General features: G+C 45.2%; 111 protein-coding genes and 20 tRNA genes (2 of these 131 running past the window's edge). 67 read left to right on the top strand and 64 right to left on the bottom strand.

The window, feature by feature from the left end:
• From lnt to miaB, 5 genes are all read right to left on the bottom strand, one after another.
• Positions 1-488 carry the 5' portion of an apolipoprotein N-acyltransferase gene (gene lnt / locus L0991_09935; GenBank protein XGB61740.1) on the bottom strand. Its footprint begins 1030 nt before the window's first position, so the window shows 488 of its 1518 coding nt (coding positions 1-488); the start codon lies at positions 486-488; its stop codon lies beyond the left edge, outside the window.
• A gap of 32 nt (positions 489-520) precedes the next feature.
• Positions 521-1411 (bottom strand): CNNM family magnesium/cobalt transport protein CorC, encoded by an 891-nt coding sequence (gene corC, locus L0991_09930; GenBank protein XGB61739.1) that lies wholly within the window; start codon positions 1409-1411, stop codon positions 521-523.
• A 118-nt stretch (positions 1412-1529) separates the two neighbouring features.
• Positions 1530-1991 carry an rRNA maturation RNase YbeY gene (ybeY, locus tag L0991_09925; protein ID XGB61738.1) on the bottom strand — a complete coding sequence of 154 codons (462 nt, stop codon included), beginning with the start codon at positions 1989-1991 and terminating at the stop codon, positions 1530-1532.
• The gene (locus L0991_09920; GenBank protein XGB61737.1) at positions 1992-3113 is read right to left on the bottom strand and encodes a PhoH family protein; all 1122 of its coding nucleotides are present in this window, start codon (positions 3111-3113) and stop codon (positions 1992-1994) included.
• Between the two features lie 165 nt (positions 3114-3278).
• On the bottom strand, positions 3279-4703 hold the full coding sequence (miaB, locus tag L0991_09915; GenBank protein XGB61736.1) for a tRNA (N6-isopentenyl adenosine(37)-C2)-methylthiotransferase MiaB: 1425 nt from the start codon (positions 4701-4703) through the stop codon (positions 3279-3281).
• A gap of 307 nt (positions 4704-5010) precedes the next feature.
• On the opposite strand from miaB, the gene L0991_09910 reads away from it, so the two are divergent.
• Positions 5011-6186, top strand: coding sequence for a 2-octaprenyl-3-methyl-6-methoxy-1,4-benzoquinol hydroxylase (locus L0991_09910; protein XGB61735.1), 1176 nt, complete (start codon positions 5011-5013; stop codon positions 6184-6186).
• A 68-nt stretch (positions 6187-6254) separates the two neighbouring features.
• On the opposite strand, the gene L0991_09905 is transcribed toward L0991_09910, so the two are convergent.
• The 25 genes from L0991_09905 to lolB all read right to left on the bottom strand — a co-directional run bounded on the left by L0991_09905 (position 6255) and on the right by lolB (position 14645).
• A complete protein-coding gene (locus tag L0991_09905; GenBank protein ID XGB61734.1) occupies positions 6255-7301 on the bottom strand; it encodes a lactonase family protein in 1047 nt (348 codons plus the stop codon).
• Between the two features lie 156 nt (positions 7302-7457).
• Positions 7458-7542 (bottom strand) — tRNA-Leu (locus tag L0991_09900).
• A gap of 82 nt (positions 7543-7624) precedes the next feature.
• Positions 7625-7699, bottom strand: a tRNA-Gln gene (locus L0991_09895).
• 30 nt (positions 7700-7729) lie between these two features.
• A tRNA-Leu gene (locus L0991_09890) sits at positions 7730-7814 on the bottom strand.
• A gap of 55 nt (positions 7815-7869) precedes the next feature.
• Positions 7870-7946 (bottom strand) — tRNA-Met (locus L0991_09885).
• A 51-nt stretch (positions 7947-7997) separates the two neighbouring features.
• Positions 7998-8082 (bottom strand) — tRNA-Leu (locus L0991_09880).
• 82 nt (positions 8083-8164) lie between these two features.
• Positions 8165-8239: transfer RNA gene (locus tag L0991_09875), tRNA-Gln, on the bottom strand.
• Between the two features lie 30 nt (positions 8240-8269).
• Positions 8270-8354 (bottom strand) — tRNA-Leu (locus tag L0991_09870).
• A 55-nt stretch (positions 8355-8409) separates the two neighbouring features.
• A tRNA-Met gene (locus L0991_09865) sits at positions 8410-8486 on the bottom strand.
• 51 nt (positions 8487-8537) lie between these two features.
• Positions 8538-8622, bottom strand: a tRNA-Leu gene (locus tag L0991_09860).
• A gap of 82 nt (positions 8623-8704) precedes the next feature.
• Positions 8705-8779, bottom strand: a tRNA-Gln gene (locus L0991_09855).
• A 30-nt stretch (positions 8780-8809) separates the two neighbouring features.
• Positions 8810-8894 (bottom strand) — tRNA-Leu (locus L0991_09850).
• 82 nt (positions 8895-8976) lie between these two features.
• Positions 8977-9051, bottom strand: a tRNA-Gln gene (locus L0991_09845).
• Between the two features lie 30 nt (positions 9052-9081).
• Positions 9082-9166: transfer RNA gene (locus tag L0991_09840), tRNA-Leu, on the bottom strand.
• A gap of 82 nt (positions 9167-9248) precedes the next feature.
• Positions 9249-9323 (bottom strand) — tRNA-Gln (locus L0991_09835).
• A 30-nt stretch (positions 9324-9353) separates the two neighbouring features.
• A tRNA-Leu gene (locus L0991_09830) sits at positions 9354-9438 on the bottom strand.
• A gap of 55 nt (positions 9439-9493) precedes the next feature.
• Positions 9494-9570, bottom strand: a tRNA-Met gene (locus tag L0991_09825).
• Positions 9571-9647: 77 nt separating this feature from the next.
• A tRNA-Gln gene (locus L0991_09820) sits at positions 9648-9722 on the bottom strand.
• Positions 9723-9751: 29 nt separating this feature from the next.
• A tRNA-Leu gene (locus L0991_09815) sits at positions 9752-9836 on the bottom strand.
• A gap of 66 nt (positions 9837-9902) precedes the next feature.
• Positions 9903-9979: transfer RNA gene (locus L0991_09810), tRNA-Met, on the bottom strand.
• Positions 9980-10260: 281 nt separating this feature from the next.
• Positions 10261-11352: a redox-regulated ATPase YchF gene (gene ychF / locus L0991_09805; protein XGB61733.1), complete on the bottom strand. Its 1092-nt coding sequence runs from the start codon at positions 11350-11352 to the stop codon at positions 10261-10263.
• A gap of 10 nt (positions 11353-11362) precedes the next feature.
• Positions 11363-11953, bottom strand: a complete 591-nt coding sequence (gene pth / locus L0991_09800) for an aminoacyl-tRNA hydrolase (protein ID XGB61732.1) — start codon at positions 11951-11953, stop codon at positions 11363-11365.
• Positions 11954-12153: 200 nt separating this feature from the next.
• Complete coding sequence (locus tag L0991_09795; protein ID XGB61731.1) at positions 12154-13098, bottom strand: ribose-phosphate pyrophosphokinase; 945 nt, start codon at positions 13096-13098, stop codon at positions 12154-12156.
• Positions 13099-13125: 27 nt separating this feature from the next.
• Complete coding sequence (gene ispE / locus L0991_09790; protein XGB61730.1) at positions 13126-14001, bottom strand: 4-(cytidine 5'-diphospho)-2-C-methyl-D-erythritol kinase; 876 nt, start codon at positions 13999-14001, stop codon at positions 13126-13128.
• Entirely contained in the window at positions 13998-14645 is a 648-nt protein-coding gene (lolB, locus tag L0991_09785) for a lipoprotein insertase outer membrane protein LolB (GenBank protein XGB61729.1), read from the bottom strand. The genes ispE and lolB overlap by 4 nt, the downstream gene beginning before the upstream one ends.
• Positions 14646-14805: 160 nt before the next feature.
• Here lolB and hemA point away from each other — a divergent pair, with 160 nt between their 5' ends.
• The 8 genes from hemA (at position 14806) to ybaK (ending at position 23043) form a co-directional block, all read left to right on the top strand.
• The gene (hemA, locus tag L0991_09780; GenBank protein XGB61728.1) at positions 14806-16065 is read left to right on the top strand and encodes a glutamyl-tRNA reductase; all 1260 of its coding nucleotides are present in this window, start codon (positions 14806-14808) and stop codon (positions 16063-16065) included.
• 28 nt (positions 16066-16093) lie between these two features.
• Positions 16094-17182, top strand: a complete 1089-nt coding sequence (gene prfA, locus L0991_09775; protein ID XGB61727.1) for a peptide chain release factor 1 — start codon at positions 16094-16096, stop codon at positions 17180-17182.
• A gap of 5 nt (positions 17183-17187) precedes the next feature.
• Positions 17188-18060, top strand: a complete 873-nt coding sequence (prmC, locus tag L0991_09770; protein ID XGB61726.1) for a peptide chain release factor N(5)-glutamine methyltransferase — start codon at positions 17188-17190, stop codon at positions 18058-18060.
• Between the two features lie 196 nt (positions 18061-18256).
• Positions 18257-18640, top strand: a complete 384-nt coding sequence (locus tag L0991_09765; protein ID XGB61725.1) for a SirB2 family protein — start codon at positions 18257-18259, stop codon at positions 18638-18640.
• A 27-nt stretch (positions 18641-18667) separates the two neighbouring features.
• Positions 18668-19477 carry a SirB1 family protein gene (locus tag L0991_09760; protein XGB61724.1) on the top strand — a complete coding sequence of 270 codons (810 nt, stop codon included), beginning with the start codon at positions 18668-18670 and terminating at the stop codon, positions 19475-19477.
• A 25-nt stretch (positions 19478-19502) separates the two neighbouring features.
• On the top strand, positions 19503-20354 hold the full coding sequence (gene kdsA, locus L0991_09755) for a 3-deoxy-8-phosphooctulonate synthase (GenBank protein XGB63879.1): 852 nt from the start codon (positions 19503-19505) through the stop codon (positions 20352-20354).
• Positions 20355-20791: 437 nt separating this feature from the next.
• Positions 20792-22453: a bifunctional UDP-sugar hydrolase/5'-nucleotidase UshA gene (ushA, locus tag L0991_09750; GenBank protein ID XGB61723.1), complete on the top strand. Its 1662-nt coding sequence runs from the start codon at positions 20792-20794 to the stop codon at positions 22451-22453.
• Between the two features lie 104 nt (positions 22454-22557).
• Entirely contained in the window at positions 22558-23043 is a 486-nt protein-coding gene (gene ybaK / locus L0991_09745) for a Cys-tRNA(Pro) deacylase (protein ID XGB61722.1), read from the top strand.
• Positions 23044-23121: 78 nt separating this feature from the next.
• On the opposite strand, the gene rluF is transcribed toward ybaK, so the two are convergent.
• The 3 genes from rluF to L0991_09730 all read right to left on the bottom strand — a co-directional run bounded on the left by rluF (position 23122) and on the right by L0991_09730 (position 25324).
• The gene (gene rluF, locus L0991_09740) at positions 23122-24267 is read right to left on the bottom strand and encodes a 23S rRNA pseudouridine(2604) synthase RluF (protein ID XGB61721.1); all 1146 of its coding nucleotides are present in this window, start codon (positions 24265-24267) and stop codon (positions 23122-23124) included.
• 168 nt (positions 24268-24435) lie between these two features.
• Positions 24436-25017 (bottom strand): DNA endonuclease SmrA, encoded by a 582-nt coding sequence (smrA, locus tag L0991_09735; protein ID XGB61720.1) that lies wholly within the window; start codon positions 25015-25017, stop codon positions 24436-24438.
• Positions 25018-25183: 166 nt separating this feature from the next.
• Positions 25184-25324, bottom strand: coding sequence for a DUF3149 domain-containing protein (locus L0991_09730; protein XGB61719.1), 141 nt, complete (start codon positions 25322-25324; stop codon positions 25184-25186).
• Between the two features lie 255 nt (positions 25325-25579).
• Between L0991_09730 and L0991_09725 the strand changes: the two genes are divergently transcribed.
• Positions 25580-25656, top strand: a tRNA-Pro gene (locus L0991_09725).
• Between the two features lie 359 nt (positions 25657-26015).
• Here the strand turns inward: L0991_09725 and L0991_09720 are convergent.
• The 3 genes from L0991_09720 to L0991_09710 form a co-directional block, all read right to left on the bottom strand.
• Complete coding sequence (locus tag L0991_09720; GenBank protein ID XGB61718.1) at positions 26016-26684, bottom strand: LuxR C-terminal-related transcriptional regulator; 669 nt, start codon at positions 26682-26684, stop codon at positions 26016-26018.
• A 493-nt stretch (positions 26685-27177) separates the two neighbouring features.
• Positions 27178-28029, bottom strand: a complete 852-nt coding sequence (locus tag L0991_09715) for a curlin (GenBank protein XGB61717.1) — start codon at positions 28027-28029, stop codon at positions 27178-27180.
• An 83-nt stretch (positions 28030-28112) separates the two neighbouring features.
• A complete protein-coding gene (locus L0991_09710) occupies positions 28113-28724 on the bottom strand; it encodes a curlin subunit CsgB (GenBank protein XGB61716.1) in 612 nt (203 codons plus the stop codon).
• 320 nt (positions 28725-29044) lie between these two features.
• Between L0991_09710 and L0991_09705 the strand changes: the two genes are divergently transcribed.
• The 3 genes from L0991_09705 to L0991_09695 are packed head-to-tail and all read left to right on the top strand — an operon-like array spanning position 29045 to position 30795.
• Positions 29045-29521 carry a curli production assembly/transport protein CsgE gene (locus L0991_09705; protein XGB61715.1) on the top strand — a complete coding sequence of 159 codons (477 nt, stop codon included), beginning with the start codon at positions 29045-29047 and terminating at the stop codon, positions 29519-29521.
• Between the two features lie 10 nt (positions 29522-29531).
• Complete coding sequence (locus tag L0991_09700) at positions 29532-29942, top strand: curli production assembly protein CsgF (protein XGB61714.1); 411 nt, start codon at positions 29532-29534, stop codon at positions 29940-29942.
• A gap of 16 nt (positions 29943-29958) precedes the next feature.
• Positions 29959-30795: a curli production assembly/transport protein CsgG gene (locus tag L0991_09695; GenBank protein XGB61713.1), complete on the top strand. Its 837-nt coding sequence runs from the start codon at positions 29959-29961 to the stop codon at positions 30793-30795.
• An 84-nt stretch (positions 30796-30879) separates the two neighbouring features.
• Here the strand turns inward: L0991_09695 and L0991_09690 are convergent, their stop codons facing one another.
• Positions 30880-31302: a hypothetical protein gene (locus L0991_09690; GenBank protein XGB61712.1), complete on the bottom strand. Its 423-nt coding sequence runs from the start codon at positions 31300-31302 to the stop codon at positions 30880-30882.
• Between the two features lie 122 nt (positions 31303-31424).
• On the bottom strand, positions 31425-32303 hold the full coding sequence (locus tag L0991_09685; protein XGB61711.1) for a TraB/GumN family protein: 879 nt from the start codon (positions 32301-32303) through the stop codon (positions 31425-31427).
• Between the two features lie 402 nt (positions 32304-32705).
• On the opposite strand from L0991_09685, the gene L0991_09680 reads away from it, so the two are divergent.
• Both L0991_09680 and L0991_09675 read left to right on the top strand, forming a co-directional pair.
• Positions 32706-35360, top strand: coding sequence for a carbohydate-binding domain-containing protein (locus L0991_09680; protein XGB61710.1), 2655 nt, complete (start codon positions 32706-32708; stop codon positions 35358-35360).
• Between the two features lie 533 nt (positions 35361-35893).
• Positions 35894-36586, top strand: a complete 693-nt coding sequence (locus tag L0991_09675) for a porin (protein ID XGB61709.1) — start codon at positions 35894-35896, stop codon at positions 36584-36586.
• 231 nt (positions 36587-36817) lie between these two features.
• Here L0991_09675 and L0991_09670 read toward each other — a convergent pair whose 3' ends face one another.
• Positions 36818-37258: a DUF411 domain-containing protein gene (locus tag L0991_09670; GenBank protein XGB61708.1), complete on the bottom strand. Its 441-nt coding sequence runs from the start codon at positions 37256-37258 to the stop codon at positions 36818-36820.
• On the bottom strand, positions 37248-40061 hold the full coding sequence (locus L0991_09665) for a heavy metal translocating P-type ATPase (protein ID XGB61707.1): 2814 nt from the start codon (positions 40059-40061) through the stop codon (positions 37248-37250). The genes L0991_09670 and L0991_09665 overlap by 11 nt, the downstream gene beginning before the upstream one ends.
• 300 nt (positions 40062-40361) lie before the next feature.
• On the opposite strand from L0991_09665, the gene gltX reads away from it, so the two are divergent.
• Positions 40362-41789, top strand: coding sequence for a glutamate--tRNA ligase (gltX, locus tag L0991_09660; protein XGB61706.1), 1428 nt, complete (start codon positions 40362-40364; stop codon positions 41787-41789).
• A gap of 110 nt (positions 41790-41899) precedes the next feature.
• Here the strand turns inward: gltX and L0991_09655 are convergent, their stop codons facing one another.
• From L0991_09655 to L0991_09570, 18 genes are all read right to left on the bottom strand, one after another.
• Positions 41900-42364, bottom strand: a complete 465-nt coding sequence (locus tag L0991_09655; protein ID XGB61705.1) for an Sbal_3080 family lipoprotein — start codon at positions 42362-42364, stop codon at positions 41900-41902.
• 8 nt (positions 42365-42372) lie between these two features.
• The gene (locus L0991_09650) at positions 42373-43596 is read right to left on the bottom strand and encodes a beta-ketoacyl-ACP synthase (GenBank protein ID XGB61704.1); all 1224 of its coding nucleotides are present in this window, start codon (positions 43594-43596) and stop codon (positions 42373-42375) included.
• Positions 43593-44318: a 3-ketoacyl-ACP reductase FabG2 gene (locus tag L0991_09645; protein XGB61703.1), complete on the bottom strand. Its 726-nt coding sequence runs from the start codon at positions 44316-44318 to the stop codon at positions 43593-43595. The genes L0991_09650 and L0991_09645 overlap by 4 nt, the downstream gene beginning before the upstream one ends.
• Positions 44315-44779, bottom strand: a complete 465-nt coding sequence (locus L0991_09640) for a hotdog family protein (protein ID XGB61702.1) — start codon at positions 44777-44779, stop codon at positions 44315-44317. The genes L0991_09645 and L0991_09640 overlap by 4 nt, the downstream gene beginning before the upstream one ends.
• Positions 44772-45971 (bottom strand): beta-ketoacyl-[acyl-carrier-protein] synthase family protein, encoded by a 1200-nt coding sequence (locus L0991_09635; protein XGB61701.1) that lies wholly within the window; start codon positions 45969-45971, stop codon positions 44772-44774. Before L0991_09635 ends, L0991_09640 begins: the two co-directional genes overlap by 8 nt.
• Before the next feature lie 5 nt (positions 45972-45976).
• Positions 45977-46600 (bottom strand): DUF3261 domain-containing protein, encoded by a 624-nt coding sequence (locus L0991_09630; GenBank protein XGB61700.1) that lies wholly within the window; start codon positions 46598-46600, stop codon positions 45977-45979.
• Positions 46597-48969 carry an MMPL family transporter gene (locus L0991_09625; GenBank protein ID XGB61699.1) on the bottom strand — a complete coding sequence of 791 codons (2373 nt, stop codon included), beginning with the start codon at positions 48967-48969 and terminating at the stop codon, positions 46597-46599. Before L0991_09625 ends, L0991_09630 begins: the two co-directional genes overlap by 4 nt.
• Complete coding sequence (locus L0991_09620) at positions 48941-49621, bottom strand: outer membrane lipoprotein carrier protein LolA (GenBank protein XGB61698.1); 681 nt, start codon at positions 49619-49621, stop codon at positions 48941-48943. Before L0991_09620 ends, L0991_09625 begins: the two co-directional genes overlap by 29 nt.
• Complete coding sequence (locus L0991_09615; protein ID XGB61697.1) at positions 49608-50111, bottom strand: acyl-CoA thioesterase; 504 nt, start codon at positions 50109-50111, stop codon at positions 49608-49610. Before L0991_09615 ends, L0991_09620 begins: the two co-directional genes overlap by 14 nt.
• Positions 50112-50166: 55 nt before the next feature.
• A complete protein-coding gene (locus L0991_09610) occupies positions 50167-51714 on the bottom strand; it encodes an aromatic amino acid ammonia-lyase (GenBank protein ID XGB61696.1) in 1548 nt (515 codons plus the stop codon).
• On the bottom strand, positions 51692-53491 hold the full coding sequence (locus L0991_09605) for a glycosyltransferase family 2 protein (GenBank protein XGB61695.1): 1800 nt from the start codon (positions 53489-53491) through the stop codon (positions 51692-51694). The genes L0991_09610 and L0991_09605 overlap by 23 nt, the downstream gene beginning before the upstream one ends.
• A complete protein-coding gene (locus tag L0991_09600) occupies positions 53484-53846 on the bottom strand; it encodes a 3-hydroxyacyl-ACP dehydratase (GenBank protein XGB61694.1) in 363 nt (120 codons plus the stop codon). The genes L0991_09605 and L0991_09600 overlap by 8 nt, the downstream gene beginning before the upstream one ends.
• 88 nt (positions 53847-53934) lie before the next feature.
• Complete coding sequence (locus tag L0991_09595; GenBank protein XGB61693.1) at positions 53935-55323, bottom strand: AMP-binding protein; 1389 nt, start codon at positions 55321-55323, stop codon at positions 53935-53937.
• Positions 55324-55329: 6 nt separating this feature from the next.
• Entirely contained in the window at positions 55330-55887 is a 558-nt protein-coding gene (locus L0991_09590) for a septation protein IspZ (protein ID XGB61692.1), read from the bottom strand.
• Positions 55887-56144 carry an acyl carrier protein gene (locus L0991_09585; protein ID XGB61691.1) on the bottom strand — a complete coding sequence of 86 codons (258 nt, stop codon included), beginning with the start codon at positions 56142-56144 and terminating at the stop codon, positions 55887-55889. Before L0991_09585 ends, L0991_09590 begins: the two co-directional genes overlap by 1 nt.
• Positions 56145-56154: 10 nt before the next feature.
• Positions 56155-56415, bottom strand: a complete 261-nt coding sequence (locus L0991_09580) for a phosphopantetheine-binding protein (GenBank protein XGB61690.1) — start codon at positions 56413-56415, stop codon at positions 56155-56157.
• A gap of 105 nt (positions 56416-56520) precedes the next feature.
• Positions 56521-57291 carry a 1-acyl-sn-glycerol-3-phosphate acyltransferase gene (locus L0991_09575; GenBank protein ID XGB61689.1) on the bottom strand — a complete coding sequence of 257 codons (771 nt, stop codon included), beginning with the start codon at positions 57289-57291 and terminating at the stop codon, positions 56521-56523.
• Entirely contained in the window at positions 57291-58037 is a 747-nt protein-coding gene (locus L0991_09570; protein ID XGB61688.1) for a beta-ketoacyl synthase chain length factor, read from the bottom strand. Before L0991_09570 ends, L0991_09575 begins: the two co-directional genes overlap by 1 nt.
• 72 nt (positions 58038-58109) lie before the next feature.
• Between L0991_09570 and L0991_09565 the strand changes: the two genes are divergently transcribed.
• Genes L0991_09565 through L0991_09555 form a run of 3 tightly spaced genes read left to right on the top strand, consistent with a single transcriptional unit; the run spans position 58110 to position 60869 of the window.
• Complete coding sequence (locus tag L0991_09565; GenBank protein ID XGB61687.1) at positions 58110-58499, top strand: hypothetical protein; 390 nt, start codon at positions 58110-58112, stop codon at positions 58497-58499.
• A 29-nt stretch (positions 58500-58528) separates the two neighbouring features.
• The gene (locus L0991_09560; protein ID XGB61686.1) at positions 58529-59602 is read left to right on the top strand and encodes a methyltransferase domain-containing protein; all 1074 of its coding nucleotides are present in this window, start codon (positions 58529-58531) and stop codon (positions 59600-59602) included.
• 25 nt (positions 59603-59627) lie between these two features.
• The gene (locus L0991_09555) at positions 59628-60869 is read left to right on the top strand and encodes a tryptophan 7-halogenase (protein ID XGB61685.1); all 1242 of its coding nucleotides are present in this window, start codon (positions 59628-59630) and stop codon (positions 60867-60869) included.
• 124 nt (positions 60870-60993) lie between these two features.
• Here L0991_09555 and L0991_09550 read toward each other — a convergent pair whose 3' ends face one another.
• Both L0991_09550 and L0991_09545 read right to left on the bottom strand, forming a co-directional pair.
• A complete protein-coding gene (locus L0991_09550) occupies positions 60994-61500 on the bottom strand; it encodes a Fe3+-citrate ABC transporter substrate-binding protein (GenBank protein ID XGB61684.1) in 507 nt (168 codons plus the stop codon).
• A gap of 139 nt (positions 61501-61639) precedes the next feature.
• Entirely contained in the window at positions 61640-62773 is a 1134-nt protein-coding gene (locus tag L0991_09545; GenBank protein ID XGB61683.1) for a flagellar assembly protein FlgT, read from the bottom strand.
• 192 nt (positions 62774-62965) lie between these two features.
• Here L0991_09545 and L0991_09540 point away from each other — a divergent pair, with 192 nt between their 5' ends.
• Both L0991_09540 and flgP read left to right on the top strand, forming a co-directional pair.
• Complete coding sequence (locus tag L0991_09540) at positions 62966-63601, top strand: hypothetical protein (protein ID XGB61682.1); 636 nt, start codon at positions 62966-62968, stop codon at positions 63599-63601.
• 9 nt (positions 63602-63610) lie between these two features.
• On the top strand, positions 63611-64042 hold the full coding sequence (flgP, locus tag L0991_09535; protein XGB61681.1) for a flagellar assembly lipoprotein FlgP: 432 nt from the start codon (positions 63611-63613) through the stop codon (positions 64040-64042).
• A gap of 282 nt (positions 64043-64324) precedes the next feature.
• Here flgP and flgN read toward each other — a convergent pair whose 3' ends face one another.
• From flgN to flgA, 3 genes are all read right to left on the bottom strand, one after another.
• Positions 64325-64750 (bottom strand): flagellar export chaperone FlgN, encoded by a 426-nt coding sequence (gene flgN, locus L0991_09530; GenBank protein ID XGB61680.1) that lies wholly within the window; start codon positions 64748-64750, stop codon positions 64325-64327.
• A gap of 61 nt (positions 64751-64811) precedes the next feature.
• Positions 64812-65129: a flagellar biosynthesis anti-sigma factor FlgM gene (gene flgM / locus L0991_09525; protein ID XGB61679.1), complete on the bottom strand. Its 318-nt coding sequence runs from the start codon at positions 65127-65129 to the stop codon at positions 64812-64814.
• A gap of 177 nt (positions 65130-65306) precedes the next feature.
• On the bottom strand, positions 65307-66053 hold the full coding sequence (gene flgA / locus L0991_09520) for a flagellar basal body P-ring formation protein FlgA (GenBank protein XGB61678.1): 747 nt from the start codon (positions 66051-66053) through the stop codon (positions 65307-65309).
• Between the two features lie 77 nt (positions 66054-66130).
• Between flgA and L0991_09515 the strand changes: the two genes are divergently transcribed.
• The 11 genes from L0991_09515 to flgJ all read left to right on the top strand — a co-directional run bounded on the left by L0991_09515 (position 66131) and on the right by flgJ (position 75840).
• Positions 66131-67057: a chemotaxis protein CheV gene (locus L0991_09515; GenBank protein XGB61677.1), complete on the top strand. Its 927-nt coding sequence runs from the start codon at positions 66131-66133 to the stop codon at positions 67055-67057.
• Positions 67058-67068: 11 nt separating this feature from the next.
• Positions 67069-67896, top strand: coding sequence for a protein-glutamate O-methyltransferase (locus L0991_09510; GenBank protein XGB61676.1), 828 nt, complete (start codon positions 67069-67071; stop codon positions 67894-67896).
• Positions 67897-68151: 255 nt separating this feature from the next.
• On the top strand, positions 68152-68547 hold the full coding sequence (gene flgB, locus L0991_09505; GenBank protein ID XGB61675.1) for a flagellar basal body rod protein FlgB: 396 nt from the start codon (positions 68152-68154) through the stop codon (positions 68545-68547).
• A 4-nt stretch (positions 68548-68551) separates the two neighbouring features.
• Positions 68552-68965, top strand: coding sequence for a flagellar basal body rod protein FlgC (gene flgC / locus L0991_09500; protein ID XGB61674.1), 414 nt, complete (start codon positions 68552-68554; stop codon positions 68963-68965).
• A 17-nt stretch (positions 68966-68982) separates the two neighbouring features.
• Entirely contained in the window at positions 68983-69696 is a 714-nt protein-coding gene (flgD, locus tag L0991_09495) for a flagellar hook assembly protein FlgD (GenBank protein XGB61673.1), read from the top strand.
• A 49-nt stretch (positions 69697-69745) separates the two neighbouring features.
• Positions 69746-71050, top strand: coding sequence for a flagellar hook protein FlgE (flgE, locus tag L0991_09490; GenBank protein XGB61672.1), 1305 nt, complete (start codon positions 69746-69748; stop codon positions 71048-71050).
• 251 nt (positions 71051-71301) lie between these two features.
• Positions 71302-72051, top strand: coding sequence for a flagellar basal body rod protein FlgF (locus tag L0991_09485; GenBank protein ID XGB61671.1), 750 nt, complete (start codon positions 71302-71304; stop codon positions 72049-72051).
• Between the two features lie 21 nt (positions 72052-72072).
• A complete protein-coding gene (flgG, locus tag L0991_09480; protein XGB61670.1) occupies positions 72073-72861 on the top strand; it encodes a flagellar basal-body rod protein FlgG in 789 nt (262 codons plus the stop codon).
• 89 nt (positions 72862-72950) lie between these two features.
• A complete protein-coding gene (gene flgH, locus L0991_09475; protein XGB61669.1) occupies positions 72951-73727 on the top strand; it encodes a flagellar basal body L-ring protein FlgH in 777 nt (258 codons plus the stop codon).
• Positions 73728-73820: 93 nt separating this feature from the next.
• Complete coding sequence (locus L0991_09470; protein ID XGB61668.1) at positions 73821-74912, top strand: flagellar basal body P-ring protein FlgI; 1092 nt, start codon at positions 73821-73823, stop codon at positions 74910-74912.
• A 10-nt stretch (positions 74913-74922) separates the two neighbouring features.
• Positions 74923-75840, top strand: a complete 918-nt coding sequence (gene flgJ / locus L0991_09465) for a flagellar assembly peptidoglycan hydrolase FlgJ (GenBank protein ID XGB61667.1) — start codon at positions 74923-74925, stop codon at positions 75838-75840.
• Position 75841: 1 nt separating this feature from the next.
• Here flgJ and L0991_09460 read toward each other — a convergent pair whose 3' ends face one another.
• Entirely contained in the window at positions 75842-75988 is a 147-nt protein-coding gene (locus L0991_09460; protein XGB61666.1) for a hypothetical protein, read from the bottom strand.
• 63 nt (positions 75989-76051) lie between these two features.
• Between L0991_09460 and flgK the strand changes: the two genes are divergently transcribed.
• The 35 genes from flgK to L0991_09285 all read left to right on the top strand — a co-directional run.
• Entirely contained in the window at positions 76052-77932 is a 1881-nt protein-coding gene (gene flgK / locus L0991_09455; protein ID XGB61665.1) for a flagellar hook-associated protein FlgK, read from the top strand.
• Positions 77933-77941: 9 nt separating this feature from the next.
• Positions 77942-79132: a flagellar hook-associated protein FlgL gene (gene flgL / locus L0991_09450; protein ID XGB61664.1), complete on the top strand. Its 1191-nt coding sequence runs from the start codon at positions 77942-77944 to the stop codon at positions 79130-79132.
• A gap of 419 nt (positions 79133-79551) precedes the next feature.
• Positions 79552-80688, top strand: a complete 1137-nt coding sequence (locus tag L0991_09445; protein XGB61663.1) for a flagellin — start codon at positions 79552-79554, stop codon at positions 80686-80688.
• A 647-nt stretch (positions 80689-81335) separates the two neighbouring features.
• Entirely contained in the window at positions 81336-82469 is a 1134-nt protein-coding gene (locus tag L0991_09440; GenBank protein XGB61662.1) for a flagellin, read from the top strand.
• 590 nt (positions 82470-83059) lie between these two features.
• A complete protein-coding gene (locus L0991_09435) occupies positions 83060-84190 on the top strand; it encodes a flagellin (GenBank protein ID XGB61661.1) in 1131 nt (376 codons plus the stop codon).
• Positions 84191-84270: 80 nt separating this feature from the next.
• Positions 84271-84696 carry a flagellar protein FlaG gene (gene flaG / locus L0991_09430; GenBank protein ID XGB61660.1) on the top strand — a complete coding sequence of 142 codons (426 nt, stop codon included), beginning with the start codon at positions 84271-84273 and terminating at the stop codon, positions 84694-84696.
• 22 nt (positions 84697-84718) lie between these two features.
• Positions 84719-86746: a flagellar filament capping protein FliD gene (gene fliD, locus L0991_09425; GenBank protein ID XGB61659.1), complete on the top strand. Its 2028-nt coding sequence runs from the start codon at positions 84719-84721 to the stop codon at positions 86744-86746.
• 3 nt (positions 86747-86749) lie between these two features.
• The gene (locus L0991_09420; protein ID XGB61658.1) at positions 86750-87055 is read left to right on the top strand and encodes a flagellar protein FliT; all 306 of its coding nucleotides are present in this window, start codon (positions 86750-86752) and stop codon (positions 87053-87055) included.
• 12 nt (positions 87056-87067) lie between these two features.
• The gene (gene fliS / locus L0991_09415; protein XGB61657.1) at positions 87068-87478 is read left to right on the top strand and encodes a flagellar export chaperone FliS; all 411 of its coding nucleotides are present in this window, start codon (positions 87068-87070) and stop codon (positions 87476-87478) included.
• Between the two features lie 228 nt (positions 87479-87706).
• The gene (locus tag L0991_09410) at positions 87707-89173 is read left to right on the top strand and encodes a sigma-54 dependent transcriptional regulator (protein ID XGB61656.1); all 1467 of its coding nucleotides are present in this window, start codon (positions 87707-87709) and stop codon (positions 89171-89173) included.
• 182 nt (positions 89174-89355) lie between these two features.
• The gene (locus L0991_09405; GenBank protein XGB61655.1) at positions 89356-90396 is read left to right on the top strand and encodes an ATP-binding protein; all 1041 of its coding nucleotides are present in this window, start codon (positions 89356-89358) and stop codon (positions 90394-90396) included.
• Positions 90397-90429: 33 nt separating this feature from the next.
• Positions 90430-91839 (top strand): sigma-54 dependent transcriptional regulator, encoded by a 1410-nt coding sequence (locus L0991_09400; GenBank protein XGB61654.1) that lies wholly within the window; start codon positions 90430-90432, stop codon positions 91837-91839.
• Between the two features lie 133 nt (positions 91840-91972).
• Positions 91973-92284, top strand: coding sequence for a flagellar hook-basal body complex protein FliE (fliE, locus tag L0991_09395; GenBank protein XGB61653.1), 312 nt, complete (start codon positions 91973-91975; stop codon positions 92282-92284).
• A gap of 16 nt (positions 92285-92300) precedes the next feature.
• Positions 92301-94043, top strand: coding sequence for a flagellar M-ring protein FliF (gene fliF, locus L0991_09390; GenBank protein ID XGB61652.1), 1743 nt, complete (start codon positions 92301-92303; stop codon positions 94041-94043).
• On the top strand, positions 94036-95097 hold the full coding sequence (gene fliG, locus L0991_09385) for a flagellar motor switch protein FliG (protein ID XGB61651.1): 1062 nt from the start codon (positions 94036-94038) through the stop codon (positions 95095-95097). Before fliF ends, fliG begins: the two co-directional genes overlap by 8 nt.
• 125 nt (positions 95098-95222) lie before the next feature.
• The gene (gene fliH, locus L0991_09380) at positions 95223-96023 is read left to right on the top strand and encodes a flagellar assembly protein FliH (GenBank protein ID XGB61650.1); all 801 of its coding nucleotides are present in this window, start codon (positions 95223-95225) and stop codon (positions 96021-96023) included.
• The gene (fliI, locus tag L0991_09375) at positions 96023-97342 is read left to right on the top strand and encodes a flagellar protein export ATPase FliI (GenBank protein XGB61649.1); all 1320 of its coding nucleotides are present in this window, start codon (positions 96023-96025) and stop codon (positions 97340-97342) included. Before fliH ends, fliI begins: the two co-directional genes overlap by 1 nt.
• Before the next feature lie 19 nt (positions 97343-97361).
• Positions 97362-97799 (top strand): flagella biosynthesis chaperone FliJ, encoded by a 438-nt coding sequence (gene fliJ, locus L0991_09370; GenBank protein ID XGB61648.1) that lies wholly within the window; start codon positions 97362-97364, stop codon positions 97797-97799.
• Positions 97800-97979: 180 nt separating this feature from the next.
• Entirely contained in the window at positions 97980-100130 is a 2151-nt protein-coding gene (locus L0991_09365; protein ID XGB61647.1) for a flagellar hook-length control protein FliK, read from the top strand.
• 90 nt (positions 100131-100220) lie between these two features.
• Positions 100221-100709 carry a flagellar basal body-associated protein FliL gene (gene fliL, locus L0991_09360; protein XGB61646.1) on the top strand — a complete coding sequence of 163 codons (489 nt, stop codon included), beginning with the start codon at positions 100221-100223 and terminating at the stop codon, positions 100707-100709.
• A 7-nt stretch (positions 100710-100716) separates the two neighbouring features.
• Complete coding sequence (gene fliM / locus L0991_09355; protein ID XGB61645.1) at positions 100717-101760, top strand: flagellar motor switch protein FliM; 1044 nt, start codon at positions 100717-100719, stop codon at positions 101758-101760.
• 29 nt (positions 101761-101789) lie between these two features.
• Positions 101790-102200 carry a flagellar motor switch protein FliN gene (gene fliN / locus L0991_09350; protein XGB61644.1) on the top strand — a complete coding sequence of 137 codons (411 nt, stop codon included), beginning with the start codon at positions 101790-101792 and terminating at the stop codon, positions 102198-102200.
• Positions 102200-102640 carry a flagellar biosynthetic protein FliO gene (gene fliO / locus L0991_09345; GenBank protein XGB61643.1) on the top strand — a complete coding sequence of 147 codons (441 nt, stop codon included), beginning with the start codon at positions 102200-102202 and terminating at the stop codon, positions 102638-102640. Before fliN ends, fliO begins: the two co-directional genes overlap by 1 nt.
• A complete protein-coding gene (fliP, locus tag L0991_09340; protein XGB61642.1) occupies positions 102627-103556 on the top strand; it encodes a flagellar type III secretion system pore protein FliP in 930 nt (309 codons plus the stop codon). Before fliO ends, fliP begins: the two co-directional genes overlap by 14 nt.
• A gap of 12 nt (positions 103557-103568) precedes the next feature.
• Positions 103569-103838, top strand: a complete 270-nt coding sequence (gene fliQ / locus L0991_09335; protein ID XGB61641.1) for a flagellar biosynthesis protein FliQ — start codon at positions 103569-103571, stop codon at positions 103836-103838.
• 6 nt (positions 103839-103844) lie between these two features.
• A complete protein-coding gene (gene fliR, locus L0991_09330) occupies positions 103845-104627 on the top strand; it encodes a flagellar type III secretion system protein FliR (protein XGB61640.1) in 783 nt (260 codons plus the stop codon).
• Between the two features lie 9 nt (positions 104628-104636).
• Positions 104637-105767, top strand: coding sequence for a flagellar biosynthesis protein FlhB (gene flhB / locus L0991_09325; GenBank protein XGB61639.1), 1131 nt, complete (start codon positions 104637-104639; stop codon positions 105765-105767).
• Between the two features lie 254 nt (positions 105768-106021).
• Positions 106022-108121, top strand: coding sequence for a flagellar biosynthesis protein FlhA (flhA, locus tag L0991_09320; GenBank protein ID XGB61638.1), 2100 nt, complete (start codon positions 106022-106024; stop codon positions 108119-108121).
• 27 nt (positions 108122-108148) lie between these two features.
• The gene (gene flhF / locus L0991_09315; protein XGB61637.1) at positions 108149-109660 is read left to right on the top strand and encodes a flagellar biosynthesis protein FlhF; all 1512 of its coding nucleotides are present in this window, start codon (positions 108149-108151) and stop codon (positions 109658-109660) included.
• 13 nt (positions 109661-109673) lie between these two features.
• Positions 109674-110561 carry a MinD/ParA family protein gene (locus L0991_09310; GenBank protein ID XGB61636.1) on the top strand — a complete coding sequence of 296 codons (888 nt, stop codon included), beginning with the start codon at positions 109674-109676 and terminating at the stop codon, positions 110559-110561.
• Positions 110554-111288: an RNA polymerase sigma factor FliA gene (locus L0991_09305; protein ID XGB61635.1), complete on the top strand. Its 735-nt coding sequence runs from the start codon at positions 110554-110556 to the stop codon at positions 111286-111288. The genes L0991_09310 and L0991_09305 overlap by 8 nt, the downstream gene beginning before the upstream one ends.
• A 43-nt stretch (positions 111289-111331) precedes the next feature.
• Positions 111332-111700 carry a chemotaxis response regulator CheY gene (gene cheY, locus L0991_09300; GenBank protein XGB61634.1) on the top strand — a complete coding sequence of 123 codons (369 nt, stop codon included), beginning with the start codon at positions 111332-111334 and terminating at the stop codon, positions 111698-111700.
• A gap of 112 nt (positions 111701-111812) precedes the next feature.
• Positions 111813-112544: a protein phosphatase CheZ gene (locus tag L0991_09295; protein ID XGB61633.1), complete on the top strand. Its 732-nt coding sequence runs from the start codon at positions 111813-111815 to the stop codon at positions 112542-112544.
• Between the two features lie 9 nt (positions 112545-112553).
• Positions 112554-114734, top strand: a complete 2181-nt coding sequence (locus L0991_09290; GenBank protein XGB61632.1) for a chemotaxis protein CheA — start codon at positions 112554-112556, stop codon at positions 114732-114734.
• Positions 114735-114747: 13 nt separating this feature from the next.
• Positions 114748-115343, top strand: partial view of a chemotaxis response regulator protein-glutamate methylesterase gene (locus L0991_09285; protein XGB61631.1) — the 5' portion only. Its footprint extends 523 nt past the window's final position; the window shows 596 of its 1119 coding nt (coding positions 1-596); its start codon is at positions 114748-114750; its stop codon lies off the right edge, out of view.

Below are 115343 nucleotides of genomic sequence, written 5' to 3'. Positions count from 1 at the left end.
GGTGCGAAAGAGCCTAACGGAGAGTCGATTTGACTGTAGCCTAACCATAGCCATGGGAAGCCTGTCATTACCCAACCGCGTAACCAATCACTGATTAACCATAGTGCCGGAGCGGCTAGGAAGAATCGGCTTAAGTTATTAGCAGGGAAGAACTTGTTCAAACTCCAGGTAAATAGCCCTGAATAAACAGCTAGGTAGCCAACAAGGAGTGCCATCAAAAATAGGTTGGCTGCTAGTGGCATACCGCCAAAGCCGTCAATACTGACGTATACCCAGCTGATTCCTGTAGTGAACTGACCTAGGCCCCATGCATAACCAATCCAAAGTGCGCTTTTAGGAGAGCAATTGTGAACTAGTAGCAGTAATAAAGCTGGGCTGAGAATGGCAAGAGGCCATATTGAGTACGGAGCGAATGAGAGGGTGGTTATAGCGCCAACAAAAACGGCCGCAAGCGGCCGTAATAGGCGATGAATAAAAGTCTTAGTCATCTAATTTCTGTCATCTCTTTAGAGAGAAGTGGTTATTCTTCGATAGTCGGAAGAGGCTGCTCATCAGGGATGGTTACCTGTAGCTGAATCACGCGACGATTATCTGCTGAGGTTATTTTGAAATGGTAGTTTTCGATTTCTACAATTTCGCCACGAACTGGCAGATGACCGAGTGCTGTCATAACCATGCCGCCTACTGTATCCACTTCATCGTCACTGAAAGCTGTATCAAACGTGTTGTTGAACTCTTCAATGGTGGTTAAAGCTTTAACAGAGAAGGTATGCTTACTCAGCTTACGGATATCTAACTCTTCCTCATCGTCGAACTCGTCTTCAATTTCACCAACGATTTCTTCGAGGATATCTTCAATGGTTACTAGGCCAGATACACCGCCAAACTCATCAACAACGATAGACATGTGGTAACGCTCTTCACGGAACTCCTTAAGTAGGCGATCAACTCGCTTACTTTCAGGAACAACGACCGCAGGGCGAATCACTTGTTCGATATCAAATGGGGCACTGTCTGAACCCAGGTACTTAAGTAGGTCCTTCGCTAATAGAATGCCTTCAACATGGTCTTTATCTTCACTGATCACTGGGTAGCGAGAGTGTTGAGCATCAGTAATCAACGCAATCAATGTATCTAAATCATCGGTGCGTTCTACTGTAACCATTTGAGAGCGAGGCAGCATGATATCGCGTACTCGCATCTCTGAAATTTCCATAACACCTTCGAGCATGTCGCGAGTGTCGTGGTCAATTAGGTCATTAATTTCTGAGTCGCGGATTACATCTACGAGCTCTTGGCGGTCTTTTACCTCGCCTTGAAATAGTTGGCCTAGGCGTTCAAAGAAGGACTTTCTACTCGGACCTTCAGATTTTTTACTTCCCTCAGAAGTGGGGGGGTTACCTTCGTTCATGATTTCTCAAAAAATAACGCTATCAGAAGTGTGATAGCACACATCACAACTCAGATTCCTGAATAATACAGGTTCGATGAGTTATTGTTTCTCTGCAATCTACTTAACTAGAATCGATTTACTTTTCTAGAATATATGGGTCTTCAAACCCCATAGCTTGCATGATTTCTGTCTCGAGTGACTCCATCTCTTCAGCTTCATCATCTTCGATATGATCATAACCTAGCAGATGCAGACTGCCATGTACAACCATATGAGCCCAGTGTGCTAGCAGAGGCTTATTTTGCTCTTCTGCTTCTTTTTCGACTACTTGGCGACAGATAATGAGGTCACCTAGAAGATCTAACTCGATCCCAGGAGGAGCCTCGAATGGAAAAGATAGCACGTTAGTTGGCTTGTCTTTACCACGATATTCATGATTTAGCTGGTGGCTTTCTTCTGTATCTACGATACGGATAGTAAGCTCAGCGCTCTTTTGAAATTGAGGTATAGTCTTGTCCAACCAAAGCTGAATGTCCTGCTCTGTTGGAAGACCTTGCTCATTTTCGACCGCTAATTGTAGGTCTAGTTCAATAGACATCTATTTATCACCTTGTTCTGCAATCACAGAACTATTTTGTGTTGCTAATTGTGTCGTAACCGCTTGCTGACTCTCAAGAAGTTTTGCCTCACGCTCTTCACGTCTACGCTTTTCAAACTCTTTGCGCTCTTTCTGGTCTTTCGCTTCCCATTTCTCGTAAGCGTTAACAATACGAGCAACCACAGGGTGACGAACTACGTCTTCAGACATAAAGAAGTTAAAGCTGATGTCATCGACTTCACTTAGAACTTCGGTCGCATGACGCAAGCCAGATTTTGCACCACGAGGTAAATCGATTTGAGTGATATCACCTGTGATTACCGCACGAGAGTTGAAACCAATACGAGTTAGGAACATCTTCATCTGTTCAACAGTCGTGTTTTGGCTCTCATCAAGAATGATGAAGGCGTCGTTCAGTGTACGACCACGCATGTACGCAAGAGGTGCAACCTCAATCACGTTACGCTCAATCAGCTTCTCAACACGTTCAAAGCCCAGCATTTCAAAAAGTGCATCGTAAAGTGGACGCAAGTACGGATCTACTTTTTGGCTTAAATCACCAGGCAGGAAACCTAACTTCTCACCTGCTTCAACTGCAGGGCGCGTCAATAGAATACGACGGATCTCTTGGCGCTCTAATGCGTCTACGGCAGCAGCGACAGCCAAATATGTTTTACCCGTACCAGCAGGACCAATACCAAAGGTGATGTCATGCGTCACCATGTTCATTAGGTACTGTGCTTGGTTTGGTGTGCGCGGCTTAATCACGCCTTTTTTGGTCTTAATGAACACTTCTTTGCCGTGTTCAATATCAGACTCTACATTCTGTTCTAAAACACCAGACTCTTTGATAGCCAGGTGAATTTGTTCTGGCTCGATATCTGGGATCGTGCCTTTGACCGGAGCAGATTCAACATACAGGCGCTTAACAATATCGAGTGCAGCAGCAGCCGTATGAGGCTTACCAACAATAGTGAAGAAGTTGCTGCGGTAGTTAATCTCGACACCTAAACGGCGCTCAAGGTGTTTGATGTTGTCATCGAATGGGCCACAAAGGCTTGCAAGGCGATGGTTATCTGCGGGTTCTAGATTGATTTCTAGGGTAACGATTTTATTGCTCAAATTAGCCTCTCATTTTGTGCCACCCACTCTTTCCAGTAAACAAAGAGCAAGAAGCCCGATTGGGACCGGGCTTCTAGTGGCGATTTCCCTATTTCTAAGATGGTCACTTAGTTAGGTAATTTCAAGCTTTGTTGGTCAGCTTTTTGCTGAACCTAGATGTTTTGCTTATGGCGTAAATGTTGCCACACCCAGCTCATCTTCACGTTTTGTGTTAGCCATCATCTGCGTTGGAGAGATGATGCTACGTAGGTCCATATCCTTCTCTGTACGAACCAACTCACCACGTAGAGAGTTTGCGAATACGTCAGTGATCTTCACATCAACAAATTGACCGATTAGATCTGCGTTACCTTCGAAGTTAACAACACGGTTGTTCTCTGTACGTGCGCGAAGTTCCATTAGGTTCTTCTTCGACGGACCTTCAACCAGTACACGTTGCTCAGTACCAAGCATTAAGCGAGAGTAGCGCATTGCTTGTGAGTTTACGGTTTGTTGTAGTTCGTATAGGCGATCTTTCTTCTCTTGCTCAGGCACGTCACATGGGTAGTCTGCAGCAGGTGTACCCGGACGAGGAGAGAAGATAAAGCTGAAGCTCATATCGAAATCAACATCTTTAATCAGTTTCATCGTGTCTTGGAAATCTTGGTTAGATTCACCAGGGAAACCAACGATAAAGTCAGAACTGATTTGAATGTCAGGACGTGCTTTACGAAGCTTACGAATAATCGACTTGTACTCGATAGCAGTGTGAGGACGTTTCATCATCGTAAGGATACGGTCACTACCACTCTGCACTGGTAGGTGAAGGAAGCTCACAAGTTCAGGTGTATCTTCGTATACTGCGATGATGTCATCACCGAACTCAAGCGGGTGGCTTGTGGTGAAACGAATACGATCGATACCATCGATAGAAGCCACAAGACGAAGCAGTTCTGCGAATGTGCAGATATCACCTTCGTGAGTTGGACCACGGTATGCGTTTACGTTTTGACCTAGTAGGTTAACTTCACGTACACCTTGCTCTGCAAGTTGAGCAACTTCGAACAGTACATCGTCCATTGGACGGCTAACTTCTTCACCACGAGTGTAAGGTACTACGCAGTAAGTACAGTACTTAGAACAGCCTTCCATGATAGAAACGAATGCCGTTGCACCTTCAGCACGAGGTTCAGGTAGGCTATCGAACTTTTCGATCTCAGGGAAAGAGATGTCCATCACTGGCGCTTCGTTTGATAGAGAAGATTTGATCATCTCTGGAAGACGGTGCAGTGTTTGAGGGCCAAAGATAACGTCTACGTATGGTGCACGTTGACGAATGTGGTCGCCTTCTTGAGTCGCTACACAGCCACCCACACCGATTACCACGCCTTCTTTTTTATCTTTTAGCGTTTTCCAACGACCAAGCTGGTGGAATACTTTTTCTTGCGCTTTTTCACGGATAGAACAAGTATTCAGTAGTAGTACATCTGCTTCCTCAGGTACTTCAGTTAGCTCATAGCCATTTGCGGCATTTAGCAGGTCAGCCATTTTTGATGAATCGTATTCGTTCATCTGGCAGCCCCAAGTTTTAATTAGCAGTTTCTTACTCATTTTTTGTTCGCTCGATCGTTAGTTTAATTTAAGGGAGCAAATCGCCCGGTATCTATCCGCGAGAGTCTATGGCCATAATTAGGTATTCATTTTATGGCTCACCCTAGCGGCAAGCGGCGTATTGTACTGGTTTCAAAACCGACTGACTAGTAGTCTGATAAAATCTCTTCAGAAGTGGTTTTTATTCTCGTTAACACTAGATGTAGCAAGGGATAACCCATTTTTCAAATAAGGTTTTTGGTTACAAGTTCGTTGTGAAAACGTACAATCAAAAACAGTCAAAGAATCAAACTGATAAGTACAAAATATGAACAGTTACGATATTGTGGTCGTCGGGGGCGGCATGGTAGGTGCGGCAACAGCGATTGGTTTTGCTAAGCAAGGAATGCAGGTTGCTGTCATCGAAGGTTTTGCGCCCCAAGCATTTGATGAATCGCAAGCGTTGGATATCCGAGTGTCAGCGATTTCTCAAGCGTCAGTCGATTTACTTGACGATCTTGGCGCATGGCAGAACATAGCAGCAATGCGAGTTTGCTCTTACAAGCGCCTAGAAACGTGGGAACACCCAGAATGTCGTACTCGATTTGATGCAGCGTCACTTGATTTGCCTCGCTTAGGCTATATTGTTGAAAACCGACTCATTCAATTGGGCTTATGGTCTCAGTTTGATGCTTATGACAATTTAGACCTTCTGTGTCCTGAAAAGTTGGACTCTATAGAATTTGGCGAAACTAATACCGTTAAGCTTCAATCTGGTATCGGGTTGTCAGCGAAGTGGGTGATTGGTGCCGATGGTGCGAATTCCGCAGTTAGACAGCAAGCGGGCATTGGTATCACTGCTTGGGACTACCGTCAGCACTGCATGCTGATCAATGTAGAAACCGAGCTCCCTCAGCAAGACATTACTTGGCAACAGTTTTTGCCTAGCGGCCCGCGTTCATTCCTCCCTTTGTGCTCTTTTAATTCAGGAGACCAGGAAGTCGGGCAGGGCTCTTTGGTTTGGTACGACTCGCCATCTCGCATTAAGCAACTGTCGGCAATGAGCCCAGATAAGCTTCGTAATGAAGTACTTGCTAACTTTCCTGCTGAGCTAGGGGACATCAAAGTACTTAACTCTGGTTCTTTTCCTCTTACTCGACGTCATGCGCAATCCTATTTTAAGAATAACTGCATTCTGGTTGGAGACTCGGCACACACGATCAACCCACTGGCAGGGCAGGGCGTGAATCTAGGCTTCAAAGATGTTGCAGCGCTATTGGATGTAACTAAAGAAAAAGGCGAACTGAATCATTCTGTAGCAAGACGCTACGAGGTGATGAGAAGAGGTGACAACCTAGTGATGCAAAGCGGTATGGATTTCTTCTATAAGACGTTCAGTAATGATATTGGCCCACTTAAGTTTGTGCGTAATGCTGCACTCAAGCTAGCAGAGAACTCAGGGCCAATTAAAGCCCAAGTACTGAAGTATGCCTTGGGCCTTTAATTGAGTGTTTTAGACAGTTTAAAAAGAGAAGGAGAGCTAATGCTCTCCTTTTTTGTATTCGATGGTGATTATCGCTGCTGTGTCACACAAACGGGCATATCTAGTTCTAATGAGTAGCCTGTGTAAACCAGAGAGCCATCTTCATTATTTCGCTTGAAGGACGTGATGTTATTAGAGTGCTGGTTGGCGGCGATAAGCCATTCACCATCATGAGTAATATGAAAATCACGAGGGAAATGACCTTCGGTACTATAGCGATCAATGAAAATAGGCATCTTCGTTTTGGGTTCGATTCTGAAGCAACTGATCATTGATTGATGTCGACAAGAGACATAGAGGAATCGCTCATCCGGCGATAGTTTTATTGCAGCGGTAGCCTCTCCTTTTTCCATATTTGGCAGCGCGTCGATCTCTTCGACAATACTCCAGTTCCCAAGAGTTTTCTCCATCATCAGTATCGTTTCAGAGAGCTCACAGTTCACATAGGCTTTGTCTTCATCTTTATTGAAAACCAGGTGACGAGGTCCATTGCCCGCAGGGACTTTAATGGATTGCATCGGTTCGTCTAGAAACTCTTCCTGCTCTTCATCAAAGCAATAGAAGTTGATTCGATCAGCGCCAAGGTCGACGGTGACAAATTGTGGTGCGTTTTGTAAGAACAGACATTGATGAGCATGTGGTGCTGTTTGACGTTCTTTATTAGACCCTGAACCCACCATAGCTATTGTTTTAAGTCGTTTATCGATATTGCCATTGATACTCAAACTAAAAATATCGAATGAACCTGATGAGTATTGAGAAGTAATAGCAAACTTGTGGCTAGGATCAATGGCGATGTGGCAAGGGTGATCGCCAGCGATACTGCCGTAGTTCTTAACCGTCTTTGAGTTTGAGCTAGGTATATGAAGCAGCTGTGGCTGTTTTTGCTGATCTACTTCAGACACGGTATAGATACCAAGCTCTGTCGCGACAACAAAAGATGGGTTAGAACACTCTGTAACGAGCTCTATAGGTAATAGTTTACCGCTTTCCAAGTCTAACTGAGCCTGATACACGCCTTGGCTTTTACTGGGAGTGTCTGTGTAGCAACCGATCGTTAAAGTGGGGTTTTTCATAAGGCGTCATACTCAATTAGAAAATGGAGCAGACATTGTCTTATAAAAAAGTCATGAAGTGATTAAATAGGGAGAAATACTTGGTGACGTGGTTATCAGATTTACATATTCCAGATAAAACAAAACCCAGCTAAAAAGCTGGGTTTTATTTAATGATGGTGCGGTCGGAGAGACTTGAACTCTCACACCTCTCGGCGCCAGAACCTAAATCTGGTGCGTCTACCAATTCCGCCACGACCGCAGCAAATCTTTATAGTTATACTGAGTATTGGTGACTCAATAAAACGTTGTGCTCTTTGCTATTAGCAAGGAGTTATAAATAGTGGCTGGGCTACCTGGATTCGAACCAGGGAATGCCGGCATCAAAAGCCGGTGCCTTACCGCTTGGCGATAGCCCAACAATGACATCAATTAAGACATCTAAATAATGGTGCGGTCGGAGAGACTTGAACTCTCACACCTCTCGGCGCCAGAACCTAAATCTGGTGCGTCTACCAATTCCGCCACGACCGCAGCAAATCTTTATAGTCATACTGAATATTGGTGATTCAATAAGACGTTGTATAAGTGGTGGCTACTGCGGGATTTGAACCTGCGACCCCATCATTATGAGTGATGTGCTCTAACCAACTGAGCTAAGTAGCCAATAATAAATCTAATAGATTCACTATTTGTTCTCTAATGAAAGAGAAATAATGGTGCGGTCGGAGAGACTTGAACTCTCACACCTCTCGGCGCCAGAACCTAAATCTGGTGCGTCTACCAATTCCGCCACGACCGCAGCAAATCTTTGTAGTTATACTGAGTATTGGTGACTCAATAAAACGTTGTGCTCATTGCTATTAGCAAGGAGTTATAAATAGTGGCTGGGCTACCTGGATTCGAACCAGGGAATGCCGGCATCAAAAGCCGGTGCCTTACCGCTTGGCGATAGCCCAACAATGACATCAATTAAGACATCTAAATAATGGTGCGGTCGGAGAGACTTGAACTCTCACACCTCTCGGCGCCAGAACCTAAATCTGGTGCGTCTACCAATTCCGCCACGACCGCAGCAAATCTTTATAGTCATACTGAATATTGGTGATTCAATAAGACGTTGTATAAGTGGTGGCTACTGCGGGATTTGAACCTGCGACCCCATCATTATGAGTGATGTGCTCTAACCAACTGAGCTAAGTAGCCAATAATAAATCTAATAGATTCACTATTTGTTCTCTAATGAAAGAGAAATAATGGTGCGGTCGGAGAGACTTGAACTCTCACACCTCTCGGCGCCAGAACCTAAATCTGGTGCGTCTACCAATTCCGCCACGACCGCAGCAAATCTTTGTAGTTATACTGAGTATTGGTGACTCAATAAAACGTTGTGCTCATTGCTATTAGCAAGGAGTTATAAATAGTGGCTGGGCTACCTGGATTCGAACCAGGGAATGCCGGCATCAAAAGCCGGTGCCTTACCGCTTGGCGATAGCCCAACAATGACATCAATTAAGACATCTAAATAATGGTGCGGTCGGAGAGACTTGAACTCTCACACCTCTCGGCGCCAGAACCTAAATCTGGTGCGTCTACCAATTCCGCCACGACCGCAGCAAATCTTTGTAGTTATACTGAGTATTGGTGACTCAATAAAACGTTGTGCTCATTGCTATTAGCAAGGAGTTATAAATAGTGGCTGGGCTACCTGGATTCGAACCAGGGAATGCCGGCATCAAAAGCCGGTGCCTTACCGCTTGGCGATAGCCCAACAATGACATCAATTAAGACATCTAAATAATGGTGCGGTCGGAGAGACTTGAACTCTCACACCTCTCGGCGCCAGAACCTAAATCTGGTGCGTCTACCAATTCCGCCACGACCGCAGCAAATCTTTGTAGTTATACTGAGTATTGGTGACTCAATAAAACGTTGTGCTCATTGCTATTAGCAAGGAGTTATAAATAGTGGCTGGGCTACCTGGATTCGAACCAGGGAATGCCGGCATCAAAAGCCGGTGCCTTACCGCTTGGCGATAGCCCAACAATGACATCAATTAAGACATCTAAATAATGGTGCGGTCGGAGAGACTTGAACTCTCACACCTCTCGGCGCCAGAACCTAAATCTGGTGCGTCTACCAATTCCGCCACGACCGCAGCAAATCTTTATAGTCATACTGAATATTGGTGATTCAATAAGACGTTGTATAAGTGGTGGCTACTGCGGGATTTGAACCTGCGACCCCATCATTATGAGTGATGTGCTCTAACCAACTGAGCTAAGTAGCCATTTGAGAGCGAGATAATATAATATAATCTTGCTTTCAATGCCATTATCTTTTTAAAGATAATTACACTTTAAATTGTGGCTGGGCTACCTGGATTCGAACCAGGGAATGCCGGCATCAAAAGCCGGTGCCTTACCGCTTGGCGATAGCCCAACAATGATATCGATTAAGACATCTCAATATGGTGCGGACGGAGAGACTTGAACTCTCACACCTTGCGGCGCCAGAACCTAAATCTGGTGCGTCTACCAATTCCGCCACGTCCGCTTTATTTCCTAAAAACTCTGTATAGTTAAAAACAAGTGTTTAATAACGAATAGAGTGCTTAGGAAATGGTGGCTACTGCGGGATTTGAACCTGCGACCCCATCATTATGAGTGATGTGCTCTAACCAACTGAGCTAAGTAGCCATTTCCAAATTGTTGCTCATTTTGAAACGTTGCCGCTTCGCTGTGAACGGGGCGCATTATGCGTAGTTGAGTGAAACCCGTCAACTTTTTTTTTGAATAAATCACGAATAAACATCTGTTCGGTTTCTTTTTAGTCAAAGAGGCGTATTTGTCGGCAAAAAATAGGTCAAAAAGGCGATATATATAGGAAGTTAACTTTCTGATGTCGAACTCTTGGTAAAGAGTAAAAACAAAAAGGCCAGTGAAATTCACTGGCCTTTTAACCGATATTGAATCAGCAATTATACGTTGAAGCGGAAGTGAACAACGTCGCCATCTTTTACGATGTATTCTTTGCCTTCTAGACGCCATTTACCTGCGTCTTTTGCACCGCTCTCACCGTTAAATTCGATGAAGTGATCAAAACCAACAACTTCAGCTCGGATGAAGCCTTTTTCGAAGTCAGTGTGTATCTTACCTGCCGCTTGCGGAGCTGTTGCGCCTACAGGAATTGTCCAAGCTCGAACTTCTTTAACACCCGCAGTGAAGTAAGTTTGAAGAGTCAGTAGTTCGTAACCAGAGCGGATCACTCGGTTTAGACCTGGTTCTTCGATACCCATGTCCGCTAGGAACTCTTCACGATCTTCGTCGTCAAGCTCAGAAAGCTCAGATTCAATAGCAGCACATACTGCAACAACAACGTTGTTCTCTTTTGCAGCGTATTCACGAACAGCATCTAGGTAAGGGTTGTTTTCAAAACCATCTTCAGCAACGTTTGCGATGTACATTGTTGGCTTAAGTGTTAGGAAGTTTAGGTAGCCGATTGCTGCCGCTTCTTCTTTCGCTAGTTCAACAGTACGCGCCATACCACCTTCAGTAAGAACTGGTAGTAGCTTTTCTAGTACAGTGATTTCGAATTTAGCGTCTTTGTCGCCGCCTTTTGCTTTCTTAGCGTTACGTTGAATTGCACGCTCACAGCTGTCTAAGTCAGCAAGTGCAAGTTCAAGGTTGATCACTTCGATATCTTCGATTGGAGATACTTTGCCAGAAACGTGAACGATGTTTTCGTTTTCAAAGCAGCGTACAACGTGACCGATCGCGTCAGTTTCACGGATGTTCGCTAGGAATTTGTTACCAAGACCTTCACCTTTAGATGCACCAGCAACTAGGCCAGCGATATCAACGAATTCCATCGTTGTTGGAAGGATCTTTTGTGGATTAACAATTTTTGCTAATGCATCTAAGCGTAGATCTGGAACCGGAACGATACCTGTGTTTGGTTCGATCGTACAAAATGGAAAGTTTGCTGCTTCGATGCCTGCTTTAGTCAGTGCGTTAAACAGAGTTGACTTACCAACGTTTGGTAGACCAACGATGCCACATTTAAAACCCATGATATAAACCTTATTCTGCTTTGAACGTATGTAAGCGATTTTGTGCTTTTGGTAGGCCATCTTTTAATAAGATGTCTAGGCTGCGAACCGATTCGTCAACGACGGCCTCGATACACTCTTGCTCTTTTTGTGGAGCTTTGCCTAATACATAACCTGCAACTTTATCTTTGTGTCCAGGATGGCCGATGCCTAATCTCAGACGATAGAATTCTTTATTGTTACCCTGTTTGCTGATGATGTCTTTTAGACCGTTGTGTCCACCATGACCACCACCTTTTTTGAACTTTCCAATACCAGGAGGAAGGTCTAACTCATCATGAGCAACCATGATCTCTTCTGGTTTAATTTGGTAGAACTTTGCCAAAGCTGCAACTGCTTTGCCTGACAAGTTCATAAAAGTCGTTGGGATCAGCAAACGAAGATCTTCACCATGAACCATGATACGACCCGTTAGGCCAAAGAACTTTGGTTCGTTCTTCAGTGTTACGTTGTGTACACGTGCTAATTCTTCAACTACCCAAGCACCCGCATTGTGGCGAGTTTTGGCGTATTCTGGACCTGGATTAGCCAGTCCAACGAGAAGTTTTATTTGTTGGCTCAAGGTATGGATCTCTCTTGGGATTTCAAAAAGCGCCGTATGATATCACAGTTTATGAAAAAGGTGCGAGCTAGCTGATGGCACCATGATTATTCCGAGCTGTGATAAACAACAGTCACCAGGTATAAAAAAAGCACTTCATCAAATGAAGTGCTTAATGTCTTTCTCTAACGAGTTTCTAAAACAAAGCTAAATAGCCTTGATTAGTTGAACATCGCTGAGATTGATTCTTCGTTGCTGATACGACGAATCGCTTCAGCAAGCATGCGAGAAAGGCTAAGTGTTGTTACTTTACCTGTCGCAGCCATCTCTGGAGATAGAGAGATAGAATCCGTTACGATAACTTGGTCTAGAACAGAGTTCTTGATGTTGTTCGCAGCAGTACCAGAGAAAACAGCGTGAGTTGCGTAAGCGAATACACGCTTAGCACCGCGCTCTTTAAGCGCTTCAGCTGCTTTACATAGTGTGCCACCTGTATCGATCATGTCATCAACGATGACACAGTCGCGGCCTTCAACATCACCGATTAGGTTCATTACTTCTGAAACGTTAGCACGTGGACGACGCTTATCAACGATAGCGATATCAACGTCACCTAGCGCTTTAGCCGTTGCACGAGCACGTACAACACCACCAAGGTCTGGAGAAACCACAACTGGGTTTTCTAGGCCACGGTTAGCCATGTCTTCTAGAAGAACTGGAGTACCGAAGATGTTATCAACTGGTACATCGAAGAAGCCTTGGATTTGCTCTGCGTGTAGGTCGATAGTAAGAACGCGGTCTACGCCAACGTTAGAAAGGAAATCTGCAACAACTTTTGCAGTAATTGGCACACGTGCAGAACGTACACGACGATCTTGACGGGCATAACCGAAGTAAGGGATTACAGCAGTAATACGGCCAGCAGAAGCGCGGCGCATTGCGTCAATCATTACCACCAATTCCATTAGGTTGTCATTGGTTGGTGCACAAGTTGATTGAATCAGGAATACATCGCTACCACGAACGTTTTCATTGATTTGAACAGCGACTTCGCCATCAGAAAAACGGTCTACAGTAGCATCGCCAAGAGAGATGTATAGACGATCAGCAATACGTTGGGCTAGTTCAGGTGTTGCGTTACCAGCAAATAGCTTCATATCAGGCACGGTGGAAACCTCGGGTTGCGTCCAGTTTTAAATAGATTGTGGGTGGGCTGAGTGGTATTCAGCCAACGTTTCTTTCAAAGGAGAAATGTTTCGTCCTTTCGCTACAAATGCGGAAACGGTGTCAGGTAGTTTTTCTAGCACCAATTCGGCTTCTTTTTTGCTGCTAAATTCAGCAAAAACGCACGAACCTGTGCCAGTCAATCTCGACGGCGCATATTGTAGCAGCCATGAAAGTTGCTTATCAACCTCTGGGTACAGCATTCGAACAATTTTTTCGCAATCGTTTACGTATTCTTGCTCTAGAAGCGTTGATAACGCTCGCTTTGGCGTATTTCTGGTTAATTCTGGATGTGTGAATATGTCCACAGTTGCTATGCTCACTTGAGGTTTGACCACGAGATACCATTTTTCATCCGGATTAGCTGGCAACAGCTGCTCACCGACGCCTTCAGCAAAGGCGGCATAGCCTCGTACAAACACTGGAACATCTGCACCAAGCTTCAGACCGATCTCTGCAAGTTGATCATCAGAAAGGTTTAGTTGCCACAAGTAATTAAGTGCAACCAACACAGTTGCAGCATTTGAAGAGCCTCCGCCAATACCACCACCCATTGGTAGCACTTTCTTTAGCTCAATATCGGCACCGAAAGAGGTTGAGGTGTATTGCTGAAGTGCTGTAGCGGCCTTCCAGATCAGGTTTTCTTCAAGTGCTACTCCAGGAATTTCTGGCGTGATGGTTATCGAACTCGTTTCTGAGTTGGCGGTAACCGTGAGTTCATCACCAAAGTCAACGAACTGAAATAATGTTTGAAGTTCGTGGTAACCATTATCACGTCGGCCAGTGATATAAAGAAATAGATTCAGCTTTGCTGGAGAAGGCCAGTGTGTTGGTGTTGTAATCATTTTTTCAGTGTCCACTTCGAAACTACGATGTTGATTTTGTTTTGGTCTTGCTTGAAAGAGAGTCGAGTAGGGAGCGGAATCGTCTCTACATTTGCTTTGTCTTCACCAGATTGCAGCGTATTCGACATCTCTGTGTTGCGATAGTTTGTAAAACTCAGAGTCCATAGTTGGTTGCTGACTTGCTTGGTTAGTGACTCAAGGGTGTTCGTTGTATTTAGCTGATAGCTATCCGCTTGGTCTGGAATGCCAAGGAACCATTGTGGCAGATGATCAACCGGGATCTTCAAGCCTGTAAGCTGTTCAACCAAGATAGACGCGCTTACGTGGGTAAATATTTGGTCATCATAAGTGACGACTTTGGCGCCAGATGGATCAATGGTCAGGTTTAATGCGGTCTGACCAAGGAAAGTGGTGAGTCTTAATTGGCTTTGGTTTGGAGAGTGCTTCCAAACGAAATTGAGGCTTTGGCGCTGCTCGGGAGATATGTACGCAAGCTTACCGGAGGCTTGATAGTTTTCTATCTGCAATAGGCGGCTTTGGTGCGCTTGCCATTCAACACTTGTCGGTTGTTCCGGGATAGACGAGCAACCCACCATGATTATGGTAATAAAAATAAGAGACGCGATTTTACGAAGCTTGCCCATATTTGCTCACAACTTGTTCAAATTCATCTAAAAAACGCTTCAACTATAGCATTGAATTCACGAAGTCAGGAAAACAAATCCCGCTTGCTCTTTAAATAGAGCCATGCATCAAGTAAAATTCGCCCCTTGTTTCCATTCCCTGATCGAGAACTTCTGATACATGTCTTTGCTTGCCGTAGGTATCAATCACAATACAGCGTCGGTTGAATTGCGAGAAAAAGTCGCTTTTGGTCCAGATAAACTGTCTGAGGCACTCAAGCAACTTAACGCAAATGCACACGTAAATGGAAGTGTCATACTTTCTACCTGTAACCGAACTGAAGTGTATTGTGACGTTAAAAGCGGAGCAAAAAACAAGCTTATCGATTGGTTATCGGTTTTCCATCAAGTTAGCCCTGAAGAGCTAAAGCCAAGTCTTTATATCCATGAAGAGCAGGCCGCCATTAAACATTTGATGCGCGTTGCTTGTGGTTTGGACTCTTTGGTTTTGGGTGAGCCGCAAATCTTAGGTCAGGTTAAGCAAGCTTATACAGACTCTCGTGGTAGCAAGTCTGTTGATGCTTCAATGGAAAAGCTGTTCCAGAAATCATTTTCTGTAGCGAAGCGCGTTCGAACTGAAACAGAAATCGGCGGAAGTGCGGTGTCTGTGGCTTACGCAGCTTGTACCTTGGCCAAGCATATTTTTGAGTCAATTGCTGATTCTACTGTGCTGTTAGTTGGCGCTGGTGAAACGATTGAACTCGTGGCTAAGCACCTTTCAGCAAATGGCTGTACTAAAATGATTGTGGCTAACCGAACTCGTGAGCGTGCTTTAGGGCTAGCCGAAGAGTTTGGTGCAGAAGTGATCAGCTTAAATGAAATTCCGGATCACCTACACAGAGCTGATATTGTGATCAGTTCAACCGCAAGCCCGCTGCCAATTATTGGTAAAGGCATGGTTGAGACCGCTCTGAAGAAAAGAAAACATCAACCTATGTTATTGGTTGATATTGCAGTGCCTCGTGATGTTGAATCTCAGGTTGGCGAACTGAACGATGCTTACCTTTATTCGGTTGATGATTTGCAGTCGATTGTTGATGGCAACATCGAGCAACGTAAAGTGGAAGCAATCCAAGCTGAAGCAATAGTCAGTGAAGAAAGTGCTGCGTTCATGAGTTGGATGCGCTCACTACAAGCGGTCGACAGTATTCGTGAGTACCGAAAGTCAGCGAATGAAATCCGCGAAGAATTATTGAGTAAAAGTTTACAATCACTTGCCGCTGGCGGTGACCCTGAGAAAGTTTTACTAGAGCTTAGTAATAAGCTCACAAACAAATTGATCCATGCTCCAACCCGCGCACTACAAAGTGCTGCTGAGCAAGGAGAACCTGCGAAATTAACGGTCATTAGACAGAGTTTGGGCCTAGAAGACCCTCAATAATATTAGACCTCCAACAAGATAAGACATTATGAAAGCCTCGATTCTAGTAAAGCTTGAAACACTTGTTGAACGCTACGAAGAAGTTCAACACCTGCTTGGCGATCCAGATGTGATCGGTGATCAAAACAAATTCCGTGCACTATCTAAAGAGTACTCTCAGTTAGAAGAAGTGACTAAGTGCTTCCAAGCTTACCAGCAAGCTCAAGACGATCTAGAAGCTGCCGAAGATATGGCGCAGGAAGACGACGAAGAGATGCGCGAAATGGCGCAGGAAGAGATTAAAGAAGCGAAAGAGGCGATTGAGCGTCTAACTGACGAACTTCAGATTCTTCTTCTACCTAAAGATCCAAACGATGAGCGTAACTGTTTCCTAGAGATCCGTGCCGGTGCGGGCGGTGATGAAGCGGGTATTTTCGCGGGTAACCTTTTCCGTATGTACTCTAAGTTTGCAGAGAAGAAAGGCTGGCGCGTTGAGGTAATGAGCAGCAATGACTCAGAGCAAGGCGGCTACAAAGAGATGATCGCTAAAGTAAGCGGTGAAGGCGTTTACGGTGTGATGAAGTTTGAGTCAGGCGGTCACCGTGTACAACGTGTACCAGAGACTGAATCTCAAGGCCGTGTTCATACTTCTGCATGTACTGTTGCTGTTATGCCTGAAATCCCAGAAGCGGATCTTCCAGAAATTAAGGCTGCAGACCTGAAAATCGATACTTTCCGTGCATCTGGCGCGGGTGGTCAGCACGTTAACACCACGGATTCAGCTATCCGTATTACTCACTTGCCAACAGGTACAGTAGTAGAGTGTCAGGACGAGCGTTCTCAACACAAAAACAAAGCGAAGGCGATGGCAGTTCTTGCTGCACGTATTGTACAAGCTGAAGAAGAGCGTCGTGCTGCTGAAGTTTCAGACACGCGTCGTAACCTATTAGGCTCGGGTGACCGTAGTGACCGTATCCGTACTTACAACTACCCGCAAGGTCGTGTTTCTGATCACCGCATCAACCTAACACTTTACCGCCTGAACGAAGTGTTAGAAGGTGACATGCAAAGTCTGATTGATCCGGTTCTGCAAGAGCACCAAGCAGACCAACTTGCTGCGCTAGCTGAGAACAACTAAACCCTATGCAATCTGCCTATACGGTTGAAAGTGCATTAAAAGCAGCAATCGTAGCGCTTCAAGAGGGTGACAATACGTCACCCTCAATTGATGCTGCGGTACTGCTTTGTCACGCCTTAGATAAACCAAGATCTTACCTGTTAACTTGGCCTGAGAAGCACCTTACCTCAGAACAAGAATCTGAATTTCAAGCCCTTTTAAAACGTCGTTTAACCGGTGAGCCTGTGGCTTACATTGTCGGTGAACGTGAGTTTTGGTCGCTGCCGTTAAAAGTTTCGCCATCTACTTTAATTCCTCGCCCAGATACTGAGCGCTTGGTTGAAGTCGCGTTGGATAAAACCTATGGCAAACAAGGTGCGATTCTTGATTTAGGTACAGGTACAGGTGCTATTGCATTGGCGTTAGCGTCTGAGATGCCAAATCGACCAGTGACAGGCATTGACCTTCGTCCAGAAGCTCAAGCGCTTGCAACCGAGAATGCGAAGCGCTTGAATATCACCAATGCTACGTTCTTGCATGGTAGTTGGTTTGACCCGCTTAGCGGTCTGGCTTCTGATGGCGATGAGGTTAAGTTCTCTCTGATTGTCTCTAACCCACCTTACATAGAGAAAGATGATCCTCATCTATCTCAGGGCGATGTGCGTTTTGAGCCGATTACTGCGCTTGTTGCTGAAGAGAAAGGGCTTGCTGATATTCGCTACATTTCTGAAAACGCACGTGGCTTTTTGGAAAATGAGGGGTGGTTGGTGTTTGAACACGGTTACGATCAAGGCGTGGCTGTACGTGAGATAATGCAAGCGCTAGGTTATCTCGATGTGGTTACAGAGAAAGATTACGGCGGTAATGACCGAGTGACACTAGGTCGCTATTGCTCATAGTTCGTTGTTGTTTGCTCGGGGGCTTAGTCGTTGCTGGCCACTCATGAAACCCTAAAGGGCGAACTTACGAAATTGATACCTATAACGCGAAATTACATTTGACTCGCTAATGCATTTAACGCAGAAATACAGAGCACCAACGGGTCCAATGTCGCTCGTGTTAACGAAAGCACATATAAAAATATAAAGGAATACCATGTACGAAGGTTTAAAACATTTTCACCTACTAACGATTGCGATAAGCGTGTCACTTCTTTCTATTCGTTTCGTTCTTATGATGGCGAACTCACCAAAGCTTAAGCACCCTTTCTTGCAGCGTTTCCCTCATATCAATGACTCGTTGCTATTGCTATCGGGTATTGGCTTGATTTTTATCACTGGCTTTATTCCATTTACTCCAGCCGCGCCATGGCTAACAGAAAAGCTAACTTGTGTGATGGCTTACATCGCATTGGGTTTCTTTGCGCTTAAGTTGGGTAAAAACAAGTTATTGAGAGTATTCTCGTTCTTCGGTGCGCTTGGCTGGTTAGCTATGGCTGGCAAAATTGCGATGACGAAGACACCAACATTTTTCGGTTAATGATCTCCTTATTTCGGTTAACTACCTATGTACGAATTTTTTGACGAAGACTTTGACCAGCTAGAATTAGCTGAAGGTGCATTGATCTTAAATAAAGCGATTAACCCAGACACTCAAGACAATTGGGCTGAGCAAGAGCTGGCAAGACTGTTTAAAGAAGCTGAGTTTGCCTTGGTTCATGAAACCGATGAGCAACAGAAGTTTGAGTCCTTTATTCGACTATTCTTCTATGAATGGGGCTTTGCGGGTGATAAAGACGCTTATTTCTCTTCAGAGAACGCTTTCATCGATAAAGTGCTAGAGCGTAAGAAAGGCATTCCTGTCAGTCTTGGCGCGATCTTTCTTTTTCTAGGTCGCAAGCTAGGCTTTCCTGTAGAGGGGGTCTCTTTCCCGACTCAGTTTCTGCTTAAAGTGACTTGGTACGGCCAAGCAGCAGTGTATATCAACCCTTACAACGGTGAGTACGTTGGTGAGCAAACGTTACGAGCGTGGTTGATTGGCCATGATGGTCCATTAGCTGAGCTTAAATCTGAGCATTTAGAAGTGGCTGACCATCCAACAATCATTGGTAAGTGGTTAGCGCTACTAAAAAGTGCGCTGCTAAGAGAAGAGCGCTATACGCTTGCATTGAAATGTACAGACCTTGCATTAACGTTTGTACCTGACGACCCGTATGAAATCCGCGACCGTGGCTTTATCTATCAGCAGTTGGATTGTCATCAAGTGGCAGCGACGGATTACCAATATTTTATCGACCAATGCCCAGATGACCCTGCATCTGAGTTACTGAAATCTCAAGTGAACGTCATGAATGAAAAGACCGTGGTTGTTCACTAATTAATAATTATTTAGAGAGAATATGATGGAACAGAAAACAGTTCATATTGGCGATATGCCAATTGCTAACGACAAGCCATTTACGCTATTTGCAGGCATGAACGTTCTTGAATCTCGCGATCTAGCAATGCAGATCTGTGAGCACTACGTGAAAGTAACTGAAAAGCTGGGTATCCCTTATGTATTTAAGGCGTCTTTTGACAAGGCAAACCGTAGCTCAGTTCACTCATACCGTGGCCCTGGTATGGAAGAAGGTCTAAAAATCTTCCAAGAATTGAAAGACACATTCGGCGTGAAGATCATTACTGATGTTCACACTGAAGCACAAGCTCAGCCGGTTGCTGATGTGGTTGATGTTATTCAGCTTCCAGCATTCCTAGCTCGTCAAACGGACCTTGTTGAAGCGATGGCGAAGACTGGCGCAGTTATCAACGTGAAGAAGCCTCAGTTCATGAGCCCGAACCAAGTTGGTAACATCGTTGATAAATTCGCAGAATGTGGCAACGACAAGATTATCCTTTGTGAACGTGGTTCTTGCATGGGTTACGACAACCTAGTTGTAGATATGCTTGGTTTTGGCGTAATGAAGAAAGCTTCAAACGGCAGCCCAATCATCTTTGACGTGACGCACTCTCTACAGATGCGTGACCCTTCAGGTGCTGCATCTGGCGGTCGTCGTGAGCAAACGGTTGAACTTGCAAAAGCGGGTCTTGCGACAGGTATTGCTGGTCTATTCATTGAAGCTCACCCGAACCCAGATCAAGCACGCTGTGATGGTCCATCTGCACTGCCTCTAGATAAGCTAGAGCCGTTCTTGAAGCAGATGAAAGCACTTGACGACCTTATCAAAGGTTTTGACCACATCGATATTAAATAGTCGAAAAGTCTAGAATTCAAAGCCGGCGTAATTGCCGGCTTTTTTGTACCTATAGCTAAGCGAATGGCGCTAGCGTTAGTATGGTATTGTAATGTTATAACGTAATCATTAAGGCTCTGATAAATCGAATAAATTTAACGAAGGTCACTTTGTAGCGCTTTCGAACTGAGTAAATCACAAATAATCTAAAAAATGATGAAAACGTTTGCCTGTGATCACTTATTAGCTCAACTGCAACTTTGTCGCTTTGTTACACACTCGATAGGGGATTATGGTGATCTATCCTACATAAATATGAAATCACTCTGTTAGGTTTACCGTCTTAATTTAAACTACTTCAAGTTTTACCATTCTCTAACCATGTTTATTAACTAAACACGGGCTCTATGGGAGTGGAAGAAGCAGTGGATTCCCCTAAAAAGTTCAAAGGTATGACAATGAAGCAACGCCTTATTCTAAAGACAGCACTAAGTGCTGCAATTCTAGCGACTTTAGCTGGTTGTGCGTCTCAATCTGCTCATGATTGGAACCAAGACGAAACTTACAAGCTAACGATTCTTCACACTAACGACAACCATGGTCGTTTCTGGCAGAACAAATACGGCGAATACGGCATGTCTGCGCGTAAAACGCTGATTGATCAACTTCGTGCAGAAGTTGAAGCAGAAGGCGGTAGCGTGTTGCTTCTATCTGGTGGTGACATCAACACAGGTGTACCAGAGTCAGATCTTCAAGATGCAGAACCTGATTTCAAAGGTATGAACAAGATTGGTTACGATGCAATGGCACTTGGTAACCATGAGTTTGATAACTCACTAGACGTACTACAAAAGCAAATCGATTGGGCTAACTTCCCAATGCTATCTGCAAACATCTACGATAAAGCGACTGGTGAACGTAAGTTCCAAGCTTACGAGATGTTTGAAAAGCAAGGTATTAAAATCGCGGTTATTGGTTTAACAACTGAAGATACCCAAAAGATTGGTAACCCTGAGTTCATCGCAGGTATCGATTTCCGTGACCCTAAAGAAGAAGCGAAGAAACTGATCGCTGAACTTAAAGAAACAGAAAAACCGGATCTTATCTTTGCTGTGACTCATATGGGTCACTACGAAAATGGTCAGCGTGGCGTTAACGCACCAGGTGATGTTGCACTAGCGCGTTACCTAGACGAAGGTGACCTAGACATGATCGTTGGTGGTCACTCTCAAGAGCCTGTATGTATGGAAGGCCCTAACGTTGCGAAGAAAAACTTCAAGCCGGGTGATGAGTGTAAACCTGACCTTCAAAACGGTACTTACATCGTTCAAGCTCACGAATGGGGCAAATACGTAGGTCGTGCTGATTACGAATTCCGTAATGGCGAACTAGAAATGGTGAGCTACGACCTAATCCCAGTTAACCTGAAGAAAAAGGTTAAGATCGACGGTAAGAAGCAACGCGTACTTATCCAAGACGAGATTGCGCAAGATCCAGAACTACTAGAGTTCCTACGTCCATTCCAAGAGCAAGGCCAAGCACAGCTTGAAGTTAAGATTGCTGAAACAAATGGCAAGCTTGAAGGTGACCGTAACGTAGTTCGTTTCCAACAGACTAACCTAGGTCGTCTGATTGCAACTTCTCACATGGAGCGTGCAAAAGCAGACTTCGCTGTGATGAACTCTGGTGGTGTTCGTGATTCAATTGAAGCGGGTGAAGTAACATACAAAGATGTACTAACAGTACAACCTTTTGCAAACATCCTGACTTACACAGACATGACGGGTAAAGAAGCTCTAGATTACCTAAATGTAGTAGCGACTAAACCAATCGACTCAGGTGCTTACGCACAATTCGCTGGTATCTCAATGACAGTAGCGAACGGTGAAGTGTCTGACGTTGTTATTGGTGGTAAGCCACTTAACTTAGAAGAAACGTACCGCTTCACTGTACCAAGCTTTAACGCTGCGGGTGGTGACGGCTACCCTAAACTGTCTGACCACCCTGGTTACGTAAACACAGGTTTTGTTGACGCTGAGGTACTGAAAGAGTACCTAGAAGCGAATAGCCCAGTTGATGTGAACAAGTACGCTCCTTCTGGTCAAATTGTTTACAAGTAATTGGATCATTGAGCGCTAAATTCGATTGACTCTAGCGCCATGATAAATTTAACTAAAGCGACGCTCCGGCGTCGCTTTTTGTTTATCTATCGTTTGGATTTGTTATGACCCCTGCAATCAATCTTGCCAAGAAAAAGAAAATCGCTCATACGGTTCATCAGTATCACCATGATGCCAACAATACTAACTATGGGTTAGAAGCCGTTGAGGCGCTTGGGCAGGATCCTAAACGTGTATTCAAAACGCTTCTATTCTGCCTAAATGGTGTCGCTAAAGATTTGGCTGTTGCGGTGATTCCTGTCGACCAGAAACTAAATTTGAAACTTGCGGCTAAAGCGGCAAAAGGTAAAAAAGCAGAGATGGCGAACCCGGATATTGCTCAGAAAACCACAGGTTATGTAGTGGGGGGGATCAGCCCGCTTGGTCAGAAGAAAGCGCTGCCGACTTTTGTTCATTCCAGTGCGACGGAGTTTGAAACGATCTGCGTAAGTGCAGGAAAGCGAGGGTTAGAAATTGAACTCGCCCCTAAAGATTTAGCTCAACTGACTCGAGCTCAGTTTACGGATTTGTGCTTGCAAGCTGATGGCTAGTCGTCACAAGGCATGATGTATGAGAGAACAAATAAAAACGCCCACTTAGTCGTGGGCGTTTTTGTATACGGAGTAACTCTACTTTTTCAGACCTAGAGTACCACCAACACGTTTTGCTGCTGGTTTATTTGGTCGGTTTGACTCTTGGTGGCGATTAGTCGGCTTGCCACGTTGGTGGTCGGCATTACTACGGCTAGCGCGATTGCGATCTGAACTCTTGTTGTCTGAGTTAGAGCGCTCAGAGCGAGAATTCGATTTCCAATTCTCTGTATTGCCTTTGCTTTGGCCTTTGTTTTCACCATTTGATGAATTACGACCACGCTTTGAATTCGGCGCATGACGGAATTCATCCGCGTTATTACCACGGTAAGTACGAGTGCGATTCTCTTTTTGATTACGTCGAGCGGTAGAAGCTTGGTTCTCTTCACGACTATCAAATAGCTTAGCGTCTGTCGCCTTGCGGATACGCTGACCCTTTGCATTAATTTTAGATGCGTCTTCTGTACTTACAGAACCTTCACACATCGCTAGAATTTCTGCGATCTCTTCTTCGCTCAAGTAACGCCACTTGCCATTAGGGATACCGTCCAAAGAGATGTTCATGATACGAACACGACGTAGTTTGAAAACTTCATAGCCAAGAGCTTCACACATACGACGAATTTGGCGGTTCAGACCTTGCGTTAATGTGATTCGGAATGAGAACTTAGTTTCTTTCTCAACTTTACACGGCAACGTCACCGTATCCAGAATAGGCACACCCGCTGCCATTTTCTGTAAGAATTCACCGGTGATTGGTTTATCGACACGAACCACATACTCTTTTTCGTGGTTGTTACCAGCACGAAGAATCTTATTTACGATGTCACCGTCGTTTGTCAGGAAGATCAAGCCATCAGATGGTTTATCTAAGCGGCCAATTGGGAAGATACGCTTATGGTGACCGATGAAATCGACGATGTTTCCAGGAATATCACGTTCAGTGGTGCAGGTAATGCCTGTCGGTTTATTCAAAGCGATGTAGATAGGCTTCTCTTTCGAGCGAACTGGTTTGTTGTCGATCTCAACATCATCACCCGGCATTACTTTGGTGCCCATTTCTGGGATCTTGCCGTTAATAGTAACTCGACCTGCATCAATCAGTTTGTCGGCTTCGCGGCGTGAGCAAAAACCAGTTTCACTGATGTATTTGTTAAGGCGTTTAGCTTGGGATTCTTGTGACATGATATTCTCTTAGCGTTTCACAACGGAAATATAGGGAAACAAAAAAGCAACTACAGAGCAGTTGCTTTACGTTTGAATTCGTTAACTGACAACAATTTTAGCACTTGGTTTGAGTCTAGGCACTAAATATCGATCTTGGAGTGAAAGCTCGTTCCTGAATTTCGATGATCAGCTAGTGCGCTTTTGATGACGCTCTCTATTTTCTAGTTTCTTCTCATTGCTTTTTCTAAGCATGACATAAACAGCACCGGTACCACCGTGAAATTGCTGTGCAGAGTGTACACATTGCACATCGTTGATCTGAGTAAGCCAGTTAGTCACGTAGCTTTTCATCATCGCTGGTGGATTTGAGCGTTCTCCTTTCCCATGAACGATAATGACAGTGCGAACATCCATTCTTAAGCATTGGCGTAAAAATGACAGCACTTCGTTGCGAGCATCTTTCAGCGTCTTTCTATGGAGATCGAGTTTGGCCTGAATGGGGTACTTACCAAGGCGCAGTTTTTTGTATACGCCTTCCTGAACGCCATCTTTCTTGTAAGCAATGACGTCATCTGGCTTAACCATTGGAGAGTCATCGAGTGATAGGTAATCTTTCTCATCATCAGAGAGCCACATAGCGGCTTCACGCTTAGCAAGTTGAGACTCTGTAACGCGATGTACTTTCTGGTGTTCTGCGGTGTCATGGTCGATACGTTTAACATCGCCCATCATTTGTTGGAATAGATCTAAATCGTCATCATGAGACATAGTGTGCATCTCAAGTTGGTAAGAATAGAGTAAGTATACCTAAGTTGGGGTAGGGTTTAAAAATGAAAAAACCGGAGGAGACAAGAGAAGTCAGCTCCGGTGCAAAGCGTTTTCAAGTTTACCTATAGCAATGAGGCTTTAGGTAAATGATTTAGGCTGAGCGACTCTAGTGAGGAGATTTGTCAGTCATAACTTTGTAGATGAAGAAGCCTCCATAAAACATCATGAGACCCAGAGCCCCGAAGATTACTATCATTGAAGATAGTCCCACCGCATTACCAAATAGGAGATCTAGCCAAAAGTCCATGTGTATACCTCAAAGTTATATGACATGGGTTAGTGTATTAAGTGGCATTATCAATTCACTGATCTGGATCAATCATGTTGCATAAGTTAAATACTTGTTGGTAACTGTGTGTTTTTCGTCACGTTGGGCTTGTTGTTGTATGTCTTTTGCTCGAACGATTCAAAATCGCAATAAATATGAAAAAAAGCCCTTGCGGATAAACTCAGAATCCGTATTATACGCTCCATCGACAGGCAATGAGCCAGTTAGATATCTCGGTGAATAGCGCAGCTTGGTAGCGCATCTGGTTTGGGACCAGAGGGTCGGGGGTTCGAATCCCTCTTCACCGACCACTTATAGAAAGCCTGCTCAATGAGCAGGCTTTCGTCGTTTAGGAGCGTAGAAAATAGGATTAGAACCTAAGTGGGGTTCGTCTGATACTCAAAATAAGCTCTTCACCGACCATATTAAAGAAAGCCGTAGCAGAGATGCTACGGCTTTTTTGCATTTGGGCTTTCGTCGTTTCGGAGTGTGGGAAGGAGGGTGAGAACCAAAGTAGGCTTAGCCTGATACTCAAAATAAGCTCTTCATCGATCACATTAGAAACAGCCGCAGCACTCTTTGTAATAGAAAGGGCTACGGCTTTTTTGTATTTGGGCTTTTTGCGTTCTAGCTGCTTTGGCTGTTTATGGTTTAGAGCAGAGAGTTAGGCCTATTGGACGAACTCATTAGTCGCGACGTTATTCTTCACCCAGATCAAAGCTTGTAAACGATTCTTCACCTTGATCTTTTTAAATGTATTGTGAAGGTGCGCCTTAACGGTATTCTCACTTACATAAAGCGTGTCCGCAATTTGCGTGTTAGATGCGCCATCACCGAGTAGTTTGATGATCTGCTGTTCGCGTTTAGTGAGCTTGAGGTAATAAGGGCTGGTTTTCGCGCACTGCCTCTCTCTATAGAAGCTAATGTATTGGTAAATGAGTTTTCTGCTCATCCACATTTCGCCCTGTAAGATACAGTTAAATCCTGTCACTAGCTTATCAAGCGTGTCAGAGGCATAAAAAATACCAACGAGATACTGCCATTTGAGCATTTCAGAGTGAGGGAAGTCGCTGGGCGTATTGAGCAATACTTCATGAACATCACTCTCGATATCATCTCTAAGCTCTTGATATTTTTCAGTGTACTGTTTACTCATTGTAGGGTAATCAATAATCACCAAATCTAGGTTAGGAGCTTGTAATGACTTAGTCGACAGCCTCTCTGGTGACACTAGTTTTATGTCTAAATTTACCTTTTGTTCTATAGATTCTTTGAGCAGCGTTGATTGCAAATTGTTCTCTGCTATTAAAATGGCTTGATGAACTCCCGGACTAGCCATGTGTAAACTCCTTTTACTGATCACCGCGTACTTATTAGACTTTAAAGTTTATAGCACGGACTAGTATTCCGCTAATCTGACCATCAAATATTTGAATTATTTTAAGCCTAATTAATAGAACACGTGAAGGTATATTCTATTCTTAACTGGAAGTGTATGTTTACTCTTAGTTTGTTTTTACTGTTTTGTGATTTTACAGGATTTAGAAATGTTCCATGCTTCGCTGTCGGTATGATTCTCTAATGTTGCAGGGAATTGGTCTAAGCCTAATATTAAAGTTGTCTTACCGTTATTAACTTTCTGATTATACTCTGAATTGGTATGTGTTTTTAACGTCAATGAGAACGGAGAGTCGTTCTCAATTTTCAATATGATATCTTGCTTTTTTATTGAACACTCAATCGTGTCCAACGTGTTAGCGTAGGTATTTAAATGTGTTAGGTAAAATAAAGCGGCGATGAACGCCGCTTTGTCATATATAAAATATGTCATATTAATTTTGGTAGATAAGACCAACGTTTCCGTTTGCACCGTTACCTAACACAGCGGCATTGTCGAAAGACGTTTGCTCAATCATGATTTGGTTCATGTCACTGTTCGTCAAGTCAACGGTTGCGTTTGAATACGAACCAGTTTGTAACGTAAATAGACGGTTATCGTTACTGTTCATTAGGTCGATATCTACGTCGTTTCTATCACCACCACCAACATCGGTATTAACGATAGTTTCTACGTAGTTTCCATCACCCCAGATATCGATAGCCACATCGTTTCTATCAACACTGCCGTTGCTGAATTCAGTGTACGTGGTGTTTGAATTACCGTTGATATATACATCAGCTTCGTTGCGGTCAGCACCACCTTTTGCTTTTACAACCGAAATATTATCGTCACCCATTTGAGTGACTCGTAGATCATTATTTCGACCCGAGCCTTTCACTTTTACTCTAGCTTGGTTACTTAAACCGTCTTGATCGATAAGCGCGTTATTTCTTTTATAACGTAATTTCACATGAGCCTCATTGAGGTTACCGTCTTGCTTCACTACCACATCTGAATGTTTACTGTTGTGAGTATCAACAAGTGCGATATGACCGTCAGTGATACCTGACGTGTTTTGCTCAATCAATACGTTAGCATGGTCACCATCACCCATTTGCCAAATTGCGGTGTTATCCATCGCTAAAGGCTCAATAGCGGCTGCTTTGTTTGAGATTCTCAAGTCAGTAACACCCTCTTTTACACCCATTCCTGGTACAGGAGCAGAGTCTGGAAGTGGATCTGCGTGAGCTGCATTAAAACCAATAATGGCACCGACTATAATTCCGATTTTTGTAAGTTTCATAGGTTGTATCCTTATACATTTCCATGTCGACTATGTGCCACTTCACATGAAGTGACTTTGAATCAAGCTGTCCATACTGCGCGCTAATTTGCTTGATTGATGTAGATCCTCATTGAGCTCGATGCATTGACGATCGCAAAGTCGTGCCCGTCTTGAGAAATCCCTAAGTTGTCCCCTCCTGAGCCAGCCATAAACGCCACATTGTTATTACCTTTTTGGTCAATGCTTAATTGGCTACCTTGTCCAGAGAAGTTCGCTTGTCCTATTACCGCCAAATTATGGTTTCCATCTTGGGAAATTAACGCTTCGCTGTTCCCGCCGATCTGCCCAATTGCAGCGGTATTATTGGATCCGTCTTGATTTATGTATGCGACATTATTCCGTCCCACTTGGTTAATACTCGCAGAATTAGAGTGTCCGCTTTGTTTTATCTTCGCTCTATTATTTGCTTTTATTCCAGGACTGTATTGAATAATGGCAGAACTTGAATCAGAGCTGTTTGTTATATCTATTTCTGAGTAGTTATCTAAATCTCCAGAAGAGATGTTATATAAATCGCTGTAGTCATTAATAATGTCCTGATCTACATTATGTAAAAAGTCCCCTTCAACACCAGAGGCTGCAGCAATATTTAAACTACCTATTGATAAATATAAAAAAGTTAAGCTGGCAAGTGATGCTGTCCTACTTATCATTATCTTTACCTTAAAGTGTCTGATGCTCGTGTATCCAACTAAATAATATATTCCGTGTTGAACGCCGTGTAACTCACTAGCATGACGAAATATTAGGTTCACAGGTGAATATCATCTATAAACTTAAAGGTGAAAATATTTAATTGCATATGATAAATTTAATTAGTAATTGGCTTTTTTATCTCTCCATTAGTTAATTAAATCCTCTTGGAAATTAATCCAAAAGTTTATATATGCCACTGGGAGCATGAATTAGGCTTTAATTGTGTTTCGATGAATCACATTCTCATTTTGTAAACGGACTTTGAATGGGAGCCCTTATGAAAATCAAGCTGCTTACAATTGCTCTATTGTCTTGTGTTGTTAACGCAGGCGAAAAGAGCCATGGTCTTGAAAATGGCGCTCCTTTGGAAAATGGAACAAAACTTGAGGATTCGACAAATAACCTAAAGGAACAGTTTAACGACTTTAGTGAAGTGAATGGAATCATAGTGGATAGAACAATCACACGCTTAGGTGATGATTTCTACTTCTTCTTCTCACAATCACTCAATGAGAGTTATCCCGACCTAAAGGAAAATTTGACGGTAAAAGAGAGGCCAACAGCTTTATCAGGAAGCATCATAGAGGTTCAACACTCTAGAAAACCGATCTTCCGTACAGCGTTGTCTCCCGGTCGTAGACAAGCAAAAGAACGAGCCGCTGATGCAACACGAGTTGTAGGGAATTACATCATTAGATGGCAAGCGGAAAGGCTCTTTCAGGATACTTACGACCTAGACCATGATGAATTTTAAGGAGCCAAGGATGTCGATACTTTTCAGAAAGGCAGCGCTTATTGCGTTGTTAGCTTCCCCTTCGATTTACGCGAGCGAATTAGTTTATACGCCCGTAAACCCAAGTTTCGGTGGAAACGCTTTAAACAGTTCTCATTTATTTAACCACGCTAACGCGATCAATGATTACGAAGATCCAAGTGCTAGGGATATTTTCGATGAACAAGAATCCGCACTAGATCGTTTAGCGTCCAGCTTAGAATCTCGCTTGATTAGCCAATTGCTTGCTGACGTAGGCAACGGCAATACTGGGCAACTAGAAACGGAAGATTTCTTCCTTAACATCGTTGATGACTCAGGGACGTTATTGGTTCAAATCGTCGACAAAGCGACTGGTGAGTCAACTGAAATCAGCGTATCGGGATTAAATCCAGACCTCTAATCACAAGGATTGTGTTATGAAATCGATTATTATCGTCTTTCTAACCTTCGTGTTAGGGGGATGCACTTACTCTATGCAAATTCCAGAGACTTCTGAAACGCCTAAGCTGATGCCGAGAGGATCGACTTACACCGATCTCATCTCATTACCTCAACCTCGCGGTAAGATATTAGTCTCAGTCTATGACTTTAGAGACCAAACGGGGCAATACAAACCTCAGCCAAACAGTAACTTTTCGACGGCTGTACCGCAGGGCGGTACATCACTACTCACGACAGCATTGATTGATTCACAATGGTTTGTCCCTCTAGAACGTGAAGGGCTACAGAACTTATTGACTGAACGTAAGATCATTCGTGCAGCTCAGAAAAAAGACAAAGTCGTAAATAATCATGGTGCGGATTTGTCATCTTTGAGTTCCGCTAACATTGTTATAGAGGGCGGGATTGTGGCTTATGACTCAAATATTGTTACCGGAGGGGCTGGCGCCAAGTATCTAGGTATTGGTGGTTCCGGGCAATACAGAACGGATCAAGTTACGGTGAATTTGAGAGCTGTCGATGTTCGAACTGGGCAAGTTCTTTTGAGTGTCACGACGACTAAAACCATTTCCTCCCATGAAATCGGCTTCGGTGCATTTCGCTTTGTTGACTATAAAGAGTTGTTAGAAGTTGAGATGGGCTACAGCCAAAATGAACCAGTGAATATTGCCGTAATGTCAGCGATAGATGCGGCAGTGATTCATTTAATCGTTAAAGGAATGAAACGTGGTATGTGGTCGCCTGGTGACCCTAATGCGATGCAAAACCCAATCATTGCTCGTTATTCTGAAGCGAGTACTGACATACTTTAAACAACCGAGTAAGCAGCAAAATAGGGCTATGCGGAAAATGGATCTTACCCGTAGCCCTGTTTTTTTATCTGTTACTAAGCTGATTTATTTGACGTCACAAGTAATGTCTTTGATCGGTGTTTCTGAGGTAACAAAACAAACATAAGCTTCTGCTGGGTTATTTGGGCCAATTCGAATGTAACCCGCTTTCACCTCGTCTTCATTAAACGAAGCTGAACTAGAGTTTCCAGTTTGGTTATCGTAAAAGCTGGCTTCAAAATTCCCATTCATTTGGCTGGCGATGCGGTTTCTCGTTGTTGATGTTGTGAATGTTACCGTCGCACATCGCATTGGCGGCTTCTCTGTTATTAGAAATTGCCCACTTTCTTTATCTATCACGCCACCCTTTGTATCTGGCTGAATGTCGATAGCTTGAAATTGTTCTACTGTACAAGTTTCTTTGGCAGACACTACTGTAGGCATAAGGACGGCAAAGGCTAGAGGAAAAGCGAAAAGTACTGGTTTCATTAGAACAACACCATTTATAAAAAGAGCGAAAGATGATAGCACCACTATAGCGTTGCTAAATGTAAAATGTCTGTTATTAAGGAAACGCTTTTATAATGAAAAAGTCATGGCATCAAAAATAACTAATGATCTTCAAACTGACACTGTGCTTTTTGGCTCTGTGATTGTTGGTCAACTGTGAAGCCTTTCTTTTCTAGCAGTTCTAACAGGTTACCTTCTCCTATCAGGTGTAAAGTGCCGACGACTAACAAGTAGTTTCCTTTCGTGTCGAGTTTCCAGTCATTGGCAGATAGTTTGTTTGCCCAGTCAACGTTGCGATCCGTTAGGAATGCTTTCTCAAGCTCGGCTGGCATTTCAGACAACTCGGCAAAGTCTTCTAGTTTGGACTCATCGCCCGCTTTCCAGCTTTCAATAAGGCAATGCACGACACGGTCCGTTTGGTCAAACTCTTCAAGGCTAGTCAACAACCACTCTTTACCCGAATCTTTTTGTCCTGCGATTAGGTCAATTTGAAATTGTAGAGGCTCTAAGCTGATAACTGGAACGTCTTGTATGGTTGCCTTATAGGCTAATGTTGCGTCTACACCGCCCGCCGAGCCATAGCCAAGATTCTTTAATTGCTGCATTTGTATCGATAGAGATGTCGCCCAAGGTGGAGAGCTCAAGAGTTGCTGAGTCGGCATACCCAAAGATTTTGAAATGCTTCTCAGCAACTGCTTTTGTTCTGCGCTGAGCACATCGGCAGTGGTAACTGTTGTAGCCGGGTATACGACACCTTCGGATTTCCTGATATCCGTTTCGATGATTAGGCCATCGCTCTCTTTTAATGTGTCGGTAATCTGCGTGGGAAGTGGATACATGCTTTCATCCCCAACGTGTACAGAACCTAAAATCGTTAAGGTCAGATCATCTTTTTTGGCTTGCCAATACAGAGGTTCTGCTGAAGCGTGCTTAGTCGTAAAGGTAAGAGCGAGTAACGTTAAGTATAAGAATGTGCGCATGAGAGCTCCTAGAGGAAGACGTAACTCGTTAAAAATGATTTTGACGGAGTTTTTTAACGGTTTTTTTTGAGAACAATGTCACGTTGTTTATACGAAAAGTATAACAATACGCTGAAACTCTAAATCCTTTCTGGCTATCAATGACACGATTTTATGAAATCGGTAAAAAAGATTGTGATTCATTTCTCAAATTTTACGTCAAAATTAAAATGACGGAAGTGCCGTTGATTCTAACTTAATGATTTTAATATAAATAATATTATCAAGATTTTTGAGATTTGAAGCCGATCACTTTATTTACTCGATTTAATTCACGGTAAAAAATAAGCCCATATAGTTTATCTAACTTTCGAAGCGCTCCATTTTGCTTCTTACTCAATTTTTAATTTATGGGTGAATACGATGTTGAAGAGAAACTTACTATCTGTAGCGGTATTGGCTGGCCTAACGGGTTGTGCAGTAACACAAGCACCAGAACAAAAAGTAGTGAATGCACTGGCTGACAATCTTGATGTTCAGTACGAAATTCTGACTAACCACGGTGCGAATGAAGGCTTAGCCTGTCAGGACCTAGGTGCTGAATGGGCGTCATGTAACAAAGTAAACATGACACTAACTAATAAAGGCGAAGCGATTGATTCTAAAGATTGGAGCATCTACTTCCACAGTATTCGTCTTATCCTAGATGTTGATAATGAGCAATTTAAGATCACTCGTGTTACTGGTGACCTTCACAAGCTAGAACCTACTGAAAAATTCGACGGCTTTGCGGCTGGTGAAGAAGTGGTTCTTCCGTTAACGAGTGAATACTGGCAACTGTTTGAAACTGACTTTATGCCAGGTGCATTCGTGACGGCGCCAAACGCAGAACCTAAGATGATTGCATCACTGAATACAGAAGATGTTGCATCGTTCGTAACTGGTCTAGAGGGTAATAACCTTAAGCGTACGCCTGATGACAATAACGTAATGGCAACAGCGGTGACGCGTTTTGAAAAGAATGCTGATCTAGCAACTCAAGATGTATCAACAACGCTATTGCCAACACCAATGTCGGTAGAAGCGGGTGAAGGTTCAGTGAGTATTGCTGGTGGTATTGCTTTACCAAAAGACGCATTCGACGCTGAACAGTTCGCAGCAATTGAAGAACGTGCAGATGTGGTAAACGTAGATGTGAGTGGTGACCTTCCTGTAAGTGTTGCCGTTGTTCCTACTCAGTTTACGGGTGATTTAGCAAAATCTGGCGCTTATGAACTAAGCATCTCGGAAGAGGGGATTGCGATTAAAGCGTTTGATAAAACGGGTGCTTTCTACGCAGTTCAGTCTATTTTTGGCCTAATAGATAGTCAGAACGCTGAATTATTACCACAACTGTCAATTAAAGATGCACCGCGCTTTGATTACCGTGGTGTGATGGTGGACGTTGCTCGAAACTTCCACTCAAAAGATGCCATCCTAGCAACGCTAGATCAAATGGCGGCATACAAGATGAATAAACTGCACCTTCACTTAACGGATGATGAAGGCTGGCGTTTAGAAATCCCAGGTTTACCAGAGCTAACGGATGTAGGGTCTAATCGTTGTTTTGATTTGGATGAACAAAGCTGCTTACTGCCTCAGCTAGGTTCTGGTCCAACAACAGACAACTTTGGCTCTGGTTTCTTTAGTAAAGCGGATTACGTCGAGATCCTAAGCTACGCTAAAGCGCGCAGCATCGAAGTTATCCCTGAAATTGATATGCCAGCACACGCTCGTTCAGCTGTGGTATCAATGGAAGCGCGTTACACTCGCCTAATGGCGGAAGGCAAAGAAGCAGAAGCGAACGAATACCGCTTGATGGATCCACAAGATACATCGAACGTAACCACGGTTCAGTTCTACGATAAGCAAAGCTTCATTAACCCATGTATGGAGTCATCAACTCACTTCGTAGATAAAGTAATCTCTGAAGTGGCGGCAATGCACCAAGAAGCGGGCGTTCCGCTAACGACTTGGCACTTCGGCGGCGATGAAGCGAAAAACATCAAGTTAGGTGCAGGTCTACAAGACATCAATGCGGAAGATAAAGTGGCTTGGAAAGGCAACATCGATTTGTCTAAGCAGGATAAGCCATTCCAACAGTCTCCACAGTGTCAGTCGTTGATTGCTAATGGTACCGTGAGTGATTTTGGTCACCTACCAGGTTACTTCGCTAAAGAAGTATCAAAGATTGTTGCAGATAAAGGCATTCCACACTTCCAAGCGTGGCAAGATGGTCTGAAGTACGTTGAAGAAGGTGAAGCTGGTTTCGCGACTGAAACTACTCGCGTGAACTTCTGGGACGTTCTTTACTGGGGCGGTACTTCATCTGTATACGACTGGTCAGCAAAAGGTTATGACGTAATTGTTTCTAACCCAGACTACGTATACATGGATATGCCATACGAAGTTGACGCAGCAGAGCGCGGCTACTACTGGGCAACACGTGCAACCGATACTCGTAAGATGTTTGGCTTCGCACCAGAAAACATGCCACAAAACGCTGAAACATCATTAGACCGTGACGGCAATGGCTTCTCTGGTAAAGGCGAAATTGAAGCGAAACCTTTCTACGGTTTGTCTGCACAACTTTGGTCTGAAACAGTACGTACTGACGAGCAATATGAATACATGGTGTTCCCTCGCGTACTAGCGGCTGCAGAGCGCGCATGGCACAGAGCAGATTGGGAAAATGACTACAAGGTTGGCGTTGAATACTCTCAAGAAACTAACTTAGTGAATAAGCAAGCGCTAAACAGCGACTTCAATCGCTTCGCGAATATCGTAGGTCAACGTGAGCTGGCTAAGCTAGAAAAGGCAGGCATTGACTACCGACTACCAGTACCGGGTGCGAAGGTTGTTGACGGTAAGCTAGCGATGAACGTTCAATTCCCAGGTGTAGAGCTTCAATACTCTGCTGATGGCGAAAACTGGCTAACGTATGATGAGCAGCAACGTCCATCGGTTTCTGGTGAAACCTATATCCGTTCTATCTCTGAAAGTGGTGAGAAAGTAAGTCGAGTGACCTCAGTTAAATAATCGATAAGCACTACTAGTGAAAGGGCTCCCGAACTTTATCTTGTTCAAGATAAAACGGGAGCTCTTTTTGTTTGCTGCGAATTAGGTGCATATCCAAAACAGAAACATATAGAAATCTTGTTTGTTTATATCATCAACAATGCACATAAGGTGACTTTAATCCCAAAAGTGACGAGCCTCTCATTATTCTCTTCAAAAAATAAGTCCCCAATAAAAAACTCTAAATCAGATGTGATTCAACTATCTAAATCTAATTTTTCTTCGTGAAATAATGTGATCCCGATCTGTTTGTTTTCTGTTCTTTAGCTTTTTATCAATTTTTATATTTTTAAGTTATTGATTTTGTTGTGTTAAATATCTTGTCTTTTTTTGATAGTGAGAAGGATCACTCTGTTGGTTCTTTTATTTTGAAACGCAAATTAATTCGAGCAACATAGATTTCATGCCAGGGAGGCTACCAATTACTCAAGCGGTGAAGGTGAATGATGTACCGAAGATATGCCGCTGAAAAAATCAAACTAAGGCAGTTTACTATGAAAAAAATTATCGCTCTAAGTGCTCTTTCTCTTGCTTTCGCTTCTAGTGCTTTTGCTGGTTCTTCTTACGTAACAGGTAACATCCAAATTCACGACGATGGCCGTATCCACGGTTCTGACATGACTTCTACGCTAGAAGCCGGCCACACGTTTGATAACTCTCTAGGCGGCTTCACGGTTTACTCTGAGTTTGACGGTATCCAACTGGGTAAGCTTGAAACTGAAAACGGCGGTGTGGGTAATACTACTCCTGGTATTACTGTAGGTGGTGAGCAATCTTTCAACATCACTGACAATCTATGGGTTGCTGCTGGTTACCAACACCTATTCTCTGCAGGCGAGAGCATCCAGTTCCGTCCATTAGTTAAGATCGGCTACAACTTCGATAACGGTATCTCTATCAGCAACCGTACTCGTGCACACATCGATGATACTTCTGCTAATGCAGATACTGACTACCGTATGGATAACCGCATTGCATACACAGTGAACGAAGACCTAGCACTTAGCTACAACAACGTTTACATGATCGAAGCTGAAGCGATGGACCACGAGTTACGTGCAACATGGACTCGTCAAGGCGTACAGCCTTACTTCGAGTTCCGTAGCCAAGCTAACGGTGTAGATTTCGCAAATGGTGATTCTAAGCAGAACAACGCATTCGTATTCGGTGCTTCTTACGGCTTCTAAGCTGATTTACTTAGTGGCTTAGTCAACGAGGCTATTCGCTAAATAATCTTTGCCTAAGCACTTCCTTCGTGAATGAGCGAGGGGATTGAGCGGCACTAACAGCCCGGTTGGTGTCGCGACAAGATTTGCTTTACTGTCCAAAAGCAAAGAGCCTAGTAAGTAAACCACTGTCTTGGGTTTACTTAATACTAGGCTCTATTTTTATGCTTTCATTTCTAGTTAGGGCGTACTTTAGTTACCTTTGTAATGACGGTATTCAAACACCTGACCTTTGTCATTAAACGCATACACCGAGTATTCGTCTTTCTTATCGCCATACTCCATACCTGGAGAGCCCATTGGCATTCCCGGTACTGCTAAACCGATCGCATTACGTGGTGGGTTTTCTAAAAAGGCTTTCACGTCTTCTGCTGGGATGTGCCCTTCAAATACGTAACCGTCAATCTCTGCTGTGTGACAAGATGCTAGCTCAGGTGTTACCCCTAGCTTTTGCTTGATTGGGTTCATATCATCGTGGAGCTTCTCTGTTACATCGAAACCAGCATCACGCATGTGCTCGGTCCATTCTGTACAACAGCCGCAGTATGGTGATTTATGGTTTAGAACATCAGTTGCGAGAGCTTGTCCTGAAATTGCAGCGAGTGCAGTAAGAGTCATAATTTTACGAATCATGGCTAACCTCATGAATATGATTATTGTTGATATTAGAATGGGTCGGTTTGAACAGTCTCAGTCTATTGGCATTACTTACCACAGTAATGGATGACATCGCCATCGCTGCGCCTGCCACCACTGGGCTGAGTAGAAATCCGAAAAACGGGTAGAGCACACCAGCCGCGATAGGAATGCCTAGCGAGTTGTAGATGAAGGCTCCAAAGAGATTTTGCTTCATGTTTCTCACCGTTGCTTGGGACAGTTCTATCGCATTACTAACAGAGAGAGGTGACGAGTTGAGAAGTGTCATTTGTGCACTCTCGATCGCCACATCACTGCCACTGCCCATGGCAATACCTATATCGGCTTGAGCCAGTGCAGGTGCGTCGTTTATACCGTCTCCAACCATTGCTACACTCTTATATTGTTGTTGAAGCTGAACAATATGTTGCGCTTTCTGCTCTGGAAGTACTTCAGAGATCACCTCATCGATACCGACGCTTTTGCCAATCGCTTGAGCAACCGAGTCGTTGTCGCCAGTGAGTAGCACTGTGTGAATTCCGGCGGATTTTAGTTGAGCAATCGCTTGTTTGCTATCTATTTTTAATGCGTCTGAAATGCCTAATATGCCTTCCAGTTTTTGGTCGATGACAACGAAAATTGGCGTCCATGCTTGTGTGCGGCAAAGTTCAATAAAGTCACGGCCTACTTGAGTATCAATACCGAGTTGGGTTAGGTATTTCAAAGAGCCGACTTGAACGTGTTTGCCGTTAATGTTGGCTTGTACACCAAGGCCTCGGCGGTTTTCAAAGTCGCTGTGTGGGAGTACTGAAACTTCTAAGTTCTCGGCATACTGGCAAACGGCTTTGGCAAGCGGGTGTTCTGAACCAACTTCAACCGAATAGGCGTAAGTCAGCAGTTCTTGTTCTGCTAGGTTTTGATAAAAGGCCTGTTGAACGCTTGGTTTACCTTGGGTTAGGGTACCCGTCTTATCAAATACCACTGCATCGATTTTACTCGCTGACTGCAACACATCAGCATCTTTGATTAGAACGCCAAACTCAGCAGCTTTGCCTACACCTACTGTAACAGAAAGCGGCGTGGCAAGGCCTAGAGCACACGGACAAGCGATGATCAGCACAGTCGTTGATACGACAAGCATGTAGCTTGCACTTGGTTGCGGACCAACAAAGAACCACACTAGGGCAGCAACGGCTGCGATCGTGACGACAACAGGAACGAAAACAGAAGAGATAGAATCGGCAAGCTTGGCAATTGCAGGTTTACTGCTTTGTGCTTGGCGAACCATCTGGATGATGCGAGCCAACATAGTGCTCGAGCCAATTCCTGTCGCTTCAATAATTAAGCTTCCATCACCATTAATAGTACCTGCTGAAACACTATCATTAACCGATTTTACGTTGGGAAGCGGCTCACCAGTCAGCATGGATTCATCGATGTAAGACTCTCCTGATACCACAACACCATCTACCGGTACTTTCTCCCCTGGTTTGACGCGTATCTGCATACCCACTTGGATAGCCTCTACAGCAATGATTTGCTCTTTGCCATCGACGATAACCATCGCTTTTTGAGGCTGTAAATTAATCAGTGCTTGCAACGATTTTGTAGTACGAGCTTTGGCTTTGGCCTCGATGTAGTGACCCAAAGAAATAAGGCCAATGATCATCGCGCTCGCCTCAAAATAGACGTGGCGAGAGGCTTCGGGGAACCATGATGGAATGAGCACAACCAACATTGAGTAGAACCATGCTGCGCCTGTACCCAGAGCAACTAGCGTGTCCATGGTCGCGCGTTTGTGCATTAAGGATTGCCACGCGTTAGTGAAGAAGCTGCGTCCAGAAGTGGCTAACAACACCAAGCAAACCACACCGATTAACCCCCATGCTAGTTGGTCGTTAACTGTCGCAATGGTCATGCTGCCACCGAAGACGCCCCATGCCATTAATGGTCCGCCAAGTAGTAGCGCACTCACTGAATTTTTCAGGAAGGCCTGTTGAGTGCGAAGTTGTTGCTCTTGCTGTTTTTGTTGTTGTGTTGCCGCATCATCAACAAACTCAGCGCCATAACCTGCGGCTTTCACCGATTGGATAAGCTTGTTTTCAATAAGATCACGTGTTTGAGAGGTGAAAACTAAGGCTGTTTGCTCGGCAAGGTTGATCTGAGCTTGATCGACGAACTCGTTCTTTTTCAGTGCTTTTTCGACCGAAGAAACGCAACTCGCGCACGTCATCCCCTCAAGAACAAGGTGATAAGTATATTGACTTGCAACGGGTTCAGTTGGCGTTGTAACTGTGGAGGCTGGTTTTTTATCTTCTTCTAAATCTGAACTTGGTGACTGTTTATGAGATTTAGAGTCGGGGGCTGCGTGATAACCGACGCTTTCGACCAGCTCAATGACCTCGGACTCAGAAAGCAAAGTGACCAGTGATAATTCTTGTTTGCTGACTTCTAGGCTTGATGCTTGACTAGTTTGTTCAAGCGCTTGAGTCAGTTTGCTCACGCATTTGCCGCAATTAAGACCGGATAGCGAAAGGTGCAGCTGATTACCCATAGAATAACCAAGCGTTGCTAACTGTTCGTTGAGCTCAATGTAACTAGAAGGAGTCGAAATATCGATGTAGGTCGGCGAGATGTCATTGATAGTCGTGCTGTCGAGATCGCTAAACAGTGTGCGGACTTTCTTCGCACAACCCATGCAATTTAGGCCGTTGAGCGCGGTTGTGTAGTGATTCATATCGATACTCCAATTCTCATCTACGCCTAACATAAACCTTCCCGTAAGGGTAAGGTCAAACATAAATTCAAGAATTTGATCTTGGTGGTGTGTTAGCTGGTGGTTTCAGTCAGGGATGGAAGAGGGAAATTAAGAATGTGCGGCTATAATCTACTGGCTAAGACTATTGATTTACGACTTTAAGGGCGTAATTGCTCTTTCAATAACGGCTTTCGTACAACAACAGCACATTAATCATTCACTACTGATTGTAGATTTAAGCGGTGGTGATAAAATAGCGCCCAAAATTTAGTGATGGTTGACTATTGCAGGCCCTGTAATAGGCTCCACTAAAAGAATCACCTACATAATCAAGGTATTTAAATGACGGTTAAAACTCGTTTTGCTCCTAGCCCAACTGGCTATCTTCACGTTGGTGGTGCACGTACTGCACTTTACTCTTGGCTATTCGCTAAAAACCAAGGCGGTGAATTCGTTCTACGTATCGAAGACACAGACCTTGAGCGAAACTCTCAAGAAGCGGTTGATGCAATTCTAGAAGGCATGCAATGGATGGGTATGGAATGGGACGAAGGTCCTTACTACCAATCTAAGCGTTTTGACCGTTACAACGAAATGGTTGATAAGCTTCTAGCTGAAGACAAAGCATACAAATGCTACGCGTCTAAAGAGCTGCTTGATGAAATTCGTGCAGAGCAAGAAGCAAACAAAGAGATGGCTCGTTACGATGCGAACCACCCTAAAATTATTGCCGCTAACGAAGCAGCACAAGAAGGCGATGCGTGCGTTATCCGTTTCCGCAACCCTAAAGAAGGCAGTGTAGTATTTGATGACCAAATCCGTGGTCGCATTGAAATTTCTAACAGCCAACTTGATGACCTGATCATTCGTCGTACAGACGGTGCTCCTACTTACAACTTCGTAGTAGTAGTGGATGACTGGGACATGGGTATCACACACGTTGTTCGCGGTGAAGACCACATCAACAACACACCTCGTCAAATCAACATCTACGAAGCACTAGGCGCGCCCGTTCCAACTTTCGCTCACTGTGCAATGATCCTAGGTGATGACGGTGCGAAACTGTCTAAGCGTCACGGCGCTGTATCGGTAATGCAATACCGCGACGAAGGTTACCTACCTAACGCACTTAACAACTACCTTGTTCGTTTAGGTTGGTCTCACGGTGACCAAGAGATTTTCTCTCAAGAAGAGATGATCGAGTTCTTCAGCCTGAACGCAATCAGCAAGTCTGCATCTGCATTCAACACTGAAAAGCTACTTTGGTTGAACAACCATTACATCAAAACTTCTGAGCCTGAGTACGTTGCAAAATACCTGCAATGGCACCTAGACGCACAGAAGATCGATACAACAAACGGCCCTGCTATCACTGAAGTGATCAAGCTAGTTGGCGAGCGTTGTAACACACTTATCGAACTTGCTGAGCAGTCTCGTTACTTCTACGAAGATTTCTCTGAGTTTGAAGCTGGCGCAGCTAAGAAGCACCTACGTGGTGTTGCTAAAGGCCCATTAGAGCTTGCTCTTGCTAAGGTTGAAGCACTTGAAGAGTTCACAACGGCAAACATCAAAGACGGTGTGATTGCAGCAGTATGTGAAGAGCTAGAGATCGGCATGGGTAAAATCGGTATGCCACTTCGCGTAGCAGTAACAGGCGGCGGTCAGTCTCCTTCTGTTGATGCTGTGATGGAGCTTGTTGGTAAAGAGCGCGTAATCGCTCGCATTAAGATGGCTCTTGAGTTTATCGCAGAGCGTGAAGCTAACGCTTAATTGAGCAGTTGTTAGATTCAAAAAAGGGTCAGTAACTTGGTTACTGACCCTTTTTATTTGTCTCAACTTTTATTGTCTAAACAACTTCGTTTATTGTCTAAATTACTTTGCTATAGCTGGTCGTCGGCAATCATTTGAGTTGCTTGCGCGGCTGATTTCTTATCGAACAAGATATCCATCATCGCTTTGATGCGTTCCATATCGTCACCAAACTTGGAAAAGTTGCCGCTATTTGGCGCCTTAAACTCTACGTTACCAACGCGCTGTTGATCTTGATAAGCTGAGATCTTTGCGTCTGCTACAAAGGTTCTCAAATCCCAGCTCCAACGAGATACGTAATCTAGCGTGACTTCTTCAGGCTTGTGTTCAGAACCGTCTGCGACAACCTTACACTTTACTTGGTTGTTCAAACACCAGTCGAGCATCGAATCAAGAAACACAGTGCGTGTTTTGGTGTCCTCTACGATGGTGATGTTTTTAATGTTGTTCGCTTCTGGCAGTGCGTTTCCTGAATACTTAGGAGCACTACAACCTGCGAGTAAAGTGACAGCAGCAACGGCTAACCAGTTTTTCATTATCTATCCTAGATTTTCTTGAAGATGATAGAGGTGTTGATACCACCAAAGGCAAAGTTATTGCTCATCAGATATTCAACATCCAGTTCGCGACCTGAGCCCGTGATGTAATCGAGCTTGCCGCACTGTTCATCGACATTCTCTAGGTTTAGGGTTGGGCTGAACCAACCGCTGTGCATCATCTCAAGGCTTAACCACGCTTCAATCGCACCACATGCGCCAAGTGTATGACCAAAGTAACTCTTAAGAGAGCTAATAGGCACTTCACCAAAGATATTCGCTGTTGCATTACTCTCTGCAATGTCGCCTTTTTCAGTCGCAGTGCCATGAGCAGAAACGTAACCAATCTTCTCTGCTGGAAGTTGTGCGTCTCTCAATGCTTTTTCCATACATATTTGCATGGTTTCCATCTGAGGTTGAGTGACATGAGCAGCATCGCAGTTGCTAGCGAAACCAATGATTTCTGCATAGATTTTTGCGCCGCGAGCAACCGCATGTTCGTACTCTTCAAGGATCAGGGTTCCGGCACCTTCGCCGATAACCAAACCATCACGCTCGCAGTCGTATGGGCTAGGGGATTTCTTAGGTGTGTCGTTTTTTAAACTGGTAGCGAAAAGGGTATCGAAAACGGCAGACTCAGTTGGGCATAGCTCTTCGCCACCGCCAGCAACCATTACGGTTTGGTAACCATGCTTGATCGCTTCATAGGCGTAACCAATAGCTTGGCTTCCAGAAGTACATGCACTGCTGGTGGGAATCACGCGGCCACGCAGTCCAAAGAACAGACCTACGTTAACTGCTGCAGTGTGCGGCATCATTTGAACGTAAGTGGTTGCTGTGATTGCTCGTGTAGACTTCTCATTCAGCATCACACCAAACGCACCAACCGCATCGGTACTGCCGGTTGAAGAGCCGTAAGCGATACCAGTCTCACCATTGGTCAGTACATCATGACCAATTAAGCCAGCTTGCTCCAATGCATTCTCAGTAGCAACGGTTGCTAAGCGTGATACTCGGCCCATGCCACGTACTTGCTTACGCTTGTAGTGTTTAGGCAGTTGGAAGTCATCAATAGGTGCTGCAAGCTTAGTGTTGAGACCATCATATTGCTCGAAGCTTGGCATATACTGGGTCGCATTTTCACAGGCCTTTAGTTTAGGCTCTATCTGTTGCCAGTCGTTACCAAAAGCAGTAACACCAGACATTCCAGTTACAACAACGCGGCGGGTCATACTAAGCCTCCATTTACTGAAATCACTTGGCGAGTTACGTAGCCTGCAATATCCGACATTAGGTAGCTCACTAGGCCAGCCACTTCTTCCGGCTCACCCATTCGGCGCAGTGGTACTTGAGGAAGCGCGTGATCTTTCACGTGCTCGTCAACCATACCGGTGTCAATTAAGCCAGGAGCGACACAGTTTACAGTGATCTTGCGTTTTGCGAGTTCTAGAGCAAGAGACTTAGTCGCGCCAATCACCCCCGCTTTTGCAGCAGCATAGTTAGTTTGACCACGGTTCCCCATAATGCCTGATACAGATGCTAGAGTGACGATACGGCCACCTTTACGCTTTTGCACCATAGGCATCACGCAAGGGTGAAGTACGTTGTAGAAGCTGTCTAGGTTGGTATGGATCACGCCATCCCACTCTTCTTCTGTCATAGCAGGGAATGCCGTGTCGCGAGTAATACCTGCGTTGTTTACCACGCCGTAGTAAGCGCCATGTTCAGCAATATCAGACTCTAGCTTTTCACGACATTCGTTGCGGTTGCTGATATCAAATTGGATAAGACGTCCAGCGCCACCTTGCTCGGTGATCGATTGTAGAGTCTCTTCAGCACCTTGCTTGTCACCCATGTAATGAACGGCGATTTCAAATCCGTCTTTCGCGAGTTGAATAGCGATCGCTTTACCAATGCCTTTGCTGGCACCAGTGACTAAAACCTGACGGGTCATGATGGGCTCCTAGTTTTCATTTCTTGTAATTTTTGTTCGGTTGGCACGTAAACATTGAGTTGGCATTGAGCTACCAACTCGCCTTGGTCTTCGACTCTTGCAGTAAATACGGCCATACCACTGTCTTCCATAAGCTGTTCGGCGTAGATATCGAGGGTCTGACCTTGAGTAAACTCATCACACAGTGATTTATAGCGACGAGATCCAAGTAGGAAACCGATAGGGGGAGTGGTGCCGTTTTTCAGCGCATGGTATCCAGACCATGCCGCTACAGACTGCGCCATAAACTCGATGCCAACATAAGCTGGGACCGTTTGAGATTCGGCATTAAAGAACAGATTATGGTCACCAATATCGACCTGACAGTGGATCGACAACGCCTCTACGCTGATAGCACGATCGATTAATATCATCGGATCATCGTGAGGGAGAAGTTGGTCTACAGAAGGGATATCAGTCATTTACTACACCAAAAATCAGGCTAATGTTGTTGCCACCAAAAGCAAACGAGTTGCTTAAGATATTCTTTACTTTAAGTTTCTGGGAACAGTTTACCAAATCAACCTCAATATCTTCAGCTTTATCCTGACATTTTTGTAAGGGAAGCGGTAAGTCATATTTCAAAATATGCCAAGCAATTGCAGCCTCAATCGCACTTGCTGCGCCTAGAGTATGCCCGGTTAACGGCTTGGTAGAACTTACGGGAACCTTGTTTGCAAAAATACGATGGATGGCTTTACTTTCCATCGAGTCATTAAGTGGCGTTGCTGTACCATGCGCATTGATGTAACCGATGTCTTCTGCGGTTAACTGTGCAGAATATAAAGCTTTTTTCATTGCTTGTTCAGCGCCATTTCCTTCAGGATGAGGCGCTGAAATGTGGTGTGCATCAGAGCTATCACCACAGCCTAATAAGGCAATTTGAGGTGTGTTTGGAGTAGAATGAACACGCTTGATCTTGGTTTTACTGAGCAACATAAATGCGGCTGCTTCACCAATATTGATGCCATCTCGAGATTCGCTAAATGGCTTACAATGTTTAGTTGAAAGGGCTTCAAGACCATGGAAACCATTGAGTGTCAGCTTACATAAGGTATCCACACCACCGACTAACACGGCATCAGCCATGCCTGAATCTAACAAGCGCTGGGCGGTTAGAAACACGCGACCGCTGGATGAGCAAGCCGTAGAGATGACATAGTTTGGCCCCGTTAACGCGCAGTATTGGCTAACGAACTCAGAAGTGTCCCCAAGCTCTTGTTTTGAGTAATGGTAATCTTCTGGAAACTCACCGTTTGTCAGTTTTTGTTTGAAGGCCGCTTCACCATCGGAGATACCAGAGGTACTGGTGCCTATAACAACAGCAATGCGGTCTGCGCCAAATTGTGCCTTGGCAAGTTCAATAGAATCTTTGATTTGGTTGAGAGCTGATAACGCCAGTTGGTTGTTGCGAGTGGCATACTTCACGAGAGTGGATGGAACCTCTGGTAGCGCACCTGCGATTTTGCCAACGACAGTGTGTTTGCCGTCGTTCAGCATATCACTGACTTCAACCATGTTCGGTTCACGTTCGCCTTTTAGGCAGTCATGAATGTCAGTAATACTTGAGCCTAGCGCTGAGTGGAAACCACAGTCTTGGATATAAATAGGCATAGTGTTTAGCTCTTACTTGGGTTATCGACAATCGTTGAATTCAACGTTTGTATAGTAATGGTGTAGCCTTGGGTCAAATGTTTGAAAACAATGTTGCCTGCCGTTTTGTGTGTATTCGGTTCGGCTTGATAATCAATTCGTATGATTGCCTGCTTCTTGTCATCAAACACAGTGCGGCTGTTATCTGTATCGACCAAATGCCAGCCTATACCTTGTAGCGGTTGTGCCCATGCTTCTGCAGGCCACAAGGTGAGCATCAAATTAAACAGTACCTGTTCGGGCTGAGGAAGGGTAGCACCGAGGCCAGATAGTACTTGTGTTTCAATGGCTTGGTTTTGATACTGCAGCGATAAGATGCGTGTACCCCAAGAAGAGAAGCCAGCTAAAACGACCTTATCGGGCGTAACTTCAACTTGAACCGGTAACTGCTGGGTATCCTCTTGCCAGGTTGCGCTAATCAATTGACTTGCTGTTAATGAGTACCCAAGTTCTTCGGGTAGAGGCAAGGCGAGTTCTGTGTCTTTATTGATAGTGACGCTCGCACCTGTCGGTTGTTGAGAAACCAGTGAGCAGGCATTGAGTAGGAAGCTAAATATGACAGCGAATGCTATCTTTATCGTCTTGTTCATCTAAATGCCTCACGCGGTTTGTTCTTTTCTGTGGCTTGCTCATTGTTGATGGCGAGTGGGGAAAGCAGCCACGCCACAAAAATTCCGGTTAACACGGTAATCCCGAAGCTGTGAATGGCATGAGTATGACTCAGTGACAGTAAGCCGAATGACAGCAGTGTCGTGAGGCCAGACAAAGTGATCGCTAATAGGGTGCTTAGCGACTTCTTCTGCTCCGCAAAGAACAGGGTGTAGTCGATACCGATCCCTAAAATCAAAATCAAACCAAGCAGATTAAATAGGTTCAATGTTGAGCCTAAAACGCCGGTCACCGCTAACCCCGCTACACCTGCAATAAGAGATGGTAGAAGCATTAATAGGCTTTGTTTCACGCCATATCGCCAACCTAGCACCATGCCAATAGCAGCGAGGGCAATCAATAACAGCTCGGTAATTTTGACGCGGTACTCAGCAAAAAGAGAGGAGATTTCATCTGCTTTATTGAGGTATTTCACACCTTGCTGCTGAGCAAAGTCGGACTCTAACCACTGTGAGAACAGCTCAGTGTTAGTGACGTCTTTGATCATGATAACTGACGCTGCTTGGTTATTGATTGGTTTTAACCAAAGTGGGTGAATAGGCTCTGATACAGGCGACGATAGAAACTCATCGAGCGTGATCGGACTGTATTTAGGAAGCTCTGGGAAGCTCGGCCAGCCAAGCGTAGTTTGTAGTGTGGCGCTTTGACTATCATAAAGTTGCTTAACCAGCTGATAGTTATAGTGTTGTTCTTGCTCGCTTGGCAGGTGTTGATTGACGCTGCGATAGCCTGAGATAACTTGCTGAGCGACTAAGTTATCAAGATTAGAACTGATCAATGCTAACTTATTGAGCAGCGCTTGGTTACTTTCGGCAGTAACTAGCAGCATGTTCTGAGCACTACCTAAACCAGATATCTCAGAGATGGCTTGCTCTTGGTGTTTTAGCTCGTCAGGCATTGCTTGAAGCTGCCTGATATCGTCGTCGTAGCGAACCTGCGTGATTGACGCCAAACTTAAGACGGTCACTATCAATGGCAAGCCGATTTTAAATTTGGGATGGTTCCACAAGTTTAACCATGTGTGCCAAAGGCTAGCCAAAGGAAGCGCTCGCTCTTGGCTCGGTTTAGAGGCCAACACGGGGTACCAACACACCACGCTAGCGTAGGCGGCGATAAGTCCGATAGACGAGAATAGCGCAAGTTGCTGTAGGCCAGGGAAGGGCGCAACCAGAAGCCCGAGATATCCGATTAAGCTAGTGATTAAACCTAGGGTGATGGCAACTAAGATGTGCTTTAGCCCTTTATCACTCTGCCATCGGCTTCCTGCGGCCAAACGGTCAGTGAGGTAATGGAACGAGTAATCAATGGATACGCCAATCAAGCTCGCACCAAACACCAAGCTGAACAGGTGGACCTTGCCAAAGATAGCGACGGTGCTTGCCAATGCGACCAATAACCCCGTGCTAATTGAGAGTAAAGACAAGGCAAGTGGGAGTGCGCTACGAAACGTCAGCCACACTAATAGAATCACGCCCGCCAAGGAACCTAAGCCAATAGTGCTGATTTCAGACTTCGCACTTTGAGTACCGTAATTTGCGTAGAAAACTACGCCAGTGTGCTGAACTTTAACGTCAAATTGATTCTCAATGTCTCTCTCTAAAGTATCTAACGCAGGAAGCTGTTCTTGAATCGCCAAGCTATATGGTGAGCCTGCCAGCGTTGCGGTAACGAGGATATGTGATTGCTCTTGAGATTGAGCGGTGAGATAGCCATCTTTAAGCCCAAAGTTACTCGAGCGGGTGCCAACCTCGCTTATATAGTCACGAAATAACAGGAATGGGTCTAACGTTAGCTCGGTCGCTGTCACGCCTGAAAAAGGGTTGTACAAGGATTGAATCACATACTGAGCTCGTGACTCTGGTGCGTGTGTCAAAGTCTCTTTCTGTTGCTCTGTTAGTAGTTGCGTTCGATGACGGAAGTAGAAGTCACTCCATTGGCTTTGTGTGCTTGAGTTAATTTTACCTTGCACGTGTTTGAAGAGTACTGAACCACCTGAAAACAAGTCGTGATTGAGTGCTTTTTCAAAGGCTTTGGTTGCCGCGATGGTGTTCTTGATGTCTGATCCACTTAAGATGAATACGACTTCTTCACTCATCGAGTTGGAAATTTGCTGGAAAGCTTGTTCAACCATAGGATCTTGCTGATTTTCAGGCAGCAATTTCATGATGTTGCTTTCGATAGGCACTGAAGAAGAAAAAGCGAACTGTTTAATCAACAGTCCGCTGAATAGTGCCACAATCACTAGCCAGACAAGGGCGAGCTTAGAGCTGAAATTGTTGCGCTTCGGCATCTGACAATACTTCCGGTTGATGGCTTAGCTTACTGAATTCGATCACCGTGCTATCTCCGCGAATCTCTTTTAACTCAATACGCTCAATATCACTGTTACCTTGCAGCGTGATGGCCTCAAATACTGCATTCATAGGTGCGCTTTTGGGCTTGAGAGTCAGTGTCCAAGATCCTGTATTTTGGTCTGAACTTTGTGCCGTTGCAGGCTGGAACGTCAGTGAGAATTGGTCTTGAAGTTTTTGTGTATCACCGTGGAACACCGATAGGAAAATGTGGCTGAAATAAAACGCCATTGGGTTTTCTTTATCAGTGATGATCTTTGCGGGCTGGTCGGCAAACCTTTGGCTCAACTTGTTGTCGGTAAGCACTAAGTTCACCGGAAACGGTGTAGTTTGTGTCCAAAGTAAACCACTTGATTTGTCTAATAGGAATGTACCTTGCGACGTCAGAGGCTGGGCGAACATCTCCATATTGCGCGTTTGAGTAAACTCACCACGAACAATGCTATTTTCGCTGAGTACCGTCTGCAGCTCTGAGATAGAACCGATAGCAGCAGTGTTCTCTTTGGCGCTTACAAGGCCACTCGTCATTATCGCAGTAAGCCCAAGTAGCAGGATATTGATGTGTTTGCGGCTGCGCTTAAACAGATTCATGATTCACCTGCTGTGAGCTAGAAGCTTGGGATTGATGTTCAGCTGCGAGAGGTAAGCAGCCATACTGGTGCCAGTGTTCTACCTTGTCAGTAAACACTTTCGGTGAAGCGAAACACATCTCTTGCTCTTCAATGGTTACCGCAACCTGCATGGTGTGTGCTCGAGTCATGCGAGCACCGGTTAGGGCATCATGAATTTCATAATCGACGCGCAGGCGGTTTTCCCACTCGGTGAGCTTCGCCGTGACCTTAATCTTGTGATTAAACGGTATCGCTTTGATGTATTTTACGCGGGTATCGATGATAGGCCACATGTAGCCTGAATCCTTCATCTCATGGTAGTTGTACTCAATCTTATCCATCATGATGCGTCTTACTTCTTCAAAAAACCGGAAGTAGTTGCCGTGATAGATCACGCCCATAGGGTCGGCATCTTGGAATGAGGTAACAAGTGTCACCTCAGATTGTAATGGATGAAGGATTTCAGACATAAATCGCTCTCAACAATATTGCGTAAAGGGTTGGCTACTTTATGAGGTCATGACTCTATGAATAAAGTGACCAGTGCTGATTTTGAATACGAGAAATAAAGTGGCGCAGATCGCCTTCAAGCGGGCGGTCCTCGACAATAAACTCAAACTCTTTCAGTACTTCGTCGCGAATGTGCTTGAGGTTCTCACTCATATGGTGCTCATCAAGCTCATTGTGGCGTTTACGAAGTTCGAGTGCTTGTGTACCGGCTAGAAGTGACGCTGCCGCCACTTGTTCGGTTAGCTCTAGAACGCGTAAACAGTCACGAGCGGCGATGGTGCCCATGCTCACTTTGTCTTGGTTGTGACACTCAGTTGAACGAGAGAACACGCTTGCAGGCATCGTGTGTTTCAATGCTTCTGCTGTCCAAGCTGACACGCCGATCTGTACCGCTTTGAAGCCGTGGTTGATTGGTTTACGTTCGCCTTCAGCACCCGTTAGGTTGAATGGTAAGCCGTTATTGAACTTGTAATCCATCAGCTGGGCCATTTGGCGGTCAAGCAGGTCTGCAAGGTTGGCTACGGCAGTTTTTAGCGTATCCATTGCCATTGCGATATGACCACCGTAGAAGTGTCCACCATGCAGTACGCGCTCATTATCACCATCGATAATTGGGTTGTCGTTGGCACTGTTTAGTTCGTTCTCGATCATCTGGCGAAGCCATGGTAGAGAGTCCTGAACCACACCGATAACATGTGGCGCACAGCGCAGAGAGTAACGATCTTGTAGTCGGTCACTGTTACGTGGTGGGCGATCTGCTTGCAGATCATCACGCAGCCATGCCGCAACCTGTTGTTGGCCTGGATGAGGTTTCACAGCAAACAGCGCTTCATCGAAGTGGAAGTCATTGCCGTGCATGCCTACCGATACCATAGCGGTGATCTTGGTCGATAGCTGAGCTAGATATTCCGCGCGCTTATAAGCGATACAAGCTAATGCCGTCATTACAGACGTACCATTCATTAACGCTAAGCCTTCTTTCGGCTTAAGCTTGATAGGGCTAATGCCTAGCTCTTTGTAAACGTCACTGGTTGGGCGTACTTCACCTTTGTAGATAACATCACGCTCACCAATTAGCGTGGCTGCTAGGTAAGACAGAGGTGTTAAGTCGCCACTGGCACCGACCGATCCTTCTTGAGGAATACGCGGTGAGATATCTTGGTTGATTAGGGTAACGATCTGGTTAAGCAGATCATGAGTTACACCTGATACGCCTTGTGATAACGAACACAGGCGCGTTGCTAATACTGCACGAGATTGCTCGTGAGACAGTGTTTCACCTAAACCACAACCGTGGAAGCGCGTCAGATGCAGAGGTAGCTCATCGACAAGGTTTGGCGGAATCGCAACGGTACAAGAGTCACCGTAACCTGTTGTTACGCCGTAAATCACGCCTTCTTCTTTAAGTAGGCGCTCTAGGAATGCAACACCACGGTCGATTTTTGAAGTGAACTCGTCACTGGTGTTCATCGAGGCTTGTGCGCCTTGTGAGATAGCGACAACGTCCTCGATAGTGAGGCGTTCGGCACCAAAGGTGATGCTATTTGGATTCTTTTTCGTCATGGTGCTTGCTCAATGTCCAAAAATTAAAAAAGTTGTACCACTGAAGCGGTGCTTTCAGTGTGTAGTGCTGAAGTCGATCTGCGTATTGTTGAACGACTTGCTTTAAAGATTGTTCGCGTGTCTTTCTAGGTAGTTCGATTCTGTCGCTAAAATGCTCGAAATAGACATTAAAGTGCGGCTTTGCTTGTGAATCGTCACGTAACCCAAATAGCAAAAATACAGGTGCTTTGAGTACAGAGGCTAACATAAATGGCCCTTGAGGGAACGGGGCTTCCTTACCTAAGAACTCTGCCCATACTGAGCGGCTCTCTTTGCTGGTGGAAGTTCTATCACCAACAATCACGATCCACTCACCTTGCTCCAACTTCTGTTGTAAAAGGATAGCCGTATCTGGCCCCATCGAAGTTACTTGGATCAGGTTTAAGTCAGACTGCGGATTAACCGCTTTCATAACTGAGTTAAAACGCTCAGCGTGCTCAGTGAACACCAGCGCATTGATTTTGATGTTTGAGTGCCTACGACCTAAAGCTCGGCACAGCTCAATATTACCAAGATGAGAACCAAGAATTAGCACACCTTGCTTATTTGCCACCATGTTTTCGAATTGGTCTTGACCATGGATGGTAAGGTTATCCACTGAGAAATCGCCTTTCCATGCCGCGAGTTTGTCGAGCATGGTATGTCCAAACGAAAGCAGATGGTTATAGCTGGTTAGCTCGGCGGGTAACTCAATATTTTGTTGTTCCGCATAGGCCTTCAACTGAAACAAGTATTGCTCAGAAGCGTTTCGCGCGCGCTTGCCAGTTAAGTGGTAGTAACGCATTACACCACGCAGAATAAGGTTGAATACACCACGACCTAACAAGGTGTAAATGGTTAATAACAGTTTGATGCCTAACACGGTGCCGCGTTCCTGGGTGCGAGACCAGTGTGGCTGCTCTGACGTTTGCAGTTCTAAACCCACTGATGAACTTAGATTACTTCCTGCAGGGGCTGATTTGAAATGACGAGCAATAAGTTTTGGTGCTCTTGGCAGCATGCCGAAGAACAAGCGTGTATGCATCCAACTGATTTTGACGTTATCCCACAATGCATCGAAATGAGAGATGCCGTTTTCAGGATAGATAACCCGAGTTTCAACGAAGTCGATGTCACACCCTTCCCAATACAGGCGAACCAAAATCTCGATATCGAAGTCCATTCGAGACCCAACATCGTATTTGCTTAGTACTGCTTGTGTTTGGTCGACAGGATACGCTCTAAAGCCACACATGCTGTCTTTGATCGATAGGGACAGGGTTTCTATCCACACCCAAATGTGTGTCGCGTAGCGTCCGTATAGCCTCGCTTTGGGTACACTGTCATCGTAGACAGGCTGGCCTGATATCAGACGTTGCGGATTAGCTTGTGAGGCCTGAATCAATGTTGGCAAGGCTTCAAGGTCGTGTTGTCCATCAGCATCGATTTGAATGGCATGGCTAAAGCCGAGTTGTTGTGCTTTTTTGATACCGGCTTTTACCGCTCCGCCTTTGCCTTGGTTCTGCTCAAGTGTCACCAAAGTTACGTGTGAGTGCTCTGCTAGGGGAGTGAGAAACTGTTTTGTAGCGAGCTCACTACCATCGTCAACGATGATGATCGGTAACTCAAAATGATGGAGTGACGACACCACCGCAGGCATGGTTGCGCCATGATTAAAGCACGGGATAAGGAAGCAAGCCTTGTAGCCGCTTTCTTTGGTTTGGTGTTGAGAAGTAGCCTCGACGGGAGTGCTATTCACTTTTCTCTCCCAGCTTCATTTTGCCTGATGAGTGGGTTTGCTCACCGTTATTTGAGGTGTAGTTGAAGCTCAACTTGCTTTTGTCAGCATCCCATTTGAGTGATAGTTGGATTGTGGCTTCAGGCAAGATAGGCTCTTGGAACTTGATGACTTCCATGCCTTTAAAGAAACCAGGGACACCTAATTCTTGGACTGCGTAGTGAAGTGCCCAATCAATTTGCGTGACGCCCGGTAGAATAGGGAAGCTCTTGAAGTGTCCCTTAAAATCGGTGATATCTCCGCTAACATTAAGTGTCAGGATCGATTCATTTTCTACAGTGTCTACCGCAATGACGGTTGGTTTTCTCTTATCCATAGGGCGTACTTAGAATCCTTGGGTAAATATTGGTTCTTTGACAAAAGTATAAAAAGATAATCTCAGTGTAAAATACGATCAGCGGTTACTATGATTTTATTAGCTGTTCTATGTGAGACGTTAATCGCTTACCTTGGCTGTTGAGAGGAATCTCATCAACAATACGATATTTTCTTGGGATAGCGATCGGCTCTAACCACTTTCTGAGTTCTGTGCGTAGCATCAACCAGAATTTACCTTTACTCATGGTCGATAGAGTAGCTTGGCCTTCATCTGATAATACCAAAACCGAGGCTAGGATAAGGCGCTCTGGTTCTTCAAATGGAATCACCACACACTCGCTTATCCAAGGCAGTTGCTCAAGGCGCTTTTCTACTTCAACCAGTGATACTCGTTTCTCTTCAATCTTGATCACCCGGTCCGTTCGACCTTTCAATATGAATTGACTATCTGAGACCATTTCGCACTCGTCGGCGGTTTGATACCAGTTGTTTTTATCGATATATGGCGACAATAACTTAATGCAATTCTCACTGTTGAGACTAGCCTCAATACAATCAAAAAGCTGCCAAGGGGTTTGAGCGCTCTCTTGCTGACGAAATGCTATGCCGCCAGTCTCTGTGCTGCCAAATACCTCTATTGGTAAATGTCCTAGTAAATCTCGCGACTGATGAGCCGACTCGGTAGGCAGTGGACCACCCGAAGAGAAGACTCCTGCAAGCTGTACCTGGCTGGTCTCATGCTTTAATCGCTTCAGTAGCGCTGGGCTGCTGATAAGAAAGCAGTTTTTATTGGCATGAGACAGAATTTGTTCAGGGTATTCTAGGTTGTTACGAGCAAACGGAATGCCAGAGCAGAGTGGCCATAAGACTCTAAACAGTAAACCATAGATGTGTTGATGCGAAACCGTGCTTTGAACTTGGTTGCCTTTGAGCAGCTTGCCCCAGTTTTTGTGTAACTGTGCGGTCTCAATATCCAGCAGCTCTAGCGTTTTATTTATCGCTTTTGGTGTACCGCTCGAACCTGAAGTGAACAGGGTCAAATGGGTGGCTGCTAAATTAATGGCCGGAAGATTATCGGACAGAGGTTTTTCTGCTTCAGTGCTTGAGTCCAATAAGGCTTGAATATTGCGAACGTCTCCCACCTCAACTGTGCCAATTGAATCATCAACTAACAGGCAATCAAAATGTTCACTTAGCTCGGCAAGCGCACAAGGTTGATAGTTGCCCGGTAAAATAATGTGTTTGTTAGCAGCTGCAGAGGCTAAGAACGCCACTGAGAACAGATAGCTATCTTGGGTACAAATCGCTACTCGTTGAACAGCCGATGAGTTCAATTGCCATGCGAGTCTTGATAAGTCGTCGTTAAAGGTTTGCCACGTAATCTCGCTATTGTCATCAAAGCAGACAATAGATTCGGGCACTCGGCTTTGAGTGAGAAGCTCAGACAGCGAGGTGTAAGATACGGTTTGGGTCATAACAATTTAACTCTGACGAATGCGTTGTCTCACTATCCACTCCCCTGCAAAGAGCACCCCTGCAAACACATAGCTGAGTAAGCCATTGTATAGGGTCCATACTTCTAGCGGTTGGAAGCAGGTGTAAAAAGCAATAGAGCCATTAATAACAAAGAACAAGCACCAGACTTTGGTGACTTTTCTTGTGTAATCAATGCCACTTTGTGGAAGCTCAGGCTCTTGAAGGCGAGCAAGACGTTCGATGATCGTTTGTGGTTGCCATAGGCTTGAAGCAAAGACAGCCAGCATACAAACATTAACGATAACGGGGTAATAGGTTAGCCAGCCATGCTGTTTAAAGGCTAAACCTAATGTCAGCAGAACAATACCAGCACTTCCACTGATCCAAGCTAGGTGTTTTAGCTCTTTGATTTTTGCCTGACCGCCAGTAAAAATGCGAACAGCAAAGATAACGGCCAAGGCGATACCCACGGTTTGCAGGCCAAACTTGTTGAGTCCAAAGTAAACCGCTATTGGATAAGTGAAAAGTATGATTGCCGACAGTAAAGTCAGCAGAGGACGCACTATGCGTCCTTCAATAGTTCAACCACAGACTCTACAACGTCATTAACGGTGCGTACTGCCTTGAACTCTTCAGGTTTGATCTTTTTACCTGTTACGTTCTGGAGGTGAACGACTAAATCAACCGCATCAATGCTGTCTAGGTCTAGATCAAGATAGAGATGAGCTTCCGGAGTGATATCTTCAGCATCAAGCTCGAACAGCTCAATCAGCGCATCTTTAACCTGGTTGTATACTTCTTGTTGGTTAGCTTGTGTCATAAAGATCTGTCTAGTTGTTCGTTTGAGATGAGATGTAGTTTGCTAGGTTTGCAACCGATGCAAAATGCTCGCGAGTGTTTGAATCGTCAGCATCAATAACGATGTTGTACTTCTTCTTGATAGCAAGGCCAAGCTCTAGTGCATCAATAGAATCTAGTCCTAGTCCATCACCAAACAGTGGAGCTTCCGTTTCAATCTCATCAATGCTCATGTCTTCAAGATTTAGTGCGTCGATGATCAGTTGTTTCAGTTCGTTGTGTAATGTTTCCACTTTGGCCTACTTAATGCTTTATCTAAATGCTGCTTTAAGGGGGCGATTCTACATGACGTGAAGTATTTTCGAAATGCTGATATCGCCAGTTATGTTATTGATGAGCTAAATATTTTCTTCGGGAGGGAAAATTGTTTGTGCAAGATGATGATTAAGGCGTCTTGCTGCCGAAGTTAAGTTATTTGAGCTTTCAATAAATGGTGCGACTTCTATTTTACCTTTCACCGCGACATGAAAAAAGGGCTTCGTTACAGGAACTTGATACCATTTTTTCTCTTTCGTTAAGAATGTCGGAGAAACTGTAATATGAATTACACGTAGATCCGTTTGTGTTCGGGTGGCAATTTGCGCGGCACCACGCTGTAAGGATGGTTCAATTCCGGGCGTTGTGCGAGTGCCTTCGGGAAAAACTAGTAGGACATTACCGCGCGAAAAGCGCTCTTCACAACGCTCTAAAAGATCATCGGGCGTTTGATTGGGTATGTAACCCGCGGCTTTTACGATCCTTTTCATAAATGGGTTTTCCCAAATGGCTGCTTTAACCAGGCAGTCACATTGGGGAAGTTGCGAGGCGATCAGCACGTAGTCTATCAAGCTCGGGTGATTCGCAACAATAATGCAGTTTCGGTCTTCACGCAGTAACTCGGCACCATCAATTCGGTAGTCAATTGCGCCTGTGAATTTCATGATCTGGCAGAAGGCATTGAACGAGAAGCGAATCAGTCGTTGAGCCCTGAGCTCTCGCTGAATGGTGTTAGGAGTGATGAGTGCGATAGATGGCAAGATCAAGAAGCTGAGGACTAGGCCTCCTAAGCCGAAGATGGTAAAGCAGAGGCCTGTTGCGAATACTCGCCAATATTGGTCGACCTTGCTCATTATAGATCTCCGGTTTTTGCGTTGTGTATCCAAGTCCAATCTTGATGCTTACCTGCCACGGTCCAGTTCTGTGAACCTTGAAGGATGTTTTGTAGCGCCTGCAAGCCTTGTGGTAATGGAGTGGTCGAGCTTACCTCGGTTACAGTTCTTGATACTGAGTAATCACTTCCGGAGGTAAGCACAAAGCCCAGTGCGTAGTCGGCATAGTGTTGAGTTTCAAATTCTTGGTACAGCTCAGGCAGTGGTTGGTCGAAATCGATGACTAACACTCGATGCGATGGATATTGGTTCAGGTAAAGATAGGCTTCAATCAAAGCGTTGTGGAAAGTATCTTGCCCGGCCGCGATAGAGGTCAGAGGGATTGGTGCTTTTGCTGCGATGGTTGTTAACCCTGCTGCTGTGTTGTGCACGGACTGTGAGAACGCCATAGGCGAAGCATCGTCACCTTCCAATATTGATTGAATCAAGGTTGCGGTTCGGTGCAGTTCGCCATGTCGACTGGCAAAAACCAGATAATCAATCGAGTTGTCTTTTAAGAGTGTCAATGCGGTTTGAACGGCCAATTTGCTCTGTAGGCTCATTCGGCGGCGCATCATTGGCGGGATCGCTTTAAATTCAGTCGAGCCATCTTGCGGCCAATCTAAATTAGTGCTCCAGGCTTGCCATTCGGCATCAGAATTGAGACCAGCCGAGTTTGCAGACCATTTCTCAATATTAAACGACATTAATTGGGATTGATTTGACATAGAGTATTGATTTGCTTTGGGTCTAACTAAATACTATGCGTGCTTATAAATAAACACAGGTAAGGAATTTAAATGAAATTACTAAAAATAGCCGTTTCAATGTTATTCATATTTGTTCTTGCAGGGTGTGGACGTGTCCAGCCTGTAATGAATGTTGAGGATACTCCAGTTGCACATAATCTTCAAAGTAAACAGGTGAAATCAGCTATTTATGAATCTGCTGAAAATCGAGGCTGGTTAGTTTCTGAGATTAAACCTGGCTTGATCCGTGCTGAATTGTATGTTCGTTCACATCACGCAGTGGTCGATATTCCTTATAACGACAAATTTTACTCTATTCTTTACGTTGAATCAGAGAATTTGAAGTATGACGATGGTGAAATACACCGTAATTACAACCGCTGGGTTAATAACTTAAACGTTGATATTAAACGTAAGCTTGCACAAATGGCAGCTGAGTAACCCCCTATTATTTTTAAGTTAGGTTTTTCGTGTCGGAATATAAATTAGATCCATTCAATGCATTAGAAGCAAAAACAGAAGCACAAAAATTATCTTTTGCTCCTATTGTTTTCCATACTGCTCGTACACTTCGTGATTTAGGTATTTTAAAAGCGCTCGACGATGCGGGGAGCGATGGCTTACCTGCTGAGACTATTTCAGAAATAACAGGTGTATCTGAATATGGTGTGAAAGTGTTACTTGATATGGCGCTTAGTGCTCATATTGTTGTTTGGGAAAAGCCTAACTATAAGATAGCCAACCTCGGTTTCTATCTGTTGCATGACGGTATGACCAACGCAAACATGGATTTCACAGCTGATGTTTGTTACGCCGCGATGATGCATCTCACTGAAGCGATTGAGGAGGGCACTCCTGCTGGTTTGAAGGAGCTAGGGGATTGGGAAACGATCTACCAAGGCTTGTCTCAATTACCTGAAAAAGCGAAAGAGAGCTGGTTCGAGTTTGACCACTTCTACTCTGATCGTTCATTCCCAGTTTTGCTTGAGAAGGTTTTCAGCAAGAAACCTAAATCGCTGGTGGATATTGGCGGCAATACAGGCAAGTGGGCAATGCAGTGTTGCAACCATGACTCTGATGTTGAAGTCACGATTGTTGATTTGCCACAGCAGCTAGAAATGGCAATGGCGAACGCTAAGCAACATGGTCATCAAAACAGAGTGACGCCTTTCCCTGCCAACATGCTAGATAAGCAACAAGCGCTGCCAACGGGCGCGGATGTTTGGTGGATGAGCCAGTTCCTTGATTGCTTCTCGCCAATGGAAATCCTTAGCATCTTAAAGCGTGTCCGCTCTCATATGTCAGAAGAGGCGACCGTTTATATCCTTGAGTTGTTTTGGGATGCACAGAAATACGATGCGGCTTCTTATAGCTTAAACGCGACTTCGCTTTACTTTACGTGCTTGGCAAATGGCAACAGTCGTTTTTACCGCAGTGAAGATTTCTTAGAGATAGTTGAAGAAGCTGGCTTTGAAGTGGTGACTCGCACTGATGATATCGGTCTTGGTCATACGCTTCTTGAATTGAAAGCTAGCGCGCAATAACACATAACAAATATGGCTTAAATTAATGAAAAAACTGTCTACTCAAGTAGTGATCATCGGAGCTGGGCCCTCAGGGTCTATTGCCGCGTCTTTGTTACACAAAAAAGGCATCGATGTTCGAGTAATCGAAAAGAGCGTGTTCCCTCGCTTCTCAATTGGTGAAAGCCTATTACCCGCTTGCATGGAAGTGATTGAACAAGCTGGCATGACCGACGCGGTGACCAAGGCTAACTTCCAATACAAAGATGGCGCAGCATTTCGTAAAAATGGTGTGTACACCGCGTTCAATTTTGAAGATAAGTTCTCTACTGGGCCGGGAACCACTTTTCAGGTTCAACGTGGTGCTTTTGATAAGGTGCTTGCTGATTCAGCTGAGGCACAAGGTGTCACAATCGATTACCAGCATGAGTTGACGGGCATTAATTTTACCGACGACAGCACTATTTTAGATGTTCAAGTGCTTGATGGAGAAAGCTATCAGCTAGAAGCACAGTACGTTTTGGATGGCAGTGGCTTTGGTCGAGTATTGCCGAAGATGCTTGATCTGGAAGAGCAGTCATCACTTCCACCTCGTAAAGCGATTTTCACGCATATTAACGATCATATTGCTGAGGTGGATACTGAGCTAGATTATGACCGAAACAAAATTCTAATCTCTGTGCACCCAACTAATCCTGATGTTTGGTATTGGTTGATCCCATTTAGCAACGGAGTTTCTTCATTTGGTGTGGTAGGGGAACCTAAGTTCTTTGAATCTTACCCAGAAGATAAGATTGCCGCGATTAAGCAGTTGGCTATGGAAGAGCCGGGGCTGGCCGAAATACTGGCAAACGCTGAGTATCCAAACCCTGCGGGTGAAATCGGTGGTTATTCTGCTAACGTGAAGCATCTTGCAACTGACAAATACGCACTACTGGGGAATGCTGGTGAGTTTCTTGATCCTGTGTTCTCGTCAGGCGTTACGATTGCGATGAAGTCGGCACAGTTTGCGGTTGAGTGTGTGGAAAAGCAGCTCAATGGTGAGACGGTCGATTGGGAACGTGAGTATGCCGATCCATTGATGGTCGGTGTAAACACCTTCCGAACGTATGTTGAGGGTTGGTATTCCGGTACGTTGCAGGATGTGATTTTCTATCAAGATCCTAACCCTAAGATTAAACAAATGGTGTGCTCGATCTTAGCGGGTTACGCATGGGATCAAACCAATCCTTATGTGAAAGATTCAAAACGTCGCTTAACGACGCTGGCAGAGATCTGCCGAAGCTAGGTCATCGACTTGGTGCATGGCAATATGCTAAAGCGTTAAGATGACGATTCTAGAAATAAACACAGCCGCAAGCGCGGCTGTTTTTGTATTCGTTCATAGGGGATTGGCGTTGTCCATTCTGTGGCTACTTGAGGTCGATGCTGTTTAAGCGTCCCATGAATATGAGTAAATCAATTACATCTTTGTGAGCATCAAGTAGGGCGCGCTTAGTTTGGCTGTAAGCGGCCAGTCTACCGTGCTTTCTGATTGAGCAGACCTTAGTTTTGTATTTGTAATCGCCGTCATCGGAGAACACGCGCCATTTCGCGATATAACACTCATCACGATGTTCAGGGTCACTTTGTGTTGGGTTTGGCTTGAATACAATCTTAGGCTCTAAACTATGCGGCAGGCGTGTCATAAGGTAAGGCTCCTTGAGAACCTTCTTCCAAAACTTACCCCAAAGCTCCTTACCGAGCTCGTCTCTTAATTTGATGGTTTTTTTAAGCGCTTTCTCTTCACCCATACGCACAAAACCGACAGACCGATGCAGTACCGTGTCTTCTGGTGTGTGGATGTGGATCTTAAAAGCGGTCTTACCTTTCGAAATAAAGCGATAACCGGTAGCACCAATTAGATTATTCTGACTCATAGCTTGCTAAATGATGATTATGTTATTAGTAAGATTACGACAAATACGTAAAAACCGAAACTAATACCCATGAAAAAATTAAAGCCTTAGTTGGGGTGCTAAGGCTTTATTAGAATCTATGAGTTTAGAGTGCGGCTAACTACATGATTTTCTGCATCACATCACCAATTTGAATACTTCCCGCTAGGCTTGGCTGATCAATTGTCAGTTCCGCTTCGTTCTCGTAGACGCGAGATACGGTCAGTGTGATATCGCTTTGCGAGACTTTATTGCGCGGTAAACCTCGTTGGTCGATAAACGAACCTGTGTGCCATAGCTGCAGTTTGTCACCTTGTTGTACGCCATGCATTCGGCCCAAATCAATGGTCACTGTATTACCGAATACGGCCGCAACTTCAGGGAGCGTAATCTTACAAGAGACTTCAGACTCTAGGTCCAACATGATATTACGGCTTACACGAAGCATCATACTGCCGTAGGTTGATGCCCAAAAACGAGCACTGCGAGTGTCAACTTCACTGGTTTTAGCAAATGGCCACTTTGCCACCTCACGATAGCTACGTGTGTAGATCTGGTGTCCCGTCTTACCATCAAATACTTGCATCTCTAACGCGAACTGACGGTTGATGATGTCATCTTTTAATAGCTTAGATTCGATGGTTGCCGTTAAGTCAGTAATCTCACCACCGATGATGTATTGCGCGCCAGTATCCTGTGCGATCATCTTGATCACCTCAGGTCGGCGTTTATCGATGTCGTAGTTGGTTGTGCCAACAGAAACGAAGCTGCGAGACTCTTTGGCTAACTGTCTGTCAACCACATGGCTGAAGTCGTCACCGATATTGTAGATTCTGCCCATTACGGCTTGTTGTGGAGAGGTGACATCGATATTACCCACCAAGAAGGTTTTCTTGTATTGGCTCTCATGGCAAGCATTTGCCGAAGGGTAGATGTCGATCCTTGCGGTGATCATTAGATTGCCACCGCGTTTCTTCTCTTTATCAACCAAGATGTAGCGTACTTCGTGGTTAGTAAATTGGTATTCTTTTTTCTTGCCATCTAAATAAGGCGTTAGGTTAGCAATACTGCCGATGTCTGCCCCTGAGAACTGGATAGCCTTATATACCGCGTCTTCCAGAGCGTGGATCCTTGCCGTCTCTTCTGACGATACGATGGTTGCTGTACCGGTAACTTCATACCATGAGGCATGAGCACTGAAACTTATGTTTATCAGTGAACCTATTGAAAATAAGTAAGAAATTATTTTTTTCATCTATTCGTTACCAGTTGGGTATAAATATTGCTTAACAAATAACTATAAGCTTGAAGCTGACTTAAGTGCGTTTTTCTTAATCTGAACCATTAATGAAAAGCAAAGACTGTTCCAACATTGTAATCCATTGAAAAGAATAATGGTGAGAACATATTGGAACAGGTAGCACTAAAACTATCTGGAGATTAGATAATGAAAAAATGGCTCGTAGTAATGAGTGTCATGTTACTGACATCATGCGCTTATTCGCCGATCTATAACGGTAAGACTGAGTACGCAGGCAGTCAGTTTATGCTGATGGACAGCCCTCGCCACACCATGGACTTCTTCGTAGAAAGCATGACCGAAGACTTGATCGTGTCGAATACAAGCATCTCAGCAAGAACGCCTATCGCGATCACCTCGTTTGTTGACCTGCAACACATGGACACAACAAACTGGCTTGGTAACTCGGTATCAGAAGGTTTCATTCATCAGTTTCAGCGTCGTGGCTTCAAGGTGGTTGATTTTAAAACCACGGGTTCTATTCAGGTAACTCATCAAGGTGACTTTGCGATAAGCCGTGACTGGAAAGACTTAGCTCAAGAGCAAGACGTTCAATACGTACTAACGGGTACTATGCTGCGCCAAGAGGGTGGTGTGCTTGTGAATGCTCGAGTGGTGGGCATGCAAACTCGTATTGTCGTGGCTTCAGCACAAGGCTTCTTACCGGCAGACCGTATTGGTCGTGATCTCGATACTCTGAACAGTATTCGAACTCAAGATGGTGTGATCATTCGTTCTGACCCAACGATCAGTCAGCCTTACACTGTTATTCTTCGCCCTTAGGAGTTCGAGATGAAGAAGTTAATGTTTGTGGTTGCCGCTTTACTGCTTGTTGGCTGTCAGCCTCTGCAGAGCATGAGACCAGACGATTTCCTAGTTGCTGTTGGTTACGCGAGTATCAGTGAACAAAAAGGTCGCAATGACGAAGAGAAGCGTATCCGTGCGATGAGAGCCTCTAAGATTGATGCTTATCGTGAACTTGCGGAACAAGTTTATGGTATGCGAGTCAGCGGCCGGGCTGAACTTGAAGATCAACGCCTTGGTACAGAGCGCACGTCAGGTGCGGTTGATGGTGTTATCCGTGGTGCAGAAGTAGTGCGCAGCTACCCAGTAGGCGATAGCTACGTGACTGAGCTTCAGTTGGATATTCGCAAGATGGATCAATTACGTAACTACGGTGAAGTTCAAGCGGTACCAGAGAAGAGACAACAGACACTGTTCTAGTATCAATGAATAAATGATATTGGTTGCCAGTCGCTTTCCAGATGGCGTATCGGCAATCAATAACTCATATCAATGAGAAAGCGGCAAGTATGAAAATACTTGCCGCTTTTTTGTTTACGTGTTCATGGGCGTACTTTCAGGAGTGTGGCTTTTGATTGGAGTCGGAATATAGATAGGCTGAGATACAGATACAGATACAGATACAGATACAGATACAGATACAGATACAGATACAGATACAGGCAGGAAAGGGTTAATAGTGTTGTTGAAGAGGCAGCTTAACTAGGCTTTTACGTTGGTTCCCAGCGTTGAAATAGTGTGCGTTTGGCCGCCGGCGTTGTAAGTCATGCCAATTTTGCCGTGGCTTTGTTGCATCATGTTGCTGAGTTTTTTGAAGCTGAGGTGTGCTCGATTTAGGGCTTCGCCATTCACCAGGTTCGCTTGATGACAATCGTGCACAATAGACTTGATGGTTGAGACTAACTGAGCGAGTTCAGGATTCTCGGTCAGTTCTGAGATATTGCTATGGGCAGCGATGCGCTGATCGGTGGATCTTAGTTGTTCGACAAGGACCACTTTTTCTTTGGCGATTCGCTCGATATCCGTTGACTGTCGGCTCGTAATAGCGGTTTTCTCTGAACTCAATAATTCAGATAAGGCTTTGGCATTTTGAAGTTGGAAATTAACTAAATCTGCTAGTGCCGCCATAACGTAAACCTATCAATAACCTCGTGTGCTCTAAGTTAACCACTCAATATGAAGGGAGTGCTTAAAGACCTTTTAATTCGTTTTCGAACTTGATCATATTGTCGGCCAGTTTTTCTGGATCAACTGTGTATGAACCGTTCGCGATCGCTTCTTTGATTGCTGCAACTTTTACCGAGTCAAAGCTTGGGTTTGCTGCCATGTCTTGGTGAAGTTGACCTATTGCTTTGCCTTGTTGGCTAAGTGAAACCGCGTCTTTGCTTGCCGGTGATTTAGTTGATACATCAGAACGTGATGCCTCAGAACTAGAATCAGAGCGGACTGCTGATCGGTTGGTGGTCGTTAGGGTTTGCCCTGAACGAATGTTATCAATGCCTGCCATAGTTAAGCCTTTTTCTTCAAAAATGGGAACCTGTACAGTCAATATCGACCAAGGGTTCGATTACTTTAGCAATTTTTCGCTCTTTAGTCGAAAAGGGACAAAACACTGAAGCTACGTATTTCAGTGCTAGAGTCGAGAGCAAAATGCTAACGGTACCGCCAATTGAGAAGTAGAGAGTTAAAAGTAAACCGTGACTTCAGACATGTTGGTAACAATACCTTCGATTATACGCTGTGATTTATCATTTTTCACTCTTACTTGATCACCCATAGAGCCATCAGTGAGCGCTGTGCCTTTCGTGGTAATGGTCATGCCACCTTTTACCGCCTGTATGATAACCTTCTCGTTTCGACATACGACACAAATATCACCTCTTTCGACAACGTCACCCGGCCTTAGATTCTTTTTTACCTTGGCGCCGATAACTTGCTCTGGAGCAGTGAAGCCTTGGCGCCGAAATTTGTTAAGAGAAATCATCGCAGTGGTTACGTCGTATTGTCCGACGACTTCGCCTCTTGCGAGTGCGCGTGTAGTCGTGACAAGGGGCACTGACATAGAGAGTCTTACAGGTACATAAACTCGCCACTCGTCAGGAACACATTGCACTAAAACCGTAATGCTGCTACGGGTATTGGTGGTTGTTGAGGCACTGGTCTCTAAAGGAATAGGGCAGTCTGTCGCTTTGATCCTTGAATCAATATTTGCTGAATTTACAAGGAGTTCGCCGCCTAGAGGTTGTTCAACCGTATCAAGGATGTGCTGCTCTGCCGCAGACTGAATCATCTCAATTTGTTCTGGGGTCGCAGCCTGTACAAAAAAACTAAACAAAATTGATAAAATGCCGATAAACTTAGCGACAGTTTTAAAAGTAGCTCTACACATTGCTATGGAAAGAGGTGGCAAATTTGTTTTATAATACGTCATTCCGTTTCTCTGGTGGTTCGTAGCCTGCAGTAGACTAACACTTTTTATACAAAAAAGTTTGATATGGAGATGAGCTCATGACGGGTATTCTTGATTCGGTGAATCAGCGTACGCAACTCGTCGGTCAAAACCGATTAGAATTACTAACCTTTCGCCTAATGGGGCGCCAGCGTTACGGCATTAATGTCTTTAAAGTAAAAGAAGTGCTTCAATGCCCTAAGTTGACGAAGATGCCAAATTTAAACCCACTGGTTAAAGGTGTCGCACACATTCGTGGTCAAACGATCTCTGTGATTGACTTGAGCTTAGCGATTGGTGGCCGTCCGACAACGGATGTTGAAAAGTGTTTTGTAGTTATCTCTGAGTTCAACCGAACCATTCAAGGTTTCTTGGTCAGTTCCGTTGAGCGCATTATCAACATGCACTGGGAATCGATTCTTCCGCCGCCAGATGGCGCTGGCAAAGCGAACTACTTAACAGCGGTAACTAACATCGACAATGAGTTAGTTGAAATTCTTGATGTTGAAAAAATCCTAGCTGAAATTTCGCCTGTTGATGAAACCATGGACAGCAAGATCGCTGAAGAAATCGCAGAAGTAGAACAAGAAAAAGAACTCGTTCGCCGTATCTTGATTGCTGATGACTCAACCGTTGCACGTAAACAGGTTCAACGCGCTATTGAGTCGATCGGCTTTGAAGTGATTGCCGTGAAAGATGGTAAAGAAGCCTACGAAAAACTGATGCAGATGTCAGCAGAGGGCAGCATTTACGATCAGATCTCATTGGTGATCTCGGATATTGAAATGCCAGAGATGGATGGCTATACGCTGACTGCTGAGATTCGCCGCCACGCTGAGCTAAAAGATTTATACGTAATTTTACACTCATCATTGAGTGGTGTATTTAACCAAGCCATGGTTGAGCGTGTGGGAGCGAACTCCTTCATTGCTAAATTCAACCCTGATGAGCTTGGTGCAGCCGTTAAAGCTGCTTTAACTAACTAAAAGAGACATTAATGACTGCTATAACAATAAGTGATCAAGAGTATCGCGATTTCAGCCGTTTCTTAGAATCTCAATGTGGCATTGTATTAGGTGACAGCAAACAGTACTTAGTGCGCAGCCGCCTAAGCCCATTAGTGGCAAAGTTTAATCTAGCTTCGCTGTCTGATTTATTGAGAGATGTAGTGACGGGCCGAAACCGTGAGTTGAGAGTGGCAGCAGTGGATGCTATGACGACGAACGAGACACTTTGGTTCCGAGATACTTACCCGTTTGCTGTGCTTGCGGATAAACTTCTACCGGAAATAGCGGCAAATAAACGTCCTATTAAGATTTGGTCTGCGGCAAGTTCTTCAGGCCAAGAACCATACTCAATGGCAATGACGGTGCTTGAAACTCAAGCTCGTAAGCCAGGTATGCTGCCAAATGTATCGATCACCGCAACGGACATCTCTGCAAGCATGTTGGATATGTGCCGCACTGGCGCGTATGACAACCTTGCTTTAGGTCGTGGTCTTTCTCCAGAGCGTCGCCGTACTTTCTTTGAGGATGCAGGCGATGGTCGCATGAAAGTAAAAGACAACGTTAAGCGCATGGTGAACTTCCGTCCTCAAAACCTGATGGACAGTTACGCACTGCTAGGTAAATTCGACATTATTTTCTGTCGTAACGTACTGATTTACTTCTCTCCAGAGATGAAATCTAAAGTGCTTAACCAAATGGCGAACAGCCTGAACCCGGGTGGTTACTTGCTTTTGGGTGCGTCTGAGTCGTTAACTGGTTTAACCGACCGCTTTGAAATGGTTCGTTGTAACCCAGGTATCATCTACAAATTGAAGTAATTGCCGCCACCTAAATAAGGTGTGACGTTACTAAACAATTTCAAAACCCAGCCAAGTGCTGGGTTTTCTTTTTCCTGCTTAGCCTATATCTTTAAGTCAGAGTGACATTCCAATTTACTCTATTTTTTGGCTTGTATATTGCAAGTTTACCCACGAGTAACCTGTAAAAGTATAAATAGACCACTTTGTTTTAAAAGTTGGTATATATATTGCTTTGGTTATTTCATAACAGTCAGTTCTTGAGTTGAGGTTTAGATGGCTATTTCTTTTGACAATGCTTTGGGCATTCACCAGCACACAGTTGGTGTACGTGAGCGTAACGCTGAGGTGCTTTCCACCAATATCGCGCAAGCAAACACGCCTGGGTATAAAGCAAAGGGATTAGACTTCAAGAAATCACTGCAAGCGGCAAGTTCTGGGGCAAGCATTGGTCTTAGCCGCACAGACGGTCGGCACATTTCTGCCGAAACGACGGTGAACGGGGAAACGAAGTATCGAATTCCTACCCAACCTGATACAGGAGATGGCAACACGGTTGATTTGGATTTGGAAAGAAACCTTTTCATGCAAAACCAAATTAGGCATCAAGCCTCTCTCGACTTCCTAGGAAGTAAGTTCAAGAATTTAACTAAAGCGATTAAAGGGGAATAATTAGATGAGCTTATTTAATGTATTCAATGTGACTGGTTCTGCGATGAGTGCTGAATCTGTTCGTCTAAATACGACCTCGAGCAACCTTGCAAACGCGGACAGTGTAAGTAGTTCTGCTAAAGAAACTTACAAAGCTCGCCATGCAGTGTTCGGCGCTGAGTTAAATCGAGCACGCAACAGTGACCACACTGTGCCTGTGAAAGTATTAGGTATCGTAGAAAGCGATAAGCCGCTGAGCGCGGAGTATAACCCAGACCACCCATTAGCGAACAACGAAGGCTACATCTACAAGTCTAACGTGAACGTTATGGAAGAGATGGCAAACATGATTTCGGCATCACGTGCGTACCAAACGAACGTACAGGTTGCTGACTCGAGTAAACAAATGCTGCTGCGTACGCTGCAGATGGGTCAATAAGGATAAGGAGGTAGCACATGGCTGGAATCAACAACAATGTTGGTCAAAGCGGCTTGTCCTATGTTGACCAGCTGAAGAGTCTTCAAGATGGCGCTAAGAAGCCCGACGAAACAACAGGTAAGCAGGATCTTAAGCAAGAAGATTTCTTATCTTTGTTGACTAAGCAACTAGCACAGCAAGACCCTTTTAAGCCGGTTAGCAATGACCAGATGATTGCGCAAATGGCTTCATTTGCGACCGTAGATGGCATCGGCAAAATGAATTCACAGTTTGAAAGCTTGAACTCATCGATGACCTCTAACCAAGCACTGCAGGCCTCCTCTTTAGTTGGTCGTGATGTATTGGTTCCTGGGGCGGCAGGTGTAAAGCAAGGTGATGGCGGTATGGCGGCAATGGTTAAGCTTCCTCAAGCGATGGACAACGTTATGGTCCGTGTTGAGAACGAGGTGGGCCAGTTAGTTCGCACTTTTGATATCGGCTCTAAACCTGCAGGCGATACACGTGTTGAATGGGACGGAAAAGACGAAGACGGTAACCCATTGCCGGCTGGTAAATACAACGTGAAAGCGTCGGGTTTACTGGATGGCGAGAACACAGAGTTCCAAGTTTCCAGCTATGCGAACGTGAACAGTGTGCTTCTTGGTAAGGGTGATGGCAACGTACTACTCAATCTGGCTGGTTTCACATCGCCAGTACGACTTGCTGAAGTACTAGAAGTTGGTAAAGCGTAGCTCTTAAGTGAGTGAACATGCTAGCTAGATAGATTAGGAGAATATTGGAATGTCATATGTAGCTTTAAGCGGCCTATCCGCTGCACAATTAGACCTGAATACAACCAGTAACAACATTGCGAACGCAAACACATTTGGCTTTAAAGAGTCTCGTGCTGAATTTGGCGATGTTTACTCAAACTCGTTGTTCACAAATGCAAAAACGACGTCAGGTGGCGGTGCGCAAGCTAGCCAAGTGGCGCAACAGTTCCACGAAGGTTCAAGTATTTATACAAACAACCCAATGGATCTACGCGTAAGTGGTACAGGTTTCTTTGCGGTAGCGAAAGACCGTATGGTGCCAGAAATTAACGAACTAACACGTAATGGTGCATTTCACCTAAACAAAGACAACTACATGGTTACGGCTAACGATGAGTTTCTTTTAGGTTACGATGTTGATCCAAACTCGGGTGAAGTTCTTTCTTATGCGCCAAAGCCTCTCGACATTCCAGCTGAATTTGGTAAGCCAAAACAGACAGAAAACATTGAAGTAGGGGTTAACCTTCCTGCAAACGGTGACCTTAAAGATCCGGCTGCATTTAACTTTAAAGATGCTGACACCTATAACCGTGCAACGTCTTCGACGGTATACGACTCTATGGGTCAGTCTTACAAGTTAACGACTTACTACCTCAAAGATCAAACGCAACCAAACACTTGGCAGACTTACTACACCGTGTCTGATGAGACTGGCGAGAAGCCAATCAACATCACTGGTGGTGATGCAACGAATGCTCAAGGTCATGTTGGTCACACAATGAAGTTCAACAATGACGGTACGTTAGCAAGCCTAAACAGTGGTCAGCCGATTAACTCGGAACCGCTAGGTGCAGGCGCGAACCCTGTCGATTTGAATGGTGCCGATCCAACACAAGTGCTTAAGTTTGGTCTAGATTCTTCAACCCAGTTTGCGGCTCCGTTTGAACTGACTAAGTTTGATGAAGATGGTGCGACAACAGGTTTCTTAACCAAAATCGATTTCGATGAGTACGGCAGTGTTCTAGGTACTTACTCAAATGGTGAAAACGTAATGCTTGGTCGTGTAGGCCTAGTACGTGTTCCAAACGAGCAAGGTCTAGATAAGAAAGGCGGTACTCAGTGGGATTCTACTAACGACTCGGGTGATAAAATCTGGGGCGAATCTAACAAAGGTTCATTTGGTAGCATCAACAACGGCTCTCTGGAGCAGTCGAACATCGATATGACTCAAGAATTGGTTGATTTGATTTCTGCTCAACGTAACTTCCAAGCGAACTCTCGTTCTTTAGAAGTACACAACCAACTACAACAGAATATTCTTCAGATTCGTTAATCGTTTCAAACGTTTGAATCATCTGCGAATACCCAATTCAATGTTATTGAATTGGGTATTGTTGTTTGCTTTTTTATTTGCCGCCCTTATTGCCGCCCGGTAATGCCACTGGCAACAATTCTTCCTCAATGATCCTTCTGTGATCACCTTTCTTGTTTGTTTTCTATTTAAATTATTGATAAATAACAGTTAAAAATATTGGCACAGTGTTTGCTTTATTAGTCCCAGAAGATGATTTTTGGAGCAAAATTATGGATCGCGCACTGTTTCTTGCCATGAGTGGCGCTAAGCAAAATATGCAAGCTTTGCAGCTACGTGCAAACAACCTTGCCAACGTAAGTACAACGGGTTTCCGTGCTGATTTAGCACAAGCGCGTTCAATGCAAGCGTATGGCGAAGGTATGCCTACTCGTGTTTTCAGCATGACAGAGCGTCCAGGACATAATTTTGTGCAAGGTAGTGTTGTTACCACTGGCCGTGATCTTGACGTGACTATTCAAGGTGATGGTTGGATTTCGGTAATGGACAACACTGGTCGTGAAGGCTTAACACGTAACGGTAACCTAAAGGTTGACCAAAACGGTTTGTTGACCAATGCGAGTGGCCACTTGGTATTGGGTGAAAACGACGCACCAATCACACTGCCAATCCCAATCAGCAAAGTCGAAATTGGTACAGACGGTACGATCTCAGTCATTCCTCAAGGCGCTCCAGCTGAGGAATTGGAGGTCGTTGATCGTATTAAACTTGTACGTCCAGACAATCAAAGTTTATTTAAAGATACGAATGGTCTATTCCGTTCGAAAAACCCAGATCAGGCATACGAAGCAGATGCAGCGGTAACGTTGCTAAAAGGTGCTATCGAAGGCAGTAACGTAAATGCCGTAGGTGAAATGACCAGCCTAATTGACTTACAACGTCAGTTTGAAATGCAGGTCAAGATGATGAGCACAGCAGAGGAAATGGACAAGTCGTCTGATTCACTGCTTCGTATGAGCTAATAGAATTTAAAGGAAATTGCTATGCATCCAGCATTATGGGTAAGTAAAACAGGTTTAGACGCCCAACAAACCAACATTTCAACGATTTCAAACAACCTTGCCAACGCCTCGACCATTGGTTTTAAAAAGAGCCGCGCGGTATTTGAAGATCTGTTCTATCAGAACATCAACCAGCCTGGCGGTCAGTCGTCTCAGAACACTGAGTTACCAAGTGGTTTGATGCTAGGTGCGGGTTCTAAAGTAGTTGCGACTCAAAAGGTTCACACACACGGTAACGCGCAGACTACGTCTAACAGCCTAGACATGATGATCGAAGGTGACGGTTTCTTCCAAGTTGAAATGCCAGACGGAGAAACAGGTTACAGCCGTAATGGTCAGTTCACTTTGAACGGTGACGGCGCAATCGTAACATCGGGTCAAGGCTACCCGCTACAACCAGAAATCGTTATCCCTGAAGATGCAATCTCAGTGACAGTCGGTAATGACGGTGAAGTATCGGTTCGTCTTCGTGGTGAGCAGAACAACGTTGTCGTAGGCCAAATCACCATCACTGACTTTGTAAACCCAGGTGGTTTAGAACCAGTAGGTCAAAACCTTTACTTGCCGACAGGCGCGAGTGGTGATCCACAAGAAGGTGTACCTGGCTTCGATGGCCTAGGTAATATTCGCCAGTCGATGCTAGAAACATCGAACGTAAACGTAACTGAAGAGCTTGTGAATATGATCGAAGCTCAACGTGTTTACGAAATGAACTCGAAAGTTATCTCGTCGGTAGACAAGATGATGAGCTTTGTTAACCAACAGCTGTAATCGGTTAATCCACCGCTTACTTGTTTCGTATTAATCGACGTGTTCGTCACGGCTTACTATTTACCACGACTTGCTGAGAGTATATCGCCATGAAACGTATTTTTTGTTTAGCCCTGTTTTTGTCTATGAGCGGTTGTTCTGTATTGGATCCAATTGAGACGCCAGCAGAAGAGAATGCGACCACAGTGGTTGATGCGGTAGAAGGTGATAAATCGGCTCAAGAAAGTTCAGGCATTGTTGATACGCTTCGCGGTCGAACGGATCCTATTGCCGGTGATCCTGCATGGGCGCCAATTAATCCAAAACAGAAGCCAGAGCATTATGCAGCGGCAACCGGCTCACTATTTAACGTAAACCATATTGGCAGTATGTACGATGACTCAAAGCCTCGCGGTATTGGTGACATCATTACTGTGGCATTGGATGAAAATACTCGTGCGACGAAAAAAGCCAATGCAGATATGTCTAAGTCGAATGACTCATCAATGGAGCCTTTAGCTGTTGGTGGTCAAGAGTTAACAATAGACAAGTACAACTTCTCTTACGACCTAAGCAACACCAATACTTTCGCAGGTGACGCGTCTGCTAATCAGAGCAACAGCATCAGTGGTTATATTACTGTGGAAGTGATTGAAGTACTCGCTAACGGCAACCTAGTGGTGCGTGGTGAAAAGTGGATGACTTTGAACACCGGTGATGAGTACATCCGCCTAAGTGGCACCATCCGTCCGGACGATATTGATTTCGATAATACCATCGCTTCAAACCGTGTTTCTAATGCACGAATCCAGTATTCAGGTACCGGAGTGCAACAAGATATGCAAGAGCCTGGATTCTTGGCACGATTCTTTAATGTATCTCTGTAGAGCTTGAGAGGGCGTCGACATACTGACAGCCCGCGTTACGCAGCAACATCTCGCTAAGTCATTATTAATTAAAGCAATCAGACAGGTTACTCAATGAAAAAACTGACACTCGTACTATTCGGCATGCTATTTCTTGCCACCAGTGCCCATGCTGCGCGTATTAAAGACGTGGCAAAAGTGGCGGGTGTTCGTAGTAACCAACTTGTCGGTTATGGTTTGGTCACGGGCTTGCCGGGTACCGGTGAAACAACTCCCTTTACCGATCAAACATTTAACGCGATGCTGCAAAATTTTGGCATCCAATTGCCGCCTGGCACTAAGCCAAAAACAAAAAACGTAGCAGCAGTAATTGTTACCGCTGAACTGCCGGCTTTCTCTAAGCAAGGTCAGGAAGTTGACGTAACCGTATCTTCAATCGGTTCAGCAAAAAGCCTGCGTGGTGGTACCTTGCTACAAACCTTCCTAAAAGGTCTTGATGGTCAGGTGTATGCTGTGGCGCAAGGTAACTTAGTGGTAAGTGGCTTTAGTGCTCAGGGTAACGATGGTTCTAAGATTGTCGGTAATAACCCGAACGTAGGTATCATCTCTAGTGGTGCAACAGTAGAGCAAGAGATCCCAACGCCATTTGGCCGTGGTGATTACATCACCTTCAATCTAATCCAATCCGATTTCACAACAGCGCAGCGCATGGCCGATGCGGTTAATAACTTCTTAGGTCCACAAATGGCGTCTGCGGTTGATGCGACGTCTGTAAAAGTGCGTGCACCGCGAGAAATCAGCCAACGTGTGGCTTTCTTATCGGCAATCGAAAACATTGAATTTGACCCAGCTGAAGGCTCAGCGAAAATCATCGTTAACTCTCGTACCGGTACCATTGTGGTTGGTAAGCACGTGCGCCTAAAAGCGGCGGCGGTAACACACGGTGGTATGACAGTCGCGATTAAAGAAAACTTAAATGTAAGTCAGCCGAATGCATTTTCTGGCGGTCAAACGGTAGTGGTTCCAGACTCTGATATCGAAGTCACTGAGGCCGATGGCAAGATGTTCAAGTTCGAACCTGGCTTAACATTGGATGATCTAGTTCGTGCGGTTAACGAAGTGGGCGCAGCACCTTCTGACCTAATGGCAATCCTTCAAGCACTGAAACAAGCGGGTGCGATTGAAGGCCAGCTGATCATTATCTAAGGAATAGAGCATGATTAAGAATAACAACGACATCGGTTTTATTCACGACATCGGTAGCCTAGACCGTCTTCGTCAACAAGCAGTAAACGGTGAAGAGGGCAGTGAGAAAGAAGCACTTACCGCAGCGGCAAAACAGTTTGAAGCGATTTTCACCTCAATGTTGTTTAAGTCGATGCGCGATGCGAACTCTAGCTTTAAATCGGATATGTTGAACAGCCAGAATGAACAGTTCTACCGTCAGATGCAAGATGACCAAATGGCGAGTGAGCTCAGTGCTAATGGTTCGCTAGGTCTTGCGGATATGATTGTTGCACAATTAAGTGCAGGCCAATCTAGCGACGCGACAGAAGATAAGGTTCGTAGCGAAGGCTTTGATACTTCACTGCAAAGACCTCAATTCTCAGGTAGTTCAGATGAGAGAGCACAAGAAATCCAATCTGCGTCAGTAGCCAAACAGCCGGTCTCTTTCGATTCACCGGAATCATTTGTCACTTCAATGAAGCCTTACGCAGAAAAAGCGGCAAGCGCCCTTGGTGTGGATTCATCTCTACTATTGGCTCAAGCGGCACTGGAAACAGGCTGGGGCTCTAAGATGGTCAAGAACTCTCTGGGCAACAGTAATAACCTATTCAATATCAAAGCAGACAGAAGCTGGAAAGGCGATAAAGTGGCAACTCAAACACTTGAGTTCCATGGTAAAACGGCCGTTAAAGAATCGGCCTCTTTCCGTTCTTACTCTAGTTTTGAAGACAGCTTCAACGATTATGTGAAGTTCTTGAATGAAAACCCAAGGTACGAAACGGCGCTGCAGCACCAAGGCAATTCAGAGAGTTTCATCAAAGGGATTCATCAAGCAGGCTACGCAACCGACCCTAACTACGCTGATAAGGTATTGCGAGTTAAAGCTAAGATTGATGAAATGAACTAAGTCACATCGATTGAACATCTAGAGCTTGCCACTGGCAGGCTCTTTTCTTATCTGCCGTATAAGATTCAACACCACCACACATAGTTATCTCTTTATACTTCAATAAATTAACGCCTTTTGATTCACCTTCTTCTCTATTGGCATACATATTGCTTTTTAAACTGGTAGTTAATCAGTTTATCCTGATTTTGTTAAGTTTTTTGGGGGCATTATGGCGTCGGATCTTCTGAATGTAGGGGCACAAAGTGTTCTTACTGCTCAGAGACAGCTAAACACCACAGGTCATAACATTTCTAACGCCAATACAGAGGGCTATAGCCGCCAATCTGTGATTCAAGGTGTTAATGACCCGCGCCAGTACGGTGGTCAAACCTACGGCATGGGTGTGCATGTGGAAAATGTTCGCCGCTCTTGGGATCAATTTGCCGTCAATGAACTTAACCTATCGACAACCAATGCCGCTAACAAAGGCGATACTCAAGGCAACTTGGATATGCTGTCGAACATGTTGTCTTCGGTGGCTTCGAAGAAGATTCCGGAAAACCTAAATGAATGGTTTGACTCGGTTAAAACATTAGCCGATACACCGAACGATGTTGGTGCTCGAAAAGTCGTAATAGAGAAGGCTGGGCTACTGAGTAAAACGTTGAATGAATTTCATGAAAAGGTTCGTCAACAGTCTGATTCTACTAATAAAAAATTAGATATGGGTATCGAGCGAGTCAACCAACTCGCGATCGAGATCCGTGATGTACAACGCCTGATGATGCGAACTCCTGGGCCTCATAATGACCTGCGAGATCAGCATGAAAAGCTAATTAATGAGCTTTCTGGTTACACCAAAGTAACAGTGACACCACGCTCAAATGCCGAAGGCTTCAATGTCCATATTGGCAACGGCCATACCTTAGTGTCAGGCAGCGAGGCAAGCCAGTTAAAAATGGTGGATGGTTTACCTGATGCACACCAGCGTCGCTTGGCGATTGTTGAAGGTAAGTCTTTAAAGCCGATCACCAGCAGTGACATTGATGGAAAAATCGGTGCCATGTTAGATATGCGAGACGAGCACATCCCAGCAATCATGGATGAGCTTGGCCGCTTGGCAACCGCGTTTTCCTACAAGGTTAATGCTCTTCAAGAGCAAGGTTTGGATCTCAACGGCAACGTGGGTAAGAACCTGTTTACCGATGTGAACTCTGAGCTGGTGGCAAAATCTCGTGTGACGGCAAGTGGGCAATCCAAAGCGGATGTCGCTGTGTTTATTGATGATACTTCTGCCTTAAAAGGTGGAGAGTACGGTCTTAAATACGATGGTAGCGATTACGTGGTGACTAAGCCAAGTGGCGAAACGGTCAAAGTGAGTACTGATTCAAGCGGCAGCGCATTTTATCTTGATGGTATGCGCGTTGAAATTCGTAATCCGCCTGAACTTGGTGAAAAGCTGTTACTGCGTCCAACGCGTAATTTTGCCGCGCAGATTCATATGGCAACCACAGATCCAAAAGACATTGCCGCACAAAGCTATGAGGCATCGACGACGTTTGCCAAGGGTACTGCTGGGTTCAAAATCTTAGAGGCAGGCCAACTGCGTGAGTTTGAAGTGATTGTGTCACCAAAGGGTGAGCAATTCGCGGTGACGGATCCAAAAGGCAATATCTTAATGCAGCCTCAACCGTATCCGCCACAAGGACCGGTGACGATTAACGGCACGACTTTCGAGTTAACGGCAGGCGCGCTGGCAAACGATAAATTTACGGCAAACCTTGTCCCATCTGAAGGTGACAATGGCAACTTGCGTAAGCTGCAAGATCTCCAAACGGGCAAGATCTTGAACGATGGTGAGTCTACGATTTTAGACCTTTACCACAACCTGAATACCAACACGGGTCTGAAGTCTTCAACGGCTAATCGCTTGAGTGATATTGCGACGTTGGAAAAGCAGTCAGCCCAGGAGCGTATTGCTTCAATCTCGGGGGTTAACCTCGACGAAGAAGCGGCAAACATGATGAAGTTTCAACAAGCGTATATGGCTTCTTCACGCATCATGCAAGCTGCTAACGATACCTTTAATACTATTTTAGCTCTGAGGTAGGAAGTATAAATGTTAAATCGTATATCTAGCTTCCATAACTACCAGTCCGTACAAAATGACTTGCGCCGCCAAGAGAACAAGGTGCATCACAACCAAGCGCAACTCGCTTCCGGTAAGAAGCTGCAGTCGCCAAGTGATGACCCGCTAGCGACGCACTATTTACAAAATATTGGTCAGCAATCAGAGCAGCTTAAACAGTACGTTGATGCCATTACTCTGGTTAGAAACCGCCTTGAGCACCATGAGGTGATGATCGCCAACTCGGAAGGATTTGCTGATGAAGCAAAACGAACCGTGATGGAAATGATCAACGGTGCGTTGTCACCTGAAGACCGTTTAGCAAAAAAGCGTGAAATCCAAGAGTTAGCGAATAACTTTTTGTACTTAGCAAACTCCCAAGACGAGTCTGGTAATTACACATTTGCTGGCACTAAGCCGAAAAGCCAACCTTTCTTTCGTGATAACGAAGGAACGGTGACGTATCAAGGCGACGACTATCAGCGAAAGATGCGTGTAGCGAGTAGCTTTGAAATGGCGATGAATGATCCGGGCAGTAAGTTATTTATGGAAATAGATAACCCATTCGGTGATTACGAGCCTCAATACGAGCTAGAGCCCGCATCTGAGTTACTACTTGGTCGTGCAACCAACAGTGCAGAAGATGGTTCTACTTATAAAGTAACGTTTGTTGATATGCAGACCGGTAAGTTTGCGTACCAACTCGAAAAAGATGGCGCTGTGGTTGCTGCTGAAGATTTTGACCCTGCGACTGGCATTGTCTACGAAGGGCTAAATATTCAGTTTAAAGGACAAGTCACTAAGGGCGATTCGATCACCTTAGAGCCGAGAGAGACATTCTCGATCTTTGACACGTTCAAAGAAGCGGCAGAGCAGGTAGAAAATCCAGTGTCCGATGCGTCGGCAACGGCAAAACTTCACCAAATGACGGAAGAGTTCCATGCTGCGTTTATTCACTTAACTAAAGCAAGAACAGATGTTGGTGCCCGTTTGAGTACATTGGATATTCAAGAGCAACAACATGAAGATTTTAAGTTGTCTTTGGCGAAAGCGAAAAGCAACTTTGAAGATTTGGATTACTCGAAAGCCATCATTGAATTCAATGAAAACTCTCGAGCATTGCAAGCTTCACAGCAAGCGTTTGGCAAAACAAAAGACCTAACCTTGTTTAACTATATTTAATGATTGATCGGTATTCAGCGGTGAACTGCTAAATACCAAGGAGTCGATTCTTTGCCTTATGTGCTATGCCATACGTGCGAATGACTTCAAAAATTGCCGCTTTTTCGTACGAAGCATAATGTTTCTTGATATAGCGGCAAAAAACGGCAACAAGAGGATGAGGGCAGTTTCATCTTCTAAAAGTAAACAATCATAATCGCGTTTAATTTTCTGTAAGTTTTTGATTATTAGCAAATAAAAAAATTATTTATACAAAATTAAACTTGGCATACAACTTGTATCTGTGTTGGTTATAAATGATTAATACAGATCTTAAACCTTGTATAAGGTTTATTGAGTAACATACGGTCAGTGCTTATCCATATGAGAGTAAAGCTGGCCGCTTCGCAGAGAGCTTGCGAACTCATAAGGAGAGCAAAATGGCAGTTAATGTAAGTACTAACGTTTCCGCAATGACAGCGCAGCGTTACCTGAATAAAGCGTCTAATGACTTAGCGACTTCTATGGAGCGTCTGTCATCTGGTCACAAGATCAACAGCGCAAAAGATGATGCGGCAGGTCTGCAAATCTCGAACCGTCTAACGGCTCAGTCTCGTGGTCTTGATGTGGCAATGCGCAATGCCAACGACGGTATTTCGATTGCTCAAACGGCAGAAGGCGCGATGAACGAATCGACTAACGTATTACAACGTATGCGTGATCTAGCGATTCAATCATCAAACGGCACTAACTCGCCGGCAGAGCGTACTGCACTGAATGAAGAGTCAATGGCACTTCAAGATGAGCTTAACCGTATCGCGGAAACCACATCGTTTGGTGGTCGTCGTCTACTAAACGGTTCATTCGGTGAAGCTTCATTCCAGATCGGTTCTAACTCTGGTGAAGCAATGATCATGGCTCTGACAAGTATCCGTGCAGATGACTACCGTATGGGTGGTACTACGTTCGATTCAGAAAACGCGAAAGATAAGAACTGGGAAGTGCCGCCAACAGCGAGCGATCTTAAGTTTGAATTCAAAACCAAAGCAGGCGAAGACATCGTTCTAGATATCAACACCAAAGCGGGTGACGATATTGAAGAGTTAGCGACTTACATTAATGGTCAATCTGACTTAGTAAACGCATCAGTTACAGATGATGGCCGTTTACAGCTATTCGTAGCGGAACCTGACCTAGATGGCGCTATGTCTATCTCTGGTGGCTTGGCATCTGAGCTTGGTATTAAGAGCGAAGGCCGTGCAACATCAGTTCAAGATATCAGCCTAACAAGTGTTGCTGGTTCACAGAACGCTATCAGTGTTATCGATTCTGCAATGAAGTACGTAGATTCACAGCGTGCTGATTTGGGTGCGAAACAGAACCGTCTAAGCCACAGTATTAATAACTTGGCAAACGTTCAAGAGAACGTAGACGCTTCAAACAGCCGAATCAAAGATACGGACTTTGCGAAAGAGACGACGCAAATGACCAAATCACAAATTCTGCAACAAGCAGGTACTTCAATACTTGCTCAAGCAAAACAATTGCCTAACTCTGCAATGTCACTATTGCAATAGTTATTGGTTGAACTTGCTGCTCGTGTTCAGACGTGAGCCATGCAGCAAGGGAAACTGGCAAGCATACTTACTATTGGGTGTTTAGCTCTCTCATCTCTCACCTGCTATCCATTTTTACGGTAAGAATGCAACGGCGAGTCGGAAATGTGTTCATTTCTCGATGATCTCCACACAGGCTCTGACGCGCCAACTAGCCCCGGTTCTCTCAAAGGAAAAGGGGCTTTTTCCTTTCTACTGATTACGTTTTATTTTCTCTTCTAACGATCTTTCTTCGTTTTCCCGTTCTGCTGGCTTTAATTTTCTCTGCCGACTTTGTGAAACACAGCTCACCTTTTTGCCTGATATTTGTCCACAACTAAGAACTTTACTGATTGATCATTTCTGTACATTGGCCAACGAAAAAGCCAGTTAGAATGTTTTTTAACCAGTTAAAGCGCGCCTAGTAATAAAAATCTATAGTTATTTTAGAAAGTGGATTGTTTTAACTTGTTGAAATTTAATTGGTTAATAATTTTTTTATGGTTTTTTAAAAGTTTTTCTAAAGCTTCTGATTTTCGAGCCGTTATTAAAAGTAACTTTGAGAGAACTACTTGGTTTTCCGAGACGTCGGAAACCGCAATACCGGAAAATCAATTGGAGAAATCACCATGGCAGTGAATGTAAATACCAACGTTTCAGCGATGACAGCGCAACGTTACCTAAATAACGCGAACAGCGCACAACAAACATCAATGGAGCGTCTAGCTTCTGGCTCTAAAATCAACAGCGCAAAAGACGACGCTGCGGGCCTACAAATCTCTAACCGTTTGAACGTTCAAAGCCGCGGCCTAGACGTTGCTGTTCGTAACGCGAACGACGGTATCTCTATTGCACAAACTGCTGAAGGTGCAATGAACGAGACGACTAACATCCTGCAACGTATGCGTGATCTTTCTCTACAATCTGCGAACGGTTCAAACTCTAAGTCTGAGCGTGTAGCGATTCAAGAAGAAGTAACAGCACTGAACGACGAGCTAAACCGTATCGCGGAAACGACGTCTTTTGGTGGTAACAAGCTGCTTAACGGTACTCACGGTACTAAATCATTCCAAATCGGTGCGGATAACGGTGAAGCGGTAATGCTTCAACTGAAAGATATGCGTTCTGATAATGCTCAGATGGGTGGTAAGAGCTACCAAACTGAGAACGCTAAAGACAAAGACTGGAACGTTCAAGCAGGTTCTAACGACCTAAAACTGTCGTTCACAGATAACTTTGGTCAAGCACAAGAGATCGACATCAACGCAAAAGCGGGTGACGACATCGAAGAGCTAGCGACATACATCAACGGTCAACAAGATTCTGTTAAAGCGTCTGTGACTGAAGACGGTAAGCTACAAATGTTCACTGGTAACAACAAAGTGAGCGGCGATGTTTCTTTCTCTGGTGGTCTTGCTGGCGAGCTAGGCATTCAAGCAGGTAAAGACGTAACCGTTGATACTATCGACGTAACGTCTGTTGGCGGCGCACAAGAGTCTGTAGCAGTAATCGATGCAGCACTTAAGTACGTAGACAGCCACCGTGCAGAGCTGGGTGCTTTCCAAAACCGTTTCGACCACGCAATCAGCAACTTAGACAACATTAACGAAAACGTTAATGCATCTAAGAGCCGTATTAAAGATACCGATTTCGCGAAAGAAACGACTCAGATGACTAAGTCTCAGATCCTTTCTCAAGCTTCAAGCTCGATTCTTGCTCAAGCGAAGCAAGCGCCGAACTCGGCACTTAGCCTACTAGGTTAATCGATTAAAAAGCCACGTTGACTATAAGCGTTGTTGAGACAAAACGTTAACGTAAGGCCTCCACAAATTAGCTCGTGGTGAGAGATGAGCGCTAAACAAACCCAGCTTCGGCTGGGTTTTTGCTTTTCTGAGGTCGGCAAAAGTGTGCTTCAAAGGTTCCAATTAGGGTTGTGGGTAGAAAGCGAGATTCCCTATCACGGTCGTCCCTCCCTGTAGGGAATGACGGATTAGCCTATCAATCTTCCGACATTACTCGGTCATCCCAGAATCGAGTAGAACGAGATGTCAGGGATCTGCTTTGTCTTTTTATGTGCAAGGCGATACTTATAAATGATGAAGACAGGAAACTTTAGCGCATATCGGTCTATTAATTGAATGGCGATCACGCTTTTCTTTGTTATTGAAAATAATGCGAAAAAAAACACATTTTTTATTAAAGCTTCTAATTAAGGCGCCGTTAAAGGGATTGAGAGAAATGATATGTACCAATGTAAGGTGAGAGAGACAGTGGTGCGTAAACAAATTGATATGTATTTGTGTGAGGTGAGAGTCACATGGGTGCATTAAAAAATGCCTAAAGGAGATCAACTATGGCGATTAATGTAAGCACTAACGTGTCTGCAATGACGGCTCAGCGTTACCTAAATAACGCGGCTGAAGGTACTCAAAAATCAATGGAGCGTTTGTCTTCTGGCTATAAAATCAATAGCGCAAAAGATGATGCTGCAGGCTTACAAATCTCTAACCGCTTAACGTCGCAAAGCCGTGGCCTAGATATGGCTGTGAAAAACGCGAATGACGGTATCTCTATTGCACAAACAGCTGAAGGTGCGATGAATGAGTCAACCAACATTCTGCAACGTATGCGTGACCTTTCTCTTCAATCTGCAAACGGTTCAAACAGCAAGTCTGAGCGTGTTGCTATCCAAGAAGAAGTATCTGCTCTAAACACAGAACTTAACCGTATCGCTGAAACAACCTCTTTTGGTGGTAACAAGCTTCTAAACGGTACTTACGGTAGCCAATCTTTCCAAATCGGTGCTGACTCAGGTGAAGCGGTAATGCTATCTATGGGCAACATGCGTACCGACACTCAAGAAATGGGTGGTAAGAGCTACGGTGTTACTGAAGGTAAAGATGCATCTTGGCGTGTAGGCGCTGGCGCTGACCTTACTATCAAATACAACGATAAGTTTGGCGAAGCTCAAGAGCTATCTATCTCTGCTAAAGAAGGCAACGATATCGAAGAGCTAGCAACTTACATCAACGGTCAAAGCCAAGACGTTAAAGCGTCGGTAGGTGAAGGCGGTAAACTACAACTTTTCGCTTCTAGCCAAAAAGTTGAAGGTGATGTTGAGTTTGGTGGCAGCCTTGCAAGTGAGCTAGGTATTGGCGCAGGTAAAGATGTAACCGTAAACGACATCGACGTAACATCAGTTGCGGGTGCAAACGAAGCGGTATCTATCATCGATGGCGCTCTAAAATCTGTAGATAGCCAACGTGCATCTCTTGGTGCTTTCCAAAACCGTTTTGACCATGCAATCAGCAACTTAGAAAACATCAACGAAAACGTTAATGCTTCTAAGAGCCGTATCAAAGATACCGATTATGCGAAAGAAACAACGGCAATGACGAAGTCTCAAATCCTACAACAGGCGAGTACTTCTATCCTAGCTCAAGCAAAACAATCACCATCAGCAGCTCTAAGCTTATTGGGCTAAACTTACCTCGGTAAGTAGCGGTAAACTCCGCTTTACGTGGAGTTTTACTGTTGGCTCATGAAGGAGGGAGGGAGAGTGTTATGGAAATACCATCTAACGCATCGAACATCCAGCCTTATGGCTCACCTAATGGCATTAAAATTGCTAGCGATGAAGGTAGTAGTGCGTCGAGCATTTCACGACTGAAGGAAGCAACCTCTTATGGCAAGGTAGAGAAATCGAAAGAAGAAGCTACCGAAGCTGCGATTCAATTAGCTCAAGAGAGAAAAGAGCTAAATGATGAAGAGCGAGTCAAGATGGTGGAGAAGGTAAACGAGTTTATCTCCTCTCTCAATAAGGGCGTTGCCTTTAAGGTCGACGAAGAATCGGGAAGGGATGTGGTGACTATTTATGAAACCACAACCGGTGATATTATTCGCCAGATACCCGATGAAGAAATGCTTGAAATTCTAAGACGCCTAGCAGCCCAAAACTCGAATAGTAGAATATTTGAGGTGAAGGTCTAAGTCGTATTATTGAGGTGGTTTAATGAGTTTTGGCCCAATGGGGATTTCGTCTGGCATGGATATCAATTCCATGGTCAGCAAAATTGTGGATTCGGAGCGTGTACCTAAACAGCAACGAATCGACAATGAAAGAGCGCGAATCGATACCAGCATTAGTGCCTATGGAAGACTCAGAGAATCTCTCGATTCGATGAAAAACCTGATGACAAACTTTCGTCAGGAAAAAGCTTTCGCTGTACGTACAGTGGAAAGTACCGATGAAGGTCTTGTTTCTGCAACCGCGACTACTGAAGCGATCGCTGGCAAATATGCCATCGATGTGTTGCAGCTTGCCCAAAGCCATAAAGTAGCGTCAGATGTTCTATCTGATGACATGAAATTTGGCCCAGGTAAGCTGCAGGTTTCGCTTGGTGATGATAGCTTTGATGTACAAGTAGGTGACAGATCAAAGCTAATCGATGTTGTTCGCAGCATAAACGGTGCAGATAGAAACCCAGGCGTTCGTGCATCCATTATTAATGATACCGAAGGCCCTCGACTTATTGTCGCCTCCAACAAATCTGGCGCAGACCAACAGATCAGCATCAATGTAGAGTCTGATGCGTCAAATCCTCTAAAAAAACTCGAATACAAAACCCTTGAAGAACGTGTTCAAGCGCTAGAGAAAGCTCGCCTTGCCGCTCAAGATGTACTTGGGCTCACACCTGCTGGAAAAGCCGTTGATCTTATCGATGAGGCTATCTCTGATGATGATCCGAAAGCTGATGAAGCTGTCGACGAAGACGGCAATATCATTCCAGGTTCTCAAGCTGATTCAACGTCCCCTGTAGAAGATGGCTCTCAAAGCCTTAGCTTCGGTGAACAAGCCGCTGCAGATGGCCAAGCTGCCCTAGACGCCGCTCAAGCGGCAAAATCTGTCATGCCTGAAGACAATATCCCAGGTTGGACGGAAACCGCTTCTGGCACGTTGTTAGATTCCTATTACACACCAGAACTTGAGCTTGACGAAAAAGCGATCGAGAAGGCGCCTGATGTTCCTGGTTGGTCAAACACGGCCTCTGGTACTTTGACTGATTCATATGTTACACCGAAAGAAGCTCAGCAGAAGTTAGAAGCAGAGCAAGCACGTATTGAAGAGAAGATCGCTCAAGAAAAAGCGGATCTGGCCAAGAAAGTAGAAAGCGGCGAATTGACCGCAGAGCAAGCCAAAAATATCGAGCGTGCCAAATTAGAGCCTGAAGAGCGAGAGCGCTTAGAGAAAGTCGACAAGGCACAAGCTGATTTGGCGCTTGCTCAGCAATCTTTCGATAGTTACAGCGGCATGACCGAAGTCCAAGCTGGCCAAGACTCAATGGTCGTTCTGGACGGTGTCGCTCAGCTCTCGAGTAACAACAATGTGATTGAAGATGCCGTTGAAGGCATTGATATTACGGTGAAAGGAAAGACGCCAAAAGATAAGCCACCTGCAGAAATTGGTGTTGAGTACGACCGTAATAGTGTTCGCCAAGACATTGAAGCCTTTGTGAATTCCTACAACCAGTTTTATCAAGTGTCTAAAAACTTGGCGGGTGTCGACCCTGCGACCGGACAAAAAGGCCCACTTTCTGGTGACAGTACGGTCCGTAACGCCGACTCACGATTGAAAGGGGTATTCTCTTCAAGCATCGAAGGGGCACCTGAGAACCTTAAGTCTTTAACGGAATTTGGTATCACGACCACCAGACAAGGCTCTCTGGAGATCAACTACGACATGCTGGACCGACAGCTAAACAATAACTTTGATAAGCTGGGCGAGTTCTTTGGCGGCAATAATGGCTTTGCTAAAAAGGTTGAAGATGCGATTCAGGGTATCACTGGTATTACGGGTTCAATCCGTACTCGAGAAAAGAGTCTGGTTGAACAAAACTACCGTTTAGCAGATGACCAAAACGCCTTAGATCGTCGAATGGACAGTCTTGAAAGTCGCACTCACTCTAAGTTCACCGCCATGCAAGATGCAACCAGTAAGATGCAGTCTCAGCTTGGCAGTATGATGAATGCGTTGGGTTAATAGATGACCAGTCAGCTTCGAGAGCTTTGTGAACTAGATCAATTAATTATCTCTAAGCTCGAATTTAGTGAAATTAATGCTGAAGAAATAGCGACGCTTGTCGATAACAGAGAACAGTTATTGCAAAACGTGCTTCAATTCATCGATTCACACCCTGACGTTAAGCAAAGTTCGGAGTGGTTTGAAGCCATTTCGAGAACAAGAAAATTAGTCGAATTGATGCAGTCTGAAACTGGTCGGGTAGGGAAAAACCTGCACAAGTACCGACACGGTGCCAAGTCAGTTCAACAATACAAAAAGTTTTTATAGAAGAGGTTTACTATGCGCGGTTCTTTACAGGCATATAAAAAGGTATCAGTGGATAGTCAGTTAACGGCTGCCTCACCGCATAAGATTGTGCAAATGCTGATGGCGGGCGCGATTGAGCGTTTGATCCAAGGTAAAGCGGCAATGCAAGCGGGCAATATCCCTGTGAAAGGTGAGCGTCTTGGCAAGGCTCTAGATATCATTATTAGCCTACGTAGCTGCCTTTCTATGGACGATGGTGGTGATATTGCCAAAAACCTAGATCAACTTTATGAGTTCATGATCACGCAAATTTCTGCGGCAAATCACAAAAATGACCCTCAGCCTATTGATGATGTTATCGATATTATTCGCGAAATTAAGAGCGCTTGGGACCAAATTCCGAATGAATATCACAACTTGACGTCTGCTGAAGTCGGTATTTAAAGAAAAATTGCTGTTTTTGCCAACCTTAGATCCGCTAATTGGTTGGTTGCCTTATTTTTTTAATCAAATAAAATAGAAGCCATTAGATAGCCTAATGGCTTTTTTCGTTGCTGATTTCATAAATTTGTCCTCGTGAACCATAATCACAGATAGAATTCTAAATTTTATGGATTACGTTGCTCACCGTTTTTCCGCATCGCACCAAAATAAAGGCAATAATTCCTACTTATGCAAGGTTTGGCAAAACTGCTTGTCGTCGACGATAACGCTCAAGATCGTCACAATTTAAGCACAATATTAGAGTTTGTAGGAGAGAGCTGCGAAGTTATCAGCTCTGAACAAGCGCGCAAAGTCGACTGGTCACTACAGTGGGCTGGTTGCATTATCGGTTCAATAAAAGGTAAAGGCTTCAACGCATTACTGAATGACAAGCTTGTTCACGCGAATCACATCCCTCTACTTGTGATTGGCAAAAACAACCATCCTGTTGATGAGCTCACCAATTTTGTTGGTGAACTCGAGCTGCCCCTAAACTACCCTCAGTTAAGTGACGCATTAAGACATTGTAAAGATTTCCTAGGTCGCAAAGGGGTTCAAGTAGTCTCTTCTGCACGCAAGAACACACTGTTTCGTAGCCTAGTGGGTCAAAGTGCTGGTATTCAAGAAGTTCGTCACCTAATTGAACAAGTCTCCTCTACTGAAGCGAATGTACTGATTCTTGGTGAATCCGGTACCGGCAAAGAGGTGGTTGCACGTAACATTCATTACCATTCAAAGCGCCGCTCTGGTCCGTTTGTGCCAGTTAACTGTGGTGCAATCCCGCCAGACTTATTGGAAAGTGAGCTTTTCGGTCATGAGAAGGGCGCATTTACTGGCGCGATTACCGCACGTAAAGGACGCTTTGAGTTAGCTGAAGGTGGCACGCTATTTCTTGATGAAATTGGCGACATGCCAATGGCTATGCAAGTTAAGCTGTTGCGTGTACTACAAGAGCGATGCTTTGAACGCGTAGGTGGCAATTGCACTATTCAGGCTAACGTTCGCGTGATTGCGGCTACACACCGTAACCTTGAAGATATGATCGACGATGATTCATTCCGTGAAGATCTTTATTACCGCTTGAATGTGTTCCCGATTGAAATGCCGGCCTTACAAGAGCGTAAAGAAGATATTCCTCTTCTTCTTCAGGAGCTTATGACGAGAATGGAAGCGGAAGGTAGTCTGCCTATCTGCTTTACGCCTCGCGCGATTAACTCTTTGATGGAGCACGACTGGCCAGGTAACGTACGTGAATTGGCGAATTTAGTGGAGCGCATGGTTATTCTCTATCCGAATAGCCTAGTGGATGTAAACCACCTGCCAACTAAGTATCGATACAGTGATATCCCTGAATTCCAACCAGAGTTTAATAGCTTTGTGTCTGAGGAAGAGCAAGAGCGTGACGCGTTAGCCGATCTATTCTCGGAAGATTTCAGTTTCGATCAGCAAGATGATATGACTGACAACGCGAATGCACCTCAGGAACTACCACCAGAAGGTGTGAACCTGAAAGAGCTACTCGCTGATATGGAAGTGAATATGATCAATCAAGCCTTGGAGGCGCAGGGTGGTATTGTTGCTCGAGCGGCAGACATGTTAGGTATGCGCAGAACCACTCTGGTTGAGAAAATGCGTAAATACAATCTGCAGCGTTAGTGTTCTGCTTTTCGAAAACGAAAAACAAACACGAAATTTTTAGCTAATCGTTCACTTTAGCTAAGCGATAAGATAAACCATAGTCGAGTTGTTGCTTGCTTAACTATGTGATAAATATAGCAAATAGCCTGACTCGTTTTGTGCGTGTCAGGCTGTTTTAGTATTTGAGGCAAATTTTTGACATGCACGTATCTAACGAACCAGAAAACCAATCACACCTAGATTCTGTTGAACAACAAGTCGAGCGTTACAAGCAAGTGCTCGATGTTATGCCAGCTGGTGTCATCTTGTTAGATACCCATGGTGAAGTGAGAGAAGCAAACCCTGAAGCGCACCGCATTCTTGGCGTTGAGTTAGTTGGAGAGAAGTGGTTTTCTGTTATCCAAAGTGCTTTTGATCCAAAGGACGATGATGGCCATGAGATTTCATTAAAGAACGGTCGAAAGGTACGTTTGGCGATTTCTGCGTCTACCACAGGTCAGCTGATTTTGATTACCGATCTGACCGAGACGCGTTTGCTGCAATCACGGGTTAGTGATCTTCAGCGTTTGTCGTCATTAGGCAGAATGGTGGCGTCACTTGCTCATCAGGTTCGTACACCGCTTTCTAGTGCGATGTTGTATGCGTCAAACCTTGCCGCACCGAATCTACCACCGGCAACAAAGACACGTTTTCAATCTAAGCTTATGGATAGACTTCATGACTTAGAGAAGCAAGTCAATGACATGTTGTTGTTTGCTAAGGGCGGCGATAACAAGGTGGTGAAACCTTTTACAGTGGCTGAATTGATAACAGAATTTCAGCCAATGGTAGAAGCGGCGTTGAAATCGAACCAAATTGATTACTGCCAAGAAGTGGAAGGCGAACAGACTCAAATGTTCGGTAATGCCAACGCGATTGCCTCCGCTTTAAGTAATCTGGTTTTGAATGCGGTTCAAATTGCTGGCAAAGAATCACAGATAGATGTGTTTTTTAGGCCGGTAAACGGCGAGCTTAAGATATCAGTACAAGACAGTGGTCCCGGCGTACCAAAAGAGCTTCAAGGTAAAATTATGGAACCATTCTTTACCACCCGCTCACAAGGCACAGGCTTAGGCTTGGCGGTTGTACAAATGGTATGTCGAGCACATGAAGGCCGATTGGAATTGATATCAGAAGAGGGCGACGGCGCATGCTTTACTATGTGTTTGCCGCTAGAAAGAAGCGCTTCTACTGAAGATTAATAAGTTTTAACTGAATTTACACTGGAGAATCCTATGGCTCAAAGCAAAGTGTTAATCGTCGAAGATGATGAAGGTCTACGCGAGGCCCTTGTCGATACACTCGCGCTTGCTGGCTATGAATGGCTAGAAGCAGATTGCGCAGAAGATGCTCTAGTCAAACTAAAATCGAACTCCGTTGATATCGTTGTCTCTGATGTTCAGATGGCAGGCATGGGCGGCTTAGCACTGTTAAGAAATATCAAGCAGCATTGGCCGAATCTCCCTGTATTGTTGATGACAGCTTACGCAAATATCGAAGACGCCGTTGCTGCAATGAAAGAAGGCGCTATCGATTACATGGCAAAGCCATTTGCGCCGGAAGTACTGCTAAACATGGTGAGCCGTTACGCTCCCGTTAAGTCAGACGACAATGGTGATGCCATCGTTGCCGATGAGAAAAGTATCAAGCTGATGATGCTGGCTGATAAAGTTGCCAAAACGGACGCCAATGTTATGGTTCTTGGCCCAAGTGGTTCAGGTAAAGAGGTGATGTCACGCTATATCCATAATGCCTCTAACCGTAAAGATGGCCCGTTCGTCGCGATTAACTGTGCGGCAATTCCTGACAATATGTTGGAAGCGACTCTGTTTGGTTATGAAAAAGGTGCATTTACTGGCGCTATTCAAGCGTGTCCAGGTAAGTTTGAACAAGCTCAGGGCGGTACTATTTTACTGGATGAAATCAGTGAAATGGACCTTGGCCTGCAAGCTAAGCTATTGCGTGTATTGCAAGAGCGTGAAGTGGAACGCTTAGGTAGCCGTAAGAGCATTAAACTCGATGTTCGTGTACTCGCGACCAGTAACCGAGACCTCAAGCAGTATGTGTCTGAAGGTAATTTCCGTGAAGACTTATACTACCGTCTGAACGTTTTCCCAATTTCTTGGCCCCCACTGTGTGAGCGTAAAGGTGATATTGAGCCTTTGGCGAAGCACTTGGTTGAGCGCCACTGTACCAAACTGGGCATGCCAGTTCCGGTTATGTCAGCTCAAGCGATCAGCAAACTCGTCAATTATCCGTGGCCGGGCAATGTCCGTGAGCTTGATAATGTCGTGCAGCGTGCGCTGATTCTAAGCGAAGAAGAAAAAATTTCTGGTGAGCATATCCTACTTGAAGGGGTAGATTGGCAAGACGCCAGTGGCCTACAACAGATTGTTGAAGGTAGTGACGTGGCAACGCCAGATATCAAGCCTATTGCAGAAGCAAACTCGATCAATAAAATCGCTTCAAGCAGTGAAGGGCTGGGGAATGAGCTTAGAGATCAAGAGTATGCGATCATCCTCGAAACTTTGATTGCATGTAATGGCCGACGTAAAGATATGGCTGAGAAACTCGGTATTAGCCCTCGCACATTGCGCTATAAGTTAGCAAAAATGCGCGATGCTGGAATAGATATCCCAAACTAAGCACAGATTAGTAGTGTCAGCTTTCTGACTAGTGTAATACGATATCTAGTCGTTTTTAGGTATGGCACGCTAATTGCTCTGTCAATAATACAGCAAAATAGATAGTCATAATTTTGACTCCTTGAGGTAGTAAATGAGAATAGATGGTTTACAAGGCGAAATGCAGGCAATGATGGTTGAAGCTGCGAGCGCGCGTCCTGCTGCGACAGGACAAACGGTCGGTGCAGACTTCGGCAACATGCTGACGCAAGCCATCAACAATGTGAACTCATTGCAAAAGACTTCAGGGGATCTACAAACTCGTTTTGATAGCGGTGACCAAAGTGTGTCGCTGTCTGATGTGATGATTGCTCGTAATAAATCTAGTGTGGCCTTTGAAGCGACAATCCAAATTAGAAATAAGTTGGTTGAGTCGTATAAAGAGCTGATGAATATGCCGGTATAAGTTGGGTAGTTAAGTAGTGGCAGATAATAGTCAAACAACAGATTTAACCGTGAGCGATGGTAACGACCACGCACTCATTGCGGGTGCTGAGCTGGACGGAGAAGGGCAAAACCCCGATCTAGGTGAACGTAGTTCATCTAAATTTGATATGGCCGTAGGTGACCTCGATTTACTTCGTCAGGTTGTCTTAGTGCTGTCTATCTCAATCTGTGTCGCGCTTATTGTGATGCTGTTTTTCTGGGTAAAAGAGCCAGAAATGCGTCCATTAGGGGCGTACGAAACAGAAGAATTGATCCCAGTTCTTGACTACTTAGATCAGCAAAAGATCGAATATTCACTTGAAGGCAATACTATTTCGGTGCCTGCGAGTGAGTACAACTCTCTGAAGCTCAATATGGTTCGAGCTGGTTTGAACCAAGAGCGAAACGCAGGTGATGACATCCTCATGCAAGACATGGGCTTCGGTGTATCACAACGTTTAGAGCAAGAACGCCTGAAATTAAGCCGTGAAAGACAGCTTGCGAAAGCCATTGAACAGATGAAACAGGTGCGTAAAGCGCAGGTTTTATTGGCGCTACCTAAGCAAAGTGTTTTTGTACGTCACAATCAAGAAGCCTCTGCTTCTGTATTCCTGACCCTCAAAACCGGTACTAACCTCAAGCAGCAAGAAATTGACTCTGTTGTGGACATGGTCGCGAGTGCTGTTCCGGGAATGAAAACCTCACGAATTACCGTGACTGATCAACATGGTCGACTGCTGAGCTCTGGTTCTCAAGACCCAATGTCTTCGGCGCGCCGTAAAGAGCACGAGTTGGAGCGCAACCAAGAACAAGCACTGCGTGAGAAAATTGACTCTATCTTGATTCCTATCCTTGGTTTTGGAAACTACACGGCGCAGGTTGATATTCAGCTCGACTTTAGTGCGGTAGAACAAACCAGAAAGCGTTTTGATCCGAACACGCCGGCAACTCGAAGCGAATACACCTTAGAAGATTACAATAACGGCAATACTGTCGCTGGTATTCCTGGGGCGCTGAGTAACCAACCTCCATCAGATGCGTCTATCCCTCAAGATGTCGCTCAGATGAAAGATGGCGCCATGACTGGGCAGGGCTCGGTTCACAAAGAAGCGACGCGAAACTTCGAATTAGACACCACTATCAGTCATGAGCGTAAGCAAACTGGCACGGTGAACCGTCAAACGGTATCGGTAGCGATTAAAGACCGTCAATCCATCAACCCAGATACGGGTGAAGTGGTGCACACGCCAATCCCAGCTAGCGAAATCAACGCGATTCGCCAAGTACTGATTGGTACGGTTGGTTTTGATGAAAGCCGCGGTGACTTATTGAATGTATTAAGTATGCAGTTCGCACCACAAATCACAGATGTGGTTCCTGATGTGCCTATCTGGGAGCACCCTAACTTCAATGATTGGGTACGTTGGTTTGCGAGCGCGTTGGTTATTATTGTGGTGGTGTTAGTTCTTGTTCGCCCAGCAATGAAGAAACTGCTTAACCCAGCTGCAGACAACGATGACCAGATGTACGGTCCAGACGGCATGCCAATTGGTGCCGATGGCGAGACCAGCCTAATTGGCGGTGACATTGAAGGCGGCGAGCTGTTTGAATTTGGTTCAAGCATCGACTTACCGAATCTTCATAAAGATGAAGACGTGCTGAAAGCAGTACGTGCACTTGTAGCGAATGAACCAGAGCTAGCAGCTCAAGTAGTTAAGAATTGGATGGCAGATGGCTAACGAAATTGTTCCACAACAAGCTGAAGGCGGTGAAGTGCTTGATGTTTCAAGTGTGGATATCGGCTCTATCTCAGGCGATGAGCGCGCTGCGATCTTATTGCTAAGTTTGAACGAAGAAGATGCGGCAGGCATTATTCGCCACCTAGAACCTAAGCAGGTTCAACGTGTGGGTAGTGCAATGGCGCGTGCTACGGATCTATCTCAGGAGAAAGTAGGCGCAGTGCACCGTGCTTTCTTAGATGATATTCAGAAGTACACCAACATCGGTATGGGCAGTGAAGACTTCATGCGCAATGCACTTGTGGCAGCTCTGGGTGAAGACAAGGCCAACAACCTTGTTGACCAAATCCTTCTGGGAACCGGCTCAAAAGGCTTGGATTCTCTTAAGTGGATGGATCCTCGTCAGGTGGCAAGTATCATCATTAACGAGCACCCGCAGATTCAAACTATCGTATTGTCTTACCTAGAAGCCGATCAGTCTGCTGAGATACTGTCTCAGTTCCCTGAACGTGTACGTTTAGATCTGATGATGCGTATTGCTAACCTTGAAGAAGTTCAACCTTCGGCGCTTGCTGAGCTGAACGAAATCATGGAGAAACAGTTCGCAGGTCAAGCTGGCGCTCAAGCTGCCAAAATTGGCGGCCTGAAGGCAGCGGCAGAGATCATGAACTACATGGACAACAATGTTGAAGGTGTCTTGATGGATCAAATCCGCGATCAAGACGAAGACATGGCAACGCAGATTCAAGATCTTATGTTTGTGTTTGAAAACCTCATTGAAGTGGACGACCAAGGTGTTCAGAAACTGCTACGTGACGTTCCACAAGACGTTCTACAGAAAGCACTTAAAGGTGCTGATGAAGGCCTGCGTGAGAAGATCTTCAAGAACATGTCTAAACGTGCTGCCGATATGATGAGAGACGATATTGAGGCAATGCCGCCAGTGAAAGTCTCTGACGTAGAAGCGGCTCAGAAAGAGATTTTGGGTATTGCGAGGAAGATGGCAGACAGTGGCGAGATTATGCTGTCTGGTGGCGCCGACGAGTTCCTTTAATACAGAAACCTCAAAAGCCCCACACCGTTGGGGCTTTTCTTTGTCCGACCTCGAACCACAGATTAATTACAGTTTAACTGCCTGAATTTATAAGCAGTTGGGCTCACTCAGAAATAGGTACTGATATGTCAGGTGATAGAAAACGCGGCTTCCTTCGCCCTGAAGAAGATAATACGGTTGCCCAACCTCAGAAATGGGGGCTACCTGATTACACCTCTGATGTGAGTAAACAAGCCAAAGAAACGGCGTTTAACTACGATCCGGGTTGGATGCCAACGGTTGAAGAAGCGATCGAAGAGGAAGAGCTGATTCTGACCGAAGAACAAATCGAACTGATCAAGCAAGGCGCTTATCAAGAAGGTCTGCATCAAGGTCAGGAAGCTGGCTTCAAGCAAGGTTACGAAAAAGGCAAAGAAGAAGGTTTTGCCGCGGGCCATGCCGAGGGTAATGAAGCCGGTAAGCTCGAAGGCGTTACCGCTGGTCAAGAGTACATTCAACAACAAGTCGCTATCTTTATGGGGCTCGCAAACCAGTTTGCTCAACCTTTGGAACTGATGAACGCTCAGGTTGAAAAGCAGCTAGTGGACATGGTGCTGACTATGGTTAAAGAGGTGGTGCACGTTGAAGTTCAGACCAATCCACAAATCATCCTAGATACCGTGAAAGAGTCTGTCGAATCGCTGCCGATTTCTGGTCACGCTATTACCTTGAAGCTTAACCCGGAAGACGTCACGATCATCCGTTCTGCGTATGGGGATACGGAATTGGACTGCCGAAATTGGACATTAGTTTCAGAGCCTGCACTTAACCGTGGCGATGTACAAATTGAAGCGGGTGAATCGAGTGTGAATTATCGAATGGAAGAGCGTGTGAAGAACGTTATCCAGAGCTTCTGTGGTGCTAATCGTCATCAAGGTCATGCGTAATGCTTGAGTTAGCAAATCGTCTCAGCCAATACAAAGTCGAAGGGCTAAAATCACGCCCCGTTGCTTCTGGTAAGTTGGTGCGGGTAGTCGGATTAACCCTTGAAGCAACTGGCTGCAAAGCGCCGATTGGTAGCCTGTGTTTAGTTGAAACCATGTCTGGCCAGATGGAAGCTGAAGTGGTTGGTTTCTCTGGTGATAACCTATTTCTGATGCCGAGTGAACAAATCACAGGGATCTTACCCGGTGCTCGCGTCACTCCCATGACTTCTGAAAGCGGTATTCCGGTGGGTATGGAACTGCTTGGTCGTGTTATCGACGGTGTGGGCAACCCATTGGATGGGCTTGGTCCTATCTATACCGAGCAACGCGCATCATTCAGTGCCGAACCGATTAACCCTCTGGCTCGTAAGCCAATTTCTGAACCACTTGATGTTGGCTTGAAAGCAATTAACGGCTTGCTGACGGTAGGTAAAGGGCAGCGTATCGGTCTGTTCGCAGGTTCTGGTGTTGGTAAATCCGTAACACTAGGCATGATGACTCGAGGTACCACAGCGCAAGTGGTTGTGGTGGGCTTGATTGGTGAGCGTGGACGCGAAGTAAAAGAGTTTATCGAAGAGATTCTTGGTGAAGACGGCCGTAAGCGATCGGTTGTGGTTGCTGCGCCTGCCGATTCATCACCATTGATGCGTTTGAAAGGCTGTCAAACGGCGCTAACGGTGGCGGAATATTTTCGTGACCAAGGCTTAGATGTTCTGCTCCTGATGGACTCACTGACCCGTTTTGCACAGGCTCAGCGTGAAATCGCACTATCTGTTGGCGAACCGCCGGCAACTAAAGGTTATCCGCCATCAGTATTTGCTAAGTTACCAGCGCTGGTTGAACGTGCGGGTAACGGCAATGATGAGCAAGGCTCGATCACAGCCTTTTTTACAGTATTAACCGAAGGTGATGATCTACAAGACCCAATCGCCGATGCCTCACGAGCGATCCTCGATGGCCACGTTGTGTTGTCGCGTGAAATGGCAGATGCGGGTCATTATCCTGCGATTGACGTTGAGAAATCCGTCAGCCGTGTGATGCCTCAAATTACCACCGAAGAACATGTGTTGATGTCGAAAGCCGTAAGACAAGTGCTTTCTATCTGTCGCAAGAACCAAGACTTGGTGTCGATTGGTGCTTACAAGCCGGGTACCGACCCTGCGATTGATAGCGCCTTCACCTTGAAGCCGAAGTTAGATGAGTACTTACAGCAGAAGATGAAAGAAACAGTGCCATACGACATGTGCGTCAACATGTTGAAGCACGTGCTGGGTGGCTAGCAGGTGATTAAGGTTAGTCATGGATAACGCATTAGAGTTTCTTCTCGACCAAGCAAAAGACCAAGAAAACCAAGCGGTATTAGCGCTCAACAAAGCGAATGCGGAGCTGCAAGGTTACTACGAACAGGTCGCACAGATTGAAAAGTATCGACTGGATTATTGCCAGCAACTTGTCGATAGAGGCAAAGCTGGGCTAACAGCCAGTCAATATGGGCATTTGAATCGCTTCTTAACTCAATTGGATGAAACGCTTTCTAAACAGCGAGAAGCGGAGCATCACTTTAAAAATCAGGTCGACAACTGCCAGAACTACTGGATGGAACTGCGTAAGAAACGTAAATCCTATGAGTGGTTGATGGAGAAGAAGCAGAAAGAGAAAGCCAAATTACAGGATCAAAGAGAACAAAAGCAAATGGATGAGTTTTCAACTTTGCTCTATAGTCGAAAGAAGATGTGATCCTGAGCCACGAATCTTACTGGCGCTGTTCACATGGTGATTAGCCGAGATTTCTAGGCATGTTTCTTGCTCTGATTTATATAAAATTGCGCCTTGTGCCTTCCAAAGGTATGAAAAGCATCCGACTTTCTTTTTGTCACCTGTTTAGGGTGGCAAAGCTAGTAGATAGAGCTTGTATATATGAATGTTAGTCCTTCTTCAAATTCAGCGACCAATACAACGTCTTCGTTGTTGGATACCGGTTCTGCCGCTTCTAAGGTGGAGGAAACCGGTGATTCAAAAGGTTTCTTTGAATCTTTTAAAGAAGCGCTCGGCTTTGAAGAGAGTGGTAGCAAAGCAACGGAAAAAGAAGCAGACAGCACTACAAAATCTGATGCTAAACAAGCCTCTACGGAAAGTGAAGCTTCAGATGAAGCAAAGAAAACGAACTCAACAGCTGAGACTACGGATGAGTCAAGTCAAGCACAAAGTAAGCAAGTGGCTTCAGAAGTTGAGGGTGAGCAAGCCACAGACAAAACTCCTGTAGAGGCTGTCTCTAGCTCAGAGTCGCAACTTAAAGCGAATTCAGCCGATGATACCGCTACCGCTAACAAGGCGGGTGAGAAAGATGAATTGGCTTACAACAATGGCTTGAAGGAACAGACAGCTCAACCGCAAGGTCAACCTTCAACAGCGCTAGACGAACCGACTCAAGCATCGCAAGCGGCGGCTGCGATGAATGAAGGAAACAAGTTATTAGGTCAGTTGGATGAGGCAAATAAAACGCTGAATCAGACGCCGAACGGCAAAGCCTTGCCACAGCACTCTCAGTTAGAACAGTCTCAGGTTGAGCAAGCTCAAGGTAGTATTCCTGGAGCTTCTGTTACAGGCTTCTCAGTTGCAGGTGAAATGGGTAAGCAACTCCAGCAAACCAACGCAGCGAATCAAGGTAGCGCGCTAGAAGTGGACTCTGAAATTGCTGTGCTGACTGGCGGGAAAGGCGTTTCCCAATTAACAGATGATGAAATTCGTCAGTTGATGGATAAAGGCGTTACTCCAGAGCAGATTGAAGCAAGCATGAGCCGAGAGCTCAGCCAGAAAAATGCGGCACAAGCAGAAGTTGCAGGACAAAGCCAAGCACTGTCTCCAGCGGATATTGAGTTGGCAAAACAGGTAGATACACACACCAAAGCGCTCAATCAACTGAACGCTCAGATTGAGTCAAAACAGTCTGTTGTTGATGGTTTGCTGCAGAAGCAGCAAAGTGGCGCAAGTTTGACAACAGATGAACAAGCGATGCTGGCTAAAACAACCGCTGAGTTAGACGTTTTGGATAAACAACTCGTAAACGTTCAGCAACAAGCAACGGCTTTATTGAGCCAAGCTCCGGGCGCAAACAATGCCTCTGCTGAGCCTGTTGCGATTGATTGGGATAATACAGATTCAAATGAAGCCAAAGCCTTAGCAGCGGCAGCTTCAACAGCAGTGGTTGCGACAGCTACGCAGCAAACTACGGCACAAGCTGCAGCGCAATCGACAAGTAATGCCGCTACCACTCATGCAGCGACGGATAAAGCAGCAATGCTGCACGCTAATAATACACATGTAGCCCAACAGGCAGCTGCTCAACAAGCTAATGTCGCAGCACAACAGCCACAAGCTGCGTTGGATCCGGCGTTAACCGCGCAAGGTGTGGCGCTGAATGCAGCACCTGCCGCGACTAAAGCGGGTTCAACAGACATGTTGCTTAAGGCCGGCGCTGGTGCAGCTGCTCTTTCCGGTCTTGGCAAAGCCGGTGCTAAGGAAGATTCGAAAGACACCACATTTGCTCAGCAGATCGCTTCTGCGGCTGGCGTGCAAGGTGCAGCTAACGCAGGTTCGGCACCAACACGAGCCGAGATTCAAGCCGCTCAACAGGCACCGTTGCAGCTGACTAAAGAGCTAGCAAACGAACAGGTCGCTGAAAAAGTACAAATGATGATGTCTAAAAACCTTAAGAACTTAGACATTCGACTCGATCCACCAGAACTGGGTCAGATGAAGATCCGCATGACCATGAATAATGACGTGGCGAACGTGCATTTTACGGTGAACAGCCAACAGGCGAGGGATGTGATTGAACAAACCTTACCTCGATTGAGGGAGATGCTTGCTCAGCAGGGTATGCAGCTTGCCGATTCATCCGTTCAACAGCAAAGTTCAGGTCAGGGGCAAGATAGATACAACAGTGGTGAGCAACAATCAGGCTCTAACCGCACAAATGATACGCAAGGTGATGAAAACCTTGATAGTGGCAGCAATCTTGAATTGAATGTCGCATCAAAGCGTGATGGAATTAGTTATTATGCCTAATATCAGGCTGAGCGCATTTAGTTAATAGACAGAACCAGCTGATAGGCAGAACCGTCAGTGAATCGAAAGAACAGGAAGTTAGAGTAAAGTATGGCAGAAGTACAAGATGCACCTAAAGGAAAGAGTAAGCTCCTTATTATCATTATAGCGGTCGTTGTTTTACTGCTTGGTATCGGTGGTGCGCTGTTCTTTTTCTTAGGCTCCGATGATAGTGCCTCAGAATCTCAGTCTCAGCCCGCAACAGCTGTGGTTGCAGCAGAGCCTGTTATGTATGTGAACATCCCTCAGCCCTTCTTGTTCAATGTAACAGGTGATAAAAAAGATCGCCTAGTTCAGATAAAAGCGCAGCTGATGGTGCGTGGTAGCAAAAATGAAGACCTGGCACGTTACCACTCTCCACTAGTAGAGAGCACGCTGCTCGCAACATTCGCTTCGGCAACGGTTGATCAACTTCGCTCACCAACAGGGCGAGTGGAACTGCGTGACAAAGCGACAGAAGATATTAAAGCAAGTCTGGCTCAAGCTGTTGGCCAGCCTGTGATTGAAAAAGTGTTATTCACTGACTTCGTAATTCAATAGGTAATTTGTGACCGATTTATTAAGCCAAGACGAAATTGATGCGCTGTTACACGGCGTTGATGATGTTGAAGAAGTTGAAGATGTCTTAGAGACCGACAATGACAGTGCGGTCAATTTTGACTTCTCCTCTCAAGATCGAATCGTCCGTGGTCGAATGCCGACCCTTGAACTTATTAACGAGCGTTTCGCACGTCATATGCGAATTAGCTTGTTTAATATGTTGCGTAAAACGGCTGAAGTGTCGATCAACGGCGTACAGATGATGAAATTTGGTGAATACCAAAACACTCTGTACGTACCAACCAGTTTAAACATGGTGCGTTTCCGTCCGCTTAAAGGTACGGCGCTGATCACCATGGAAGCACGTCTTGTTTTCATTCTTGTAGAAAACTTCTTTGGTGGTGATGGTCGCTTCCACGCCAAGATTGAAGGCCGTGAGTTTACGCCAACGGAAAGACGTATTATCCAGCTGTTGCTGAAGATTGTATTTGAAGATTACAAAGAAGCTTGGTCACCAGTAATGGGGGTTGAGTTTGAATACTTGGATTCTGAAGTGAACCCGAGTATGGCGAACATTGTGAGCCCAACCGAAGTTATCGTAGTGAGCTCATTCCATATTGAAGTGGATGGCGGCGGTGGCGATTTCCATGTGGTCATGCCTTACTCCATGGTTGAGCCGATCCGTGAACTGCTTGATGCGGGTGTTCAATCAGACAAAATGGAAACCGATGTTCGTTGGAGCACGGCACTGCGTGATGAAATCATGGACGTGCCTGTTAACTTCCGCGTCAACCTTCTAGAGCAAGATATCTCACTACGTGACTTAATGGAGCTGCGCCCTGGTGATGTCATTCCAATGAACATGCCTGAGCACGCGACCATGTTCGTAGAAGAGTTACCGACCTACCGTGTAAAAATGGGGCGCTCGGGTGAAAAACTCGCGGTACAGATTTCTGAAAAAATTCAAAGACCTCATGTGGTCAAAACTGATCTCGCTTTCCTAGGCAAAGACTTAATGTCTGAACTAGAAAATAGCGATGATAACGAATAGCAAAATAGATAAAAGTATAGGAATTGGTAATGGAACCTAGTGAAGATCAAAAGCTAGCAGACGAATGGGCTGCAGCACTTGGTGAAGACCCTTCTGCACCGTCAATTGATGTTGACGATGTGCTTGCGGCACCACTTGATGAGCTAACTGATTCATCGTCTCCGATTTCTGAAGACGAGCGCCGCAAGCTGGATACCATCATGGATATCCCAGTCACCATTTCTATGGAAGTTGGCCGTTCTCAGATCAGTATCCGCAACCTTCTGCAATTGAACCAAGGTTCGGTCGTAGAGTTAGACCGTATTGCTGGTGAGTCACTGGATGTGATGGTCAATGGTACTCTGATTGCTCACGGTGAAGTGGTTGTGGTGAACGACAAATTTGGTATTCGTTTGACCGACGTAATTAGCCAAACAGAACGTATTAAGAAGCTACGTTAATGCGCTTATCGTCTCTAAGGTTGACGAGTTTACCTCAAGGGCTGAAGAGCTTATCTCGAGCAATAGTTGGAGTTGGGCTGTTTGCTATTCCTTCTGTTGCCTTTGCAGCAACGCCACCTTCTCTTGATTTAGCGACCACTTTTGGGTCGCTAATTTTCGTTATAGCCTTCATTTTATTTATTGCTTGGTTGCTTAAGCGCATGCAAGTGCCAGCGATGTCCAATCAACAAGGTTTGGCGATTGTTAGACAAATCCCTGTGGGCACAAAAGAGCGTATCGCTATTGTGCAAGCGGGCGATGAGCAGTTCTTGGTGGGCATTACCACTCAATCTATTCAGCTGATCTCTAAGCTTGATAAACCTCTTACTCAGGAGATGCTGGAAAAAAGTACATTCTCAAGTCAGCTTTCCCAGCTCATGAAAAAAGATGCAAACAAATAACGGACTTTTGAACTCATCTTACTTTTACCAAATCGGAGCTTTCCGTGCGGTGAAAGTGCTGCTGGTTCAGCTTACTCTTCTCTGTACCCTTTTTTTTAGTGTGTCGGTATTTGCACAGGCTGAAGACGGCACTGTTATTCCCGCCAACACCGCGGGCTCAGAGTCGGTCACCATCAGCACTATGGAACAAGACCAAGCTAAATCGACCACCATGACCACCGGCAGCTTGACGGGTAACGGGGGCGGCATTCCTGCCTTCACCATGACGACCAATGCTAACGGTGGTGAAGACTACTCGATAAACCTGCAAATTCTTGCGTTGATGACCATGCTTGGCTTCTTGCCGGCAATGGTTATTTTGATGACTTCGTTCACCCGTATTGTGGTGGTGATGTCCATCCTGCGTCAGGCAATGGGTTTGCAACAAACGCCATCGAATCAAGTCATCATTGGTATCGCAATATTCTTGACCTTCTTCATCATGTCGCCGGTGATCAATCAGGTGAATGAGCAAGCGGTTCAACCTTATTTGAATGAGCAGATAACCGCACGACAAGCATTTGATGTTGCCCAAGGGCCGATTAAATCATTCATGCTAAAACAGACCCGAATCAAAGACTTAGAGACTTTTGTTGAGATCTCCGGTTCGGAAGTGACCAACCCGGAAGACGTTTCAATGGCAGTGTTGATTCCTGCGTTTATCACCTCTGAACTCAAAACCGCGTTCCAGATTGGCTTTATGTTGTTCTTGCCATTTTTGATCATCGACTTGGTGGTGGCGTCGGTATTGATGGCGATGGGTATGATGATGTTGTCACCAATGATCGTATCGCTGCCGTTTAAACTGATGCTGTTCGTTCTTGTTGATGGTTGGAACCTGATACTCTCCACACTCGCCGGCAGTTTTGCCTTGTAGCTAGGGGACATCATGAATCCTGAAATATTCGTAGAGTTGTTCCGAGACGCACTTTGGATGGTGTTAATCATGGTTTGCGCCATCATTATCCCCAGCCTGCTTATTGGTTTGGTCGTTGCTATCTTCCAAGCAGCGACCTCGATCAACGAACAAACATTGAGTTTCCTACCGCGTTTAATTGTGACCTTATTGGCCTTGATGCTGTTTGCGCACTGGATGACTCAGATGATGATGGAGTTCTTCTTTGAGCTCATCGAACGTTTGCCTCAAGTTCTGTATTAAACCGATATGGAATATCCAACGAGCCTTGTACTAGAGTGGTTAGCCAATTATTTTTGGCCTTACACTCGCATCTCAGCCATGCTGATGGTGATGACGGTCACGGGGGCACGTTTTGTGTCGCCGCGTATTCGTCTGTACTTAGGTTTGGCGATTACCTTCGCAGTAATGCCTGCGATTCCCGCGGTTCCCAAAGAGATTGAACTGCTCTCTTTCCAAGGCTTCCTAACTGTCTTCGAGCAAATTGTGATTGGTGTGGCGATGGGCTTTGTCACTCAGTTCATGATTCAAACCTTTGTTATGCTCGGTCAGATACTTGGTATGCAATCGAGCTTGGGTTTCGCCTCTATGGTCGACCCGGCAAACGGTCAGAACACGCCAGTATTGGGTCAGCTCTTCATGCTACTTGCGACTATGTTTTTCTTGGCGACCGATGGTCACTTGAAGATGTTGCAGCTGGTGGTATTCAGTTTTAAAACTCTGCCGATTGGCAGTGGCTCTCTGACCTCGGTCGATTTTCGAGAGCTGGCACTATGGCTCGGCATCATGTTCAAAGCGGCATTGGCGATGTCATTGTCGGGTATTATCGCGCTGCTGACGATAAACCTGTCATTCGGTGTAATGACACGTGCCGCGCCTCAGTTAAATATCTTTTCTTTGGGTTTTGCATTTGCGCTACTCGTGGGTCTGTTACTTTGTTGGTACATCCTTGGCGGCTTATATAGTCACTATGAGCTATTTTGGATGCAAGGCGAGCAACAGATATGTCGTCTAATCCGGTTAGATTGCTAGGAGACTGAAATGGCAGAGTCAGACGGTCAAGAACGCACAGAAGACGCCACGCCCAGACGCTTGCAACAGGCCAAAGAGAAAGGGCAGGTTGCAAGGTCAAAAGAGCTGGCGTCAGCATCGGTATTAATTGTCGGTGCCGTTGCATTAATGTGGTTTGGTGAATCGATGGCGAAGGCGCTGTTCGAGGCCATGCAACGTCTGTTTTCTTTAAGCCGCGATGAAATCTTTGATACCAACAAACTACTGGAAATTGCTGGTGGTTCATTGGTGAACTTGCTGTTTCCGCTGTTCTTAATTCTGATCACCTTGTTTATTGCGGCTGTTATTGGCGCAGCTGGGGTTGGCGGGATTAACTTCTCGATGCAAGCAGCGATGCCAAAGGCGTCTAAGCTCAATCCTCTCAGTGGTATCAAGCGTATGTTTGGCCTGCAAAGCTGGGTCGAACTGATTAAATCGATTTTGAAAGTGGCGCTGGTATCGGGAATGGCGGTTTATCTGATTCAGGCTTCCCAACATGACTTAATGCAGCTGAGCATGGATGTCTATCCGCAGAATATCTTTCACGCCTTAGATATCTTGCTTAACTTCATTCTGCTAATCAGTTGTTCTCTGCTCATTGTGGTAGCCATCGATATTCCATTCCAGATCTGGCAACACGCAGATCAATTGAAGATGACCAAGCAAGAAGTGAAAGACGAATTTAAAGACACTGAAGGTAAGCCTGAAGTGAAAGGTCGAATTCGTATGTTGCAAAGGGAAGCGGCTCAGCGTCGTATGATGGCTGATGTACCTCAAGCGGACGTGATTGTCACCAACCCGGAACACTTCTCGGTGGCTTTGCGCTATAAGCAGAATCAAGATAAAGCGCCTATTGTGGTTGCTAAGGGCGTTGACCATATGGCGATGAAGATCCGTGAAATCGCCCGAGAACATGATATCTATATTGTTCCTGCACCACCGCTTGCGAGGGCGCTGTATCACACCACTGAGCTCGAACAACAAATTCCTGACGGTCTGTTTACCGCTGTAGCTCAAGTGCTTGCATATGTGTTCCAGCTAAAACAATATCGAAAACGTGGTGGTGAGAGGCCAAAACTGCAAGATTCTAATATGCCGATCCCACCTGATTTACGTCATTAGATCAATTACTTGAGCTCAGCCTTATGAAGCTTGATAATAGAGGCATTAATTGGCTTCTGTTTGCCAACAAAGCGCTGATAAATTGACGTTCGATATTGGTACAGTGTTTGCTATATCAATCCTGAACATTATAAGCCGGTCATGGTAAACCTGATCACTATAAACCTTGTTGCTAATAACGTTGGCAACATAGCTTAGCCCTGAGCCCAATTTGCTTGGCGAGAGGCGACAACATAGCGAAACTATCTAGATTTATGAAATTCTCCCTGCCTTTTGCGGACAAGCTACCAAAAATCCCTAACCGTGCCATGCCTGCAATTGGTGCGCCTGTTATGGTACTTGCCACGCTGGCGATGGTGGTGTTGCCGATTCCTGCGTTCTTGCTGGATATGTTCTTCACCTTCAACATCGCACTCGCTATGGTTGTGTTACTGGTATCGGTTTACACACGAAGACCTTTAGATTTCGCCGCTTTCCCGACCGTCCTTCTTATTGCGACTCTGCTTCGATTGGCTTTGAACGTTGCATCTACTCGTGTGGTTCTACTACACGGTCATGAAGGTGGCGATGCTGCGGGTAACGTGATTGAGGCCTTCGGTAACGTGGTTATCGGTGGTAACTACGCGGTTGGTTTAGTTGTGTTCTTGATCTTAATGATCATCAACTTCATGGTTGTTACCAAAGGTGCAGGCCGTATCTCGGAAGTAAGTGCACGTTTTACCTTGGATGCGTTACCGGGTAAACAAATGGCAATCGATGCCGATTTGAATGCGGGTTTGATCGACCAAGATCAGGCGCGTCTGCGACGTTTTGAAGTTACCAAAGAGGCCGACTTCTACGGTTCGATGGATGGTGCTTCGAAGTTCGTTAAAGGTGATGCGATAGCGGGTATTTTGATCCTGTTCATCAACATCATTGGTGGCTTGAGCATAGGTATGGCTCAATTTGGTTTGGGTTTCGGTGAAGCTATCGAGATCTACACGCTACTGACTATCGGTGATGGTCTGGTTGCACAAATTCCATCTCTATTACTGTCGATCGCTGCAGCGATGATGGTAACGCGTCAAAATACCGATGAAGACATGGGCCAACAGCTCATCTTCCAGATGTTCGACAATCCAAAAGCCTTGATGATCACTGCGGCGATTCTCGGTGTGATGGGTATTGTTCCGGGCATGCCACACTTCTCATTCTTGAGCCTAGCTGCAATAGCTGGTGGTGCGGCTTATTATATCGATAAGAAACAGAAGAAGAAGGCATTGGAGCCGAACCTCCCTGCAGCTGTTGAAGCCAGTGGAGAGACGGGGTCACAAAAAGAGCTTTCTTGGGATGACGTTCAACCTGTTGATATTATTGGTCTTGAAGTAGGCTACCGCTTGATTCCTCTGGTAGACAGAGACCAAGGCGGCGAACTACTAGAGCGCGTTAAAGGTGTACGTAAGAAGTTGTCTCAAGATTTCGGCTTCTTGATCCCAGCAGTACACATCCGTGACAACTTAGAACTGACACCAAACAGCTACCGAATCACCTTGATGGGGGTTGCAGTGGGTGAGGCTGAGATAAAACCGGATATGGAGCTCGCGATTAACCCAGGTCAAGTATACGGGATGATCGATGGTGAGCCGACCATCGATCCGGCATTTGGTCTTGAAGCGGTGTGGATTCGTGAGGAGCAACGTGAGCATGCACAGGCTCTTGGCTACACAGTAGTTGACTCGTCGACCGTGCTAGCAACTCATCTCAGCCAGCTGCTTACCAACAACGCGTCGCAGCTTATTGGTCATGAAGAGGTTCAGAATCTACTTGAGATGCTTAGCCGCTCAACACCTAAGTTGGTTGAAGGTTTTGTACCGGATCAGCTGCAGCTTGGTGTGGTAGTGAAAGTGCTACAAAACCTACTTAATGAAGCGATCCCAATCCGTGATATCCGAACCATAGTCCAAACTTTGTCGGAGTACTCAAGCAAGAGTCAAGAACCTGACATATTAACTGCGGCAGTTCGTATCTCGTTGAAACGATTAATTGTTCAGGAAATCAATGGGATAGAGGCAGAATTGCCTGTAATAACCCTAATTCCTGAGCTGGAACAAATCTTGCATCAAACCATGCAGGCATCCGGCGGAGAATCTGCTGGTATTGAACCTGGTTTAGCGGAACGTTTACAGACCTCTCTTAGCCAAGCGACTCAAGAGCAAGAGCTGAAAGGGGAGCCTGCAGTGCTACTGACTTCAGGCGTATTACGTTCGACTCTAGCTAAGTTCGTGAAGAACACGATCCCAAGCTTGAGAGTGCTGTCTTACCAAGAAATACCGGATGAAAAGCAGATACGTATAGTACAAGCTGTTGGTAATTAAGCCGCCTAATTAGAACGGACGATCGAATTGAAAATTAAACGATTTTTTGCAAAAGATATGCGAACTGCTCTGCTCCAAGTGAAAGAAGAACTTGGTTCAGACGCTGTGATCATGTCTAACAAAAAGGTCGCAGGTGGCGTGGAAATTGTTGCCGCTATTGATGGCGAATCTAGCCCGTCAACAGCGAGCCCAAGACTCAACAAACCTCAGCAGCCTGCGCATAACCAATACACGCAAATGGCCGCTCCTTCAGCTCCGGCAGGACGTCGCGAATTAGATGATGACAAGGTAAGCCTTCAGTCAAACTCTGAAGGTGGACGCTCAATGACGAAGCGCTTTGCAAACATGCTTAAGCAATACAGTCATGGTACGGATGATGAACCTCAGCACCGAGCTGAAAACGAAGACTCTCTGTCTGCATTACTCAATCGCCAATCTAGCAATAGCCACTTGTCGCACAACAGCCAGCCATCGAGCGGTAGTCTAGATTCAGCATTTGCTCGCGAAACCGGCCTTTCTAAATTGATTGCTGAAGATCGCCGAGTTGAGCGCCCAGCGCCTCGTTTGGATCCGACTCGCTATGATCGCGGCCGTGACAGTGGTCAATCCAAAGGCTCTGATACTGAAATGGAAACGATGCGCGAAGAGATGACTTCAATTCGCCGTCTGTTAGAGCATCAAGTGTCAGGACTGATGTGGCAAGAAGTTGAGCGTCGCGAACCACTGAGAGCCATGCTTATCAAACGTCTTGAACGTATGGGCGTGTCAGCAGAGCTTGCTGATCAGATGGCTTGTTACATTCCAGAAGATACCAAACCAGCTCGTGCATGGAAGGCGTTGTTAGCCTTGGTTGCTGACCAGATCTCCGTGACACAGAAAGATATTTTAAAACGCGGCGGAATTGTGGCTCTACTTGGCCCAACCGGCGTGGGTAAAACGACGACGGTTGCAAAGCTTGCGGCTCGCGCTGCCATGGAATATGGCGCAGACAACGTAGCACTAGTGACAACAGACACATATCGCATAGGTGCACATGAGCAGTTATCGATTTATGGTCGAATTATGGGTTGTCCTGTAAGAGTTGCTAAAGATTCTAGCGAACTGGCCGATGTAATATATCAGTTACGTAATCGTCGCCTGATTCTGGTCGATACTGCAGGTATGGGACAACGAGATGTTCGCCTATCTGAGCAGTTAGACACATTGATGCAAGAGAGTGGTTCCGTTATCAATAGCTACCTTGTTTTGCCGGCTACAGCGCAACGCAAAGTACTACAAGAAACAATTGAACACTTTAGAAGAATCCCGTTGTCGGGATGCATCATGACTAAATTGGATGAATCCCTCAGTCTTGGTGAATTCATCAGTGTCGTAATACAAAATGCATTACCAGTTGCTTACATAGCAAATGGTCAACGAGTTCCTGAAGATATCGTTATAGCTCAACCAAAGTACATGATTGCTAAGGCAAATGAGCTATTAGAGAAATCTACAGAGAATGAACCTCATTACTGGAATAGCGATTCTGAAGGGCTCTAGGCGGCGGATAAATATGAATGAAAATATGATACACGATCAAGCTAGCGGCCTCCGTCGCTTAACCAAGCCTTCAATCACCAAAGTTATTGCGGTAACGGGCGGTAAAGGTGGCGTTGGTAAATCTAACGTGACGTTAGGTATGGCTATTTGTATGGCGCGCCAAGGTAAAAAAGTCATGGTGCTTGATGCCGACTTAGGCCTTGCAAACGTCGATATCATGCTGGGTATTCGCTCTAAGCGAAACCTTGGACATGTGTTAGCGGGTGAGTGTGAACTCAAAGATGCGATTGTTGAAGGTCCGCACGGAATTAAAATTATTCCAGCGACTTCAGGCACTCAGAGCATGACAGAGCTATCACACGCACAACACGCTGGTTTGATTCGCGCATTTGGTACACTCGAAGACGAGATGGACATCTTGCTAGTAGATACCGCGGCTGGTATCTCGGACATGGTGATCAGTTTCTCAAGAGCCGCGCAAGATGTAGTGGTCGTGGTATGTGACGAACCTACCTCAATCACAGATGCATATGCGTTGATTAAGCTTTTGAGCAGAGAGCACCAAGTTCAGCGATTTAAAGTTGTCGCAAATATGGTCAGAAGCTACCGCGAAGGCCGAGAATTATTTGCAAAATTGACTTTGGTCACAGAGCGCTTCTTGAATGTGAGCCTCGAACTCGTAGCATGTATTCCTTTAGATGATAAAGTACGTCAATCAGTCAAGAGACAGAAAATCGTAGTCGACGCGTTTCCTCGCTCTCCAGCTGCATTGGCAATCAGCTCATTGGCAAATAAAGCATTGACCTGGCCAATACCAAAAACACCAAGTGGACACTTGGAGTTCTTTGTTGAAAGGCTGCTGAACCGTACTGAATTTGTAGAGGAACCATTTGGTGAATAAAGCGCTTACCTACGACCAACACGCTAATCACAATAGCCAACAGGCTTTTTTTGAGAAGTACTCTGTGTTGGTTAAACGTATCGCTCATCACTTGTTGGGGCGATTACCGCCTAATGTATTGGTTGATGACTTGATTCAAGCTGGCATGATTGGCTTGATTGAAGCGCAACAAAACTATGATGGTACCAAAGGCGCAAGCTTTGAGACGTATGCCGGTATTCGAATCCGTGGCGCAATGTTGGATGACATTCGCCGAGGAGATTGGGTGCCGAGATCGGTTCATAAAAACAATCGAGAAATCAGCAGTGCAATTGCGGAATTAGAGAGCACTCTCAACCGCGACCCAAGCGATGCCGAAGTGGCAAAGCACATGGGACTCAGTTTAGAGCAGTATCATAGTGCTTTAACTGATATTAATTGCTCAAGACTGGTCGGGATCGAAGATTTAGGCGTCTCAGATGATGTAATATCTCCGAATGAAGACTCTCAAGATAACGCGCCTTTTCAAGGGGTTGCTGATGAGTCATTCCGCCAAGCTTTGATCGATTCGATAAAACAGCTTCCGGAAAGAGAAGGCTTAGTGCTTTCGCTTTATTACGACGAAGAACTCAATTTAAAAGAGATTGGGGAAGTATTAGGTGTCAGCGAGTCTCGTGTCAGCCAAATATTGAGCCAATCTATGCAGCGTTTACGCACTAAATTAAGTGCTTGGACACAGAACGACTAACAACACTGATTTTTATTCAGTGGAGGCTAATTTGAACAAAAACATGAAAATTCTCATTGTTGATGATTTTTCAACGATGCGCCGAATTGTTAAAAACCTACTTCGCGACCTAGGTTTCAACAACACACAAGAAGCAGACGATGGCTTGACCGCGTTACCTATGCTGAAAAAAGGCGAATTTGATTTCGTGGTAACTGACTGGAACATGCCGGGCATGCAAGGTATCGACCTGCTAAAACACATTCGTGCAGATGCTGAACTGAAGCACCTTCCAGTGCTAATGATCACAGCAGAAGCGAAGCGTGAGCAGATCATCGAAGCTGCGCAAGCGGGTGTTAATGGTTACATTGTGAAGCCTTTCACTGCCGCAACTCTTAAAGAGAAACTAGATAAGATTTTTGAGCGCTTATAAGCATTAAAAATAACCTGTTTTAGGCGCTTCTAGAGAGACATTAACTTTTTAGTTTCCCGTTTTTCTCAAACGTTGAAGCGTCACAAATATGCGGAGTAAGGCCGAACTCAGGATGATTTCATTAGAACAAGCAAAAAAATTAGTAGAGCTGCTTGAAAACGATGAGCAGCAAGATGCTGATTCTCTTGTTAGAAGCATTTATGAAGACAACTTTAGTCTTCAAGACAATCCAATGCTTCAAGAAATAGGTAGTCTGACTCGCGACCTCCATGACTCTTTGACACAATTCAACTTTGACGAGCGCATTAGCGTTATCGCAAATGATGAAATCCCTGATGCAAGGGATCGCCTTCAGTATGTCATTGATAAAACGGAAGTTGCGGCAAATAAAACGATGGATGCTGTCGATCGCTGTATGCCAATCGCAGACAACCTACACGAGTGTTTACTTCAAGTAAGGCCTCAATGGAATGAACTGATGCATGGCCGCATTGAGCTGGCACAATTTAAAGCTTTATGTCACCGCATTGATGGATTGCTTGTCCAAGTAGAGGGCGATAGTACCGAACTACGTGGGCAACTGACTGAAATCTTGATGGCTCAGGATTTCCAAGATTTAACTGGGCAGATAATTAGCAAAGTTATTACCTTGGTGAATGAGGTTGAAGGGCGCTTGGTTGAGATTCTCACCGTATTTGGTGCGAATCAGATTGAGCCAACTCCGAAATCAGAGAAGAAAGCATCGATTGCTCCAGAAGGACCAATCATGAATCCAGAAGAGCGCGAAGACGCTGTTGCTTCTCAAGATGAAGTCGACGATTTGTTATCCAGTCTTGGATTTTAAAGGTAACGTATGAGCTACGATTTAGACGAAGATATTCTTCAGGACTTTTTAGTCGAAGCAGGAGAGATCCTTGAGCTTCTATCAGAGCAGCTGGTAGAACTTGAGAATAACCCTGACGACAAAGACCTATTAAATGCTATTTTCCGTGGTTTCCATACAGTAAAAGGTGGTGCTGGTTTCCTAGCATTAACTGAACTGGTGGATACTTGTCATGGTGCCGAGAATGTGTTCGACATTCTACGCAATGGCCAACGCAGCGTAACATCAGGTTTGATGGATACTATGCTGCAGGCGCTAGACACTGTTAATACACAGTTCCAAGCCGTGCAAGATCAGGAACCTTTAGTGCCAGCAGATCAAGCATTATTGGATGAGCTTCACCGTCTCTGTAAGCCAGAGTCAGCGGACGAAGTTGCACCAGTAGAAGCGCCTGCACCTGTTATCCCTGAGCCTATCGCTGTTGAACCTGAACCGGTCGTTGAAAGCTCAAGCATCAGCGCTTCTTCAGTAGACGATATCTCTGAAGATGAATTTGAGCGTCTGCTTGATGAACTTCATGGTAAAGGTGGTTCACCAACGTCATCTGCGGCTCCAACACCGCCGCCAGCACCAGCTGCACCACAACCTGTGGTTGATAGTGGTGATATCACTGACGACGAATTCGAAAAGTTATTGGACGAACTGCATGGCGCGGGTAACAGCCCGACAAGTGCGGGTTCGACGCCTCCACCACCGCCAGCTCCTCCTGTTGCTCCAGTTTCGGCGATGTCTGAAGGCGATGACCTGATGACAGACGAAGAGTTTGAGAAGTTACTTGACCAATTACATGGTTCAGGCAACGGTCCATCGGCTGAAGAGCTTGATGCTGCAACTAAGCCAGCAGAAGCGAAACCAGTGGCACCACAAGCTGCACCTAAGCCGCAACCAGCTGCTCCAGTAGCAGTTAAAGCTGAACCTACACCAAGTGCACCTGCGAAAGCGGAAGTGAAGGCGCCTGCTAAAAAGCAACAAGCCGAAGCGACCGTTCGTGTTGATACTTCTACGCTGGATACCATTATGAACATGGTTGGCGAATTGGTATTGGTTCGTAACCGATTGGTTAGCCTTGGTTTAAACAGCAACGACGAAGAAATGTCGAAAGCTGTTTCTAATCTAGATGTTGTTACTGCAGACCTACAAGGTGCGGTAATGAAGACTCGTATGCAACCGATCAAGAAAGTATTTGGTCGTTTCCCTCGAGTTGTCCGTGACCTTGCTCGTAGCCTGAAAAAAGACATCGTTCTTGAGATGCGCGGTGAAGAAACGGACCTAGACAAAAACCTAGTAGAAGCGCTAGCGGATCCACTGATTCACTTGGTGAGAAACTCAGTTGACCACGGTATTGAAATGCCGGAAGACCGAGTGATGGCGGGTAAATCAAGAACCGGTAAAGTGATTCTGTCTGCCTCTCAAGAGGGTGACCACATTGAACTGGCTATCGTTGATGACGGTGGCGGTATGGATCCAGATAAGCTTCGTGCTATTGCGGTCAAGCGTGGTCTGATGGATGAAGATGCTGCTTCTCGTTTATCAAATAAAGAGTGTTTCAACCTAATCTTCGCACCAGGCTTCTCTAGTAAAGAGCAGATCTCTGATATCTCTGGTCGTGGTGTAGGTATGGACGTTGTGAAAACAGCGATCAACACACTGAATGGCTCAATTGATATCGATTCTGAAATGGGGCAAGGCACTAAGATTACGATCAAGGTTCCACTGACACTAGCGATTCTACCTACCTTGATGGTTGGTGTTTCTGGCCACCCATTTGCACTGCCTTTGGCTTCGGTCAACGAGATTTTCCACCTAGATTTAAGCCGCACTAACGTGGTTGATGGCCAGTTGACCATCATCGTTCGCGATAAATCGATTCCACTGTTCTACTTGCAGAACTGGCTTGCACCGAAAGCCAGCGATGTTGAGCTACGTAAAGGACATGGTCATGTGGTTATCGTGCAACTAGGTAGCCAGCGTGTTGGTTTTGTTGTTGATACGCTTATCGGTCAAGAAGAAGTGGTTATCAAGCCGCTTGATAAACTGTTGCAAGGTACGCCAGGCATGGCAGGTGCAACAATTACAAGTGATGGTCACATTGCATTGATTCTAGATGTGCCGGACTTGTTGAAGCAGTACGCAGCTGCGTCAAGAATTTAATTTAAGGATAAATATGGCGATTAAAGTATTAGTCGTTGATGATTCGAGCTTTTTTCGTCGTCGAGTAAGCGAGATCATCAATTCAGAGGCTCGCCTAGAAGTCATCGATGTTGCGGTAAATGGTAAGGAAGCGGTAGAGAAAGCGAAACAGCTAAGACCTGACGTAATTACCATGGACATCGAAATGCCTGTCATGGACGGTATCACTGCCGTTCGTGAAATTATGGCGGCGTCTCCAACGCCTATTTTGATGTTTTCATCGCTAACGCATGACGGTGCTAAAGCGACATTAGATGCTCTAGATGCAGGTGCTTTAGACTTCCTACCTAAGAAGTTCGAAGACATCGCACGTAACCGCGATGATGCCGTTGCGTTACTTCAACAGCGTGTGATTCAGATTGCGGCTAAACGTGCTTTCATGCGTCGTGCACCAATTGCACCTAGAGTGACAGCAACAGCGTCAACATCAACGCCATTGCGTCAACCGGTTTCTAATGCTGCTCCAGCCGCTAGACCTGCTGCAGCAACCGCTGCGAAGTTCAGAGCCTCGGGCAAAAAGTATCAATTAACTGCCATTGGCACATCGACTGGCGGTCCTGTTGCGCTACA

The organism is Vibrio chagasii, from assembly GCA_041879415.1.
Classification (GTDB): domain Bacteria; phylum Pseudomonadota; class Gammaproteobacteria; order Enterobacterales; family Vibrionaceae; genus Vibrio.
The sequence above is the reverse complement of the archived record's forward strand: the minus strand, read 5'-3'. Positions and strand labels throughout refer to the sequence as shown.

Excerpts from the sequence above, each read along its gene's own strand:
- L0991_09485 (XGB61671.1), top strand. The coding sequence starts at position 71,302 with ATGGATCGCGCACTGTTTCTTGCCATGAGTGGCGCTAAGCAAAATATG.
- L0991_09295 (XGB61633.1), top strand. The coding sequence starts at position 111,813 with ATGATTTCATTAGAACAAGCAAAAAAATTAGTAGAGCTGCTTGAAAAC.
- fliI (XGB61649.1), top strand. The coding sequence starts at position 96,023 with ATGCTTGAGTTAGCAAATCGTCTCAGCCAATACAAAGTCGAAGGGCTA.
- L0991_09765 (XGB61725.1), top strand. The coding sequence starts at position 18,257 with ATGTACGAAGGTTTAAAACATTTTCACCTACTAACGATTGCGATAAGC.
- L0991_09615 (XGB61697.1), bottom strand. The coding sequence starts at position 50,111 with ATGTCTGAAATCCTTCATCCATTACAATCTGAGGTGACACTTGTTACC.
- hemA (XGB61728.1), top strand. The coding sequence starts at position 14,806 with ATGTCTTTGCTTGCCGTAGGTATCAATCACAATACAGCGTCGGTTGAA.
- L0991_09565 (XGB61687.1), top strand. The coding sequence starts at position 58,110 with ATGAAATTACTAAAAATAGCCGTTTCAATGTTATTCATATTTGTTCTT.
- prfA (XGB61727.1), top strand. The coding sequence starts at position 16,094 with ATGAAAGCCTCGATTCTAGTAAAGCTTGAAACACTTGTTGAACGCTAC.
- fliR (XGB61640.1), top strand. The coding sequence starts at position 103,845 with ATGGAATATCCAACGAGCCTTGTACTAGAGTGGTTAGCCAATTATTTT.
- L0991_09420 (XGB61658.1), top strand. The coding sequence starts at position 86,750 with ATGACCAGTCAGCTTCGAGAGCTTTGTGAACTAGATCAATTAATTATC.
- L0991_09445 (XGB61663.1), top strand. The coding sequence starts at position 79,552 with ATGGCAGTTAATGTAAGTACTAACGTTTCCGCAATGACAGCGCAGCGT.
- L0991_09435 (XGB61661.1), top strand. The coding sequence starts at position 83,060 with ATGGCGATTAATGTAAGCACTAACGTGTCTGCAATGACGGCTCAGCGT.
- L0991_09695 (XGB61713.1), top strand. The coding sequence starts at position 29,959 with ATGAAATCGATTATTATCGTCTTTCTAACCTTCGTGTTAGGGGGATGC.
- flgM (XGB61679.1), bottom strand. The coding sequence starts at position 65,129 with ATGGCAGGCATTGATAACATTCGTTCAGGGCAAACCCTAACGACCACC.
- L0991_09910 (XGB61735.1), top strand. The coding sequence starts at position 5,011 with ATGAACAGTTACGATATTGTGGTCGTCGGGGGCGGCATGGTAGGTGCG.
- gltX (XGB61706.1), top strand. The coding sequence starts at position 40,362 with ATGACGGTTAAAACTCGTTTTGCTCCTAGCCCAACTGGCTATCTTCAC.
- fliP (XGB61642.1), top strand. The coding sequence starts at position 102,627 with ATGCAAACAAATAACGGACTTTTGAACTCATCTTACTTTTACCAAATC.
- L0991_09440 (XGB61662.1), top strand. The coding sequence starts at position 81,336 with ATGGCAGTGAATGTAAATACCAACGTTTCAGCGATGACAGCGCAACGT.
- cheY (XGB61634.1), top strand. The coding sequence starts at position 111,332 with ATGAAAATTCTCATTGTTGATGATTTTTCAACGATGCGCCGAATTGTT.
- L0991_09510 (XGB61676.1), top strand. The coding sequence starts at position 67,069 with ATGACTGCTATAACAATAAGTGATCAAGAGTATCGCGATTTCAGCCGT.
- flgE (XGB61672.1), top strand. The coding sequence starts at position 69,746 with ATGTCATATGTAGCTTTAAGCGGCCTATCCGCTGCACAATTAGACCTG.
- L0991_09620 (XGB61698.1), bottom strand. The coding sequence starts at position 49,621 with ATGAATCTGTTTAAGCGCAGCCGCAAACACATCAATATCCTGCTACTT.
- L0991_09640 (XGB61702.1), bottom strand. The coding sequence starts at position 44,779 with ATGACTGATATCCCTTCTGTAGACCAACTTCTCCCTCACGATGATCCG.
- smrA (XGB61720.1), bottom strand. The coding sequence starts at position 25,017 with ATGTCTCATGATGACGATTTAGATCTATTCCAACAAATGATGGGCGAT.
- L0991_09655 (XGB61705.1), bottom strand. The coding sequence starts at position 42,364 with ATGAAAAACTGGTTAGCCGTTGCTGCTGTCACTTTACTCGCAGGTTGT.
- L0991_09905 (XGB61734.1), bottom strand. The coding sequence starts at position 7,301 with ATGAAAAACCCCACTTTAACGATCGGTTGCTACACAGACACTCCCAGT.
- flhB (XGB61639.1), top strand. The coding sequence starts at position 104,637 with ATGGCAGAGTCAGACGGTCAAGAACGCACAGAAGACGCCACGCCCAGA.
- L0991_09690 (XGB61712.1), bottom strand. The coding sequence starts at position 31,302 with ATGAAACCAGTACTTTTCGCTTTTCCTCTAGCCTTTGCCGTCCTTATG.
- L0991_09700 (XGB61714.1), top strand. The coding sequence starts at position 29,532 with ATGTCGATACTTTTCAGAAAGGCAGCGCTTATTGCGTTGTTAGCTTCC.
- L0991_09685 (XGB61711.1), bottom strand. The coding sequence starts at position 32,303 with ATGCGCACATTCTTATACTTAACGTTACTCGCTCTTACCTTTACGACT.
- prmC (XGB61726.1), top strand. The coding sequence starts at position 17,188 with ATGCAATCTGCCTATACGGTTGAAAGTGCATTAAAAGCAGCAATCGTA.
- flgG (XGB61670.1), top strand. The coding sequence starts at position 72,073 with ATGCATCCAGCATTATGGGTAAGTAAAACAGGTTTAGACGCCCAACAA.
- L0991_09470 (XGB61668.1), top strand. The coding sequence starts at position 73,821 with ATGAAAAAACTGACACTCGTACTATTCGGCATGCTATTTCTTGCCACC.
- L0991_09650 (XGB61704.1), bottom strand. The coding sequence starts at position 43,596 with ATGACCCGCCGCGTTGTTGTAACTGGAATGTCTGGTGTTACTGCTTTT.
- L0991_09625 (XGB61699.1), bottom strand. The coding sequence starts at position 48,969 with ATGCCGAAGCGCAACAATTTCAGCTCTAAGCTCGCCCTTGTCTGGCTA.
- fliE (XGB61653.1), top strand. The coding sequence starts at position 91,973 with ATGAGAATAGATGGTTTACAAGGCGAAATGCAGGCAATGATGGTTGAA.
- L0991_09290 (XGB61632.1), top strand. The coding sequence starts at position 112,554 with ATGAGCTACGATTTAGACGAAGATATTCTTCAGGACTTTTTAGTCGAA.
- L0991_09405 (XGB61655.1), top strand. The coding sequence starts at position 89,356 with ATGCACGTATCTAACGAACCAGAAAACCAATCACACCTAGATTCTGTT.
- fliN (XGB61644.1), top strand. The coding sequence starts at position 101,790 with ATGGAACCTAGTGAAGATCAAAAGCTAGCAGACGAATGGGCTGCAGCA.
- L0991_09595 (XGB61693.1), bottom strand. The coding sequence starts at position 55,323 with ATGACCCAAACCGTATCTTACACCTCGCTGTCTGAGCTTCTCACTCAA.
- fliQ (XGB61641.1), top strand. The coding sequence starts at position 103,569 with ATGAATCCTGAAATATTCGTAGAGTTGTTCCGAGACGCACTTTGGATG.
- L0991_09550 (XGB61684.1), bottom strand. The coding sequence starts at position 61,500 with ATGAGTCAGAATAATCTAATTGGTGCTACCGGTTATCGCTTTATTTCG.
- flgN (XGB61680.1), bottom strand. The coding sequence starts at position 64,750 with ATGGCGGCACTAGCAGATTTAGTTAATTTCCAACTTCAAAATGCCAAA.
- L0991_09600 (XGB61694.1), bottom strand. The coding sequence starts at position 53,846 with ATGGATAAGAGAAAACCAACCGTCATTGCGGTAGACACTGTAGAAAAT.
- flhA (XGB61638.1), top strand. The coding sequence starts at position 106,022 with ATGAAATTCTCCCTGCCTTTTGCGGACAAGCTACCAAAAATCCCTAAC.
- flgC (XGB61674.1), top strand. The coding sequence starts at position 68,552 with ATGAGCTTATTTAATGTATTCAATGTGACTGGTTCTGCGATGAGTGCT.
- flgJ (XGB61667.1), top strand. The coding sequence starts at position 74,923 with ATGATTAAGAATAACAACGACATCGGTTTTATTCACGACATCGGTAGC.
- fliD (XGB61659.1), top strand. The coding sequence starts at position 84,719 with ATGAGTTTTGGCCCAATGGGGATTTCGTCTGGCATGGATATCAATTCC.
- flgB (XGB61675.1), top strand. The coding sequence starts at position 68,152 with ATGGCTATTTCTTTTGACAATGCTTTGGGCATTCACCAGCACACAGTT.
- lolB (XGB61729.1), bottom strand. The coding sequence starts at position 14,645 with ATGGGCAAGCTTCGTAAAATCGCGTCTCTTATTTTTATTACCATAATC.
- L0991_09760 (XGB61724.1), top strand. The coding sequence starts at position 18,668 with ATGTACGAATTTTTTGACGAAGACTTTGACCAGCTAGAATTAGCTGAA.
- flgP (XGB61681.1), top strand. The coding sequence starts at position 63,611 with ATGAAGAAGTTAATGTTTGTGGTTGCCGCTTTACTGCTTGTTGGCTGT.
- fliO (XGB61643.1), top strand. The coding sequence starts at position 102,200 with ATGCGCTTATCGTCTCTAAGGTTGACGAGTTTACCTCAAGGGCTGAAG.
- L0991_09365 (XGB61647.1), top strand. The coding sequence starts at position 97,980 with ATGAATGTTAGTCCTTCTTCAAATTCAGCGACCAATACAACGTCTTCG.
- L0991_09715 (XGB61717.1), bottom strand. The coding sequence starts at position 28,029 with ATGAAACTTACAAAAATCGGAATTATAGTCGGTGCCATTATTGGTTTT.
- ybaK (XGB61722.1), top strand. The coding sequence starts at position 22,558 with ATGACCCCTGCAATCAATCTTGCCAAGAAAAAGAAAATCGCTCATACG.
- L0991_09585 (XGB61691.1), bottom strand. The coding sequence starts at position 56,144 with ATGACACAAGCTAACCAACAAGAAGTATACAACCAGGTTAAAGATGCG.
- L0991_09575 (XGB61689.1), bottom strand. The coding sequence starts at position 57,291 with ATGAGCAAGGTCGACCAATATTGGCGAGTATTCGCAACAGGCCTCTGC.
- L0991_09720 (XGB61718.1), bottom strand. The coding sequence starts at position 26,684 with ATGGCTAGTCCGGGAGTTCATCAAGCCATTTTAATAGCAGAGAACAAT.
- L0991_09645 (XGB61703.1), bottom strand. The coding sequence starts at position 44,318 with ATGACCCGTCAGGTTTTAGTCACTGGTGCCAGCAAAGGCATTGGTAAA.
- L0991_09675 (XGB61709.1), top strand. The coding sequence starts at position 35,894 with ATGAAAAAAATTATCGCTCTAAGTGCTCTTTCTCTTGCTTTCGCTTCT.
- ychF (XGB61733.1), bottom strand. The coding sequence starts at position 11,352 with ATGGGTTTTAAATGTGGCATCGTTGGTCTACCAAACGTTGGTAAGTCA.
- L0991_09540 (XGB61682.1), top strand. The coding sequence starts at position 62,966 with ATGAAAAAATGGCTCGTAGTAATGAGTGTCATGTTACTGACATCATGC.
- L0991_09710 (XGB61716.1), bottom strand. The coding sequence starts at position 28,724 with ATGATAAGTAGGACAGCATCACTTGCCAGCTTAACTTTTTTATATTTA.
- fliS (XGB61657.1), top strand. The coding sequence starts at position 87,068 with ATGCGCGGTTCTTTACAGGCATATAAAAAGGTATCAGTGGATAGTCAG.
- L0991_09665 (XGB61707.1), bottom strand. The coding sequence starts at position 40,061 with ATGTTTGACCTTACCCTTACGGGAAGGTTTATGTTAGGCGTAGATGAG.
- flgL (XGB61664.1), top strand. The coding sequence starts at position 77,942 with ATGTTAAATCGTATATCTAGCTTCCATAACTACCAGTCCGTACAAAAT.
- L0991_09570 (XGB61688.1), bottom strand. The coding sequence starts at position 58,037 with ATGTCAAATCAATCCCAATTAATGTCGTTTAATATTGAGAAATGGTCT.
- flgH (XGB61669.1), top strand. The coding sequence starts at position 72,951 with ATGAAACGTATTTTTTGTTTAGCCCTGTTTTTGTCTATGAGCGGTTGT.
- L0991_09410 (XGB61656.1), top strand. The coding sequence starts at position 87,707 with ATGCAAGGTTTGGCAAAACTGCTTGTCGTCGACGATAACGCTCAAGAT.
- L0991_09555 (XGB61685.1), top strand. The coding sequence starts at position 59,628 with ATGAAAAAACTGTCTACTCAAGTAGTGATCATCGGAGCTGGGCCCTCA.
- ushA (XGB61723.1), top strand. The coding sequence starts at position 20,792 with ATGAAGCAACGCCTTATTCTAAAGACAGCACTAAGTGCTGCAATTCTA.
- L0991_09705 (XGB61715.1), top strand. The coding sequence starts at position 29,045 with ATGAAAATCAAGCTGCTTACAATTGCTCTATTGTCTTGTGTTGTTAAC.
- flgD (XGB61673.1), top strand. The coding sequence starts at position 68,983 with ATGGCTGGAATCAACAACAATGTTGGTCAAAGCGGCTTGTCCTATGTT.
- L0991_09635 (XGB61701.1), bottom strand. The coding sequence starts at position 45,971 with ATGCCTATTTATATCCAAGACTGTGGTTTCCACTCAGCGCTAGGCTCA.
- fliJ (XGB61648.1), top strand. The coding sequence starts at position 97,362 with ATGGATAACGCATTAGAGTTTCTTCTCGACCAAGCAAAAGACCAAGAA.
- miaB (XGB61736.1), bottom strand. The coding sequence starts at position 4,703 with ATGAGTAAGAAACTGCTAATTAAAACTTGGGGCTGCCAGATGAACGAA.
- ispE (XGB61730.1), bottom strand. The coding sequence starts at position 14,001 with ATGATTACAACACCAACACACTGGCCTTCTCCAGCAAAGCTGAATCTA.
- L0991_09610 (XGB61696.1), bottom strand. The coding sequence starts at position 51,714 with ATGACGAAAAAGAATCCAAATAGCATCACCTTTGGTGCCGAACGCCTC.
- L0991_09670 (XGB61708.1), bottom strand. The coding sequence starts at position 37,258 with ATGATTCGTAAAATTATGACTCTTACTGCACTCGCTGCAATTTCAGGA.
- ybeY (XGB61738.1), bottom strand. The coding sequence starts at position 1,991 with ATGTCTATTGAACTAGACCTACAATTAGCGGTCGAAAATGAGCAAGGT.
- L0991_09630 (XGB61700.1), bottom strand. The coding sequence starts at position 46,600 with ATGAACAAGACGATAAAGATAGCATTCGCTGTCATATTTAGCTTCCTA.
- flgA (XGB61678.1), bottom strand. The coding sequence starts at position 66,053 with ATGACGTATTATAAAACAAATTTGCCACCTCTTTCCATAGCAATGTGT.
- L0991_09545 (XGB61683.1), bottom strand. The coding sequence starts at position 62,773 with ATGAAAAAAATAATTTCTTACTTATTTTCAATAGGTTCACTGATAAAC.
- L0991_09680 (XGB61710.1), top strand. The coding sequence starts at position 32,706 with ATGTTGAAGAGAAACTTACTATCTGTAGCGGTATTGGCTGGCCTAACG.
- L0991_09515 (XGB61677.1), top strand. The coding sequence starts at position 66,131 with ATGACGGGTATTCTTGATTCGGTGAATCAGCGTACGCAACTCGTCGGT.
- fliL (XGB61646.1), top strand. The coding sequence starts at position 100,221 with ATGGCAGAAGTACAAGATGCACCTAAAGGAAAGAGTAAGCTCCTTATT.
- flaG (XGB61660.1), top strand. The coding sequence starts at position 84,271 with ATGGAAATACCATCTAACGCATCGAACATCCAGCCTTATGGCTCACCT.
- rluF (XGB61721.1), bottom strand. The coding sequence starts at position 24,267 with ATGTCACAAGAATCCCAAGCTAAACGCCTTAACAAATACATCAGTGAA.
- fliG (XGB61651.1), top strand. The coding sequence starts at position 94,036 with ATGGCTAACGAAATTGTTCCACAACAAGCTGAAGGCGGTGAAGTGCTT.
- L0991_09400 (XGB61654.1), top strand. The coding sequence starts at position 90,430 with ATGGCTCAAAGCAAAGTGTTAATCGTCGAAGATGATGAAGGTCTACGC.
- L0991_09730 (XGB61719.1), bottom strand. The coding sequence starts at position 25,324 with ATGGACTTTTGGCTAGATCTCCTATTTGGTAATGCGGTGGGACTATCT.
- kdsA (XGB63879.1), top strand. The coding sequence starts at position 19,503 with ATGGAACAGAAAACAGTTCATATTGGCGATATGCCAATTGCTAACGAC.
- flgK (XGB61665.1), top strand. The coding sequence starts at position 76,052 with ATGGCGTCGGATCTTCTGAATGTAGGGGCACAAAGTGTTCTTACTGCT.
- fliH (XGB61650.1), top strand. The coding sequence starts at position 95,223 with ATGTCAGGTGATAGAAAACGCGGCTTCCTTCGCCCTGAAGAAGATAAT.
- L0991_09310 (XGB61636.1), top strand. The coding sequence starts at position 109,674 with ATGAATGAAAATATGATACACGATCAAGCTAGCGGCCTCCGTCGCTTA.
- corC (XGB61739.1), bottom strand. The coding sequence starts at position 1,411 with ATGAACGAAGGTAACCCCCCCACTTCTGAGGGAAGTAAAAAATCTGAA.
- L0991_09460 (XGB61666.1), bottom strand. The coding sequence starts at position 75,988 with ATGTATGCCAATAGAGAAGAAGGTGAATCAAAAGGCGTTAATTTATTG.